Here is a 115,343-nt window from a genome sequence, read left to right on the forward strand (position 1 = left end):
ATATTTATCATAAAATAATTGTATGGAAGTTAAATAGGAAAAGCAATAATTTGAAGAATTTAAAAAAGCTAATTACAAAATTAAACTATCAACAATTCATTAATACAACAAACTAAGTTTAATTAACTTTCAATATGAATTTTGAGTTTTGAAAAAATAAAGCAGACAAATCCTAAGTGTAAATATCACAAAGAACTTGTCTGCTTTGTATCCTTTTAAAGAAATTTTATTCCATTATGAGGAAATTATTCACTTAAAATAACTGTATTATTTGAGTCAGACGATTTAAATATTGCATCAATCATTATATTTGCAGTAATCGCATCTCGAACATGAATATATTCATTAGTATTATTAAGTATACATTCATAAAAATGATCAATTAATTTACCATGACTTGGACCATAATAAGATTTTGTACCTTCTAATTTGTGGTCTTCAATTATCACTTCTTTATAACCATCGTCATTGACACGTGTAAGTATATTATCTTTAATGGTTAGTTTTTCATTTTCAAAAATAACTTGCAATTCGACACTACTATTTGTATAACTCGCATTAGTCGCAAAAAAGAGTGCTTTCGCTTGATTAGTAAATGAAATATTTGCTGAAGCGGTATCCTCAACCTCTATGTTGTAATCTAAAAGTTGTGTGACACTACCTCGAATCGACTCAATTTTACCGCCTAGAACTTGTATTAAGTCTAAAGTGTGTATAGATTGATTAATTAATACTCCACCACCAGAATGTGCCAAATCTCCACGCCATGTTTTTTCTGTGTAGTACTTCTGCGGACGCGCCCATGTTACTAATCCTTTTAAACCTTTAACAGGTCCATAAATACCACTATTTACAATTTCTTTTAATTTTAGAAATGTATCATTGTATCTGTTTTGAAAACAAATGCCAATTTTAATATTTGGATTATTTTTCTCAAGTGTTAATAATTCTGAACCCTCTTTTGCATTAAGTGCTAATGGTTTTTCTTGGAGTACATGAATGCCTTGATTGACACATTTTTTAGTTGCTGGTAAATGTAAATGATGAGGCAAACAAATATGGACACAATCCAGTTTTTCAGTATTCAACATTTCTGATAAGCTATTATAAAATTTTGCTTCGGGAATTTTATTCATAAGGGTTTGATTATTATCACATACTGCAACAAGTTGGGCTTTTGGATTTTGTTTTATTGCTTGAATATGAACTTTTGAAATATCACCTAGTCCGATAATACCGACATTTAACATCGCTTTCACTCCAATTGATTTGTATTGAAACAAAATTATTTTGAATTTTTTTCTTTTGAGATTTTTTGCTGAAGTACTTCTGCGAATTCTTCTCCGTCAACCGGAAGTGTTACTTCTTTACCTAACCAACTTGATAAGTAAAATGCATTAACTAAATTAACACCATTAATGCCATCACTACCTGGTGCTATAAGGGGTGTACCATCAATAATATTTGCTGCAAAATTATTAAGTACATTAATATGTTGTCCTCCCCAAACACTTTCAAACTCTATGACTTCTTGTGTATAAATATCAGTGAATGACTTTCCTTTGAATATTTCTTGGGCTTCTTTCCAAGTCATATTTTTATTCATAGTCTTTTCTGATTCATTTAATCGTGTAATTGTTAATTTTTTACTATCTTCAACTAAAATCTTTCCTTTATCTCCAGTTATTTCTAATCGATCCGTTCCGATAATGTCATGCGTACAGGTAATAAATACGCCTGTTGCCCCATTACCGTAATCTAGTACCGTTGTGACATCGTCATCAACACTTAAATTTCTTTGGTAACCATATTGTATATTTGAAAAAACTTTTTTCGGTAAACCGCATAACCACTGCAACAAATCGATTTGATGAGGTGCTTGATTTACTAATACACCACCACCTTCTTCCGACCATGTAGCTCGCCAGGCGCTTTGATCATAGTAAGATTGTGGTCTCCACCATGTTGTTATAATCCAGTTGGTACGACGAATATTGCCAATTTCATTAGTATCAATAAGTGTTTTTACTTTCTGATATAAAGGATTCGTACGCTGATTAAAAAAGATACCAAACGTTAAGTGAGATTTAATTTGAGCGAGTTCACTTATTTCTTTTACCTTATCAGCATATATGTCACCTGGTTTTTCTAAAAGTGCATGAACATCATGTAATAAGGCATATTTACCAATCTCGGTATGTAGATAATGCGGCACAGTTGTAACGATAGCATCAACATTATCACTTTTGATTAAAGCTTGATAACTTTCGAAAAATGGAACATCGGGATACAAATTTTGAATTTGTTCTTTTTTGTCCAGATTATTATCACAAATTGCGCCAATAGTCATATTTTCAACTTTTCCATTGTTAATGAATTCTGCGTAAGTACTACCCTGGGCACCAAATCCTATAATTCCTAAACGAACTTTTTTCATTAAACATTCTCCTGTTCTAATTGTTTTAATATAGCCAATAAAGCTTCATACTGAATTTGATAACCCTCTGCTCCATCTTTAGCTGCAACATTTTGTATTGTTTCTGTTGAATGTTCTATTTCTAAATCTTTAATAGAGTCAAAGACAACTAAATGAGGCTCTAAAGTTAAAAAGCCACTATAACCATTTTTGAAAAATTGTTTTAAAATACTTTGAATTTCACCATCCCCATTACCACATATAACATTGACATTGTCTTTATATACTGCATCCTTAATATGAATATATTCTACATAAGGTGCTAGTAGTTCATAACACTCTTGAGGATTTTCTGCACATTGAACGAAATTAGCAAAATCAAAAATTGCTTTAAAATGACGAGAGCTCACTTCATCTAAAATTGTCTTGCATCGACGTCCGATATCCCCAAAAATATCTTTCTCGTTTTCGTGTAATAAAATAATATTATGAGCTTTTGCTATTTCAGCAAACTGACGTAATTTGTTCACTACTTGTATTTTATAGTTATCAAAATTCTCGTCTTTTGGAATATAAAAACTGAAAATCCTTATATATTTGCAGTCAAGTATTTTAGCAATTTCACATAATTCATTTAAAATTGTTATTTGTTGTTGAAATGCAGATTCATCATCGATGTAAATCTTGCCTATTGGTGAACCAATAGAAGATACTGCAATTTCCCATTGTTGAAGTTTAGGTATAACTTGTTCTTTAACAGTATTTACAGTGAATTGACTAATGTTTTTCCCATCTATTGCTCGTAAGGATATATAATTCATACCTAATTGTTTCACTGTTTTTAACTGTGTAGTAAAATCCGAAGCAATTTCATCCGAAAAGCCTGATATTTTTATATTATTCATAGTAACTCTCTCCTTTAATTTGTTAGCGCTTACAATTTTGAGCGCGATTTTAAAGTTTAGAACCAATCTCGGTAGCCAATATCCAATAAATAATCACGGCTTGTAATTAAACAATCATATGCATCCTTACCGTATAGTGCATCTTGTTCTACGAAGAAATATTCACTGCCACTGTCATAACCAGCTTGAATAATCTCTGGTAACGGTAAGTTACCTTCACCAAGTTCAGCAAATTGAGTAATCATGTGTAACATAAAATAAATTTTTTCGTGTCCTTCACCTGGATATTGATTCATATCAATTTCACCGATTCTATAATCTTTTAAATGAATTGCTCGAATACGATTTTTATAGTTTTTCAGTACTGTGATAGGATCCAGACCAGCTCTCCATATCCAATGAATATCTAATTCGAAGCCGAGAAGTGTAGTACTATCGCGCATTAAATCCAACATATAATGTCCATCATATTTAACGAATTCTAAATTATGTGCATGGTAATACAAATCAATTCCTTCATTTTTTAGTTGTTTGGCATAGCGCTCACACTTATTTGCAAAATTCAGAGCCTTTTCTTTAGAACCCATATAATTTATAGGTAACATACCTATCCTTAAAATATTACAATTTACAGCTTTACAATCTGTAATGATTTTATCAATATTATTTTCTAGTGTGTCTCCAGGAAAATTTTCAGTTTCTGAAATATCTTCTACACCACAAGACAATGCTGAAATTTCAATGCCTAAATCTTTAATTGCCCTTTGCATTTCATTAATATTATGTGCAGTCATTTCAATTTGTGATACTTCAAAGCTATTGTAGCCTATATTGTGAACTTTCTTTAAAACAGCGTAGATGCCCTCTTCATTCACTTTGTCTCTAAGCATCATCATTTGAACGCCTATACGTGGTTTTGTCATAAAGCTCATCCTTTCTATAAAACTGTTATAATATAATTATATATTGTTAGAAAATTATGAACATTGTAATTAAATAGGAATAGTTTGTTTTTTGAGGAGGGTTTTGTATGTCACATAAAGATGAAATGATGTTAAAACTTGATACAATTTCCTTAAATCAGCATGGTAGGTATGTAGCGTGGCATAAAATTAGTGATGGACATTTCGGTAATGAACTACATTATCATGATCATTATGAATTATTTTTTTCTTTATCTGGCAACATGCTATATACAATTGGAGATTGCACATATAAATTAGATGTAGGCTCTCTATTAATTATTGAACCTTTTGAATTTCATAAGTTAAATGAACAATTAGATGGCCATGCAGAAAGAATTGGGTTACGGTTTAACAGTGAAATATTAAATGAATTATCAACTGAAGGCTTTGATTTAGGACAATGTTTCGATATGACTTCGAGCCATTTTAAAAGGCTATTACAATTATCAGAGGTACAAAAACGAGAGTTGCACTACATCTGGCAAGGATTATTAAAAGAACAAGATCATAATTATATTGGAAAACCCTTAAATGAAAATGCTCTGTTAACTCAATTTTTTGTAATTTTGAATAGAGTTGCAGAAGATAACCGAATGATGGATCCTCATCAATATTACGGTTCGGAATTAGTTAGACAAATATTAGATTATATGGAAATGAATTTTTCTAAACCAATTTCTTTGGAAGATTTAGAAAATAAATTTTATGTAAGCAGATATAAAATAACAGAACAGTTTACCAAATTAGTAGGTTATCCTCCATATAAATATTTACTACAAAAAAGGTTGCAACATGCTCAATATTTGTTGGAAAATGGTGAGAATCCACAACAAGTTGCTAGTTTATGTGGTTTTACAGATTACTCCAATTTTTATAGAAGATTTAAAACGACCTATGGTTGTAGTCCTAGGAACTATTTAAATAATCACAGCAGACCATAATGATAACGTGATATCCAAATGGATTTAAATGCATATTTAATGATTTTTGTTCCTTTTAAATATATCAAATTTATAAAATAATTTAAGAAAGTAGCTTTAAAACAATATTTCAACCCTCCCCTAACGACATATATGTTATAATGTATGAAAAGTTGTTATAACATATGCACTCAACATCTTGTTATATACATTTTTTTGAATATTGAGGTGAAGTATATATGGATGAAATAAACAACGTCGTATCAGAAAACTTAAAATTTTACCGTAAACAAAATGGATATTCTTTAGAATATTTAGCATCTTTAACCGGTGTAAGTAAAGCGATGTTAGGACAGATTGAAAGAAAAGAATCAATTCCCTCCCTTACTACATTATGGAAAATCGCACAAGGTTTGAGGTTATCATTTGCTGAACTCACATCAGAGATTCTAATCAATCATGTTAAGAAAGTTCCGGTAGAACGAATTGAAATGATACAATCTTCTGAATATGGTTACATAATCTATCCATATTTTCCATTTGATATACAGAAGAAGTTTGAAACAAATATGATTTGTTTAGAATCAAATGGCCATTTATCGGGAACTCCTTATGGCTCGAACAGTACAGTATACATAACAGTTTATGATGGTCATTTAACATTAGAAGTTGATGGTGAATGCTACACAATTAACGCATATGATTCAATTAAGTTTAATGGTAATGTTTTTCATTTATTTGAAAATCATTCAAATAGCGAGTGTAGGTTTAATATGATTGTTCACTACTAAATGGTTAGTTGGATTTAACCATACTGTGATTTGAGACTTATATTATAGATTGTTATACTTTTCTATTGAATATTGATATGTATTATAATTATATTAGGAAATTTTAAAATAACCCATCAGATTCTGTCTGAAGGGTTATTTTTAAGTAATGTAAAAGCTGATATTTAAGTAGTTATACATAAAATTGAAGGTACAGCATAATAAAAGGATAATGAAAAACATTGCCCTAGAGCGAGTAATGGCAACAATCAGTGTCTATAATTTTAGACACTTTTTTTAATGCTTATCTAGTTTTAATAACAGTGCTATGGAAGATTTTTCCAAATGCATAAAAACATAAAAATACAACGACGCTGAACGCCGTTGTATTTGGGTTTATAAACTATTTTGTGTTATGGATTAAGATTCTAATAGTAAATCTTCAGGATTTTCGATTAAATCTTTAATTGTTTTTAAGAATCCTACTGCTTCTTTACCATCGATAATTCTGTGGTCGTAACTCAATGCGATGTACATCATTGGACGATTTTCAATAGTGTCAGCATCTATTGCGATTGGACGAGTTATAATTGAATGCATACCTAATATTGCAGCTTGGCTACCATTAATGATTGGTGTTGACATCATTGATCCAAAAATACCACCATTTGTAATCGTGAATGAACCATTCACCATATCATCTAAACCTAATTTTTTATCACGGGCTTTTTTAGCTAAGTTTGCAATTTCATTTTCAATTTCAGCAAAATTCTTTTTATCGCAGTCTCTAACAAATGGTACAAGTAATCCATCATCTGTCGAAACAGCTACACCAATATCATAAAATTGTTTAGTAATCATATCATCGCCATCAATTTCAGCATTTACTTCAGGGTATTTTTTCAATGCAGCAACAGCAGCTTTAGTGAAGAATGACATGAAACCTAATTTTGTACCATCGTGATCTTTAATGAACTGTTCTTTTTTACGCTTACGTAAATTCATGACGTTCGTCATATCAATTTCATTAAAAGTCGTTAACATAGCTGTATTATTAGAAACTTCTAATAATTTTTTAGCTGCTGTTTTTTTACGACGAGACATTTTTTCTCTAATTACAGGTTTAGATGGGTTTTGTGGTTGAGCTTTTTTAGGTTCTTCTTTGGTAGTAGATTGAGTAGCTTGTTGACTATTAGATTGACTTTGATCTACATGCGATTTGCGTACGACATCATTTGATTGCGGTGCTACCTCAGTTAAATCTATACCTTTTTCTCGAGCATATTTACGTGCTGATGGTGTCGCATTAACGCGTTGATGTGAGTCTTTTTCTGCAGAAGTAGCACTATCATCTGTTGCTGATGATTGAGCTTGCTTACTTTCTTCAGTAGAACCTTCTTTAGGTTCTTCTTGTTTTGGTGTGTTATCAGTAGAATCACCATTCGCATTGCCACTAGCTTCTCCGACAACTGCAATTGCTTGACCTACCTCAACTGTATCACCTTCATTAGCTAATTGTTCTTGGATGACACCAGCTTCTTCTGAAACTACTTCAACATTTACTTTGTCTGTTTCTAATTCGACGATAGCTTCACCTTTTTCTACACTATCCCCAACTTGTTTTAACCATTCTGCAATGGTACCTTCTGTGATTGATTCTGCTAATTCTGGAACTTTTACCTCTGGCATGCTTAACTTCCCCCTAGTTAATTTTTGTACTTTGTTCTAGTATCATATTTTGAACGAGTTTATGAATTTCACCGTCACCTTCAGCTGGTGCTGAACGTTGAATACGACCGTGATAACTCAAATCATATTTATCAGTTGTAAGTTCTTTTAAATATGGATAAACAAATGACCAAGCGCCTTGGTTTTTAGGTTCTTCTTGAACCCAAGCCACATTCTCAAGATTTGGCAATTCATTCAATAACGCTTTAATTTCCAAATCAGGGAAAGGATAAAGTCTTTCTACAGCTATTAAAAGAATAGACTCATCTGGATTTTTAGCTAAGTGTTCTTTTAAATCGATAAACATTTTACCTGATGCTAAAATAACTTTCTTTACAGCATCTTTATCGTGTGATTCTGGTAAAATGGCTTCAAATTTACCAGTTGTAAATTTGTGTATTGGATCAGCAACCGTTTTATTACGTAATAAACTCTTCGGTGACATAACAACTAATGGTCTCATAGATTGTGAATCTAAGTTAGCTGCTTGAGCACGTAATAAATGGTAGTAATTACTAGAACTAGATAAATTAACAACCGTTGCGTTGTTTTCACCTGCAAGTTGTAAAAATCTTTCTAATCGTGCAGATGAATGCTCGGGACCTTGACCTTCAAATGAATGTGGTAATAATAATGTCAAACCTGAACGTTCTCCCCATTTAGCTCTCGCACTAAATAAGAAGTTGTCGAATATCATTTGTGCCATATTTGAGAAGTCACCATATTGCGCTTCCCATATTGTCATACACCCTTTGTTTTGTACGTTATAACCATACTCAAAGCCAACTACAGCAGCTTCTGAAAGTGGTGAGTTTCGTACTTCAAACGTGGCTTTTTGATTAGGTACATGATGTAATGGTACATATTCTTCACCGGTATCTGGATCGTGTAATACAGCGTGGCGGTGGCTGAAAGTTCCGCGCTCACTATCTTGTCCAGTTAAGCGGATTGGATTGCCATTTTGTGTGATTGTCGCAAATGCTAATTGTTCTGCATGTGCCCAATCTACTAAACCATCTTCGCTTTCAAATGGTTCTTGTCGTTTTTCAAGTACTTTACTAAGTTTTTTCAAAACATTAAATCCAGATGGATAAGTGAGCATCGCATCGTTGATTTCTTTAAGTTTCTCTAAACTTACATCATCATTTTTCGTCTGAATGGGTTCAGCTAAACTTTCAGGTTTTTGCATGTCTGGATTATCCATTTTATCGTTTTTATCAATTTTATCATGTGCAGCACGTAATGTTTTTTGTACTCCGTCTATGATTTGGTTCATTTGATCTTCAGAGATAATACCCTCATCAACGAGTTGCTTACCGTAAAGTACATCTACAGGATCATGTTTACGAATTTCATGGTATTGTAGTGGGTTTGTTATAGATGGTTCATCCATTTCGTTATGCCCGTAACGACGATAACCAACAAGGTCAATAACAACATCTTTATGGAATTCTTTTCTAAACGCCATTGCAATTTCTATAGCTTCGATAGTAGCTTCAACATCATCAGCATTCACATGCATAATTGGAACGTCATAGCCTTTAGCTACATCCGATGAATAAGTTGTTGAGCGTCCATCATTCGGCTCAGTAGTAAAACCAATACGGTTATTTGTAATGATGTGTAATGAACCGCCTGTAGAATAACCGTCTAAATTACCTAAGTTCATAGCTTCAAAGTTGATTCCTTGACCTGGGTAAGCAGCATCACCATGAATAATAATAGGCATTGCTTTTCTGAACTCTGTTGAAACGGTACCAGATTTATATGTGTTATCTTGAGCTGCTCTTGTTTTACCTAATACCACTGGTGACACAATTTCTAAATGGCTTGGGTTATTTGCTAGGGAAATTCGCTGTTCAATACCATAAGATTGTGTTGTCTTGACACCGCCTAAATGATATTTAACGTCTCCTGACCATCCAGAAGTTAATTGAAGGCTTCCATCTTTAGGTAAAAATTTCATTGGATCGGTATGCATGAATTCTGAAATCATCATTTCATAAGGCTTCTCAAGTACATGTGTTAACACATTTAATCTACCTCGATGTGCCATACCAATTTGGATATTTTGAATGCCTTCGTCGCTAGCAAGTTTTAATGTTTGTTGAAGCATTGGTACAAGTGTATCTACACCCTCGATTGAAAAGCGTTTTGCGCCAACGAAGTTTTTGTGTAAATATTTTTCGAATCCTTCAACATGTGCTAATTTTTTAAATAATTCGATTTTTTGATTTTCATTTAATAAAGCTTTATATGGTGTTTCAATTCTTCTCTTCAACCATACACGTTCTTTATTATTATTGATATGTGTATATTCAAAAGCGATTGGTCCTTTGTATCGCTTTTCCATGCGTACTATAGCTTCATAAGCATTATCATAAATATCTTTAAAATGCTCTGAAACAATACCAGCAGAGATAGATTCAAGCGTTTCACGATCTAAATTAAAATCTTCTATACTTAATTTTGGAACATGTTCTCTTGCTGGCTTGTTGACTGGATAAATATTTGCCAATAAATGCCCATATTGACGAATATTATCAATCAGGCGCATTACACGTTTAATCGTGCTATCACCTTTAGCCGATTGTGATTGATTTGATGCATTTGTTTCGATGTTTGCTTCACCGTTTTTAATTGTACTAAATAGGACTTGCAAATCTTCAGGGACTGAAGTAGGATCGTTCAGATAAACATCGTATAAATCCAAAACATATCCAAGATTTGCCCCGAAATTCACAGGTGCCTCGGTAACCTGTTTTTCGTTGCTCATTTTACACCCTCCACAAAATAGTTGAAACGCTTACACAACAATAATAGCATTAAATTTATTCAAATTAAAGTACCAATAAGGCACTAATGTGAAAAAAGCAGAACCTTATATAAAATGGCTCTGCTTTTTGTTATTTTCATTTAATAGTGTAACATATAATTTTTAGCCAATTAATAGTTGCGGGCTACGCACGGATTAAAATACTATCCTAAAAGTGGTGTATTTCCCTATATCGCTTTCGACTTGTATTGTACCATTGTTCAATTCTATTATTTTCTTCGCAATTGAAAGCCCTAGTCCATTTCCACCTAATTTTCGAGAACGAGATTTATCTACTCTATAAAATCGATCAAATATAAATTCAATGTCTTCTTTTGGTATACCAACACCATGATCTGTGATTTCAATAGATATTTGTTTATTTTTTAAATTAGTTTGAATATGAATATATTTATTGATTTGGTCATACTTCATTGCATTATCAATAAAGATAATTAAAACTTGTTCTAATTGATAACGGTCAATTTTTATATTTAATGGTTTTGAGTAAGGTTCGAATTCAAATGTATAATCATGATGTAGTTGTTCGAGTGATTTGATACGCGATGCAATTTCATGGTTGATTTCTACATTTTCTAATTCTTTGAATTTAGTATTTGTATTATCCTTTGTTAATAAAAGTAATTCCTCGACTAGTTTTGTAATACGCTCCATTTCTTCTAATGAAATATCTAAAGATTCTTCTAAGATGGCAGCGTCTTTTTTTCCCCATCGTTGAATTAAGTTTAAATGTCCTTGAATAATTTGTAACGGCGTTCTTAGCTCATGAGAGGCATCTTCAACAAATTGTCTTTGTTGGTTGAATGATTCCTCTAATTGGTACATCATAGCGTTAAAAGTAACGATTAAGTTATCCGTTTCTTCATAATTTGTAGTCAGTTCTACTTTTTCTTGGAAACCATCACGACGAATTTGTTGCATCTTATTAGACATTAATATGAGTGGCTTTGTAATTTGTGATGAAAAGAAATAACTAATAATTGCTGTGATAAATGTTGCTATAACACCGAAGATTAATGCAATAAAATATAATGAGCTTACAAGGGCATTATAATCTTCTAAAGAATGAACGATGATGCTATAGCCTTGAAAGTTTGGCATATCGATATGTCTTGTAATGACTAGATATTCGTTATTATGTTCTGTTTTTGCAACAACATGATTAATATCTGTTTTTTGCAATTTTGGAGAAACATCAATTGAATGAGTGTTAGAGGTTTCTATTATTTTTTTTCCATCTTCATTAAAAAGCATGACTTTCTGAAAATTACCTAATGCAGCATTTAAATCTAGTGGTGTTATTTCAGATAATCGCTTAGTATCAAATAGTTTTTGTATATCTTCAGAACTTCTCTCAGCCTCATCTAATTCATTATGCCTAAGTGAACTACTTAAGAAAAATATAATGATAATACTGAAAAAGAAAATTGTTAAGAATGTAATCGTAGTTGTGATGATCATCCATTTTGTGCGTAATTTTCTTTGCTTCATTGTCTTATCACATACCCGACACCACGTACTGTCTCAATATACTTGTCTTTATTAAATGGTTTTAATTTATTGCGTAGATACCTAATATATACATCAACAACGTTGGTTTCGACTTCGCTATTATAACCCCATACATCTGTTATAATTTGCTCTCTTTGCATAACGTGATTACGATTCTCAGCAAGTAAAAAAAGTAAATCATATTCTGTTTTTGTTAAATCTAGGGCTTCCCCATCTACGGTTACTTTAAATGCTTCTTTATCTATAATGAGTCCATTAATATCAATAACATTCTTTTTAGGTTGTCTACGTAACATTGCTCTTATACGTGCTAGTAGTTCTTCAATATCAAAAGGTTTTACAATATAATCATCGGCACCATAATCTAAACCAGCAACTTTGTCATAGGTATCACTTTTAGCTGTGATAATAATTATAGGCGTACTCTGGCTCTGTCTAATTTGTCTACAAATCTCTAGACCATTTATATTTGGTAACATTAAGTCTAGAAGTATCAGATCATATGTATTAGTAAGTGCCATGTCTAGGCCTAATTTACCATCATTTTCAATATCTACTATATAATTTTCATGTTCTAATTCAAGTTCGATGAAACGAGCAAGATTTTGTTCGTCTTCTACAATTAATATTTTTGTCATATTTTGCACCTCTCTTATATATTAAAGGAAAATAAATAATGTAGAAAGACATTATCATTATTTGTTGATAAATTGTTAATTTGATCATTTATCATTTGTATTGAGAATGAATATCATTTATAATCATTTTTATCACGTGAATATTGTTATGGAAAGCATTAAAGGAATAATTTAAAAAAATTCCAATTTCTAATTGACAATTATTCTCAGTGAGGTATAATGTAATTGAAAATGATTATCAATTCCAAACATAAGACATTCCCCCCCACACATATTTGTTCTTAGTTGGGTTAATCATTTTCATAAATATCCCCTTTTATATGCCCGTAAAAGACTAACGTTGCGAGACGACGTGAAATATAAAAGCCGGTTTTACTTTGTAAAATCGGCTTTTATAATAAATTTTGACACATAAAAAGGCAGTTAGATGATATTTTCATCTAACTGCTTTTTGAATTGTTTAAACTTGTAGTTTGTGTCTTAAGATTAACGTAGAAAGTACTACACAAAATGCACCACCAATTATCCCAGCTATTATATCAGTTGGATAATGTACGCCTAAATATACACGTGATGATGAAATCATAATAATAAATAAAGCGGATAGACCTATCATAAATGCTTTTGATTTTCCTTTTAAGACACGGTTTGCGATATAAATTGAACTACCAAAAAATGCTGTCGATCCCATTGCATGACCACTAGGAAAACTGAATCCTGAAATATCGATTAGTCTAAGTAATGTTGGTCGCTCTCTATCAAATATGTTTTTTAGTAATGGGTTCAAAGTACTAGATAAACTCATTGCAATTGCAAAAAATAATGCTTCAATATTTAGCCGTTTAAGCATTAAATACGCTACTAGCATAAGTGATAATGTCACCATCGCCCAAACTTCTCCAACTTTGGTAAACCCTAAAAAAATCGACGTACTTATAAAACTTTCAGAAGAATAAATAAATTCATAAACTTCACTATCGATCCATTTTCCTAATCTGGATTCGTGAAAAAATGCAATGATGCCAAAGATTAATGTAAAGATAATTAATAATGAAATTCTTTTCCAACGACTCATTGCACACACCTCCAGCTCTTATTTAGCATCTTTAAGTATTTTATGGAATAAATCATAACGTGTAAAACTTTCTTTGTATACACCCATTTGTTCAATGATTTTATCTCTATTTTGTTCTATTTCAAAGAGTTGTTGTTTTAAATCCTCTTCAGTTAATTTATCCTCTGGTATTGTTCGGCCAAATCCTTTAGATTCGAAATTTTTAGCATTATCTATTTGATCGCCGCGTGATTGATCTAATCCTAATGGAATTAATAACATTGGAATTTTTAACGTTAAAAATTCATAAATCGCATTAGAGCCTGCTCTACTAATTACTGTATCTGTTATTGCTAATAAATCTGTTAAATCATCTTTCACAAATTCAAATTGTGTATAGCCTTCTTTATCTTTTAGCGATTGATCAAGTAATCCTTTTCCAGTCAAATGTATGACTTGATATGATTCTTGTAATGTATCTAAATTTTGTCGAATTATTTCATTTAATTTCTTACTACCTAAGCTACCACCCATCACGAGTAACACTTTTTTATTATTTGTAAAATGTGTGAGCTGATAACCACGATTTTTATCACCTGTTTTTAAATCTTCTCTTACCGTGGCACCGACAAAATCGGCTTTGTCTTTAGGTAAATATTGTAGTGTATCTTCAAAGGTAGTATATATCTTTTTCGCGAATTTTAAAGAAATCTTATTTGCTAAACCGGGTGTTAGGTCTGATTCGTGAATAATTGTTGGGATTTTTAAACTTTTAGCTGCTATAACAACAGGAACAGAAACAAATCCTCCCTTAGAAAATAATAGATCGGGTTTTTCTTTTTTTAATACTTTTCGAGCATCTAAAACGCCTTTAAGTACTTTGAAAATATCTTTTATATTTTCAAGAGAAATATACCTACGTAACTTACCACTTGAAATTGCATGATATTTAACTTCTGGAAGTTGTGATTCAATCATTTCTCTTTCAATGCCATTTTTTGAACCAATGTAAAATGTCTCATGACCTTCTTCAATTGCAGTTGGTATCAAGCTTAGGTTTACGGAAACATGACCAACTGTGCCGCCTCCTGTAAAAGCGATTTTCGACATAATAAAACCTCTATTCTTCTAAATTTTTATAATATGCGTAAAATGGTTCTCCTTTATCATAAGGATGATAATTAATTTTAACTTCTCCTACTTTAGTAAAGCCAAATTTATTAAACAGGCCTTGAGCGCGTTTGTTTAAGGCGAAAGTATCAGTTATCATAATGTGTATATTATGGTTTAATGCCATATTAACTGCAAAATCAAATAACTTTGTAGCCGCTCCTTTATAAGTTGATGAAGCCGCTAATCTATGAATCACATAGGCGCCACTTCTATCAACTGGCCATTCTAAATTATCATACCACTCAGATTGACTTTGGTCGACCACTATAAAAGCATAAATCATATCATTTTCTTCTAACACATATAACGTTTCTTTATTAATATCCTCTTCAAAGTGAATGTCTAATGGATAATGTTCATCCCATTGATTATTGTTATCTTGTTTCATGATGTCTTTAGCTTCTGCTACGATTTTTAGAATACTATCTAAATCTTGCAGCGTTGCAACTCTAATCATCTAAACACCCCTCAAGTTTATTTTAACTTTTTCAATAAATTTTGTAGTACAGTATCTTCTCCGTTTGCTTTATTCACTAGTTCTTGGGTGAACTTTTCATTAGTTTTCTTATCGAATTCACCAGTGACAGTTAAATCATTTTTGTTTTGGAATGATTTTATAGCAGATTCTAATGATTGATCGAATTTATCAGTATTATTATCTACTTTGAATCCCAATGCTGTTAAGCCAATTTTCATTGTCTTAACATTTTTATCCTTATCATTGAGTTTATAAACTTTTTTATTTGGAATTACATTTAGAGATTGATATTTAGGTTCTGCAATTTTAACATCTGGATTAATACCTTTTCCATGAATATAATGGCCTTTTGGAGTTAACCATTTCATATTCGTGAATTTTAATAGAGAACCATCTTTAAATTCATGCGTTGTTTGCACAATCCCTTTTCCAAATGTTTTGGTTCCAAATACTTTAGCTTTATTGTAATCCATCATTGCACCTGTAAACACCTCTGAAGCACTAGCTGATCCTTTGTTTACTAAAATGGATACATTCATGTCTTTTGCTTCTTTTAGTGCGTCATTAGGAGCTGTAATCTTTTCTTTATGATTGCCTTTTTGTAATTGAACGACCGAATCTCCTTTATCGATGAAGATATTTGCCATCTTCACTGCCTCGTCTAATAGGCCACCAGGATTATTTCTTAAATCAATAACAATGTTTCTTATGCCGTCTTTATGTGCTTTAATTATTGCGGATTTAAGTTCACCTGAAGTGCTATTTTGAAATTTGTTAATAGTAAAGACACCAATGTTATTGTGCTTTTCGTATTCTACACTCTTAACATGAATTTTATCTCGTTTTATTGTAATTTCATGTGGTTGATTTGCTCTTTCAATTGTTAAAGTAACTTTTGTACCTTGTTTTCCTCGTACTTGCTTAACTATTGCTTCTAATGGCTTACCTTTTACAGATTTACCATTTACTTTTGTCACAATATCTTTAGGTCGTATACCTGCTTTTTCAGCTGGAGAACTTTTCATTGGGCTAGTAATTTCAATTTTATTATTTTTCTTTTGCATTTCAGCGCCTATACCAACAAAATCTCCAGAAACATCCTCGTTAAATGAAGTCGTTTCTTTTTTAGTCATATATTCAGAATAAGGATCATCTAAGTCTTTTACCATACCATCTATAGCTGATTCTGATAATTCAGAAGCATTTGTTTTTTTATAATATTCGTTATTTAATGTTTTATATACTTGTTGTACCTTTTGCATTTCAGCGCGTTGTTCACCATTTAATCCGCTAGTCCAATGGCTAATTGCAATTGTCGCAAATACAGTTATGATTGCTGTTGCGATTATTGTAGTCAGTAATAATAAAATCAGTTTTCCTTTTTTGATACTTATACTTTTTCCTTGCTGCTCAGTGTGTTCATCTTGTTCTGTTACTTCTTTATTATCCGACATTTCATCACTTCCTAATACTTATGTAAAAATTTTATATTAATTAACTTTATAAAACAAAAAGAGCTAGGATTGAACCATATTCGATTAATCCCAACTCTCTTATATGACACATTAATATTTTAATATACTTATATATATATCGACAAATATTAAGTGGTTTAAAATTTTAGCCATTCTGTATATTCTTCATATAAATCATCAAATACAGACATAGAAACAGTTAAATCACTTTGTGTTTCTATGTAATCAGATAATATATGAAAGTCTTTTTCATGTCTTGGAAAAGATAAATCATCGAAAATTTGCTCTGCTAATTTCCCTTTTTCATCTTTACGACCTCGTACAGTTAACACAAATTGATAAAATGAATGATCTTTCATTAATTCATTGTCACATCAACGATTTTTGTTTCACCTTTTGTAACTGAGTTAACATCAGCAATAGAAACTGAAGTCGTATTATCAGAATTCGTGATTATAATTGGTGATATAACAGATTTTGCATTTTCTTTAATGTAGTTTAAATCAAAACGTAAAATAGGGTCTCCTATACTTACAGAATCACCACTCTCAACTAAAATTTCAAAGCCTTCACCGTCTAATTGAACTGTATCTAAGCCAATATGAACTAATAATTCTAGTCCGTTTTCTGCTTTAAGACCTATTGCATGTTTTGTAGGAAATACATTATCGATTTTTCCTTCTATTGGAGATACAACTTCCCCTTCAGTAGGATTAATGCCAAAACCTTCACCCATCATTTTTTGAGCGAATACTGGATCTGGAATATCTTCAATTTTCACGTATTCACCTGTGATTGGTGCAAAAATCTCACTTTCTTTATTTACTTCTTTGTTTTTACCAAATAATTTTTTAAACATAATTAGTTCGCTCCTTATTTTTCAAAATGTGGTATTAAGTCTCCGTAACCTAGTTCTTTTAATTTATCGAAAGGTATAAACTGAACTGCAGCTGAATTTATACAGTATCGTAGTCCGCCAGTTTCAGTAGGCCCATCATTAAAAACATGTCCAAGATGGCTGTTTGCATCTTCTGAACGTACTTCAGTACGAACCATGCCAAATGACTTATCAACAAGTTCGATCACTTCATCATCATCTAGTGCTTTAGAAAAACTAGGCCAACCACAATCTGATTCGAATTTTTCTTCTGATGTAAATAATGGTTTGCCTGAAATTTTATCAACATAAATACCTTTTTCAAAATGATTCCAATATTCATTTTGAAAAGGTGGTTCAGTTCCATTTTCTTGTGTAACAAGGTATTCCATTTCAGTTAAATCATTTTTCGACTTTTTAATCATTTTGTTTCCCCCAATGTCTTTCTATAAAGGATTTTCTACCTGAGCCACGTTGATATTGCTCGTAGTGAAGTGGATTTTTCTTGTAATAATCTTGGTGATAAGATTCTGCAGGATAGAAATTTTTATAAGGTTTAATGGGTGTAATTACAGGTTTATCAAAGATTGCTTGTTCATTCAATTGTTGTATCTTAGCTTCTGCTGCTTGTTTTTGATGTTCATCATGATAAAAAATAACTGGTTCATAATGTTCTCCACGATCAAAAAATTGACCTCCATTATCTGTAGGGTCGAATGTTTTGAAATAAACATCGAGAATATTTTCGAAAGTAGTAACATTTGAATCATACGTGATTTGTACTGCCTCAACATGACCTGTTTGGTTTGTACTTACACTCTCATATGTCGGATTATCAACATGTCCACCACTATACCCAGAAATAACTGACTCTATACCTGGATAAGAAGTGAAGGGTTTAACCAAACACCAAAAACAACCGCCTGCTAAAGTTGCATAAGCCATAAAAACCCTCCTAATACTATTTTGTCATAAAGTTACCACTATTTTAAGGATTTTGCTATAAAATTGTTTATATAATTATTTAAGACATTAAAGATTGGTAACATAAATAATGACAATATTTTAGGTTCTAAGTACAACCAAGCCAATTGCCCCTTGACCAGTATGTGTTGATATAACTGGAGTAGTAACGTTTGTGTCGTACTGACTTATATTAAATTCGTCTGTAAAGTGTTTTTTAATCTTATCCACAAATTCAATAATATTAGCATGTGCAATTCCAATAGATTTTATCTTTTTGTCACCAATAAAATGACTTATTTCTTTTTTTAAATATTGGACACTTGCATTTTGTGTACGTGAATTATGGATCAATTCAATTTTACCATCAACTAATGTACCTACTGGCTTGATTTTCATCATATTTCCAATCAAACCTTTGGTTTTACTGATACGACCACCTTTAATGAGTTGATTTAATTGACCAATTACAACGTATAGTTTGATATCTTTTTGTAATTCTTTAACATTTTTAACAATCTCATCTGTTGCTAATTCATCATTGTTCCAATCAACGACATGTTGGACTTGATAACCTAATCCATAGGAAATTGATTTTGAATCAATGACCGTCACATTACTATTAGTCATTTGACTCGCTTGTAATGCAGTTTGATAAGTACCACTTAAGCCTGAAGTCATGTGAATACTAATAATTTCAGAACCGTCAGCACCAAGCTCGTCATATAAATCAATGAATTTTCCGATTGCAGGTTGACTTGTCTTAACATCTGCATCATTTTCAATTCTTTCAATAAATGCTTCCGATGATATGTCAATTTGATCTGCAAAGGATTCACCATCGATAGTTAAATTTAAAGGTATGACATTGATATCATTGTCTGTCAAGTATGCTTGAGAAAGGTCCGACGTTGAATCAGTTACAATTTTCTTTTTACTCATATATTTCCTCCTGTTAGTGATGCTTCCGAATTAAATGTAAAAATGTATGAGGAATAGTGTTCTTTTCATCTAATTCGCCTTTGATAGCAGATTCTACTTCCCAATCTTCGAATGTATAAGGTGGGAAAAAAGTATCGCCGTTATATTTATCTTCAATTACTGTAATATACATATCGTCAACTTTATCTATAAAAGCTTCAAAAAGTGATTGTCCACCAAATATGAAGACATGACCAGTCAATTCAAATATTTCATCTATTGAATGTATAACATCTACACCTTCATGTCGAAATGATTTATTTCTTGTTAGCACAACATTGCGTCTGTTTGGAAGTGGTTTACCTATTGATTCAAATGTACCCCTTCCCATAACGAGTGTATTATTTGTAGTTAAAGATTTCACATGCTTTAAGTCATTTGGTAAATGCCAAGGTAATTTATTGTCGATGCCAATTACCCGCTGTTGATCGTGCGCCACCAAAATAGAAAGTGTCATGATGTTCCTCCCTTTGTTTGAGCTATGATTCAATTTTGTATGAACTCTCAATTATTATATAGTAAAGTGTTCTATTTATTAAATAAAAAGCGGTTTTATACTGCAATTGGTGCTTTTATTGCAGGATGAGATTCATAATTAATAATTTCTAAATCCTCATAATTTATGTCAAAGATAGAGGCATTTGAATTTATTTTTAATTGAGGTGCTGAAAAACTTTCTCGTGCTAGTTGTGTCTCAATGGCATCAATGTGATTGGAATAAATATGTGCATCTCCAAAGGTATGAATAAATTCGCCTACTTCTAACCCACATTCATTTGCTATCAAATGTGTTAACAAACTATAGCTAGCAATATTAAATGGTACGCCTAAAAAGATGTCTGCACTTCTTTGATAAAGCTGACAACTTAACTTGCCATCTTGTACGTAGAATTGGAACATCGTATGACAAGGTGGTAAAGCCATAGAATCAATTTCTGTAGGGTTCCAAGCTGAAACGATATGGCGTCTTGAATTTGGGTTTTGTTTAATCTGTTCAATAACTGTTTTTAATTGATCAAAGTGATTTCCGTTTTTATCTTGCCAATCTCTCCATTGTTTACCATAAACATTACCTAAATCACCATATTTTTTTGAAAATGTATCATCTGTTAATATTTGTTCTTTAAATTTTTTCATTTCTTCTTTATAAAGTAGATTGAATTCAGAATCTGTTTGTGAACGATGTCCAAAATCACTCATATCTGGTCCGTTATAGTCTTTAGAATTTATATAATTTTCAAAGGCCCATTCATTCCAAATATTATTATTATATTGTAAAAGGTATTTGATGTTAGTATCACCTTTAATAAACCACAATAGTTCAGTGGCGATTAGTTTAAAAGATACTTTTTTAGTTGTTAATAATGGAAAGCCTTTAGAAAGGTCAAAACGTAACTGATGGCCAAATTTTGAAATAGTTCCAGTGTTCGTACGATCGTCTTTTTGTTTGCCAATTTCTAAAATTTCTTCACATAGTTCATGATAGGATTGATCAAAGGCATTTTGCATCATCATGCACTCCTTCTTTTTTATATTATTTATGTTAATCATATTTGAAATTCACTTTAATTTAAAGGGGGGAATTCAATAAAAACAAACCCAATATTTACACTTTATGAAATTATCACGTTCGCAGTCAGCTATATAAAAAAACAGTGTCCTATTCTATAAAATTCGAATTGAACACTGTTTTTTTAGTATATCTATTTTTAGAATTTATTTATTTAATTAATTTGCTATTCACTTAGCAGTAATCATCAAAAGCGTCTTTGATATCCATGCAAATATCTTGAATATCTCTACCTTCAATGTGTTCTCGAGGAATAAAATGTTTTAATTCAGTTCCTTTAAATAACGCATAAGATGGGCTTGAAGGAACTTGTTGAATGTAGTTTCTCATTTCTTCTGTTGCTTCTTTATCTTGACCTGCGAATACAGTTATTTTATGTGTAGGTTTTTTGTCATTTTGTTCAACAACAGTTACTGCGGCTGGTCTAGCTAAACCTGCTGCACAACCACATGTAGAATTTATAACAACAAAGGTTGTTTCATCTTCTCCTACATTTTCCATAAATGATTTTACGTCTTCAGCTTGCTCAAGACTTTTAAAATCTCTACCAGTTAGCTCCGTACGCATTTGTGTAGCTAATTCATTCATATATGCTTCATATGCATTCATCTTAAACATCTCCTATATCTAATATCTAATTATTTTTGTTTCTATTAGCGATTTGTTTCCAGACAGAACCCAATGCTTCGTCTCCGTTTTCTATACGTGAAATTGCCATTTCAATTTGTAGTTTCACTTCATATGCAGGATCATTGGCATGTGTTTTTAAAGCAGGTAATTGCTCTTCTGAGCCTTCATCAAAGATAAACATAGCTGCACGCCAACGAACAATTTTTTGTGGATCATCTAATGCCTTTTCCATTTCCGGCAATGCTTTTTTGAAGCCTAAATCACTCAGACAATCTCCTGCTGTACGTCTTACTGCAGGACTTTTATCATTGAGCCCTTTATATAAATATGGTAAAACGGATTCATCTTCAATCATCCCTAGTAATACCACTGCTTCACGACGTAAAGGAATTTTATCTTCGTTTAGCGCTTTGCCTAATAATGGAAAATCTTCTATGGTTGGTGTTGGAAATGATTTTAACATTCTCAATCGCTCTTTCCAATCACTGGCTGTTTGATATGTGTCTAAAGTCACATGTTGATAGGTTTTTTCAGGAATTACAACTTCTGTAGCCAATGCATCTTCAACAAGTTGGTTTAATAGTGATTCAGGATATACGGCTGTAATTTCTTCGAAAACTTCTGCCATAATCTCATCTAGTTCTCCATACCTTACACCTAAATTTTCCCATTTTCTCAAAAATACAATGTTATCGTTATCTTTTTGTGCTGCCAACATACTATCTACAAAAATTTCAGGAAGTTGTTTTCTTTTTTCTTCTGTATTTGTTGTTAACTTAATTTGATATGGTATGCCTTTAAATTTCAATACTTCGGCTTTGACTTCACCAAAATGTTCATCAGGTAGAACTTCCTCAGTTGCATCAGCAATGTCTTCTTTTAATGTTGCAGTAACAATAGGCAATACAACTTCCCAATCAAATTTTGGTTTTTTGTCTACAGCTAAAAAATCCATGACATGGAAAATTGATTTAACACCCTCAATTGCTAATATATCATTAATAAATTGAGGTTGGTCATCTTTAATAGAAGTATACGTATTTGATTTATTGTCTTGACGCTTTTCATTTAAGACAATTTTCATTGTGTTTGGGCTTGGTGTAGGCTCTACACGAACAATTTCCATTTAGATGCCTCCTCTTTATATTTCTTCTAATGTTTCAGTAATCTTTGGTAAAACGTCTTCCCATTCTTGAGTGTCAGTTTTATTTATTGCTAAAAAGTCCATAACATAAAAAATAGATGTCACTTCTTCGATTTCTAATAATGCGTTAATAAATTCAGGTTGATCATCTTTAACCATATTGTATGTGTTAGATTGATTACCTTCCCTTGCTTCATATAATACGACTTTAATTGTGTTTGGACTTGGTGTTTGTTCGATTGTTTTTATATCCAAAATAATTGCCTCCTTATTGTAATTCATTACCCAATTGTTTAATTTGCTTACCAATAGAACATTCATTTATACAAAAATGATGCGCTTGTGTTTTACCATCGGTTTTTCTTTTATGATTTTTTAATAAGCATTGATTACAATAAGTGTTTATTAAATTATCGATTGCATCAATTGCCTCTTTTTCCGAGTAAGTTAAAATAATTGTCACGCTCCTATTATATAAAATTAATAAAGAGATATAGTTAAGGATAATCTTTATTAAGTATAGGTCACTTGTTCGTATTATATCACTTGTAACTATAATTGTTTAATATAAAATTTATAAAGTACTAAGTTAGAAATATCAAATAGTATATTTATTTTAAGGGCTTTGCAATTTGATTATCTTTTGGTAAAATAAATCAGTTGTTAAGAAGCGGTTTCTAAACACCCGCATCATCAAAATTTAGGAGGATTTTAAATTGTTTAATGAAATATTTGGTGTTTTAACGTTTTTAGTTACGTTTTTATTATTAGTTTTAATGTATAGACTTTTTGGGAAGCATGGTTTAATTGCTTGGATTGCTATTGGGACAATTATAGCTAACATTCAAGTGCTTAAAACAGTAGATTTATTTAGCATTTCTGCTACTTTAGGGAATGTTATGTTTGCATCAATTTATTTAGCCACAGATATTTTAAATGATATCTACGGTCGAAAAATAGCAAAACGTGCAGTGTGGATTGGCTTCAGTTCAACGTTAGTAATGATAATTGTGATGCAAATGTCACTCAAATTTGTACCCTCATCAATTGATACATCGCAAAATGCACTAGAAACAATATTTAATGTGGTTCCAAGGATTGCACTTGGGTCTGTAATTGCATATATTATTGGTCAACATTTAGATGTGTTTATATTTTCTTTGATTAAAAAAGTATTTAGTTCTGATAGAACATTTATAATTAGAGCCTATGGCAGTACAATTATTAGTAATATTATTGATACAGCTTTGTTTGTATCGATTGCATTTATTGGCTCAATGCCAAATGGTGCGGTACTTGAAATTTTCATAACTACATACCTTCTTAAAGTAATTTCAACGATTTTCAATGTACCGTTTGGGTATTGGGCAAAATCTATGTATCGAAATGGAAAAATACAAAAGTTAGATGAAGGTTATTAATTGTATAACTGTTATTATCGTTTGAAAATGTCGGCAAAATTTATGATTTTGTCGGCATTCTTTTGTTTTCTATATAATTTTCAAAATTTGTTCAAACAATTCATTAAATGTTTTATATCCTTCGTTATCTAGAAAGTGCCCAACATGATTAATACTATGTGTACGAATGCCAAAACATTGAGATACTTGATTTGAAGCCGTAATATTTACTATTGGATCATGAATTGCAGCAATTGAGTATATGTGTCGTGAATGAATTTTATTAGGATTGATTTCACATTGCTCTATAAAATCATCTAACTCAGGTAGATTTTCTAATTTGTCTATAAAACCTGAAATTAAGAACAAACCTTTAATAAGTGGCATATTGTTAATTTTAGATAAATAATTTAATGTTGTAATAACGCCTAGACTGTGAGCTACTATTACGGTATTTTGATTTAGATTTCCTGTTAAATTCTCTTTTAATGCATTTTGCCAATCATCAAAACTTGGGTTTTTACTATTAGGTAAGTAAACAATATTAGTATTGTAACCATAAGGTTTCATTTTATCAGATAACCATTGGAACCAATGACTTTGAACCCCAGCTTGATAACCGTGTATGATAAATAATTGTTTCATAAAATCCCTCCATAATCCCGAGTGTTTCACTACACTATTATGTATGTCGATAATAATACGAAATTCAAATCGTTTTAACAAGTATTTTGATTGTAAAAAATAGTATAACTAGCATTACTTTGTTAAAATATAAATAATTAAAATGTGTAGGTGAATTTATGGCAAAAATATTTTTTGATGCTGCTACATCAGGTAATCCAGGTGAAAGTACTTGTGCAGTAGTAATCATAACAGACGAAGCACGTTATCATTATACTTGTGAATTAGGTTTATTGGATAATCATTCAGCAGAATGGATGGGTTTAAAATTTGCTCTAGAAAAAGCAACAATGCTAGATTTAAATACTGCTTTGGTTTATACAGATTCAAAATTAATAGAAGATACAATAAATAAAGGTCATGTTAGAAATGAAAAGTTCAAACCGTTTTTAAATGAAGTGAAAAAAATGGAAAGTAATTTTGATTTGTTTTTTGTTAAATGGATACCGAGAGCACAAAATAAAGAAGCAAATCATCATGCACAATCCGCGTTATATCAATTAACTAAAAATAAAAAATAATAGAAGAACCAATTTACCTTAATTTTAAACAAATAATACCTATAGCTATGGGAGTGTATGTCCCCTTGCTATAGGTATTATTTGTTTTGTTAATTTTTAACTAAAATGTGTAGTTAAATACTTTCTTGAAACAAAAAGTTCATGTTCATTGCAAATATTTAAAATTTTTGTGATGTCTGTTGCAAATTTCATTTCGGGTAATAACTCATTTGCATTTAATGGAACTTCAGTGTGTATTTCTGCAAGCGTCTTAGAAAGCTTTAAGTTGTCCATATCAGCTTCTATTTTATTACGTTGTCCTGGTGTTAATTGGTCTAAAGCTGCAATAACAGATTCAACATTCCCGTGACTCTGAATTAATTTGATTGCTGTTTTTTCACCAATACCTTTAACACCTGGATAACCATCCGCACTATCGCCCATAAATGCTTTTACATCGATTAATTGTTCAGGATTCAAACCATATTCAGATTGGAAGCGATCTAATGTGTAACGATTGTAAATATTAAACCCTTTTTTTGTAAGCCATATTTCTACATTTGGGTTGATACATTGTAATATATCTCTATCTCCTGTTATAACATGAATTTGATGTTCGTTAGAATATTCACGTGCTAATGTTCCGATAACATCATCAGCTTCATAATTTTGAACTCCAATATTAACGAAACCAAATTGATTGGATACTTGTTTAACAAAATCAAATTGAGGTATCAATTCCTCTGGTGGTGCAGGTCTATTTTGTTTATATCCTTCAAACATATCATTTCTAAATGTGGATTTCCCCATATCCCAACACACAGCTACGTGTGTTGGGTTAATTTCATTTATGGCTGTAAAAACGTGTCTAATAAAGCCTTGAACACCATTTGTAGGCATGCCACTAGATGTACGCATGAATTGATTGTGTAAACTCGTTGCATAAAAATGACGGAATAATAATGCCATTCCATCTATAAGTAAAATTTTGTTTGTCATTGATTAAATCCTTTCTATACTTTCAATAATTCTTTTAATTGTTTATTTGCATCATTTAACTGTTCAATTAATGCATTATCTAAATCGAAAGCAAGTAACGATTTAATTTGTTCGTGTATATCTTTTTCAATTTCAGTACATTGTATTTCTACTTGTGTTTGCATAGATTTAACAATATCAAAAAGTGCCTTTCTTAAATCTGCTATACCTGGATTTAAGTGTTCCATAGTTAAGTTATTGATTTTTTCTTGGATTTCACCTTGAGTTTTAGGTTGTAAGATGTTTTTCTTAGTCAATGACTTAGGTAATGACTTAACCATTTTTTCTAATTCTATTGTTAATAGTGGATCATTTATGGACGCGTCAATATGACTAAAATCAGCTTCGAAGAAAACATGTACTTGTTCCATTTTTTGTTTTAATGGTGCGATTTCATCTTGTAATTGTTCTACAAAATATTTTTTAATTCTTTCTATTAATAGTGACTGTTCTAAATACAATCTTTGATGTATTTGATCTAAGTATGTTTTAGTAGATAAACGTTTCTCAGTATTGAAATCACTATTTTTAGTCATTTGACCATTATAAACTGATTTCACTTCATCTAGCAATTGTATTTTTAGCCTTTGGCTTAAATGATAAATTTGATCTTCTACTTCATTTGATGTTCTCTGTTCTGCTGGTTGCAATAAATTATGTGAAAGAATTTCATTATTACTGAATTGATTTAATTGCTTTTTACGCAATTCAATTTGAGATTGATTGTGTTCAAATTCTTCTATCATATCCTCAAATGCTCGAGATATATGCTCAAGCTGACCTAACATTTGCTTTTGTAAAATACTTTTTGACTCTACTTTTGCAAAATGCTCTATACTTTGACGTAGTTTATCAATACCTTTATCTCCAGTTTTAAGTGCTGTTCTACTAGATACTGGGAAAATATCAGATTTCATATTTACTTGCTCTAAAGCATCGCCAACATATTCAATCACAGCATTTAAATCTTCTTCAGTCTCAGCTAAATCAGTTGCATTCACAACCATTTTAAATGCTTGATTTTCGTTTAGTTGATTCATATCTTTCATGTGTTCAATAAATCGTTTGTCATTATCTGTAAATGAATGGTTAAAATAACTTACATATATAATTAAATCAGAAGACGTTAATATCTTTTCAGTTTCATTCGTGTGTCTCTGATTATTTGAGTGTAAACCAAGTGAATCAACAATGATTTTATCCTTTAACCAATCTAACGGTAACTTTAGATGTACTGTATTAACAAATGTTGCATATTCGTCTTCAGCACTCCATTTTTTTATTGCATCTGATTCAACTGTGTGTACTAATCCATTTTCAATTAAGTTTTGGTACATTGAATAATGCTTTTTAATTGCTTTCACAAACGCCAATTTATTTTTTTCCATGTTGGCAGTTAATTTTTCAATATTTTGATTGATGAAATCTGAAATATTTTTAAATGAGTAATTTTCTATTTCAAATACCTGATTTAATTCATTTAATAATTGCTCAGGTTCTTTTAAAGTAATCTGACTTTCTTTGCCATAAGACAGTTCTGTCATTGCCGCAGTCGTTGGGTTTGGAGAACTCACTAAATATTGATCGCCTAACAATGCGTTAATCAAACTACTTTTACCAGCACTGAAGGTACCAAACACGCCTATTTTAATTGTCTTGTTGTCCAACCTTGTTAATGTGTCGGCAATATCTTTTTTCGTCTGTTCAAAAAGTGGTATATCTTTAATTGTATTTAAACCACTAATAATTTGTTCAGTATAATCTTCAGCTGCTAACACAGTCTGCTTATGTTCTTCTTTTATTATTTTTTTAGATTGCTGATTATGGTTTGGACGATATTCGATTTTTGTTCGGTCTATTAACTTATCTAATGAATCATCAATGTGGATATAGTAATGCATATAATTTTCTGTTTGTAGGGATTCTCTTAAATTTCTATAGTCCATAAACCTTTGATAATCGTTATAGTCATCTTCTTCCGCTATACCGATGTCATTTGCTTTAGCATGTTGGATTGCCTTTTTGAATAAAGGATTAGAAGCAGTTGCAATATATTTTTTAATTGATTTCATTAGATCATCTGAAAATGTAAGGACATACTGATTACTAATGCTTATTTGCTGTTGATATAAATCAGTAATGAGCTCTGGTTGAATTTCATAATGTTGGTTTAAAATTTCATTGTTAATTTCTGCCGAATTGATAAATCGTGTTAAAAACGACATGTCGCTACGTAAAGGTTGACGAATTTCTTGATTAACTTTTTCTTGTAATTGATTAATTAGAGCATCAAGTCTATGTTGTTGTTCTGCACGTGTTTTATTTTTCTTATTAAAAATGCCCCCAACTTTAAAGTCTTTTATACGACTTTCTAAGTAATATCGTATAGTTTCTCTTGTATCGTGTGTCATGACATATGCATTTTCTAATATATCTTTTCGCTTTTGTTCTAAATAGTCAAATAAGCGTTCTGGGTTATTTAGTAATTTAGCTTCTTCGCTAACTTCACGATGTTGTTGGAATTTTAAATAGGCATGATCGAAATCCGCTTCATAAATGTCTAATTTATCTAACAAGTTATTGATTTCGTACTGGATATACGATAGTTGTTCTTCTGTAATAAATTTCACGATACGTGATACATACGAGTCAATAGATTCCCTATTGTTATCTTTTTCAACAAGATAACTAGATAAATCATTGATTTCATTATGTTCATGTTCAAATTTAGAAACATAAAATATACGATCAAGTTCAATTTCCCATTCTTCGATAGACTTTTCTACACGATTTTTAAAAGTGTCAAATGATATTTCTGTTTCGTTGTGTTTATCGATTTGATTGATTACAAACACGACTGGAACGTTTGCTTGATTGAGACGTTTCATAAATTGGAAATTCAAAGCAGATTGTACATGGTTATAATCTACAGTATAGAACAAGACATTACTTGTATACATAAATTCTTCTGTACTAGATTGATGTGTAGATACATTAGAATCAACTCCAGGTGTATCTTGCAATGTAAAGCCGTGATTAAACTTACTAGAGTTATATTTAATTTCTACGGATTCTACATCAAAATTTTCACGATTCATTTGTTTAACTTCATCATAATTAGTTAAATTTGTATATTGTTTATTATTTAAATTAGCTATAATACCATTTTCATCTGTAACAGTGACAATAGCAGTATTACTTGTTGTAGGTACTGGTGAACTAGGTAAGATACTCTCTTCAAATAACAAGTTTATCAATGTAGATTTACCAGCAGAAAAATGACCGACAAACGTAGCAGTATATTGTTCTAGGTAGACCTTTTTGATTACTTGGTTAATGATATGTACTAATCGTTCATTATTTGATTTCTCAACTTCTTTCTTTAATTTATATAAAATATCTAGTTGCGTAGTGTTAGACATTATATTATCCCCTTTGTTACGTATATGTAATTAATCTTATTGTATAACAAAAAAGCAATAGTCAAAAGTAAGTTAACTAAATTATATTTTTATAAATTCAAAGCTTCGTTAAAGTGGAAGCTTCAACTTAAATGATATATTTCATAAAAGCATTACTTGTCTGATTTAACTCGGCTTTATACATAAATAAAACCATCCAATTTATAGGATGGTTTTTAATTGCACCTTTAACTGTTGTATTTAGTAAAAGAAAACGAATTATATGCTTGGTATTTGATTCTCAGTATTTGGTTTGTTGATACCTATATTCTCTCTTAAGTAGAGTTGAGGGTTTTTAGCTATGTTTACTGCAACTGCAGCAACACTCTTTCTTGATACTTCAGTTCCTTTGAAAGGTTCTTCACGTGTTGAAATTTCATAATCGATTTCATTTTTCTCAGTTAACCAAGCAGGTCTGAAGATTGTATAATCCAAATCAGAAGCCTCGATAATATCTGCAGCTTTTCTATAAATATTTAGTTGATCGCCTATCTGTGATTTTATCCATTCACCAAATTCTCCTGGTATCTCATCATATATACCCAAGGCTGTTACAAAAATAAGGCGTTTAACCGATTTATCTTCCATTGCTTTAACAATTGTTTCTGCTTCTTTATCTAATTCACCAGATAAACTAGCCAATACAATATCGACGTCATCCATTGCTCGACTTACATCGTCTAGATTTGTAGCGTCTCCTTCTCTTACCCTTATGCGATCAGAAGCATAATCAGGTAATCTGTTTGCATCTCTTAAAAATAAACGTAAGGTATATGATGTGTTTTCTAAAAAGGAATTAATTGCTGCTTTAGAAACTGCACCATTAGCACCTAATATTAATACTCTTGTCATTTAATCACTCCTATAAATCATTATTCATTAATATATAGATGTATTATTCAATTTAAGTATGAATAACTATTAACGTTAAATTTAAACGTTTCCTCGCTTATGCTCACAATACTACAGTTAACCTGTTTATACTAACAATAAACTCAAATTTTACTTAATCATAATATGAATTTAAGAAAATCTTTATAATATAGATTATTATTGCACGAATTGTTAAAAGAACTAAAAAATCTCTAGTGAAGTTTCACAATACATTGTCGACATGTATATAAAAACATACTAGAGATTTGAGGATTTTATATCCTGTTTAAGTTATAGCTGGATTTTTATCTTTTTTTATTTTGAAGTATTGTGAAACACTATACACAATAATGCCTATCCAGATGAAAATAAATGTTACAAGTTGATCTAGGTTAAAAGGTTCTTTAAATAAGAATACACCTAATACAAACATAATCGTAGGACCAATATACTGTATGAAACCTGTTAAAGAAAGTGGAATTCTTCTTGCACCAGCTGAAAACAGTATTAGAGGGACTGCTGTTACTATACCTGATAATAATAACCAAAATGACGATGCATTATAACCGAAAGTTAAATTGCCTTGATGCCAGATATACCAAATATATATTAATCCAGCAGGTGCAGTTACAATACATTCAATTGTTATACTACTAATTGCATCAATAGGAACAACCTTTTTAATTAAACCATAAATACCGAATGAACCAGCTAATAGTAAAGATATGCCTGGGAAGACGCCCATTTTAATTGTCATATATAAGACGCCTATAACGGCTAATGCGATTGCGACCCATTCCGCTTTATTGAAACGTTCTTTTAAAAAGATTAATGACAGCAATATACTAACCAATGGATTAATGTAATAACCTAAACTAGATTGTAATACATGTCCATTGGTAACCGCCCAAATAAATGTTCCCCAGTTAATAGTAATCACGTAACCGGCAGCAATAATTGCAATTAGTTGTATTGGTTGTGCAAATAGTTGACGTACATCACGTATAAATGGTCCTGTTTTATTGGCTATAATAACAACGAGAACCATAAATACCATAGAAAAGATAATTCTGAAAGCTAATATCTCAAATGCACCAATGTCATGAATGAGTTCCCAATATATTGGGAGTATCCCCCATAAGATATAAGCACCAAAAGCAAATATGATACCCTTTTTAAATTCATTATTCAATTCGTGTACCTCCTTTGACTTATTTTAAAAATATTAGACATTTTATATAGAGAGGTAAACACTTTATTTATACTTTATCGTTTGCCCCAGTATTGATAATAAGTACATTCAATATAACCATTGAACAGTTTTCTTCGTTTTGTTGCTTTTTTATTTGTTAAATGTTCAAATTCTGTATTACTAGTTAGTACATATGCTGATAATTTCTCATGTTCGCTTAACAACTTTCCGATATAGCGATACATTTCTTCAACTTCATCACGATCACCGATTCGTTCTCCATATGGTGGATTCCCTATTAATGCTATAGGTTCTTCAGTATCAATCGTTAAATTATTCACGTCTTTCACACTAAATTTAATAATATCAGACAAACCTACTTCTTCAGCATTACGTTTTGCAATTTCAATCATTTCAGGGTCAATATCAGAAGCGTAAATCTCAATTTCTCTATCATAGTTTGCTTGTTGGTCTGCCTCATCACGCATTTCGTTAAATAAATTATCAGGCATGATATCCCATGTTTCAGAAACAAAGTCCCTATTGAACCCAGGAGCGATATTTTGAGCAATTAAACTTGCTTCAATCGCAATCGTACCTGAACCGCAGAAAGGATCAATTAATGGTGTTTCACCAGTCCAGTTAGCCAAGCGAATTAAGCTCGCTGCTAGTGTTTCTTTGATTGGTGCTTCACCTTGTGCTAAACGATAACCACGTTTATTTAAACCAGAGCCAGACGTATCAATTGTAAGTAATGCTTCGTCTTTCAAGATAGCAACTTCCACAGGATATTTTGCACCTGTTTCACTTAACCAACCTCTTTCTTGATATGCTCGTTTTAGTCGTTCAACGATTGCTTTTTTAACGATTGCTTGACAATCAGGTACACTATATAGTGTTGATTTCACACTTCTACCTTGAACTGGGAAATTACCATTTTGTGCAATAATTGCTTCCCATGGCAATGCTTTTGTTTTTTCAAATAATTCATCAAATGATGTTGCTTTAAACTGACCTACTACAATTTTAATTCTGTCAGCAGTTCTTAACCACAAATTACATTTAACGATTGCAGTTTCGTCACCTTCAAAATATATTCTGCCATTTTCAACAGTTGTTTCATATCCAAGTTCTTGGATTTCCTTAGCTACAACTGCTTCTAATCCCATCGGACATACGGCTAATAATTGATACATAGTTTGTCTCCTTCGCTTATTATGATTATGTATGTATTTTATCAAAAGTTTATTTAAATAGATATGCTGCAAGTTTATGAACTTTGTAAATATCTATACTTAAAATAGAACATTATACTTTAGGCAATTAAAAAAGCTCTCCGATTTGGGAGAGCTTGGGTCTAGTGATGATATTTCTATAAGCCATGTTTTGTACCTTTGTACTGCTAACGTGTACTAGTTACACTCGTACGCAGGTGGTAACCATCTGTCTACATAACTTTTAAATAAAGTTATGCCTTAATTATACGTTGAATTCCGCTAAAAAAGTGCTCCTACCTAATTTGGATTGCTCACTCGAGGGGTTTACCGCGTTCCACCTTTTATATTTCTATAAAAGCTACGTCACTGTGGCACTTTCAAACTATTTTAACCATATCGAATAGACTTAGGCTATTTCGTTGCCGTCAAATTAATGCCTTGACTTATTGTTTCGTCAAGCACGAACACTACAGTCATCTCAGACTGTGTGAGCATGGACTTTCCTCTATATCGCTATAGCGATTACCCGAAACACCATCTTTAAGAGTATATCATTATTTATCTTTCGAAACAAACAAAAATAAAATATACGCCTAAATAATTTGATTTTATGTGTGAATCAACTGATTTTCTGAAAATATCATATATTGCATTCACTTTATTTTCGATTATATATGTATGTAATTATGCGATTTGGTTGCAAAAAAGACAATTTCTATAATTATCGCAATAGAAATTGTCTTTTTTAGATAATAGTATTTTTGTCCAAGTTACTTTTATGTAGGTAATACAATATTCACCTTCATGTGCAATGAGTATAAAGACAGTGTGTATTATTTACCGAATACAGCTTTTTCTAAGTTAGATATTCTTTTTAAAATATCTACGTTATTGCCGCTATTATTTGTGCTTTTAGTAGCACCATTGTTTGAAGAAAAGTTCTTATTTTCTTGTGGTCTCGATGTTGCTACACGTAATCTCAACTCTTCAAGTTCTTTTTTTAGTTTATTATTTTCTTCAGAAAGTTTTACGACTTCATTATCTAAGTCTGCCATTTTTTGATAATCTGCTATGATATCGTCCAAGAAGGCATCTACTTCTTCTCTTCTATATCCACGCGTCATAGTTTTTTCAAAATCTTTTTCATAAATATCTTTTGCTGATAATTTTAATGAAACATCTGACATTATTTTCCACCTCATTCAAAACTTTGTTCTTGAGACCACTGTATATCGTTGATGAATTCAGTTAATTCATCGAACGTAACAATGTCACAAGTATAGTTTGTTTTTTCCATAAAATCAACTAACATCTGCTTAAAGAATTTTGGGCTTGCTTCTTGTTCCTCATCATATATTAACAGGGTGAGATCAGTATGATCTAACATGAACTGATCTGTTTGCTTAAATTGATGCGGACCTTCATATGTGGAATGAAAAACACTATCAACAAAATCAGATTGTTGCAGAATATTTTTGTATTTCAATTGGTTTTGTTCATTCCATCTATCACTATGCCCATAAAAAGGAGTTATGATACCAAGTTTTAACTCCGGGAATGTAGTTTTTAATTCAAGTACTACCTCAGCTGTCCATAATTCTATACCCATCTGTCCTTGTATTAATACCCACTCTAATCCTTCTTCAATCAACTGAATTAATTTATGTTCAATAAACTTCTTTAAATAATTGATTTCAGGCGCATCGTCTTTAAAAATATTGAGTTCAAAAGACTTGTAGCCAGTAACATATACTGTTTTAATCATAAGCATTGCTCATTTCTTGAATGTAGGCTAAATCATATTGCACTGCTTTGATTTTTTCTGTAAATAATTTTCTGCTCGTCCTTTTGAAATGACATTCAACGGATAAAGCTTCGACATTTGAAATAAGCAAATCAAACTTCCGCTTATTCATATATTGTAGTTTAAGTATTTGAGATTCATATGTTTTCAGTTCAGATAATAATTTATCAATATTTTTAGTGAAAGGCATTACTTCTGAATAGAAATCATAATCTGACTCATTTTTCTTAACTAACTCGTATTTGTCGTGCATGCATTGCACTTTATTTAAAAGTTGAGTAATTAATTGTTGCATGAGGTTTCCTCCTACAAATCAAATTTACCATAAATGCTGCTATGCGTCATTTTTTAAGTAGTATGATGACTGAATTATAAAATCAAAGACATTTAGATGAGTTATTGTTTATTTAATAGAAGCACGTTAAAATATAGTTGATGTATTTTTGGTATTTAAAATTACATCTTTTCTTATAGTATAGTTTGGAAAAATAAGTCAAAGTCAGTTATAATGAAAAAGGTTTTTCATAACCAAACTAGAGTGGTGAAAAAAATGAATTATCCAAATGGAAAGCCATTTAATAGAAATAAGCCTCAAGTCGGACGCGCTTTTTCAAACAAATCAAGTAATATAGACTATGGTGGCAGAGGTATGTCTTTGGAAAAGGATATAGAACTGTCGAACAGTTATTATTTAAATCATGGCATGGCTGTCATACATAAAAAGCCTACCCCCATTCAAATAGTAAATGTTCAATATCCCATGAGAAGTAAAGCCGTAATAAATGAAGCTTATTTCAGGACACCTTCAACCACAGATTATAATGGCATTTATAAAGGTCATTATCTAGACTTTGAAGCAAAAGAAACAAAAAATAAAACATCATTCCCGTTAAATAATATGCATGAGCATCAAGTTGTACATATGGATGCATGTTATAAGCAAAATGGAATTGTTTTTTTATTAATTCGTTTTAAAACGCTTGATGAAGTTTATTTACTTTCTTATGTTAAATTCAAATTTTTTTGGGAAAGACATATGAATGAAGTGAAAAAATCTATAACGGTTGAAGAAATAAGAAAAAATGGTTACTATATTCCTTATCAGTATCAACCACGATTGAATTACATCAAGGCAGTTGATAAGTTGATATTAGATGAAAGTGAGGACCGCGTATGACGGAGAAGAAAAGGACTTCCCAATCTAATAGTAATGGAGAGTCCGAACAAAAAAAGAATAGGAATATTAAGAGGACGATTATCAAGATTTTCGGATTTCTCATAATTGCCTTTATCGTATTAGCCTTAATTGGTATTTTGTTATTTGCTTATTATGCATGGAAAGCTCCTGCATTTACTGAGTCAAAACTACAGGATCCTATACCGGCAAAGATTTATGATAAAAACGGTGATTTGGTTAAAACATTGGATAATGGACAACGTAGAGAACATGTTGATTTAGATAAGGTACCTAAAAAAATGCGTGAAGCTGTTTTAGCTACTGAAGATAATCGATTCTATGATCATGGTGCATTAGACTATAAACGTCTATTTGGTGCTGTAGCCAAGAACTTTACAGGTGGTTTTGGATCACAAGGTGCTTCGACTTTAACGCAACAAGTTGTTAAACGTTCATTCTTAACTGACCAAAAATCGATTGCCCGTAAAGCTCAGGAAGCATACTTATCATATCGTTTAGAACAAGAGTACAGTAAAGATGAAATTTTTCAAATGTACTTGAATAAGATTTATTATTCAGATGGTGTCTACGGTGTGAAAGCAGCTGCTAAATATTATTTTAACAAGGATCTAAAAGATTTAAATTTAGCGGAAGAAGCATACTTAGCAGGACTACCTCAAGTACCAAACACTTATAATATTTATGATAATCCAAAACAAGCGGAATCTCGTAAAGATACTGTACTTTATCTAATGGAATACCACCATAGAATTACTAAGAAACAAAAAGAAGAAGCACAAAAAACATCTCTTCAAGATAACTTAGTAAAACGTACGAATGAACAAAGACAAGTAAGTGAAAATGATTCAAACAAAGAATATGATTCTTACTTAACATTTGTTAAATCAGAATTAATGAACAACAAAGAATTTAAAGATAAAGATTTAGCATCAGTATTAAATAGTGGTATTAAGATTTATACAAACATGGATAAAAATGTACAACAAACTTTACAAGACCGTGTTGATAATGGTAGTTATTATAAGAATGAAGATCAACAAGTTGGTTCTTCAATTGTAGATAGTGATACTGGTGGTTTAGTAGCGATTTCTGGTGGTAGAAATTACCGTGATATCCAGGATCGAAACCAAGCTACTGATGCCCACCCTACTGGTTCTTCACTAAAACCTTTCTTAGCGTATGGTCCGGCTATTGAAAATATGCAATGGGCAACTAACCACGCTATTCAGGATGAAGAATCTTATCAAGTAGATGGTGTGACATTTAAAAACTATGACACTAAGAGTCATGGAACAGTTAAACTATACGATGCATTAAGAGAAAGTTTTAATATTCCAGCTCTAAAAGCATGGCAATCTACTAGAGAAAATGCTGGCAATGATGCACCTAAGAAATTTGCTAAAAAAGTAGGACTTGATTATCAAAGTGATATTGGACCATCTGAAGTACTTGGTGGATCAGCGTCTGAATTCTCTCCTACACAACTAGCTTCTGCTTATGCATCTGTTGCAAATGGCGGAGAATATAATAACGCACATTCAATTAAGAAAGTCGTTAAACAAGATGGCGAAACAATCAAATATGAACATAGTAGCCACAAAGCAATGGAAGATTACACAGCTTATATGTTAGCTGAAGTACTCAAAGGTACATTCGAAGCATATGGATCAGCATATGGTCATGGTGTATCAGGTGTTAACTTAGCTGCTAAAACTGGTACAGGTACGTATGGTGAACAAACGTATCAACAATATGGATTACCAGATGATGCTGCGAAAGATGTTTGGATTAATGGTTTCACTCCGAAATACAGTATGTCTGTATGGATGGGCTTTAAATCAGTTAAACAAGGTGGCGTGAATTCATTCGTCGGACATGATGAACAAGAATACCCACAATATCTATTAGAAGATGTAATGTCTAATATTTCACCTAAAGATGGTAAAGACTTTACAAAACCTGATTCAGTTAATGGTAGCGATAAAGATGATTTATCTGTAGCTGGACATAAAGACGATAATACTACAAGCCAAAAGCCAAACGGCCAAGGTAGTAGTTCATCATCTAGCTCTAGTAGCAGTGAATCAAGTAGTAGTTCAGATAGTAGTTCTTCAAATAGTGGATCAACAAGTAATTCTTCTAGTAACTCATCAAGTAGTTCATCTAGTAGCAATGCTTTAACAAAATTATTTAACTTGAATGCTATCTTAGATTTAAAAAAATCATCATAAGATGAATAAATCCCGATTTCCTGCATTAGGAAATCGGGATTTTTAATATGAACATGTTCATGTGTTTACATATAAAAAATACGACAATAATTGCCGTATTTAAGTTTATAGCATATTCAGTACTATGATTGAGAGCGTTTTTGTTTAATTTGATATGCAGCATTCATTTTAATTAATTCTGTTTTTAGTGTCTTCATTTGTCTGTACCCCATAAAATGATGTTTACGCTCAAGCATATAAGTGTAACGTTCTTGGAAATTCATAGGCACAACCGGATAAGAATGCATTGCATCAAAATTAATAACTTCAATTTGATTAATTTGTTTGAAATATGAGATTAATAAGTCAAAATATTGATCTAAACACGCGATTGCTTCAGGATTTTTTAATTGTTTTTGTTTTGCAAAATTATCTAAATTAGTTTCAAGTTCACTAAAATCTTCTTTAACTATCATTTAATTTCACGCTTCCTTTAAGCTTGCTTTATAACGTTTTTGTCCTTCTCTACAGTCCTCTAATAATGGACAGATATCACATTTAGGACTTCTTGCTAAACAATGATAGCGACCAAAGAAAATAAGTTGGTGATGTGTCTTATTCCAACGTTCACGTGGTACGACTTTACAAATCTTATCTTCTACTTGGCGCACATTATCTTTCCAGCGGCAAATACCCAGTCTTTTAGAAACACGTTCAACATGTGTATCTACAGCTAAGGAAGGTTCACCAAATGCCACACTCATCACAACATTTGCCGTTTTTCGGCCGACGCCAGCTAAGCTTTCTAGCTCTTGATGTGTTTCAGGTATCTTGCCATTATATTTAATTAATAATGATTGACATAACTTTTGAATGTTTTTCGCTTTATTGCGGTATAAACCAATCGTCTTTATATCATTTTCCAATTCTGAAAGTTCAACATTTAAATAATCTTCAGGCGTCTTATATTTTTGAAACAAAGTATTAGTTAATTTGTTTACTGATATATCTGTAGTTTGAGCAGATAATAAGACAGCAATCGTTAATTCAAAAGGATTATCATGTACGAGTTCACACTCTGCATTTGGAAACATATTTGATATGACATCAATCATTTCTAATGCTTTTTTATTACTTATCATTTGGATTCTCCCCATTTAACCAGTCAAATTTAGGTACGTTTTGGACGGTATGTTTCATTTTCGGTTGATTAAATTGACGGCTTATTTTTTTAGAATCTTCAATGGTCTTGACGTTATTCTTTTTCCAATTTAATAAAATACGATCAATATATTTAAAACTAAGTTTATTTTGGCTAGTTGCTTCATCTAATGCAGCTTGAATAACAGATAATTCATGGTGATCGACATCTAACCATTGGTTAATTGTTTCAATTTCGTAAGGTGATAGTGCCCTGCCAAATGTTTGTTCTATATTTTTGAAAACAGTTTCAAATGCTAATGCTTGATCTTCTTTGACATCTTCCACTTTCATCTGCTCGATAATTTCACTAAGTCTCTGATAAAATTTATCTAAATTCATATATTCCGTGAATTTACCTTCTTCATCTTTACTTACATTTAACTCTAGCAAATCATATTGGATTAACCGTTGTATTATAGCGGTTATTTCTCGAGAGTCTAATGAACTACCTTGTTGTAATGATTCAATAGATGGTTGTTTGTTTGAAATTTCAGCACTGTGTAATAATTTAATAAGAATGACCAATTCTGTTTCATTCAATCCAAGGTCATTATAATGATCTAATAATTCATTTCTAATTATCACAGGTCTTGATTTCAGTAGTTCTATGTTCAAATATATCACTCCAATCATCTAGAATTGTTATAAAAACGCCCAGTCAAAGTTGTGTAGACTGGACGCATTTTGAAAATATATTCATCATTATTTTATGGATATAAGCGATTTAATAAACGTGGGAATGGTGAAGTTTCGCGTACATGTTCAACACCAGATAACCATGCAACAGTTCTTTCTAAACCTAGTCCAAATCCACTATGAGGTACGCTGCCATAACGACGTAAGTCTAAGTAGTAGCTATAGCTCTCTGGATCTAATTCATATTCATTAAGTCGTTGTTCTAATAATTCAAGATCATTTATTCTTTCAGAACCACCGATAATTTCACCATAACCCTCTGGAGCAATTAAGTCTGCACATAATACAGTTTCTTCATTTTCCGGGTTTGGTTGCATATAGAACGGTTTAATTTTAGTTGGATAGTTTGTGATAAATACTGGTAAATCATAATGATTTGCAATCGCTGTTTCATGAGGTGCACCGAAATCTTCGCCCCACTCAATATCTTCAAAGCCTTGTTCTTTTAAGAACACTACAGCATCATCATAAGTAATACGAGGGAAAGGAGTCGATACTTTCTCAAGTTTTGAAGTGTCGCGCTCTAATGCATTTAATTCTAATTTACAATTTTTCAATACAGATTTAACTACATGTGTAACATATTGTTCTTGTACTTCTAAACTTTGAATATGATCACAGAAAGCCATTTCAGGCTCAATCATCCAAAATTCAATTAAATGACGACGTGTTTTTGATTTTTCTGCTCTAAATGTTGGACCGAATGAGAACACACGACCGTGTGCCATTGCAGCAGCTTCCATATATAATTGTCCACTCTGTGATAAGAAAGCATCTTGATCAAAATATTTCGTATGGAAAAGTTCGCTTGTGCCTTCTGGAGCACTTGCAGTTAAAATTGGTGGATCAATCTTTGTAAAGCCATTATCATTAAAAAATTCATATGTTGCACGTATAATCTCATTTCTAATTTGCATTACAGCATGTTGTTTCTTAGAACGTAACCAAAGATGACGGTGATCCATTAGAAATTCTGTACCGTGATTTTTTGGTGTAATTGGATAATCATGTGCTTCTGCAATAATTTCAATTGATTTAACTTGCATTTCATAGCCTAAATCAGAACGTGTATCTTCAGTGATTATACCTGTAACATATAATGACGATTCTTGTGTTACTTCTTTTGCTAGTTTGAAAATCTCTTCTGCTACATCAGCTTTTACTACAACACCTTGCATAAAGCCCGTACCATCTCTTAATTGTAAGAATGCAATTTTCCCACTTGAACGTTTATTTGTTAACCATGCACCTATTGTAACTTCTTGGTTAAGGTATTGTTTCGCTTGTTTAATCGTTGTTTTCATAACCAGTCTCCTAATGTATATATAATCTTCTTTTATTTATCCTTATATATTTTAACAAAATACGTGTCTTAGTTCTAGTTGAGTGCGCTAACTTTTATTGATTTGTGTCTTCATCTTTTTTGATTTTTTTCAATAAACTTGAAAATTGTTTAATATCGCCTTTATTTTGCCTATAATTTTCCAATGCCTGCTCAAAAAATTGTTTGTAATTACTGCGAATTAAGCGATCGTCAAAAGAAACAATAATTCCTTTATCATGCTCATTTCGAATCAATCGACCTAAACCTTGACGGAATCGGGTCACAGCATCTGGCAATACATAGTCTTTGAATGTAGAGGTGAACTCAGTATCCATCAACCAATATTTTGTGTTATTTTGATTCATAAAAGGTAATTTAGCTATCATGACACATTTAATTCCATTTGATTGAAAATCAAAGCCTTCGAAAAATGTCCCTGTGCCAAGTAAAATAGATTTATCAAAGCTATTAAATTGTTGTACGATTTTATAATTTTGATTTTGTTGTTGTGTAAGAATAACGTAATCTTCAAATTCCGGCAGTTCATTTAACAGTTCCTGTACCATATGCATCATTTTGTAACTCGTAAATAGGATTAAACATTTGGATTCTATTACAGACGTATATTCAATTACATAGTTTACAATTGAAGTGACATAATCGTTTATATTTTTATAATTATATGAGGCTACATCACTTGGAATAAACACTGTAGTTTGTTTTGATTTTGAGACTGATGAATCAATTTCATATGTGTTGAAATCTGCCTCTTTTTTAAACCATTGTTTAAAACTTTCAAATGAATGATTAAACGTAAGTGTGCCAGAAATAAAAGTAAGTGAATTAAATTTATCTAATACTTGTTTTGTTAATATTTCTTTCACTTCGTAGTCCTTAACATTCAATCTGATTGTTGATTTTTGATTCAAATTTTTAATTGATAAAAAGCTAGTGTGGTTATTTTTCAAACTGTGTTCAATATTTTTAAATCGATCATTAATATACAATATTTGCTTTCTTACCGATTTAATTGTCTTATGACTCATACCATTGAAAAATTCTAGTGTCATATTTAATTTATGAATGATGGCATGTAAGTCTCGTAAGATAGGTTCTACATCAAAATGATATACAAAATGAACTTTATGAATTTCATCATCATGCACTTCAGTCTGTTTTATTATATTGAACATCGTATTAAATAATTGTTCATTTAAATCATGAATTTCATTGATGTTTGTTTTAAGGCCGAAAACATCTATTGGTGGAATATCTAGTTTTTCTAAAATACGTTGTTGTTCTAATGTATCAATTGCTTTCAATAATTTTTCGTTTTCAGTTTTACCAATCAATCCGAGTTGATATTTTATATCTGAATAACTCAATTCATTGGTAACTTGACTTAATGCATAATCAGGTAATCTATGTGCTTCATCAATTATACAATCATCAAATAATTGATAAATCGTATTATCATGTGCTGCATTAATAAGATGTGCGTGATTCGTTATACCAATTTGTATATTTTTTGCATTACGTTTAATGAAATTAAAGTAATGTATATCATTTTTAACAGGAACGTAAGTTTCAAGCTTTTGCTCAAAATACATTTTTTGACCGCCTTTTAAGTCAAGCTCCTGTATATCCCCCGTCGTTGTTTCAGTTATCCATATAAGTAATTGCATTTTTAGAATATTCACTTCGTAATTAGTCGATTCATCTTTTAAGATTTGGCTAATTAATCCTAACGAAATATAATCACGTTTGCTTTTGATAAGTGACGCGTTTATTTTGAAATTAAGTGCACTTTTTAGAGTTGGGATATCTTTCATCAATAGCTGGTTTTGTAATAATTTCGTATTTGTTGATATCATCACATGTTTGCCTGTTTCGATGTTATACATAATTGCTGCTAATAAATACGCAATTGATTTACCGCTTCCAAGTGGTGCTTCTATCATTGCTTTTTCACTATGCATCAATTGTTCTAATATTATCTCTGAAAGGTATAATTGCTGTGGTCTGTATGTAAGACCCAATTCGTTTGTAACTAATATATACAAATCTTTGAGTGTACCATCAAAATTAACTTTAGGGGCCTTAAAATCAGTTTGTTTTTTATAAATCAATTGTTCAAATTGCTCATATGATTGATTAAATGTTTCTTGATTGTGGTTACGAACCATTTCAAAAATGATGTCATATAAATCATATTTCAAATTTTTACTTAAATAATATAACTGTTTTAACGTGTCTAGTGGTAAAGCTTCAAATTTTTCAAATGCCAAAATCATCAATTGTGCAGTAGTTTCTGCATCTTCGTCCGCTCTATGTGCATTATCTAATGCAATACCGTGTGCTTCAGCAAGTTCACTTAATTGATAGCTTTTATCTGTTGGAAATGCAACTTTAAATAATTCTAATGTATCTAATACTTTCTTAGGTTTATATTTAATATTACAGTTTTTAAATGATTTTTTTATAAAATTTAAATCAAATGCCACATTATGTGCAACAAAAATACAACCATCAATTTGTTTATAAATCGTTTCCGCAATTTCATGGAAATATGGAGCTTGATTTAGCATATTGTCTTCGATTGAGGTTAATGCCTGAATAAAAGGAGGAATATCTAAATCTGTTTTTATTAATGAATGATAAGTGCCAATAATTTTATTCTCTCGAACAAATGTAATGCCAATCTGTATAATTTCATCATAGTCTAATTGATTACCTGTTGTTTCTAAATCTACAACTGCGTAACATGGTGTATTCAACTGTATTCCTCCTTTCTTATCTATAATTTCATCAAAATTCAATATCAGCACTTATTAATTTATGTTGCTGATTATCAGTATCTTTTACAATTAATATACCATTGTCATCTATATCTATTGCTTCACCTAAAAATTGATTACCATTTTCAGTGAATTTTAATTGTTTACCCCAAATGTTTGAGGCTTCAATATATTCTTCTCGTATAGTTGAAAATGGTTCATCAATGAATTGTTTATAACGATATTCTATATTTTTTACTAAATTTTGTAAAAAATAGTATCGATTAATCGTTTTTTTAGCATTAATCTTAATACTAGTGGCTTTTCTTTCAAGATCACCTACAAAATCATCTTTTGTTTGGTTCATATTTATACCAATACCGCATATTACCGCTTCTATACCATCACTATTGGCAACCATCTCAGTTAAAAATCCACATACTTTCTTACCTTCGATATATATATCGTTTGGCCATTTCACAGTTACATCTTTATCAGAAAAGGATTGTATTGCATCCTTGATACCTAATGCCATAAATAAATTAAATTTTGTAATGGTGTCAAATGGCACATTTGGTCTTAAGACAATTGACATCCATAAACCTTTACCTTTAGATGAGGCCCAAGGTCGATTAAATCTCCCCTTACCTTCTGTTTGTTCATCACTCAAAATTAAGTATGTGTCACGATTGCCGACAAGTTTTTGCTTTGCTAATGTTTGCGTTGATGGTGTCGATTCAATCACTTCTATGTGGTTGAATACATTCTGCGTTTTTATGATTGGTTCTACAATCCCACTATACCATTTTTCTGGTAAATGTATTAAACGATGGCCTCTGTGGTTTATAGATTCGATTTCACAACCTTCAGCCTTTAATTGATCAATAATTTTTTTTACAGCTGTTCGTGAAATGTTTAAGTGTTCGGCTATAAATTGACCTGAGATATATTCTGGTTGTTGCTGATAAAGAATTTGTATAACATCTTTACTATATTTCGACATGCGTTTTCACCCATTCTAAAATTTCGTTCTTTTCATTCACAACATCACCACGGATAATTGCGCATTCAATCTCTCTCATTAACGTTTTAATCCAAGCACCACTTGTTTGATTTAATGTCGTTAATAAATCCTTTCCATTTATTGCTAATTGCTTTCTAGATGTAATTGGCAAATTAGCAAAAATTTCATTGACTGTGATTAAATTAATAATAATAGGAGATTGTTTAATAATATGATTATTTTTTATTAATTCAAAGTGATTTAATACTTTTATAATGTCATCTTTACCATAATCAAAAACAAAATATTTCAACTCATTTTTAGTTGAAATTTTAGGAATCATATTTAACAAATTTTCCAATGTATTAATATATTTCTTTTCTTGTTTGCTTATTTTTAATAATGAAAGCGAAGAATCTACATTAGGTTGTTGCACTTTTAACAATGCGATAAACAATGAAAAATCAATGGCATTTTCTATGTTAAATTTAGAAAAATCAAATGCTCTAAAGAATGGCATATAATCAAAAGCATTTAATTCTTTTAAATTATTAAAACTTTGTACTACGTAACGACCAGAGATTAGTTTTTTTAATTCTACTACGATACGTTCTATAGAAAGGTGTGAGATGCTCGCGATGTGTTGTTGCATACCTAAGTAGGTTTGTGTTTCTATTTCAAAGCCAAGTTGTGATTGGAATCTAAGCCCCCTAATAATACGAAGTGCATCTTCATTAAATCTTTCAGTAGCATTTCCAACAGTTCTGATTATTTTCTTTTCAATGTCATTTTGACCACCAAAATAATCTAGTACTTTGTAGTCACGATCCATAGCAATTGCGTTCATTGTGAAATCGCGACGCTGTACGTCTTCATATAAATCTCTGACAAAAAAAACTTCATTTGGACGACGATGGTCATCATAATCGCCCTCTGCTCTAAATGTAGTGATTTCATATTGTTCATTATTATAAACGACATTAATTGTACCGTGGTCTCTACCAATAGGTATCGTTTTATCAAAAATCGCTTCAATTTCATCAGGTGTTGCACTCGTCGTTATATCTATATCATGAATTGTTTTATCCATTAAATAATCTCTAACTGATCCGCCAACGAAATATGCTTGGTAATTATGAGATAGTAAATGATTTAGAATTGGCTGTGCTGTTTCGAAGATTAATTTATTCATTGTTACCCTCTAACATTTTTTTGTAATAATATTCATATTGGTCCGCTATTAAATCTGAGGCAAATCGTTGTTCAACATCCACAAGCATATTGGCTTGCATTTTTTTATACAACTCATGATTTGTAAGTAGTTGTTTTGCATATTCACTGGCTAGTTTACTATCGCCAATATCGACGATATAACCTGTTTCTTCATGTTTGATAACTTCTTTAATACCACCAGCATTAGACCCAATTGGAACCACACCCGATTTCATAGCTTCAAGTAAAGTGAGACCAAAACTTTCCTTTTCACTTAATAATAATACAAGATCGGCAATTTGATAAAATTCGCTCACCCAATCTTGCTTTCCTAAAAATAATACATCCTTTTCTACACCAAGTGACTTTGCTATATTTTTCATATCCATCAATTCAGGACCATCACCTAAAAGTAGCAATTTAGAAGGTATATCTTTATTCACTTTTGCAAATGTTTCAATAATCGTATCTATACGTTTAACAGCTCTAAAATTGGATACATGTATTAAAACTTTTTCATCTTCAGCAATTCCATAACACGCTTTTAAATGTTTACTTTTGTCTGATAATTGCTCTGTTTTTGTAGGAAACTCTTTTTCCCTTACAAAGTTGTAAATTGGAACAATTTCTTTATCTGTTTCAATAATATCTTGTGTTTGTTGAGCAAGAGATTTACTAACACTTGTAACGATATCACTTTCTTCGATGCCGAATTTAATAGCATTTTTTAAGGCATGATCATACCCTAGTACAGTAATATCAGTACCATGCAATGTCGTCATTATTTTTATATCTTTATGCGACATGTGTTTGGCTAAAATTCCGCAAACAGCATGTGGTACTGCATAATGCATATGTAATAAATCTAAATCATATTCTTTAATAACTTCAGCAATTTTAGTACTTAATGTTATATCATAAGGCGGATATTGAAATACGGGGTACTGATTCACTTCAACTTGGTGAAATGTAATATTAGGTAATGGTTTACGTATTCTAAATGGGATATTAGATGTTATAAAATGTATCTCATGCCCACGCTCTGCTAGTTTTATACCTAATTCTGTAGCAATGATACCAGAACCGCCCATAGATGGATAACAAGTTATGCCTATTTTCATTGCGTGCTACACCCCTTTATATATTTTTTGAAATTATTTACGTTCAAATCTATCTTTATCTCTTATATTAAATTTTGACATTGTTTCATCAAAGCTGTCAGTCATATCAATACCTAATGAATTTGCTATACATAGTAATACAAATAAGTTATCTCCGAGCTCTGCCTTAATCGTATTATCAGCTTCAGAATCTTTCTTTTGTTTTTCTCCGTAATAGTGATTAATTTCTCTTGCTAATTCCCCTACTTCTTCTGTTAAGCGTGCAAGATTTGCTAAAGGTGAAAAATATCCAGTTTTAAACTGACCGATATAGTCATCTACTTCGTGTTGCATATCTTTCATCGTTTTCATAATGGAAACCTCCCAATCTTACGTTTTCTAATATAGTATAGCTTAAAATGATATTTCATGCATTATTCCTGCAATTTACTTGAATATAGGCAAGATTGTTTGATATGGATAACCATCTTTATAAATAATTATGTAAAAATTTATCATTATAGAAAATCGTTTAACCTCTAAGTACTTTTCTCATACTGTATTTTTAAACACAAAAAAACACCTTATTGTATAAGCTACAATAAGGTGCCTATCTATTATTCGCTTGAACGAGCAATTAGGATGAAACGTGCAAGTTCTGCTAATGCTACTGCAGTTGAAGCAACGTATGTCATTGCTGCTGCTGTTAAAACTTTTTTAGCATGCTTATATTCTTTTTCATTAACAATATCCAAACTTTGAATTTGTTTCATCGCTCTACTACTTGCGTTGAATTCGACTGGTAGTGTAACGATTGAAAAGAGTACTGCAAATGACATGAACGCAATTCCAATCCATAATGCTGTTGAACCTAAAGTACTGTGTAACGTAGTTAATATAATACCAGCAAAAACTGCTAGATACCCTATTGAACTACCAACATTAGCAAGAGGAACAAGTGACGTTCTAAATTTCAAGAAGAAATAGCCTTGTGCATGTTGTATTGCATGACCAACTTCGTGTGCTGCAATCGCAGTTCCCGCTACAGACGGACGACTAAAGTTTGCTGGTGATAATACTACAACTTTCTTTCTAGGATCATAATGATCTGTCAAGAATCCATTCCCTTCGACAACATCTACATCATAAATGCCGTTCGCATGTAATATTTCTAGCGCAACTTCTTGTCCAGTCTTGCCACTTGTTGATCTAACTTGTGAATATTTCTCATAATTTGATTTAACTTTGTGCTGAGCCCATAGAGGGAGTACCATTAAGATAACAAAGTAAACTATCATATAGATAAAAGACAAAAATCCTCACTCCTTTAGTTATATTTTACTGTGAACGTTAAGGAAGGTCAAATAATTTAGTCTTTGTAAATCGAGTTAAATATAAATAAAGTACTAGTGGAATCACACTTAATGCAAATGCCAAATATGCCACGCCTTCAATATGTCTTGCAATAAAATCATAAAAAGGATATTGCATAAATACATAATCGATTATATCGTTATTAAATAACCAGATCATACTAATCAGAAATCCTAATAATGTAACCTGCATTCTAGGATAAAATAGCAATGCTTGAATTGCCATAATACCATGAGAAAGTATGAGCATACACCCTATAACTGTTACACGGTCGTATTGAATGAACATAATAATATTCATAATGACAGCCCAAATTCCATATTTAATTAATGTAGTGAAAGCGAGGGCTTCTACAATAGGAAATTGTTTACCAAATAAAAATGCGATGATGACAATACATAAAAATAATGAAGCGGTTGGACTATCAGGGACAAATGGTTTAAATTGCCAACTTGTTACTGATAATTGTGTACCATACCAAATATAGCCGTATATTGTACCTAGCACATTACAAATTAATAAAAATATAAGTATTAATTTATTATAAATACATAACTGCCAAATTGTTGTTATATTCATAGTATTAATCCCTCGTGCCTGTATTTGCATTTCTAGATTCAAAGGTATTTAAAATTTGTGATAATTGATAAAACAATGGACGATCGTGTAACTGTAAACTTAAATCGATATTTGCTTGTAAATGTTGAATGATGGAAATTTCATTTTGCTTTGATAACGGTATGCTATAAATATCATGCATATATAAGGCATAATAAGGTGAATTGAGTAATTGACTAATTAATAATTCATCAAGACGTGATTCTCTGTCAAAGGGATGTTCAAAATGTAATTTAATATCAAGCGCCAAGTTTTGATTGGCAATGTAATTAAATATTTCATCATTATTTATTAATTGTTTGTTTTTTAAAATTAAACGAATAGCAATGTTATTGGAATTAACAACCGAAATTTCCAATGTATTATGGCTAGGAATGATTTCATCAACAAAATGTACGCTCTGTAAAGTATCGGTTGATGATTTTAAATAATTTAACACCCAAATACTAATACGGGATTTAAAGCGATAATGAAATAAAATATACTCAATAAATGATGATTTCATTTGTTGCAATGTGTCAGCCAAATAGTTCACCTACCTTAACTAATAAGATGCTAATCTTTCGGCCTCATCATGCCAAGTTTCGTTACTTGGCTCCAATTCTAATAATTGATTTAATATTGATTTTGCCTTTTCAATATGCCCTATTTCTACTAAATAGTAATAATAATCACTTAAAAATGCAGCCTGACTTTGTAACGTTGGCCATGCTAATTCAAAGAAGTGTTGTGCTTCTTTATCGCGTTCTTCTTGTCCTAATGCATATGCTAAATGCCACATAAATACTGGATCTAAATCTTCTTCATCTACATATTGTAATAATCCGATTAGACTTTCATAATCTTCTTCTGCTCTATATAGATCACTCAATATTAGTAAAGGTTCTTGATATGCATTATCAACTTCTAATGCTTGAATTAACAGTTGTACCCCTTCATTAGCATCACCGTGTTCTATTTCAATGCTACCAGTTGAGACCATAAGCTCTTTATAAAATTGACTAAGTCTTAAACCTTCTTTTCCTATTTCAATTGCATCTGCATGATTATGCTCATTTTCATATAATTGTTGTAAGTAGAAATATGCTTGTAAGAAGTCAGGATCTTTAGACAGTAATGTATTTACTAATTTAATCGCTTCTTGTGTTAAATCATTTTTCTCATAAGCAATTGCTTTTTTCAAGTAATCTTCTGAATTCATTTCGTCTTCGTTCATTTCATCAAACATCTTAATTGCATCACTATAATTACCACTTTGTAAACTACAATCTGCAAGACGTGCAAACAGATTGATAGTATTGACTTCGTATTCACCAGTCTCTAATACTGTTTCGTATTCTGTAGTTGCACGTAAATATTGACCGTCAAAATATAATAATTCTGCTAATGCAAAATGTATAATAGGGTCATTAGGTTCAATTTCAATTGCTTCCGACAACTTGTCAATTGCAACTTCTAACATATTTAGCTGTTGATATAAATCTGCTTCTAACATTAAACGTTCAGTTGATAATTCAACCTCATTTAAATATTCTAAAGCTTCGTCTGTTTGATTCTCAGCCATTAAACCTTCTATAAAGTAAATTAATAGTTCACTTTCATCTGGATATTTATGGTATAAGGTTCTAAAGACTTCTAACCCTTGAGGCATGAGTCCATAATTATATAACGTTTCACCTAAAACGAATAAGGCGTCATCATTGGGTGAACTTAAAGCCTCATTCACACGTGAATCTAAGTTATCTAATTTTTGTAAGTTGATATCATCTATTAACTTATAGATATCTTCCATACTATTATCCCTCATTTTCTAATTGTTTTAACTTGTCCATGAAACCAGGGAAGGATACATTTACAGCATCAAACTGGTTAATCGTTAACGTTTCAGAAGTTAAAAGTGAAGCGATAGCTAACATCATGCCAATTCGATGGTCAGTAAAACTATCAACCGTAGCCGTTTGTTCTAAGGCAGAAGGATGGATAATCATGCCATCATTTGTTGGTTGTAATGTAAAACCTAATAGATTTAACATATTTGCTGTTGTATCTATACGGTTCGTTTCTTTAACTTTTAATTCCTCTGCATCTTTAATAATACTTGTTCCATTTGCTTGTGTACATAAAAGTGCAATTATAGGTATTTCATCGATTGCTCTCGGCACCAAATCACCTTCAATATGTAAAGGTTTCATATTTGGTGAAAATTGAACACGTATCGACGCAGTAGGCTCTGCACCCTTCGTTTGATTAAAAAGAGTGATGTTCCCTTCCATTTGAGTCACGATATCAATAATACCTGAACGTGTTGGGTTAATGCCAACATTATGAACTGTAATATCGCTACCAGGTGTAATTAGGCCAGCAACAATAAAGTATGCAGCTGAAGAGATATCACCAGGCACATCGAAATCTGCAGGTTGTATGTGAGATATACCTGATTGAGGCATTTCAATAAAATGATCGGAAGTATCAATAGGTATATTAAAATGCTCGAACATAGTCTCAGTATGATTTCGTGTCGTACCTAATTCTTTGATTGTAGTTTTTTCATTTGCAAATAAACTAGCAAAGAGTATCGCACTTTTCACTTGTGCACTAGCGACTTCCATTTCATAATTAATGCCTTTAATTTCAGCTGGTTTGATAATCAATGGTGTGTAGTTATCATCTATCGCAGTAATGTTGGCATTCATTGAAGTTAAAGGTTTCATTATACGATCCATTGGTCTTTTACCAATAGATTCATCACCTGATAATACACTTTCAATACCCAAGCCACAAAGTAAGCCAGCTACTAAACGTGTTGTTGTACCTGAATTTCCTGTATAGAGTACTTGATGAGGTGTTTTGAAGTGCTTATAACCTGGAGACGTGATTACAATCTTGTCATCACTCACAATGATTTCAACGCCTAATAATTTGAAGATTTCGACCGTACGTAGGCAATCTTCACCAAGAAGCGGTTTATTTATTGTTGATGTGCCTTTAGCTAGAGAAGCAAGTATAATGGCTCTATGTGTCATAGACTTATCGCCAGGAACCTCAATTTCACCAGTTAAAGGACCAGTGATATTTACTGTTTTACTATTTGTCATATGTAGTCCTCCTCCTTTTATTCAAAATGTTTTATAAATAATTCAAAAGATTGTAGAAGTATAGTTCTATCTACATGTTTGACGATTGGATTACCAATGCCATCTAAGAGTACCATTTGTACGCCTTGCTGATCATTTTTCTTATCTTTTAACATTAAATCATAGAGTGATTCAAATTTAAATTGCTTGATAATATCTAGTGGATAATTTAATGCTTGTAAATACTTCACAAAATGTGCAATATCAAAATCTTGATTTAGCACATTATTTGCAACGATAAATTGATAAACAATACCAATCATCACGGCATGTCCGTGGGGTATTTTAAATTCATATTCCACGGCATGTCCAAAGGTATGTCCTAAATTTAAATATTTACGAACATTGGATTCTTTTTCATCATTTATAATGATGTTAAGTTTTGTTTCTATACCTTTATATAAGTAGTATTCAATTTCTTCAAGATTTTCAAGTGTGTTTGCATTATGATATTGTTGTTCAATTTCATTAACCGCTTTTATATTAGTTAGCAAAGCATGCTTATAAACCTCGGCATAACCGCTTAATATTTCAGAATATGGTAATGTTGCTAAGAAATCGAGATCGTAAATAACTGCTTTAGGGCGATAAAATGCACCAATTAAATTTTTACCATGTTTTGAATTAATGCCTACTTTACCACCAACGCTTGAATCATGAGCAAGGATCGTAGTAGGCACTTGAATAAAGTCAACACCTCTTAGTAAGGTTGCAGCAAGGAAACCAGTGAAATCTCCTGTTGCGCCACCACCAACAGCAATTAAACATGTGTCCCTTGTTAATTTTCTGCTAAGTAATGATTCAATTGTTTCCGCATAAAAACTTAATGACTTGGTAGATTCACCAGAAGGAATGATTACTTTATGGGCATCATATTCTGATGTAATGAAGTCTAATGCAATACTCCATTCTTTATTGACAGTTGCATCAACAATAAGTACAACATCTTTATAGTCTTGTATATATTTATGCAAATGTGCTAATGCATTGTGTTCAACGATGATTGGATAATTATCCGAACTATAAGTTGTTTCTAATATCATGATTTCACCTGATTACTATTAGTATTTTAATATTGTTTAATATTCAATATTAATTTTACGTTGTTCATTTATTTGTACTTTCAACTGTTCGATATGATTTGAATGGAATTCTTCTAGTAATGCTTTCGCTAATTCGAATGCAACTACGTTTTCCATAACTACACTTGCTGCTGGTACTGCACAACTATCAGAACGCTCAATTGAGGCTTTAAAAGATTCTTTTGTATTAATGTCAACAGAATTCAATGGCTTATATAAAGTTGGGATAGGCTTCATTACACCACTGACAACAATAGGCATACCATTAGACATACCACCCTCGAATCCACCTAAATGATTTGAACCTCTAAAGTATCCAACTTGTTCATCGTACAAGATTTCATCTTGTATTTCACTACCTGGTAATTCTGCACACTTGAACCCTTCACCAAAACTTACACCTTTAAAAGCATTGATACTTACTACACCTTGTGCAATTCTACCATCGAGTTTTCTATCGTAATGTACATAACTACCAATACCTACAGGCACGCCTTCAACGATAGTTTGTACAATACCTCCAATCGTATCACCGGCTTTTTTAGCATCATCGATTTTATCTCTCATTTGTTGTGCTACTTGATCATCGATTACTCGAACATCATTTTTATCGATATTTTGTTTAATTGTATCAATATCATATTCTGCATCGTCTTTAACGCCACCTATTTCAACTACGCGACTATAGAAATTAATATCCAATTGTTTAAGTAAAATTTTTGCTACTGCACCTACTGCTACTCGTGCTGCTGTTTCTCGTGCAGAAGAGCGTTCTAATACATTTCTGAGGTCTCTGTGGTTGTATTTCATTCCACCTATTAAATCAGCATGACCTGGGCGTGGTTTAGTTATTACTCGTTTCATATTATCTTGTTCTTCTTCACTAATTGGATCAGCACCCATTATATTTTTCCAATGTGTAAAATCATCATTAGTAACAACTAGTGTTATCGGGCTACCTAATGTATAACCATTTCTTACACCTGAAACAATTTCTATCGTATCTTTTTCAATTTGCATGCGGCGCCCTCTACCATAGCCGCCTTGACGCTTAAACATTTCTTCATTTATATCTTCAACATTGATTTCTAAATTTGATGGAACACCTTCAATTATTACAGTTAACTGTGGACCATGTGATTCCCCAGAAGTTAAATATCTCATTATTTACCCACTCCGTTCTTTAGTACTTTAAATTGTTATATATTTTATATCTTATCATATTCATTTAAGCAAATTAATAGAAAAATTTACAAATCTTAAATCTTAAGAAAATTCTATCATTTCTATTTGGACTAGTGTACCACTTGTTGAGTTAGTTTATAAATAAAATTAAGGAGATCGGATGAATTTATTGAAGTTTCACATTGATTATTTGTATAAAGTAATTGGATATGTAATTTGTTCATTTGAAGAAGCAAAAAAATTCCTAAAAATATCGGATGTACGATTTTTTAGGAACTTTTTTTATATTGTATATGTAGATATTATTTATTCATATAACCAAGTTTCGCGTGTTTCAGTAAATTCACTTATTTCTTCAGGTTTAAACCATAAAGCAATTTCTTTTTTAGCTGATTCAACTGAATCAGAACCGTGAATGATGTTTCTTCCAACTGTTAAGCCTAAGTCGCCTCTAATTGTACCAGGTGTTGCTTCAGAAGGATTTGTCTTACCTATTATGTGGCGCGAAATATGTACAGCATCTTCTGCTTCTACTACCATTGCAAAAACAGGTGCAGAAGTAATAAATTCAATCAGATTGTTATAAAAAGGTTTGCGCTTATGTTCTGCATAATGTTCTTCAGCAAGTGATTGTGGCACTGTCATTAATTTACCCCCCACAATCTTCAAACCTTTTTGTTCAATTCGAGAAATAATTTCTCCAATCAAATTACGTTGTACCGCGTCCGGCTTAATCATTAGAAAAGTTCTTTCCATCTTGTGTAAATCCCCCTGTATTGTTGTTTAAGTGTAAAATTCGTTATACACAATAAAATATATCAAAATAAATATATTTATCCGATACATTCTTATACTAACAGGTAATTAAAGCGCTTTCAACGTTTTTCACATAACTTACACATTTCTTTTGCCAACTTTTTTAATAATCTTTTTGAATAATGGTTTAGCATTATCATTATCAAGTTCATCTATAAGTCTCAATGCTTTATCTAAATACTTATCACTGATATCTTGTGCTGTTTGAATTACATTTGAATCTCGAATGACTGCAATACAAGTTTCAAACGCTTCTTTACTACTATCTGGATTTAAAGCGACGATTTGTGACTTGAAACTAGGATTTACTTTCATCTCTAAGAGCACAGGTAACGTGAGATGACCATTCATTAAATCACTTCCTACTGGTTTACCTAATTGTTTTTCTGTGCTTGTAAAGTCCAAGATATCATCGACAATTTGGAAACTCATACCAATATAATGACCAATCATTTTAAGATTGTGGATTGTCTTTATATCAGCACCAGCAGCAATTGCACCAACTTCAGTAGAAAGTTGTATTAGTAATGCTGTTTTTCTATTTATTCTTCTCAAATAATTTGTGATAGTCTGATTACTATTAAATTGATCTTGGAATTGAAAAAGTTCTCCTTTACATACATCAACTATAGAATGAGAAATAACATCATGCACACGACTATCTTCAATATAAGAAATATATTCTAAACCTAAAGCAAGTAAGAAATTGCCGGTTAAAATGGCTGTACTTTGATCCCATTTTTTAGAAATTGTTAACCTACCACGACGTCTATCACTCTTATCAATTACATCATCATGAACAAGCGTAGCCATATGAATTAATTCTAATGTGACTGCAACACGATAAACATCTTCAGTGACAGTTTCACCAAATTGTCCACTGAGAATGGCAAATGCTGGTCTAATTCTTTTGCCACCTGATGTAAATAAATGTTTAGCGGCAGCTTCAAGTGTAGGATCTTTACTTATAATTGTTTGTTCAATTCTTTTTTCTATTTTTTTAATTTCGTTATTCATGTTTAACTTTGACACGCTAATCACCTTTGGTTAATTCGATTTTATTTATAGCCAAGGTGCATTGCTGCAACGCCACCTGTAAAGCTACGTACTTTTATATTACTAAAGCCAGCTTGTGAAAATAGTCTTTTTAATTTCTCTTTGTCAGGAAAATCAAATGTAGATTGCTGAAGCCATTCATATTCTTCTTTTGATTTAGCGAAAATTTTACCGAAAATAGGCATAATAAATTTGAAGTAAAGTTTATACAATTGCTTAAATCCAGGTGTTGTAGGTTGACTCGTTTCTAAACAGACAACCATACCACCTGGTTTTAGTACGCGATTTAATTCTTTTAATGTCGCTAAATAATCTGGTACATTTCTTAGTCCAAATCCAATGGTTACATAATCAAATTCATTATCATCGAATGGTAAATTCATAGCATCACCATGTACTAAATTAATATTTTCCATATCTTGTATTTTGGTTTTTCCAACTTCTAGCATATTCTCACTAAAATCCACACCAGTTACTTCACCAGTTGGGCCGACAGCTTTACTTAATGAGATTGTCCAATCAGCAGTACCACAACAAACGTCTAATGCTTTGCTACCAGGTTTAACTTTCATTTCTTTCATTACATGCTTTCTCCATGTTTTGTGCTGCTCAAAGCTAATGATATTATTTAAACGATCATATTTTCCAGAAATATTTTGAAATACGTTATGTACTTTTTCCTTATTAACTTTATTATCTGCCATTTTTATTACCTCTTTTAAATTTAATTTATATCTTAACTTAAATATTACTGATAAAATTTTTGACTTCTGAATCTGTGTATTTATTTAAATAAGAAGGTTTATTTTCAATAATATTATTTAATAATTTTTCATTGATGATTTGAAGATCATATTTTGTTGCATAATGGTTCAATGTAATAATTAAAAAAATGTTCTCTACTTTTAGTATTTGAGAACTAATTAAAGATTTGTCTAGCGTATCTTGGTGTACGGATGATTTTATTTCATTTACTTCGACAATGGCTGAACTAATGTCCTTTTGATAATCAGGATTATTTAAAACAGCTAATAATGTATAAAAATGAGCACTTAATAGATCTCCAATTAAGATTGATTTTTTCGAAGTATTTTTTACATAAACTTCATCTAAATGTCGCATTGCAGTATCTATAGTGAGGCAAGCTAATTTAGCTTCTTCAGGAATATCGTATGTATCAAGTAAATGACTTAATACCTGATTAATATATATAGATTCATAATGGTCTACACCTTTAAGTCTGTTTTTAATTTGTTTTTCTAATATGCTTAATGTCGTTTCCATGTTCACACCTCACGTTATTATCAATATACATATTAACATTATATAATGAAAAATAAAATCAACGATAATTAAAGTTATTGATATTTAATGTTAAATATACCAATTAATGTCAGTTTATAGAAGAATATGAAAATTAATGATTACTAAATTAATGTTTTGCTATCTATTATGAATGTATGAGTATACGATTTAATTTTATGTTATGTATATTGAGAAAAAATACAAAAAGAAAAAGCCCCTTTAAAAGGGCTTTAAGTAAAGTAAAGAATTATTTAACTGCGTCTTTTAAAGCTTTACCAGCTTTGAATGCTGGAACTTTGCTTGCAGGGATATCAATTTCTTTACCAGTTTGAGGGTTACGGCCTTTACGTGCAGCACGTTCGCGTACCTCAAAGTTACCGAATCCAATTAATTGTACTTTTTCACCTTTAGAAAGTGATGATTGAATTGATTCGAATACTGCATCAACAGCTAAACCTGCTTCTTTTTTAGTTAACTCAGCTTGTTCAGCTACAGCATTGATTAAATCTGTTTTGTTCATTATGAATTCACCTCCCCTAGGGTCTATAATGATAACTTTGTATCATTATGCTTTGACTTTAACACAACGATAATAACTACTGCAACGATTTATGCGCAAAAAACCTTGAAATAATGGGATTTTGATGACAAAATGTTATAATTTTAATTAAAAGTGTAAAAATACTTTGTTATTCAGACTTTTTCCCACGACCCATTAAATCTTTCACACTCTCCGTAACAGGTCTATTTTCAAATAAAACGCTATATAAAGCTTCTGTGATTGGCATTTCAACATTGTGCGCTTTTGCTAAATGATGAACCGATTGAGTAGTATAAACACCTTCTACTACCATATTCATTTCGTCTAAAGCTGTTTCTAGAGATTTACCCTCTCCTAATTTATAACCTAAAGTGAAATTACGAGAATGTGTAGACGTACATGTGACAATCAAATCACCAATACCACCTAAGCCTAAGAATGTAAGCGGATCAGCGCCAAGTTTTTCACCTAGGCGACTAATTTCAGCAAGACCACGTGTCATAAGAGCAGCTTTAGCATTATCACCAAAGCCCATGCCAGTTATTACGCCACTTGCCACTGCGATAATGTTTTTTAAAGCTCCGCCTAATTCAACACCGACTAAATCATCGTTAGTATATACGCGTAAATAATCATTCATAAATAAATCTTGTGTTAATAAGCTAACTTCTGAAGATTTTGAAGAAGCAGCTACGGTTGTTGGTTGCTTAATCACTACTTCTTCAGCATGACTAGGACCAGACAATACACCGATGCCTGCATTGTGTTCAGGTGATATAGAATCTTCTAACATTTCAGAGACGCGTTTGAATGTTTCATTTTCAATACCTTTTGCAACATGGATAAATGTTTTTTTAGTAGATATTAGACTATCTATTTTTTTAGCAATTTCGCGCATTGCTTTTGTTGGCAACGCCATTAAATATACATCAGCAAATTGTGTCGCTTGTTTGATATCCAATGTTGCATTTATAGATGAATCTAAAATAGCATCATTTAAATATTTAGTATTTTTATGATGTTCATTGATATCGTTAATTGTCTGTTCATTTTTACCCCACATTAATACTTGATGTCCATTTTCAGCTAAAACATTAGCAAGTGCGGTTCCAAAACTTCCAGTACCAAATACTGTAACTTTTGACATGGTATCCCCTCCGGTCTTATTAATTTCGTTTTCTTGGTATAATATGCACTGGTGTTCCTTCGAAACCGAATGCAGATCTGATTTGGTTCTCTAGGTAACGCTTATAAGAAAAATGCATTAACTCTACATCGTTTACAAATACGACAAATGTTGGTGGTTCTATAGCGACTTGGGTCGCATAAAATACATTTAAACGACGACCTTTGTCAGTAGGTGTAGGATTCATCGAAATTGCATCTGTTATAACTTCGTTTAGTGTTGAACTTTGAACACGTTTCTTATGGTTTTCACTTGCTTCTTTAATATAAGGGAACAATGTTTTTAATCTTAATTTTTCTTTTGCAGAAATAAATGCAACTTCTGCATAATCTAAGAATTGAAATTCTTTACGAACTTCGTCTTTAAATTCTTTCATTGTATTTGTTTCTTTATCGACTGTATCCCATTTGTTAACTACGATAACAATCGCTTTACCTTCTTCATGAGCATAACCTGCGACTCTTTTATCTTGCTCGATAATACCTTGTTCAGCATCAATGACTATTAAGATAACGTTTGATCGTTCAATCGCTTTTAATGCACGTAATACAGAATATTTTTCAGTATTTTCATATACTTTACCTTTTTTACGCATACCAGCAGTGTCAATCAATACATAGTCTTGATCATCATAGCTATATTCAGTATCGACAGCATCACGTGTAGTACCTGCAACATTAGAAACGATGACACGTTCTTCGCCTAAAATAGCATTGACTAGACTTGATTTACCAACATTTGGTCTACCAATTATAGATAATCTAATCGTATCATCATCATAAGGATCTTCTTCTTCTTCTTTAAAATGTTTTACAACTTCATCTAATAAGTCACCCAAGCCTAAGCCATGTGACCCTGAAATAGGATATGGTTCACCAAAACCAAGTGAATAGAAATCATAAATTTCAATTCTCATTTCAGGATTATCGACCTTGTTTACTGCGAGAACGACAGGTTTTTTAGATTTATAAAGCATTTGAGCAACCATTTCATCACTTTGTGTTAACCCTTCTCGAACGTTAACCATAAAAATAATTACGTCTGCTTCGTCTATTGCAATTTCTGCTTGTGCTTTGATTTGTGTTTGGAATGGTGCATCACCAATTTCGATACCACCAGTATCAATAATATTGAAATCATGTGTTAACCATTCACCTGATGAATAAATTCTGTCTCGAGTTACACCGGGTGTATCTTCAACGATAGATACACGTTCGCCGACGACTCTGTTAAAAATTGTAGATTTACCAACGTTCGGCCTTCCTACAATTGCTACTATAGGTTTAGTCATAACTAACTTCCTCTCTTTTTTAATCTCTATAATTTTATCACATGGTTTAATTAATTCAAAAGAAATATTAAATCTATAGGTTTAATATATAATGTTACTTCGCAAAATGTGTAGTTTGTCTATCATATATCACTACATAAAAAATAATCTTGTCCTAATGTAATGGTTAGGACAAGATTTAAATTGGTATATATGGTCGTATTAAAATTTAAAGTCTTTTAATTTATCGCCAAATACATCACCTAGCGTTGGGTTATCATCTTCATCTGATGAGTTATCTAGGTATGATTGTGTAGTTTGTTTATCACTTTCTTGATTGTGATCATCCGCTTCATCATTTGGTAAAGTAGCTTTAATTGATAATGAAATACGTTCATTTTCAATGTCTACGCCTAATACTTTTACTTTAACCTCTTGGCCTGGTTCAAGCACTTCACTTGGTGTACCAATATGTTTATGACTAATTTCAGATATGTGTACTAATCCTTGAACACCTGGTTTAATCTCAACAAAAGCACCAAATTCGGCTAATCTTATCACCTTGCCGTCAATAACATCACCTTCATTAAATTTACCATTGATTGATTCAAATGGACTAGGTAATGTATCTTTAATTGATAGAGAAATTCTCTCAGAGTCTTTATCAATTGATTTAACTCTTACTTTCACATCGTCACCAATAGAGACAACATCTTCAGGTGATTTAACATGTTCGTGTGATAATTCTGATACATGTACTAAACCATCTACGCCACCAATATCAATGAATGCACCAAAGTTTGTTAAACGAGCAACCTTACCATCGATAACATCAGCTTCATTTAACGATGAAAGTAACTCGTCTTTTTTCTCTGCATTTTCTAATTCTTCTACTGCTTTTCTACTAAGGATGACGCGATTATTTGCAGGGTCTAATTCCTCAACTTTTAATTTTAAGACTTGACCTTCAAAATCAGAAAAATCTTCAATAAAATCAGTTGAAATTAATGAAGCAGGTACGAAACCTCTTTGTCCCACATCAACAACTAATCCACCTTTAACTACTTCTGTTACTTTGGCTTCAATTGTTTCATTGTTATCAAGCTGTTCTTGCAGGAATTCATAAGATTTCTCTGTTTCAAGTTGACGTTTTGAAAGTATATATGCACCTGTTTCATTTTCTTCGTCATACTCAACTTTTGTAACATATGCACCAATTTCATCACCGACTTTCACAGCATCACTAGGTGTATCAATATGATGTGTGGAAAGTTGACTAATAGGGATAATACCATTAAACTTACTACCGTTTACATGAACAATTACTTGCTTTTCTTCTATTTCTAGAACTTCGCCAGTAACCTTGTCCCCTTCTTTAATATCATGGATCATTGATTCGTTGAATTCTTCAGTCATCTTGTCTGCCTCCTTATTACACTACATAATTATAACATCTTATAAACTGTCAAAATTGTCAAGAAATTCCACTCTATTTGAGGAATGCCATACATTTTGTTATAAAAATGTAAAAATAGTCATTTTTAACTCACGGAAATTTAATGAATTTTACTTATATTTTACATTTATGCCAATATATGTAGTCATAAAATCATAAAACATTGTACATCCTTGTTATACCCTAATCGAAATAATATATAACTTTTTTAGTCAAATTTGAAATATGAGTTATGCAGATAGATCACTGTCAGAATTACAAAGCTTCTACCATTTTTAAAATTTCATTCGTTACCGTTTCAATGTTTTTTCCAGTAGTATCCAATGTCGTTGCGTCAACAGCTTTTTTAAGCGGTGATATTTCACGATTCATATCGTAATTATCACGGTCAGAAATTTCTTGTTTGAGCTGTTCTACATTAGATTCAATACCTCTTTCTTCGTTGTCCTTTTGTCTACGTATCGCACGTTCTTCCACTGATGCAATCATATAAACTTTTAATTCAGCATTAGGTAGTACTACTGTACCGATATCTCTGCCATCCATAATAATACCCTTTTGAGCTGCAAGTTCTTGTTGTTTATTTACTGCAAATGTACGAACAGGTTCCTTTGAAGCAACATAAGAAACGTTATTAGTTACATCATTCTCTCGTAAATAATCAGTTACATCTTGATTATCTAGAATAACACGTTGTCCTTTTTCTTCATCATAAGTTAAAGATAATTCTGAGTTTGCGATAAGTGTATCAAAATCTTCTGTTTTACCTTGCTGTAAATATTTATATGTTAAAGCGCGATACATAGCACCTGTATCAACATAAATCATTGATAATTTTGAAGCTACTAATTTAGCTATAGTACTTTTGCCTGCTGCAGCAGGACCATCTAATGCGATATTAATTCGTTTCATTTCAGAAAACCTTCCTTGTTGTTTTATGAATAATATTTTATCATAAATATGTATTATATTAATAGGAGGAATGCACGCATGAAAAAACTTCTTGTCATACATACAGGTGGCACGATAAGCATGTCACAAGATGAATCTAATCAAGTAGTTACGAATGAAGAAAATCCAATTTCGAATCATCATGAAATAATTAAAGCTTATGCAGATGTTACTGAAATTACACCATTTAATGTACCATCACCACATATGGATATTTATTATGTAGAAAAATTAAAAGATATCATTGAAACAGCTGCGCAAAAAGAAACGTACGATGGCTTTGTTATTACACATGGCACAGATACGTTAGAAGAAACTGCTTATTTATTAGATTTAACTGTTAATATTTCCCAACCTATTGCAATTACAGGTGCAATGCGTTCCTCTAATGAAATTGGTGCAGATGGTTTATATAACTTTATTTCAGCAATCAGAGTTGCGACTAGTAATGAATCTACCAATATGGGAGTTATGGTTGTATTTAATGATGAAATTCATACAGCTAGAAACGTTACTAAGACACATACATCTAATACTAATACATTTCAAAGTCCCAATCATGGTCCATTAGGTGTTGTCACAAAAAATAGCGTTCAATTTCATCATAAACCTTATGAACACCAAGTACTGGAAAAAATTAATCAAAATTTAAATATTCCCTTAGTTAAGGCATATATGGGGATGAATAATGATGTTTTGAATTTTTATAGTAAACAAAATGTTGATGGGATAATAATAGAAGCGCTAGGACAAGGTAATTTACCACCTACATGTCTAGAGGGTTTGGATGCTTGTTTGGATAAATCAATTCCTATTGTCCTTGTTTCACGCTCATTTAATGGCATTGTTGGACCAATATATGCATACGAAGGTGGCGGTGCAACACTCGAACAAAAAGGAGTTATATTCTCTAATGGTTTGAATGGCCCAAAGGCGAGATTGAAATTGTTAGTAGGTTTAAGTAATAACTTAGATAAAAATGAATTAAACTATTATTTCGAATCGCAATTATAGTTGAAATCATCACTATTTCTAAGTTATTAACACTTTAAATAATTATTTTTAAAAAAACAAAACACAGGTTGAGCATATTTAATAGCTCAACCTGTGTTTTTACGGTTTATATATAATGATTTGCTTTTATTTTTAATTAGATATCGTTTTATGATTATGATTCAAGTGGTGTCTGCTTTTTAGCTAAAATACTTTGCGTAATAATACCGCCATGATATTTACCATTCTCTATAAAAATTGTATTAGCATCATTACCTGCTGCTATTACTCCAGCAATATAACAATTTTCTACATTGGTTTCATAAGTTTCTTTGTTATGAACAGGCGCCGTCCCATATTCATTTTGATTAATTTCAATTCCAATTGATTTTAAGAAATCGTAATCAGGATGATAGCCTATCATTGCAAAGACATAATCATTGGATATCTCACAAATTTCATCATTTTGTTTATATGTTAGTGTAGTATCAGTAATCTGAGTAACTTCAGCATTAAATAACATGTTTATTTTTTCGTTTCTCACTAATGATTCAAAATTTGGTAAAATCCAAGGTTTGATTGCTTTTGGATAAGCTTCTCCACGGTATAAAACTGTCACATTTGCACCAGCTTTTTCAAGTTCTAATGCTGCATCTACCGCTGAATTTTTACCGCCGATAATTACTACATTTTGATCAAAATATGGATGTGCTTCTTTAAAGTAATGTTTTACTTTTGGTAGCTCTGCCCCTTCTACTTCTAATGTATTATGATGACCATAATAACCTGTAGCAACCGTTAGAAATCTACATTGATAAACGTCTTTAGTTGTTGTAATCGTAAAGCGATTGTTAATTTTTTTTACAGTAAGGACTTCTTCAAAAGCATTGATACGTAATTGATGATGCTTTACTACTTCTCTGTAATAAACTAATGCTTGATTTCTATGGGGTTTACTATCTTCTACTATAAATGGAATATCCCCAATACTCAATTTATCACTTGAAGAAAAGAACGTTTGGTGAGTAGGATAGTTGTATATTGCATTTACAACATTTCCTTTTTCAATAACTAACGTTTCTATTCCTTTTCTTTTTTGTTCTATGGCAGCACTTAATCCACAAGGACCGCCACCAATGATGATACTTTCAACTGTTTGCATACGTAAATGTCCTCCTTTAACCACCCATATATTATACCAATAGTTTTTGAAAAACCAAATGAAAGAAACTATAAAATCTAGTGCTTAATATTAAAAATTATTAATTTTAAGCATTAATCTCTTTTTTTAGTAATATATTTAAACTTTCTATAAAAAAATGCGTTTCTATGTCTAGCAATAAAAATACACTCCTGAAACTCTAACTTTCAGGAGTGTATTTTAGATTAAAGATAATTTTATAAAGCTTATTGAGGTATCACTAAGCGTTGACCATTATGAATGTCGTTTCCTTGAAGATTATTTGCTTCTCTAATTTTTTCAACGTTTTCTGGTGTACCTTCACCGTAGTATTGAATTGCAATTCTATATAAGTTCTGACCATTTACAACATGTGTGCGTTGGCCATTTGAGTTATTTGATTGTTGTGTATCTTGACTACTGTCTTGGTTACTTGTTGCTTGTGTATCATCACTAGAAGATGAATTGCTTGCTGATTGACCAGATTGATTTTGATCTGATGCTGAACTATCTGAACCACTTGCGTTATCTGAATCACTAGCATTATCTGAACTACTTTGGCTACTTGAATCAGATGATGCTTGATCACTACTACTTTGACTACTATCGTCAGAAGAAGCATTACTTGCTGATTGATCAGAATTAGAATCTGAACTATTGCTGTTTTCTGAGCTACCAGATGATTTATCACTATCATCATCAGAACTATTAGACTTTTCATCGTTACTAGCTTTGTCTTTGTCTTTATCAGCGTCAGATTGCTTATCTTTATCAGACGATTTATCTTTATTGTCAGCTACTTTTTTATCATCATTGCTATTCTTATCATCATTATTACCAGTTAATGCCATACCGCCAAAGATACCAATAGCTGCTAAAATTAAGATAGCTGCTAAAATTGGAAGAAGTTTACCTAATAAACCACCTTTTTTCTTTTTGCGCTTATGATCATCATCGTTATTATTATTGTTGTTATTATTACTATTATTGCCACCATTACCATTTGAACCTGAGCCACTTGCTTTAGAAGCAGCTGCACCTGCGCCTGCACCGGCCGCTGCCGCGCCACCAGCTACTGCAGCACCTTTTTTCTTAGATTTTTTGTTATCTTTTTCATCAGAACTGTTATTGCTTTGGTGCTCATTCTCATTTTTAGTATCTGAAGATTTTGAGTCATTTTTGTCATTGCCAGCTTTGTTTGCTGCATATGCGCCTGCACCGGCACCAGCAGCGGCAGCACCACCAGCTATTGCGGCACCTTTTTTATTAGAGCTTTCTTTTGAATTATCATCATTTGATTGTTGCTTATTTTCGTTCTCTTTTTGTTTAGTATATTCAGGGTCATTTACTCTATTATCTGCATCGTCTTTATTAGCAGCAAACGATCCAGTGCCTGCACCAGCAGCTGTGCCACCTGTTTTATCTGATTCATGTTCAGAATCTAATTTGTTTTGCTCATCATTACTTTCATTTTTTTGCTCATTAGTTGCATCTGTGTCATTTTTATTATGTTTATTGGCAGCATATGCACCTGCGCCTACACCAGCAGCGGCAGCACCACCAGCTACTGCAGCACCTTTTTTATTATTTTTCTCTTGACTATTTTCATCTTCATTACGTGAAATTTCATGCTTATCATCGTTATCATTAGTTAAATTTGAATCTTTTTGACCATTATTATTTACATTCGCGTCATTATTTAAATTATTATTTTGGTCACTATGCTGATTAATTGTTTCTTCGTCAGAAGTTTCCTGATAAATATTATTATCGCGTGAATGGTCTTCATTATTATTAGTCTGATTGAAATCAGATGATGAATTGCCATCTTCATCTAGTTGTTCTTTATCACTAAATTTATCTTGTTGATGTTGTTCAGTTGATTCCCCTTTGTTTTGGTTCGTAGCAGTTTCGCGTCTTCGTTGTCTTCTTTGCGCATTTCTTGGAGGGAACTGCTCATTTGTTTTGTCGGATACTTCTTCTTTCGCATTGTCAACAGAAGCGTCAACAGATTCATTTGTTTTATCTTGTTGTTCATTTGGATCAATTGATTGACGATTTTTCTCGAAATCGTCTTTGAAATTGTTGTTAGACAAATTCATCATCCTTCCTTCATTCGTTTATATAATAAGTATATACTGTTTTACCCTAATCAAACTTAAATATGTACATCTTTTTTTGAGAAATTTACAATATTTAAGCGTCTATTAGTTGTATTATAGCTTGTTTGAAAATATTAAGTAAAGTAATTGTCTATCTATTTGAATAAATTTTTTAATTTTTCTTTATAATCAAATTTACGTTTTACTTTTTTGCGATTAAATATTTTTATTAATTCTATATTTGTATCATTATCACAACAAATTTCAGGTTTGTCAGATAAATTTTCACCAAAAAATTCCATTAAATATGCGCGTCTGCATTGGTCTAAATTTTTGTAACCTAACATGCGAATGTACCCATTTCTTTTACGTTGGTATGTGTTTTCGAAAATATGTCGAAGTTCATTATAGGTGTAATAACTACTTAAAATTTCAATTATTTCTTTTTTAAACGGAATAACGTCTAAACCCAATTCAAATGCATTGACGTCTTCGTTTGTAATCATATCAGTAAATAATAAAGTTTCGAGTAAGAAGCTATCGTCTGGTTGAAATAAACTGATTGCTTGGCTTTGATTACCATCTCTACCTGCTCGTCCAATTTCTTGTAAATAATTGGACGGACTAGTAGAAAGGTGAAAGTGAATAATTGTTCGTATATCTTTTTTATTAATACCCATACCAAATGCACTCGTCGCTACAATGATAGGAATTTCATTGTTTAAAAATTGATGTTGTACCGTTTGTCTTTCTTGGTAAGATAAGTCCCCATGATAAATACCTGTCAAGAACCCTTGTTGATAAATGGCTTGTGCAAGCATTGAACATATTTTTTTTGAGGAAACATAAATAATCGTTGGACCAGATTGTTCAAGTGTAGTTAATAACCACTTAATTTTTTCTTCATCGTCAGAAAAATTTTTATGATTTAATGAAATGTTATTTCTATTCATACTCGTTTTAATAACATTGAAATTTGTACGCAACATTTGATTTAAATCTGCTAATAAATGTGGTGGTGCTGTAGCAGTTAAACCTAAAATAGTAGCGTATGAAAATTGTTGGATAATTTTTCCTATTAACGCATAATGAGGCCTGAAGTCATACCCCCATTCAGATAAACAGTGTGCTTCATCTAATACAACAAGTCCAAAATTAATGTTTTTTATAAGCCTAAAATTATGTGGCTGTAAAATAAATTCTGGGCTCAGAAATATAAATCGACTTTTCTTTAGGTTTTTAATATTATTAGCACGTTCGTCATCATCCATTCCTGAATGTATACAACTTACATTATGTTCACCATGTGTTTTTAATTGCATGACTTGATCATCCATCAACGAAATTAATGGAGAGATAATTAATGTTGGTTGTTTTTTTATATAAGTAGGTAACTGATAACACAAACTTTTACCACTACCTGTTGGTAAAATACCTAACGTATTTTTTTGTTTTAACACGCTTTGGATAATTTCTTCTTGTCCAGGTTTAAATGAATCGAATCCAAACCAATGTTTAAGCTCATCGATTAACATGTATGTCCCCTCTTTCTATGCCAGCGATGATTAATTTAATTGTGAAATAAGATAATTCTGGGAATTTCTCTTTATAATTTCGCAATCTTTCACTTCTATTAGACATATAATATGTTAGAAACGTTGAATTTAAATTATCATTTAAAAATGTTTGATAATCAGTAATGTATCCTTTGATAAACAACTCTAATACATGGTCTTCGATAGTATTAATTTTAACTTGTTGTTGGTTAGCGAGTGCTTGCATCGTATATCCCTTTTTTAAACCATCATAAGTTAAGTCTGTTTTTTGTAATAAAGAAGGTAAAATAATCAATTGATTTAAAATAGGATAATTTTGTTCATTTTCAATTTCATACATCAATGCGACTAAATCATTAATTTCTAACTCAAATAGTGTTTCTTGTGAAAGGCCCTCAATTAAACTAACTTGTTGGCGTGTGTACATACTATCTTCAAATCCTTGTAGATAGTAATGAATATATGTTTCATTATTCAAAACTTTAATCTTTTCAAAGACATTATATAGCTCATCAATGAAGGTTTGCTCTTGTTGTTCAGATTTAATATGTTTATAAATAGACTTCACGCGCTGATGTATCACTTGTTGTTGTGTCACAGGTATGAAATGACTATTATTATTATTATTTAACTGTGAAATAGTTTGAGTTAATAATTGCAGTGCTTGAAAAGTATTTATCAAACTATCGAAAGTAAATCTAGGGTGTGTTATTAATGTGAATTGTGACTCATTATCAGTTCCACTTGATGCATAATATCGCTCAAACGACGGATATTTTAAGTTAGGCAAGCTATGATATAATGATAATAATTGTTGGCTACAAGCATCAAAAAAGGTTTGATGTGATTTTTTGCCTATGATAATATTATAAATGCTTTTTTCAGTTTTGTAGTAGTGTGTATGGTTATGTATATAGTGAAATAGATTTTGCATGTTTACTCCCTCATTATTTAAAACGAAAACATTGAAAAAACTAAGCGCAGTGCTTACAATATTAATTGTGATTTTATTGTAGCATTTTTGTCAAAGGAGGCGAAGAAAATGGCTAAATATACTATTGTCGATATGGATACTTGCATTGCGTGTGGTGCGTGTGGTGCTGCTGCCCCTGATATATATGACTATGATGATGAAGGTATTGCATTTGTAATATTAGATGACAACCAAGGTACAACTGAAGTACCCGAAGAATTGTATGAAGATATGGAAGATGCACTAGAAGGCTGTCCTACTGATTCAATCAAAATTGAAGAAGAATCTTTTGATGGGGATGCATTGAAATTTGAATAGTTTTTTGAATCGAAGTATTAATGCAATAAATTAGTAAAAGTGTCTGAAACATAAAAATACTTGGACAACTATAAAAAGGCATTTTCTATTGAAATATTATAGAAATTGTCTTTTTTTAATATTGTTTTGGTTATAATTAGTTCATTGAGTTACTAATTTTCTAATATTAAGTGGCATTAATATAAGATCAAGTTCTTTTTTAGTTCTATTTATAACTCAAATCTACATTCTAGTGAAACCCAAAATAGCCTTCATAAAATCAAAAACACTCAGATAAATTGGATTAATTTATCTGAGTGTTTTTTTCTGGGATTAATTTCCCAGTTACTTTTTTATATCAGTATATCGTAAGCTTAATACTACTTTAATAATGAGTTTATATAGCAATTCAAAACTATATTGTATCTATTTCTATTTTGGTAATACGCCATTTAATCGTTTATATAATAGTAAAAATATGATTGAAATAACGATACCTTTTATAATATTAAATGGTATAACACCAGAAACAATAATGATCTTTAAGTTACCAAAGACATCAGATAAATTCATTATCATGCCGTATAATGGTAATAGGACAAAGTAATTAAGAACACTCAATACTAAGGTCATTACAAGTGTCGCCACAGTTAAGCCTGTAATAATAGATTTAGCATTGCTTTTATGCTTTGCAACATAATACGCCGTTAAGATAAAACTAGTAGCAGCTAAAAAGTTTGCTACAGGTCCTATAGGATCTCCTACATTGAAAAGGAAATTAAGTAGATTTTTAATAAATTCTACAATAATTCCTGCGATTGGACCTAACGTAAAGGTTGCTAATATTGCTGGGACATCGCTAAAGTCTAATGTCAGATAAGGCGGTAAAAATGGTAACGGGAACTTTATAAACATTAATATAAAGGCAACCGCACTAAGCATACTTATCGTAATTAGACGTTTGGTTTGTTGTTGCATATTCAATTATCTCCTTCCATTCATCTTACACAGAATAGGAGGGATTTAATTGCACAACAAAATAACCCTCCATCTTCTCCCATCCAGACTTTACTGTCGGCTCTAGATTCACACTAGATCAGCTATTTATATATCTTTATTAATATAAATAGGTCGCAGGCTTGATTTACTGCCGGTTGGGACTTTCACCCTACCCCGAAGATGAACATTTAAATTTTATAGATATATCATAGCGCATAACTCAGATAAAGACAATCATATTGTTCGCACTATATGAATTGTTTTTAAATATAATATAAATAGCTTATAATTTTCAACTGCTACTTTGATGAATCACTACTGTTGTAAATAAAAAACTAGTTTACTAAACTCCGTTATATTTTAGAGTTTAGTAAACTAGTAATAGTGTTCATAATAAATGCTCATTAAAAGGCTTCATAAGAGATGAGTGTTTTTCTTTTTATTGAAAAACCTATTTAAAATATGAATTACAGGTATATTATCACTTTGCTAGCATTATCTTCTAATTCAGAGGTTTAGGCAAACGAATGATAAATGTTGTTCCTTTACCTAACTCGCTTTTTACATCTATTTTTCCTTCGTGCCCATCGATAATCATGCGACAAATAAATAGGCCAAGTCCTGTTCCTTGTTTACCTCTTTTTCGTGCTGCATCCACTTTATAAAAACGATCAAATACTTGTTGTAAGTGTTCTGGTGCGATACCTGTACCTGTATCTGAAATATAGAGTATATTATCATTATCACTTTCAGCATGTTCAATCGTAATTGTGTCTCCAACATCAGTATATCTACATGCATTGTCTATTAAATTTGTTAACACCTGTTCAATTCTATCTGAATCGTAATACCATAAAACACCGTTTGTATTTGGATTTAGATGCATTGTTAATTCTAAATCAATAGCTTGTTGTTGGTATTTCATTTGCATTTTATTTAATAACGGGTCAATTGGTTGAATTTCTCTGTCCACACTCAAACCTTCAGCATCCATTCTGGCAACGTTTAACAATTCGTTAACTAATCTATTTAAACGTTTGGTCTCATCTAAAACGATAGTGAGTGAATCTCGAATTTCTTCGGGTTCTGTAACGATTCCATCAACTATTGATTCGGTGTAACCTTGTAATAACGAAATAGGTGTACGTAATTCATGAGAAACATTTGCTATAAAATCTTTTTTCATTTGATCCATATTATGTTCATTTGTCATATCACGTATAATAGCGACAATTCCACTGCGACCATCAGGTTGTATTTGATCAATATAGCTAGTAATAATAACAAAATACCTTGTATTAATCTCATATTCCTCAAATTGTGTATGTTTATTTTTAAACGTCTTCTCATTTTGCATATCAAGTTTTTCTAAAGAATAATCATCTAATAATTGAAGCGTGTTTTGTGCCATTTGATTGGATAATATAACTTCTTTCTTATCATTGTATCCTAATACACCTTCAACCATTGAATTAATCAAACTGTCTCTAATATTTTTAGATGAAGATAAAGCATCGATATGTTGTTGTATCTCAGAACTCATTGTATTAAATGCACGTGAAAGTTCTCCAATTTCATCTTTTGAATTAACCGGTTCGACTTGAGCATATTCTCCTTTTGATACTCTTAGTGCTTGACTACGTAAATTTCTTAAAGGTTTAGTTATTCTTGAAGACAAGAAGAATGCAAAAACCGTAGTTATCCCAAGGAAAATAATAGCAATTATTAAAATGATAACAGTGATTAAATTATTGGTATCTTCAATTGTTTTTAAATCTTGATAGATGAAGACACCACCATATGCATTCTGATTTGATTCACTTAAGTTTTTAGAAGGATAACCAATTAATACATAAGTGTGCTGTTGATCATTTATTTTCACGTTAACGTGTTCAGATATTTTTTTACCTTTGTTAAATACTTCGTCATAATCTTTATTACGTTTGATTTCATTCAACATTTTTTGTTTGGTGTTTCCATATTTATTGTTTTGTGTATCCTTGTCATTCATGATAATTAACCCGACAGGACCTTCAATGAGTTTACGACTATGTTCAATCGCGATTGCTTTATTGTCAGATGTGGCCACTAAATGACTGATACGTTTAGCATCTTTAAGCAAAGAATCTTCGGTTTCTTGAGTGAAATATGATTGTATGAACGTAATAAGCGCTGCGCTAAGTAAAATTAAAACTGTCGTTACTATAAATATTATAGTTAACCACAGTTTTATGACTACATTATTGAGTCGGCTCATCATTTGATTTAACCTCAAATTTATAACCTACTCCCCAAACAGTTTGAATCATTTGAGCAGCCTCTTCAGATACACGATTTAATTTTTCTCTCAAACGTTTAACATGTGTATCTACTGTACGCAAATCTCCATAAAATTCATAATGCCATACTTCTTTCAATAATTGTTCTCTGTCGAAGACCTTATTTGGCGTTTTAGCTAAAAATATTAATAATTCATATTCTTTTGGTGTCAAATTGACTTGGCTATCATCTGCAATTACTCTATGCGCATCATTGTCAATCACTAAATGATCGAACTCGATTAAATCTCGCGCATGTGGTTCACTTTGTTCTGTATGCGCTACTTGAGTTCTTCTTAATAATGCTTTAACACGTAGTACAACTTCTCTAGGAGAAAAAGGTTTAACAATATAATCATCTGCGCCAGACTCAAAACCTTCTACTCGGTTTGTTTCCTCGCCTTTTGCCGTTAACATAATGATTGGTGTATCCTTGTGTTCTCTCAAACGAGATGCAACAACAATTCCATCCATCTCAGGAAGCATTAAATCTAAAAGTATACAATCATAATCATGGTCCATAGCCATATGATATGCTTCATTACCGTCTTTTGCTTCATGAATTTCAAAAGATTCACGCTCTAAATACAATTTGAGTAATCTTCTAATTCGATCCTCATCATCTACGATTAAAATTTCATTTGACATACGTATGTACCTCCCACACTGCTTACTTTCCAATTCATTCACAATTATAGCACAGGTTAATATTGAAAAGTGGAATTGAAAGAAAAGTTTGTGAATTTTTTCTCATACTATTGGTTTTGTCATTGTTTTTTCACAAATTATTTTCCATGTTCTGCGATTTGACGTATCACTTTAACTTCATGTGGTGTTAAAACACGACCTTCGCCAGCGTTTAAACCTTTCAAATTTAACGGCCCAAATTCAATACGTTGTAACTTATTAACTTGATGGCCGAAGTGTTCAAACATACGTCGTACTTGTCTGTTTCTGCCTTCAGTAATTGTGAGTTCTACAAGTGTTGTATTCTTATCTTTATCTTGATTTTTCACTTTGACAATTGCGGGTTGTGTTTTGCCATCTTCTAATTCAATACCCTGTTCTAATGCCTTAACTTCTTCACGCATGAGATAACCTTTTAATTTAGCTACGTATTTCTTTTTTATTTTATAACGTGGATGCGTCATTAAATTAGTGAATTCTCCATCATTAGTTAAAAGCAAAAGACCCGAAGTATCATAATCTAGTCGTCCTACAGGGTAAATTCTCGTTTTAATTTGCTTAAAGTAGTCAGTAACAACTTTTCTACCTCTATCATCAGATACACTTGTAATTACTTGTGAAGGTTTATAGAATAAAATATATAATTTGTCTTCTTGTTCAATTTTTATCCCTTCAACTTCTATTGTATCGGAATTTTTCACTTTAGTGCCTAATTCGGTTACCGTTTCCCCATTAACTCTAACTTTACCTTCGCTTATTAATGCTTCTGCTTTTCTTCTTGATGTATAGCCACTATTTGCGATACGTTTTTGTAATCTCTCTAATTCGTTACTCATTATTTTCTCCTTTTTGGTTTACTAAATTACTGAAAAATGCTTCTATTTCCTCGTCTTCTTCATCAGTAGTTGGTAAATCGTCTAAATGTTCAATGCCAAATACATTTAAAAATAGTTCAGTCGTATATAGCTGCTGACTTCTTGAATCTTTTTCATCTTTTGCTTCTATCAAACCTCTAGCAATTAATGTCTTCACTGCTCCGTCCGAATTAATACCTCTAATCATTTCAATATCACTTCTTGAAAGTGGTTGGTTGTATGCAATAATAGATAAGGCTTCCATTGCAGCTTGTGACAATTTCATATTCGATTTTTGTTCTATTAATGCTTCAATATATGATTCAGCATCCTTCTTTGTTGTTAAAACAACCGTTTGTCCAAAATGTTGAATAACAAGTCCACCAGATTGATAATTCTTTATTAAAGTTAATAGTTCGTTACGATCTATTTCAAGTATTTCTAGCAATTGTTTTTCTTCTAACCCTTCATCTCCAGCTGTGTAGAGCAAGGCTTCTAATATACCATTATTATCCAATGCCATAATTGACCCCTCTTAAAATATTAATATCTTCAAAACTATTCTGTTGTTCGATATTGACTAATCCAGACTTTGACATTTCCAATATCGCTAAGAAATGTGTTACAACCATTTCAATTGGTTCTGAAAAATTGAATAGGCTAAAGAAATTAAATGACGACTGCTGTTGTAAACGTTCATTTACTTGTGACGTAGCTTGTTGAATTGTAAAAGTTTCTTTTTTTATTTCAACAGTTTTTGGTGTATTAAACTCCACTCGATTTTTGACCTTTTGATAAGCAATAATCAATTCAGTTAAATCAATTGTATTATCGGGACTCATTCGCTCATTCGTTTCTAAATGAGATAAATCTGTGGGGTGCTTTGAATAAAAGGAAGCACGTTCTTCTTTTTTTTCATTCAACAATTCAGTATATTCTTTATAGTTTTGATATTCTATCAATCTACCTACTAACTCTTCACGTGGATCATCATCTATTGTTTCGTCGGTTTCTTGTTGTGGTAATAACATCTTACTTTTAATCATTAATAACTCAGAAGCCATAACTAAATATTCGCTTGCGACATTTATTTCTAAAGAATTCATTGCATGTATATATTGCATATATTGTTCCGTTAAAGATTTCATAGGAATATCATATATATCTATTTCGAATTTTTGTATAAGATGCAATAATAAATCTAAAGGTCCGTTAAAAGCATCTAATTTTACTTCATACATTTTATCTACCTCATATAGCAAGTTAAGTGCGTATTTCACTAAAATATTATAGCATGTTTACTATAAACATTTAAATTTGGAGCGGTTTTTATATGGAAAAAGCATTACAATCTTTTTATTATCAATTTCACACTGAACAGCATTATTTTTTATGTCATGATATTTTAGAAGATGCATGGAAAGAAAATCCAAACTTTACAAAGCAAGATGCGGTTGTCAGTTTGATATTATTGGCTACAGGTTGTTATCACTATCGTCGAAATAACTTTAAAGGAGCAGTGACCTCATTTAATAGAGCATTAATCGTTATTAGAAATAGTTCAGATTGGCACACACTTGGGTTGGAGATTCATGAATATATAGCTCTGTTGAGAGAATTGAAATCATTAGCATCTCTAGGTCAACCTTTTAGTCCAGTTAATTTACCACTTTCTGAACATGTGCTCAAAGAGATAAAAACAACGTATCCAAACTTTAACTTTAATAAAAATATGATTACGAATAGTTATATTGTAAATCATCATTTAGAAAGAGATCGTTCAGAAGTTGATAACGCAAGAGAAAAAGCGTTATTAGCAAGACAATTTAAAAGAGAGCGTTGAACAATTAATATTCACTGCAGTTCTCTTTAGACATTAAAACACAGATTAGTTCATTTGATGATAAACTAATCTGTGTTTATGCACGTGGATGAAATTCGTTATACATTTTACGGATTTGAGATTTTGAAACATGTGTATATAGCTGGGTAGTAGAAATATCAGAGTGTCCTAACATTTCTTGCACTGCCCTTAAATCAGCACCGTTTTCAAGTAAATGGGTTGCGAACGAATGTCTCAACGTATGTGGTGTCAAAGTTTTGTTTATGTTTGCTTTAATGCCGTTTTGTTTTATCATTTTCCAGATGGCTTGTCTTGACAAAGGTTTACCATGCATATTTAAAAATAAAACAGATGTTACGGTTTTTTTTAATAATTGAGGACGTACTGTTTCAATATATGTAGATAAATAGTCAATGACAGCTTCACCTAATGGAACAATGCGTTCTTTATTCCCTTTTCCGAATACTTTTACAAAGCCCATAATTAAATTCACATCATCTATTTCAATATGAATTAATTCTGAAACCCTCATACCAGTTGCATATAATAGCTCAAGCATTGTTCTGTCCCGATAACCATTATTTTTTGATAAATCTGGCGTTTCCAACAATGCAAGGACTTCATTGACTTCTAGTACATCAGGTAACTTTTTATCATATTTTGGTGTTTCTATTAAAACAGTAGGATCTTTTGCTGCATACTTTTCCCTAAGTGCGAATTGATGAAAACTACGTACTGTAGAGACAAAACGTGCGAGTGACTTTGAAGATGCACCTTCATCTTGTAATGTGCCAAGGCACTGTTGGATGGTCTGCCTATCTACAAAGTCGATATGACTAACCTTATTTTCTTCTAAAAAAGTTGCATATTTTGTTAAATCACGTTTATAAGCACCAATCGTATTTGTACTTAAACCTTTTTCTAATTGAATAAATCTTAAAAACTCTTCGATTATTGTCTGCATTAAATCACCCCTAGATTTTAAATTAACAGGATGAAAATGGATTATTTACCTTTAGCTTGGCAATCTGAACATACACCATGAAATGTTAATCTATGGTCTAATATTCTAAAGTTAAAGTCACTTTCAACTTTTTCTTCTACTGCAGGTAATAAATCTTCTTCAATTTCTTCAACCTTCCCACATTCCATACATACAAGATGGTGGTGGAAATGTTTAGCACCTTCTTTGCGTAAGTCAAAGCGGGCAACACCATCGCCAAAATTGATTTTGTCTACTACTTTAAGTTCAGCTAATAATTCTAATGTTCTGTAAACAGTAGCTAATCCTATTTCTGGTGCTTTATCTTTTACTTTTAAATACACATCTTCAGCACTTAAATGGTCTTTCTCGTTTTCAATTAACACTCTTAATGTCGCTTCTCGCTGTGGAGTTAATTTGTATGATGATTGTTGTAATTGTTGCTTCACGCGATTTAATCGTTCTTCCACGGAAGCCTCACTCCCCTACTAATAATTATAATCATTTTAATTTACAATATGATACATATATAAAATACCAGTAATTGATAAAATTAGCAAGTATATGCGAATCTTATTTATAATCATTATAATTAAGTAAAAAATGTTGTAATGCTATAATTGTTTTAGCATCTTCTAATTCTCCACTTTGTAATAAACTTTTTATATCATTTATTTTTACATTTTCTAAGACAATAAATTCATCTTCATCAAGATTCATTTGACCAATTTTTAAATCTTTAGCAAAATAAATTGAAATTTTTTCATTTGAAAAGCCTGGCGAACCATACATTTCAGTAATCAGTTCTAATCGCTCTGCAATATAACCAGTTTCTTCTTCTAATTCTCGTTTTGCCGCTTCCTCACGATCTTCTCCTTGTTCCAATTTACCTGCTGGTATTTCTAACATTGTTTTTTCAGCCGGTTTCCGAAATTGTCTTACTAATATAATTTCATTATCAGGTGTTAAAGCGCAAACAGCTACAGCACCATTATGATAGACTAATTCTCTTTTTGATTTCTGACCATCTGGTAGCGTCACATCATGTACCTCTAAGTTTATGATTTTACCATTGTATATTTCTTCTTTATGTATCGTTTTTTCATATAATTCCATTATAATCACGTTCCTTTTATTTTAAGTAAGTACCTGTTAAGATAATATTCGTTAGTGGGAATGACTCATTGTTAAGTTAACTATTACTATTTGTTAAAGTTACTCACACATGAGTTGAACTATTTTCAATGTTTGAATGTTTTCCTCACGTAACTGAAGTGAATTTTGTAAGATTTAGATTCTATCATTTAGTGTATCGAAAGGAGCAAGAACATGCAAAAGAATGTCTTAAAAAGTGGTTTGGAAATTTCAGAGGTTGGACTAGGATGTATGAGTCTAGGCACAGATATTGTTAAAGCAGAACCAATTATTGATAGAGCCATTGAACATGGCATTACCTATTTTGATACAGCTGATATGTATGATAAAGGTATCAATGAAAAAATTGTTGGCAAGACCTTGAAGAAATATCAAAGTCGTGAAGATATCGTGATTGGTACAAAAGTTGGTAATCATTTAAAAGATGATGGTACAACATTTTGGGATCCTTCCAAAAAACATATAAAATCAGCAATTAAATCATCACTTAAAAATTTGGGTTTGGATTATTTAGACTTGTATCAGCTACATGGAGGTACTATCGACGATCCTTTAGATGAAACAATAAGTGCATTTGAAGAGCTAAAACAAGAAGGCTTAGTACGAGCATATGGTATCTCTTCTATTCGACCAAATGTAATAAAATATTACTTGGAGCACAGTAATATAGAAACAATCATGAATCAATTTAACTTAATAGATAATAGAGTGGAATCATTGCTAGATGAAATTCACTCAAACAAAGTTAAGATACTTGCTAGAGGCCCGGTTTTCAAAGGATTATTGACAGCAAAAAGTAATCAAATATTAGATGATAAATTTGAGGATGGTATATTTGATTATAGTTACCAAACACTTGGTGAAACAATTGCTTCGGTTAAAGAAATTGAAAGTAACCTAACTGCGCTTTCCTTTAATTATCTAAGTTCACAAGATGCATTAGGTTCTATCATTGTTGGAGCAAGTAGTGTTGAACAATTAGATGAAAACATTAAAAATTATAATCTATCGGCAGAGATTGGTTTCGAAACATTAAAAGCTGCTCGTGGTAGAGTGAAAAACTTAGAATATACGCAACATCTTAATTAAATATAAAGTTAGAGAGTTAATAACAACCTGCAAACAAAATGCAATATTTTGTGATTATGCATGGTCAGTCTATTAACTCTTTTTAAATTCTAATTTAAGATTTGTTTTTAAATAGTTTGGTAAAATGTTGTTCAAAAAACCTTGGTGCGATTTGATAGAACTTAAGCATAACAAACATCCATTTTGGTTGATTGATTTCATCTTGTTTTGTTATTATCCCTTTTATTATTTTTTTAGCTAATTCATCTGCATTTAGCATGATTTTTCTGTATTTATTAGCATAATTGTTGGATGGATCAGCTTTTTTATGAAATGGTGTGTCTATAGGGCCGGTATTAACAGTCAAAATGTGATAATTTGGGCATTCAATTCGAAGTGCGTTTAATGTTTGATAAAATGCAGCTTTCGATGCACCATAATGTGCTGCACTGGCTTGTGTCACAAATGCCGCTTGGCTACTAATTCCGATAATTGATGGATAGTTTGTTAGATATGGTTTTAATATTTCTAATAATATATTGAAATGAATTACATTTAATTGATATGTTTCTAACATTTCTTTTGAAGTATGATGCGCTATAGTTTTGAAGTATCCAAGACCAGAGCAATAAATTAGTCCGTCAAATTTTTGTGATTTTAATTGCTTTGTAATATTATAAATCGCTTCAGTAGATTGTAAATCACATTGTATAATAGATAAATGTGACATCCCATATTTTTCTATTACATCCTTTAGTTTTTCAGAGTTACGAACTAAAACAGTTACATTAACTTTCTTAGCTAATAATTGTTTGAGTATGGATTTACCTAATCCACTTGTACTCCCTGTTAATATAAAATGTTTCCCTATCATACGTTTCACCTATCCAATTTGATTTTATAATTATTATAAATGATTATAATATTTTTTGTCATTAATATAATGAAATAATTAGCCATAATTCTAATGTATGTTACTATGGTTACATAAAACAAAGAGGAAGTGGGAATTTTACATGAAACTTGTATTTTATGGTGCCGGCAATATGGCTCATGCTATCTTTACAGGAATCGTTAATTCAAAAGTAATTGATTCAAATGATATTTATTTAACCAATCGTTCTAATGAAGAAGCTTTAAAATCATATGCCGACGAATTAGGTGTCAATTACAGCTATGATGACGAAGCATTATTAAAAGAAGCGGATTACATTTTCTTAGGTACCAAACCTTATGATTTTGATAATTTAGCAGAACGTATCAAACCTTATGTTACAGACAGTAATAAATTCATCTCTATTATGGCAGGTCTGCCTATTAGTTATATAAGAGAAAAACTTAATACTGAAAATCCAGTCGCACGAATCATGCCCAACACAAATGCACACGTAGGTCATTCTGTGACAGGAATTAGTTTTTCAAATAATTTTGATCCCAAATCTAAAACTGAAGTAGATGATTTAATTAATTCTTTTGGTTCCGCTATAGAAGTGTCTGAAGATAACCTACATCAAGTGACTGCAATCACGGGAAGCGGCCCTGCATTTTTATATCATGTATTTGAACAATATGTTACTGCAGGTACAAGACTGGGATTAGAAAAATCACAAGTTGAAGAATCAATTCGTAACCTAATCATTGGTACAAGTAAAATGATAGAGCGTTCTGATTTAAGCATGGAACAATTACGAAAAAACATTACTTCTAAAGGCGGTACTACACAAGCTGGTCTCAATGCCCTTTCAAAATATGATTTAGAAAGTATTTTCGAAGATTGTTTACGTGCAGCTGTCGATCGAAGTGTTGAATTATCAAATCAAGATGAAGATTAATCAAAATTTATAGCTCATGTTATTGTTTATAAAAAAGTACTATATATTATATGATTTAAAATTCAAATTAAAAAAGCGTTTCGACTGAGATAATTCGAAACGCTTTTTTTAAATTAATATTTTATAATCCACTGCATTAATGCGAAATACTTTAAAATGACCAACTATCAAAGTCTTTAACAAATTTAAATGCAGGTGTATCTTCTTTTAACTTTAAATCTTCACTTATGTTTTCAACATCTTCTGTAGTATATCTATTACTAATATGTGTGATTAAACTATATTCAACATTTGCCTCACGAACCAGCTCAAAAACATCATCGATATGACTATGATGATAACTATTTGCCAATTGCTTTTCACCTTCAATATAAGTGCTTTCATGCACCATTACTGTTGCATTACGAGCGATAAGTAATTCATTCTTACAAGGCATTGTGTCGCCAAATATTGCAGCTATAGGGCCAGGCTTAGCATCGCCTTTAAACTGGCTAGATTCATATATAGTACCATTATATTCGAATGTTTCGTTGTTTTTAACTTCTTGATACTTAGGCCCTGGTTCTAAACCGATGGCTTTCAAAGCTTGAACATCAATCTTGCCCTGTGTAGAAGGCGCTTCTACTCTATATCCAAATGATGTTATACCATGATTTAACATATGTGCCTCAACATTAAAACCATCATGTTGATAAGATAAATGATTTTCGATTTCTATGTATGTGATTGGATAATTAAGTCTTGATTCTGATAATTTTAATGTCGTTTCAATAAATGCTTTAATACCTTTCGGACCTATGACAGTTAATGGTAAACCCTCACCACCTTGAAACGAACGGCTAGATAGCAATCCAGGCAATCCAAAAATATGGTCGCCGTGCATATGCGTAATAAAAATATGATTTACTTTACCTAATTTAATTGAATGATGAAGTATTTGGTGTTGTGTGGCTTCACCCACATCAAATAACCATATATTATTTGAATAAGGTTCTAGGTTAAGTGCAATGGCTTGTGTATTTCTTTCCTTTGTTGGCAGACCCGCACTTGTGCCGAAAAATGTGATTTCCATGCATATGCCTCCTCTTCTTGTTCACATTCTATCATAGAAGAGATAAAAAAATATAATAATTTTTGAATGCTTTTAAGCAAAAATGTATGAACATTGTTAATTATTGGTCTATAATGAAAACAGATTTATAAAAAGAATTGAGGTTTTGAACTTGAATACTAGAAATAAAGACATTCCATGCTTAATAACTATCTTTGGAGCAACTGGTGATCTAAGTCACAGAAAATTATTTCCATCATTATTCCATTTGTACCAACAAGATAACTTAAACGAACAAATTGCCATAATTGGAATAGGAAGAAGAGAATTAACGAATGATGATTTCCGTAGTCAAGTGAAATCGTCAATTCAAGAACACGTAAAAGATACAAAACATCTCGATAAATTTATGGAACATGTTTTTTATCATAAACATGATGTTAGTGATGAAGCGAGCTATCAGTCATTACTAGAAGTTAGTAATAACTTAGATAATGAATTCAATTTACAAGGTAATAGATTGTTCTATCTTGCAATGGCTCCTAATTTCTTTGGTGTAATTTCTGATTACTTAAAATCTTCAGGCTTAACTGACACTTCTGGATTTAAACGTTTGGTTATTGAAAAACCTTTCGGTACAGATTTAGAGTCTGCAGAAAAATTAAATGAACAATTGCGTCGTTCATTTAAAGAAGAAGAAATTTATCGTATTGACCACTATCTTGGTAAAGATATGGTACAAAATATCGAAGTGTTGAGATTTGCTAATGCTATGTTCGAACCTTTATGGAACAATAAATATATATCTAATATACAAGTCACTTCATCAGAGGTATTAGGCGTTGAAGATCGAGGCGGTTATTATGAATCAAGTGGTGCCCTTAAAGATATGGTACAAAATCATATGTTACAAATGGTAGCATTACTTGCAATGGAAGCTCCTATTAGCTTGAATAGTGCTGATATCAGAGCTGAAAAAGTTAAAGTATTAAAATCGTTACGTAAATTAGAAGCCGAAGAAGTTCGTCATAATTTTGTTCGTGGACAATATGATGAAGGTGTCATTGAAGGTCAAAATGTTAAGCGCTATAGAGACGAAGATCGTGTAGCTAGTGATTCAACAACGCCTACATTCGTTTCTGGTAAATTAACAATTGATAATTTCCGTTGGGCAGGCGTTCCTTTCTATATTAGAACGGGTAAACGCATGAAGAGTAAAACAATTCAAGTTGTAGTTGAATTTAAAGAAGTACCGTTAAACCTATATTATGAAACAGATAAGAAATTAGATTCTAATTTACTTGTTATTAATATTCAACCTAACGAAGGGGTTTCTCTGCATTTAAATGCTAAGAAAAATGTACAAGGTATTGAAACTGAACCAGTTCAATTGTCCTATGCAATGAGTGCTCAAGATAAAATGAACACTGTTGATGCATATGAAAATCTATTATTTGACTGCTTGAACGGTGATGCAACGAACTTTACACATTGGGAAGAATTGAAATCTACTTGGAAATTTGTAGATGCAATACAAGAAGAATGGAATCAAAATGAACCTGAATTCCCAAATTACAAATCTGGTTCAAATGGCCCACTTGAAAGTGATTTATTACTAAGTAGAGATGGATTCCATTGGTGGGACGATATACACTAAATGCACTACAGAAGTATTAAGTAAGCAAAGTTAAATTTTATATATTCACTGCAACTCAAATTTGAAATAATTTGAGTTGCATTTTTTGTACATACAATCTTTCGATTATTGATACTTGTTTTTCTTAATTTTATGGTGATGTAAAATTACATACATGTTGTTACTTTTTTATTAACTTAGTTATGTGTTATGATTTACTCTATTGAGTGAGTTTATACATACTGTCCTTTTGAATTACATTTTACCCTATTTAAAATGTTTAAGATGTAACTCTATAAATAATGATGTAAAATAAAAGTATTAAAGTTATTACTTTTATTTTGATGAAAATATTAATACAAATGTAGAAAGTATTTAAAGTTAATTGGAATTAGGAGTGAAAGTTTTTGGACGTTATCAAGCAAATACAACAGGCAATTGTTTATATTGAAGATCATTTGCTAGAGCCTTTTCATTTGCAAGAACTCAGTGATTACGTTGGTCTTTCACCATATCATCTTGATCAATCATTTAAAATGATTGTAGGACAGTCACCTAGTGAGTATTCGAGATCCAGAAAAATGACAGTCGCTGCAAAAGAACTCATTAATGGTTCGAGTCGTTTAGTAGATATTGCAAAAAAATATCATTATATTGATACAAATGCATTTGCTAATGATTTTAGTGATTTTCACGGTATTTCACCTATTCAAGTTAATACAAAACGTGAAGAGTTAAAGTTGGTACCAAGACTTTATATTAAATTAACAACTACAGACAAAGCCCCATATCCATATAGATTAGAAGAAACTTTAGAGTTATCTTTAGTTGGCTTTGCTAAATTCATACCAGCTGATGAATTGGAAAACCCTTATAAAGTACCAGATTTTTTAGAAGATTTATTAGAAGAAGGTTATATAAAAGAATTACAAAGATATAATGATGTTGGACCCCATGAATTATTCGTCGTGAACTGTCCATTAGATTACGGTATGGAAATATTTGTTGGCGTTCCGAGTGAGCGTTACCCTGCGCATTTAGAAAGTCGATTTTTACCAGCGAGACAGTATGCCAAATTTAATCTTCAAGGTGAAATTGATTATGTTGTTAACGAAGCCTGGCATTACATTGAAACGAGCATGCAACTGTCATTACCATATGAATTTAATAGTTTGTACGTGGAGGTTTACCCGTTCAACATTTCATTTGATGATCCTTTTACAAAGGTTCAATTATGGATGCCGGTTGATCAGGATAATAATTTTAAATATTAAATAACAATTTAAACAGGAGTTATATACTTATTTTTAATGAAGTATATAACTCCTGTTTTATGATTATTATATAAGATGAAAATAATTTAGTGATTTTTTAGATTACTGCTATTACGCATGCTTCATATGGTCTTAACTGCTCAAAATCAACTTGTTTATCCTTGTAATTATGCAAAACTACTTCATAGTCAGAAATATCTGTTGGTATAGCAATTTTTGAAATTTGATTTGTTAAATTTCCAATCACTATTACTTTTTTATTTTCTAAACTTCTTGAATATGCGAATACATTTGAATTATCTTTATCAACTAATTCAAACTTACCATATGTGTAAAGATTAGCAGATTTTTTCAAGGATATGAGTGATTTATAAAAGTTTAAAATAGAATCTTTATTTTGTTGCTGTTTTGCTACATTAATAGATTTGAAGTTCGGATTCACTGGGAACCAAGGTGTATGATTTGAAAAGCCACCGTTCGGTGAATCATCCCATTGCATAGGTGTTCTTGCGTTATCTCTATTTTCCATTTTATGTTTATGTAGTAATTTTTCTACATCACCGCCCTGTGCTTTTACAATATTGTATTCATTTACAACAGCTACATCATTAAATGTTTCAATAGATTCAAAAGGATAATTCGTCATGCCTATTTCTTGACCTTGATAAATAAAGGGCGTGCCTTGTTGTAAAAAATAAACTAAAGCATGACTTGTTGCCGATTCATACCAATATTGTTGATCATCTCCCCATGTGGAAACACGTCGAGGTTGATCGTGGTTTTCAATAAATAAAGCATTCCAACCTATATTTTCCAATTTATATTGCCATTCTGCTAAAATATTTTTGTAAGAAAGCACATCAAATTTTACATCTCCAGTGTTCCACAATCCAAGATGTTCAAATTGAAAAATCATATTAAATTTACCTTCTGATTCTCCCACCCAAGATTTAGCATTATCTGGACTTACACCATTTGCTTCGCCTACCGTCATAATATTGTATTGTGATAAAGATTTTTCTTTCATTTCTTGTAACCATTTTTGTATACCAGGTTGATTCATATCGACATCAAATGCCGGTGCGTAATTTTTACCTTTAGGTACTTTTAAATCGCCAGCTTCAAAAGTCTTTTTTATATGTGTGATGGCATCTACTCTAAATCCATCAATACCTTTTTCAAACCACCAGTTCATCATATTAAATATAGCTTTACGAACATCTTCATTATGCCAATTCAAATCAGGTTGTTTTTTACTAAATAAATGGAAATAATATTGTTCTGTAGTTGGATCATATTCCCAAGTAGAACCATTGAATATGCTTTCCCAATTGTTAGGCTCCGTACCATCAGCTTTTCCATCTTTCCAAATATACCAATCTCTTTTAGGATTATCTCTACTAGATTTAGATTCAATAAACCAAGGATGTTCATCAGATGTATGATTAACAACTAAATCTAAAATTAATTTCATTCCTCGTTGATGTATACCTGTTAGTAATTCATCAAAGTCTGCCATCGTACCAAATTCATCCATGATTCCATGATAATCACTAATATCATATCCATTATCATCATTTGGAGACTTGTACATCGGGCTAAGCCAAATGACATCAATCCCTAAATCTTTCAAGTAATCAAGTTTTTCTATAACACCTTGTAGATCTCCTATACCATCGCCATTTGAATCTTTAAAACTTCTAGGATAAACCTGATATGCTACAACTTCTTTCCACCAATTTTTTTTCATTTTCATTCTCCTTTAATCAGATTGTCGAACTTCTTTCTATGATTCTTGTTGGAATTATATGCTCACAACTATAGTCATTATTTCCTTCTATATGATTGGTTAATAAGTGAACTGCCATTCTTCCCAATTGATCTGGATATACATCAACTGCTGTTTGTGGCGGCGATGCATATGCATTTAAGAAGGAATCATTGAATGTTGCTGTTTTAATTTTTTCTGGTATGCTTATTTTCAACTCGTATAATGCACTGATTACCATCATGTTAAGCATGGTGTCGGAAGTTATTATTGCCGTTACATTATCCGACTTTAGTAATTCTATTAGACAATTTTTAATTTCCTTACGATTTAATGGTATTGATTGTATCTGAGGAACTAAGTGATGCTGTTGCATTGCTTGTAAATAGCCTTTCACTCTGTCTTTAAAAACTTCATAATCACTATATTCAGTTAAAAATATGATTTTTTCATGGTTTTTATTAATAAGATAATTTGTTAAATCTATTGCTGCACCGATATTATCATTGTCTACAAATAATGAACCATGATTGGATAATGGTTTACCTATAATGACATAAGGGCACTGATTATCTATTAACAGTTGTTCAACTGCATCGTGCGCTCTTGAATAAAGTAAAATAAAACCTTCAATGTATTGTGATTGTATTGAGCGTTCAACTTCCCTTTTTAATTCTTCATCAGTCGTACTTGTCGTTACGACTGTTAAATATGAATGCTTTTCACTGTACCGATGTATACCAGTCAATATATCAAGTAAAAAAGGGTTCTGTTTAATAGAATTATCTCCGCTCTTTTGTATAATTCCTATCGTTTTTGATCGTTTGGTTACTAATGTACGTGCCATTTGATTCGGATAATAGTTTAATTGTTTCATACAATCGCGTACCCTTTCGGCTGTCGAATTACTAATACGTGAATTTCCCTTGATTACTCTTGATACAGTAGATGGAGAGACATTAGCCAATGCAGCTACATCTTTAATTGTTGGCATGAAAACACTCCTTCAATATTAAAACGCTTACAAAACTTATACTCCTATATTAAGTATATAAATTAAGAAAGTCAAAAGATTTATGCAAACGTTTGCACAATGGGGGGAGAAAGAATAAAATTATATAGTAATCATAAAATGGGAAGAAATAGTTAATTCTTTATATGATAATAATCCGTTGTACCAATTTTCTAACTTGCTGACATCCATAATAAATGTATGGCTTACAGAATTAGACGAGTATAAACTCGAACCAATCAAGGCATACAATGTTCGTTCACAATTGTTAGATTAAAAAAAGAAAAGAGAGCTAACCTCTACAGATTAGCTCTCTTAATTTGAGAATGAATATTTAAGTCTCAAACTTATTTATAAACAATCACTTAAAATATATTTCAAAAGTAATATCAGGTAGTTAATTAATCTTCAATCCATTGAGTATGGAATACGCCTTCAACATCTTTACGTTGATACGTATGAGCACCGAAATAATCACGTTGTGCTTGGATTAAGTTAGCTGGTAAGTCTTCTGAACGATAACTATCATAATAGTTAATACTCGCTGAGAATCCAGGTGTTGGAACACCATTTTGTACACCAGTAGCAACTACATCACGTAATGCTGATTGATAATTTGTAACAATATCCTTGAAGTAAGGATCTAATAATAAGTTACGTAATGATTCATCATTATCATAAGCATCTTTAATTTTTTGTAAGAATTGTGCACGGATGATACAACCTTCACGCCAAATCATAGCTAAATCGCCTAATTTAAGGTTCCATTCATTGTCATCACTAGCTTTTCTCATTTGTGCAAAACCTTGTGCATAAGAACAGATTTTACTCATATATAAAGCTTTACGGATTTTTTCTAAGAATTCTTCTTTATTTCCATCAAATTCAGAAGCTGGACCGTTTAATTGTTTTGATGCATTAACACGTTCTTCTTTGATTGAAGAAATGAAACGAGCAAAAACAGATTCAGTAATAATTGTTAATGGAACACCTAATTCTAATGCATTGATTGACGTCCATTTACCTGTACCTTTTTGGCCAGCAGTATCTAAGATTTTTTCTACAAGAGGGCCTTCGCCTTTATCATCTAATTTACCGAAGATATCACCTGTGATTTCAATTAGGTAACTTGAAAGTTCGCCAGCATTCCAATCTTTGAATGTTTTTGCAATTTCTTCATGTGACATTCCAAGTAAATCTTTCATCATAGCATAACTTTCAGCAATTAATTGCATGTCAGCGTATTCGATTCCGTTATGCACCATTTTCACGTAATGTCCTGCTCCATTAGGTCCAATGTAAGCAACGCAAGAAGCGCCATCTTTAGCTTTAGCTGAAATAGCTTCTAAAATGTCACTAACTTTATCGAATGCTTCTTTTTGACCACCAGGCATTAATGAAGGTCCAGTTAAAGCACCAACTTCTCCACCAGATACACCCATACCAATAAAGTTCACGCCACTTTCTGCTAATGCAGTATTACGGCGGATAGTATCTTGATAATTCGTGTTACCACCATCAATTAAAATATCATCATTATCTAATAATGGTAATAAACTGTCGATTGTCTTGTCAGTTGCAGGACCAGCTTTAACCATTAATAAAATTTTACGGGGTTTTTCTAATGAATTTACAAATTCTTCAATTGAATATGTTGGGTGGATATTCTTGCCTTCAGATTCTTTCACCATCTCGTCTGTCTTTTCAGATGAACGGTTATACACTGCTACATTATAACCACGAGATTCAATATTCCAAGCAAGGTTCTTACCCATTACTGCTAAACCTACTACACCAATTTGTTGTGCCATTTTACTTACCTCTCTTTTACAAAGTTTTCTAGTTCATTGTATCATAAAGCATATATAATAATCACTAAATCAGTTTTCAGATTTATTTGTTATTTGTAATTATTTCTATAATTTTTAATATTTGCTGACTTAATAGATTTAAAGAAGCTATTGGCATACGTTCAGATTTCGTATGAATTTTTTCATAACCAACACCTAAGATTACTGTTGGTATACCAAAACCATTGATAATATTACCATCAGAACCACCTCCTGCTATAATCGTATCAGGTGATAAATCTAATTCTGTAGCACTCTTTTTGGCAATTTCTGTTACTTTTGCATCAGTAGCAACCCTAAATCCGGGATAGCTTTTTGTAATATCTATATCCGCACTTGTACCAAATCGTTGTACGGTATTTTCCACTGCTGATTTCATATGTTCAATTTGTTCATCAATGCGTTCATTGGAATGTGAACGTGCTTCTGCTTTTAAAGTGACCTTGTCAGCGACTATATTCGTAGCCGAACCACCCTCGAAACGTCCAATATTCGCTGTTGTCACATCGTCTATTCTACCTAATTTCATGTCACTTACTGCTTTTGCAGCAATATTTATAGCGCTAATACCTTTATCAGGGACACTTGCGTGCGCTGTTTTTCCATAAATTGTTGCATCAAATTTCATTTGTGTTGGCGCACCAATCACTGTAGTACCCACTGGTGAACTTGCATCCACCGCGTAGCCATAATCAGAATCCAAAAGTTCCACTGGTAGTTGCTTAGCTCCTTCTAAACCAATTTCTTCACCAACTGTGATAATAAATTGAACTTGACCATGATCTATATTATTTTCATGGATGACGTTGAGTGATTCTAAAATTGCTGCTAAACCTGCTTTGTCATCCGCACCTAAAATAGTTGTACCATCAGAATAAATATAGCCATCATCTTTAACTAGTGGTTTAACATTAATTCCGGGAACCACAGTATCCATATGGCTAGTAAAGTAAACTTTATCGATTTCTTGATTTTCAAATGTACTTGGCAATGTACAAATTAAATTATTTGAACCTAAATTATCTATTTGACTTGCTTGATCTTCAATTACGGTTAAGCCTAATGATTTAAATTTATTTTTTAATACTGCTTGAATTTTTTGTTCATTACCGCTTTCTGAATTAATTTGTACTAGCTCTAAAAATGTATCTAATAGTCTTTGTTTGTTAATCATAATTATCCCCTATCTGTCTTTTAATACATTTCATATGTATATTAATAATTTATATAATTAAGTTTAACGAATATTTACAGTTTACAAAACAAATATGATTATTAACCATTTATTTTATTGAGCAATATTGAATATAGGAATATAGTTGCTAAGTATTGTAGAATATCGTATATTTGGATAAAATATGAGTTAATACAAATATATTTGGAGGAATTATAGTGGGTAATAATAAAGTGCTTAGAGCGATCATTATAGTAATGTTAGTTGCTGTTGTACTTGCATTAATTTTAACTAGTGTAGTACCGTTAGTAAACTAATCAATAACGATATCAGTTTTATATATTATATTTTATTTTGACCATAAATAGTTGCATTTAACAGTTATTGTTAAGTCTATTATTTATGGTTTTTAGTTTATCCCTTATATAGTGATACATAACAGTTTAAGGGATGTCAAATTGATTATGACATTATAAAATCCTCCTTAAAGAATTAACTAATAGTTTAGACTTTAAGGAGGATTTTTAATTTTTTATTGTTAATATATTTTTTATAAATTTTAATACCTTAGTTAGTAACTGTGTTCATTCCATTATGATGCTTTAATGAACCGAACTGTGACTTCACTACTAAATATTCTTCTAATTCATTTAATAATTGTAACAAACTCGCACGTGTCCTAAACATTTCTCGAGATGTTGGCAAATCTAATTGATTTAACTCTATTCTAATCTCATATAACGAATGCAAACGTAATGCTGTATAATCATTACTATTCACATTATGTGCTACTTCAGCCAATAAATATGATAACTTATCTAATAAACAGTCTTTCATTTCTATACTTTCAATCATTAATGCAATTCTACGCATTAAATCAAGTTGTTCTTCTCGCATATCAAAATAATGATAATATGAATTTTCATTTCTACCAAAATGATTCTTAACATCTCTAAATGCTATAGATTTTGCTTTTTGAATTGTTAATTGTAAATTGTCGAAAGGTATATTTAAGCTTTGATTAGGGATTAAACATTTTTCACTGAAGGTTTCAAATATTTGGGTGTATTGGTCTTCAATTTGCTTTTTAAAATGGTTCAATGTGCCATCAAGACTTGGCATAATCAAATTCATTAGAAATGCTATACCTAATCCTACGATAAGTAATAAAATTTCGTTTATGAATAAATGAACATCTATCGTTTTAGCATTGAAGACATGTAATAAAATTACACAACTTGTCACGACACCCTCTTGTACTTTGAATACAACAGTTATTGGTATGAATAGTAATACGATTAAGCCTAAAACGAGTGCATGTTGTCCTAGCAAACTAAATATAATTGAACCAAGAATTAGAATCATAAAACAAGATACAAAACGGGACACAATAGCTTGTAGCGAATGAACCTTTGTATGCTTAATACACAAGACTACTAAAATAGCACTTGATGCAAAATTATCAAGGCCAATTAATTTAGCAATTATAATACCAAGCGCCATGCCTATGGCAGTCTTAATCGTTCTAAATCCGATTCGATAAGGATTTAAACGTGACATGAATGTTCCTCTATTTCTCTTCGCAATAAGTATCGAATAAAGTTTGTAATTGATTAATTACGTCCATTACCTCATGACCTTCGATTTGATGACGTTCAACCATTTCAGTAATTTTTCCATCTTTAATCAGTGCAAATGAAGGACTTGATGGTGCATAGCCTTCAAAATAATCTCTGGCTTTTTGTGTTGCTTCTTTATCTTGTCCAGCAAAAACTGTCACCAGACGATCAGGTAGTTTATCATAGTGCAAAGCATGTGCTGCAGCAGGTCTAGCAATTCCTCCTGCACAACCACATACTGAGTTCACCATAACAAGTGTTGTTCCGTCTTGTTGTAAGACACTATCTACTTCTTCAGCAGATGTTAATTGTTCATAACTAGCTGCCTCTATTTCATTTCTTGCTTGATTAACAACATCTGTCATATATAAATCGAAATTTAAATCCATTTTAACGTCACCTTTCATTTCTAATTAAGTACTTTTATTCTACATATATATCTATTATACTTCAACAGCTGTGATTATTGTATTTTAAAAATTGAACATTTTCTAACTATCATCAATTTTATTTTAATTATCGTACTCAAAAATAATACTTATATAGCTATTGTATCGATTTTATAGTGCAAACATGCTCGGTTAACTATCATTGTAATAACACATGAATAAACTTCCCTAACATTAATGAAAGATATACATAAATTGTCATAATAAGGAGTGTTGAAATATAAAAAGAGCTAATCTAAATATTTAGATTAGCTCACTGAATATATAATTGATTATTTTTGTTTAAAAAACTTTTTACCGTTCTATAATTTAATTAATAAATACTTGTATGTTCTATCGAATATTGTTCAATACGTGTTTTCACAAAATTCATAAATCTACCAGCTTGTAAACCATCTAATATACGATGATCTATCGAAATACATAAATTCACCATATTTCTAATTGCAATCATGTCGTCGATAACAACTGGTTTTTTAATAACAGATTCAATTTGTAAAATCGCAGCCTGTGGATGATTAATAATTCCCATAGATGAAACAGATCCGAAAGTTCCAGTATTGTTAACAGTAAATGTACCGCCTTGCATATCCTCTGAACGTAACTTTTTATTTCTTGCTCTTTGTGCTAAATCATTAATTTCTCTCGCAATGCCTTTAATTGATTTTTCATCAGCATTTTTAATAACTGGCACATATAATTTATCTTCATCCGCTACAGCAATTGATATATTTATATCTTTATGCATAATAATTTCTGAATCTTGCCAACTACTATTTAATAATGGATAAGCTTTTAGACCTTCTGCTACAGCTTTTACAAAAAATGCAAAGAAAGTCAGATTGTAACCTTCGTTTTCTTTAAAACTATTTTTATGATAGTTTCGTGTTTTTACTAAGTTAGTCGCATCCGCTTCGACCATCATCCATGCGTGAGGTATTTCATTGACACTATTTACCATATTTTGCGCAATTTGCTTTCTGACACCATTAACAGGAATAGATGAACCTGGTGAAGGTTCATTATATTTTGCTTGTTGAATTACTTTAGGTGAATCTTTAGGCGCAATTACAGTTTGTTGTTTATTCCCTGTACCTTCTTTTATTGCCTTTTGTATATCTTTTTTAGTAACACGTCCTTCAAACCCTGTACCTACAACTTGAGATAAATCAATTTGATTTTCAGAAGCTAATTTAAACACAACAGGTGAATAACGGCCATTATTTTTAGGTTGATTGTCATTAGTTTTAGAAGTGTTAGATAATTCGGATGTTTGTGTCGTAGTTTCTTCAACAGTTTCTGAACTTTGATGTTTATCAGATGGTTGTTCAGTTATATTGTCGCTATTTTGTTCTACATCTTCATCAGTTGCCAGTAGACAAATCACTTCCCCAACTTGAACAGTTGCACCTTCTTCTACTAATATTTCTTTGACCGTACCTGAATATGATGAAGGTACTTCTGCTGTTACTTTATCTGTGATAACCTCACAAAGTGGATCATATTCCTCGATAGTATCTCCAATTGATACAAGCCACTGTTCAATAGTACCTTCGTGTACACTTTCACCGAGTTTAGGCATTTTTATTTCCATGATTGTGCCTCCTTAAAATTCTGCAAGTTCACGCATTTTTGTTTTTATTTTATCTGGATTAATCATAAACTCATCTTCTAGTGTTGGTGCAAATGGCATAGATGGGACATCTGGTCCTGCAAGTCTCATAATAGGAGCATCTAAGTCAAATAAACAATTTTCAGAAATGATAGCAGCAACTTCAGAAATCACACTACCTTCTAAATTATCCTCTGTAACTAATAAAATTTTACCAGTTTGTTTTGCACGTTCTATGATTGTTTGTTTATCTAGGGGATAAACAGTACGTAAATCAACAACTTCCACATTGATATCTTCCTCAGCTAACATATCTGCTGCTTGTATACAGTAATTAACGCATAAGCCATATGTGAATACTGTGATATCATCACCATAACGTTTCACATCCGCTTTACCAATTGGCACAGTATAATATGATTCAGGAACTTCTTCTTTTAAAAGTCTGTAAGCTTTTTTATGTTCAAAATATAGTACTGGATCATTGCTTTCGATAGATGCTAACAAAAGCCCTTTAGCATCATAAGGATTAGATGGAATTACAATTGTTAGACCTGGTGTCGATGCAAATATTGACTCTACACTTTGTGAATGATATAACGCACCGTGTATACCTCCACCAAATGGAGAACGGATTGTAATTGGGCAATGGAAATCATTATTAGAGCGATATCTCATTTTTGCAGCTTCACTCATTATTTGGTTTGTAGCAGGTAATATATATTCAGCAAATTGAATTTCAGCAACTGGACGTTTCCCTAACATCGAAGCTCCAATACTCGTACCGACAATGTTAGATTCAGCTAAAGGTGTATCTAACACACGCGCTTCTCCATATTTTTCTTGTAAGCCTAAAGTAACTCCAAACACGCCACCTTTTTTACCTACATCTTCTCCCAATACAAACACATCTTTGTCTCGTTCCATTGCTTGGTCTAATCCTTGATGAATTGCTTCTAAGTAAGATAATTTAGCCATTATTTAAGCTCCCTTCTTCATAAACGTGTGTATAAGTTTCTTCTGGTGATGGATAAGGTGCTTTTTCTGCTTCTTTGGTAGCTTTATTTACAACATCTTTATGTTCTTTTTCTATTTCATCTAACCAGTTTTCATCAATGATTCCTTCTTCTAATAAAAATTGCTTAAAATTAACATTACAATCAAGTGATTTAAGACCATCTCTTTCTTCTTTAGAACGATATTTATCATCATCGTCTGAAGAGTGAGCAGTAAGTCGTGTACACATCGCTTCAATTAATGTTGAGCCACCGCCATTTAAACCACGTTCTCTTGCATCTTTCATTGCCTTATACATTGCAATTGGGTCATTTCCATCCACTGTTTCACCATGCATACCATAACCAATCGCTCGATCTGATAATTTTTCAGCACCATATTGTAATGAATCAGGAACAGAAATAGCATATTTATTATTTTCTATTACGCAAATAAATGGTAATTTATGTACTCCTGCAAAGTTTAAACCTTCATGAAAGTCGCCTTGATTTGAACTTCCTTCGCCAACTGTGGTCATAGCTATATTGGATTTACCATCCATTTTTAGTGATAAAGCCGCTCCTACAGCATGTATAATTTGTGTACCTACTGGAGAACTCTGTGACAGGATGCCTTTTTCTCTTTTACTAAAATGAGAAGGCATTTGTTTACCACCTGAGCTGATGTCATCTTTTTTACCGAATGCTGCTAACATTGAATCTAATGGAGTCATCCCTAAATACGTTACAAGCGCTAAGTCTCGGTAATATGGTGAAGAAATATCACCTTCTTGCATGGCATAAGCCATACCTATTTGAGCAGCCTCTTGTCCTTGACAACTTATTACAAAGGGTATTTTTCCCGCACGATTTAAAAGCCACATGCGTTCATCTATTTTTCGTCCTAAATCCATCCATTTATACATATTCTGTAGATCTGTTTTATCCAAACCTACTGATTTATAATCAAACATGCTATTTCCTCCTTAATTAAACGTGAATCGATCTATTTTCAACTTTTAAACCAAGCTCCATTAACACTTCAGAAAGTGATGGGTGTGCATGAGTTGTCAGTCCTAATTCTAGTGTTGAACCATTCATAAACTGGAACAACGAAACTTCATTTATCAATTCAGTAACATGAGGGCCAATCATACTTAGACCTACGACATTATCATTATCTTGATCGATTACGACTTCGCAAAAACCATTTTGATTTTTAGTGTCTTCTATTACAGCTTTTCCAATTGCTTTAAAAGGCACTTTATAAGTTCGTACTTTGATATTTTGCGCCTTGGCTTCATCTACATGCATACCAATACTCGCTATTTCTGGTTGTGTATAAACACACTTCGGCATGTGCATATAATCAACCGGAAGTGGTTGTTGTTCGAACATATGATCGATTGCTGTTATACCTTCTTTAGAGCCAACGTGTGCCAATTGTAATTTTCCAATACAATCTCCAGCTGCATAAATATGACTATCTTCTGTTTGTTGGTTGTCATTTACTAAAATATGTTTACTATCAGATAGTTTAATTTTAGTATTATTAAGCCCTATATCTTCTGTGTTTGGCTTACGCCCTATAGATACAAGTAATTTATCATATGTATTTGTATTGTTATTAATTGTAATGTCTACCTCATTATCTCCGACATTAATATCACTGTCTGTAAGTTGTGTCTCTTCATAGAACTGAACACCTCTAGCTGTTAGTTCTTTTTTTAAAGTTTTAGCAATATTTTTGGATTCTGTTGGAAGAATACGCTCACCGGCTTCAATTACGGTTACTTCTACATTGAAATCAGTCATCATTGAAGCAAATTCCAATCCAATCACACCACCACCTATTATCGCTAATCGTTTTGGAAGTTGTTCAAGATTCAAAATATCATCACTTGAAAGTACAACCTCATGATCGAATGGTAAGAATGGTAATGACATTGGTGTAGAACCAGTACAAATCAATACATTATTATTAGGAATCAATTCCGATTCTCCATCTTCAAATTCTACTGAAATGGTACCGCTTTGTGGAGAAAAAATTGAAGGTCCTAAAATACGTCCTGTACCATTAAATACATCGATATTGTTATGATCCATCAAATGATTTACACCGTTAAACATTTGCTTTACTACTTCAGCCTTACGCTCTTGAATACGTGAAAAATTCAATTTGAAATTATCTACATCAACACCATATTCACTCGCAGTAGATATAGTGTGCATCACTTCGGCTGACTTCAATAATGCCTTAGTTGGTATACAACCTTTGTGTAAACATGTACCACCTAAAAGTGATTGTTCAACAAGCGCAACTTTCTTTCCTAATTGTGAAGCTCTGATTGCAGATACATAACCAGCCGTACCTCCGCCTAGTATAACTACATCATATTGTTGTTCTGACATATTTTTACTCCTAACTATATGTTTTCGCCGTTAACATGTTTTTTAATTATGACTTATCATGTTAGCGAATCAATATGCGACATTAAATCAATAATATAAATATTAACAACCATACTATTGTATTATAGAAGTTAGTATGATAATAAATTATATTGCTTCAATTAATATAACTTTCATAGTTCAAATAAATTTTGAATTATGAAAGTTATTTAAAAAGGACCGTATAATTTCTATTCACATACATAAACTTATTTCACTGTATCAGATTGATTGTTGTAATCAGGCATTTTTTATAACCTGCTACTAATTTTATATTATAAAAATCCGCATTTAGTAGCATATTTATAACCTATTCATTTTATAGCCACTTAATACTTTACCATATAATGTCCAGAAAAATGAATAATCAATATATTACATAACAAAATTTTAGACAGTTAATTTACCGTTTTTACAAATATTATTGCTGCTTCCTCTTATAGTTTACATCAAAGAAACTGTTTATTAAATTAAAAACCTATTAAGATCTCTTTTAATTAATTATTAAAAGAGATCCTACTTCAACTAAGAATTAATTTTTAACGCTAATAACAACGAATCAATTTTACTTTGCTTAGATGCAGAAATTTCATTTAAAACAATCGGGAATTTTGCACCAATGATTAGACTAGCTATTCGCGCTTGACCAAATAATGTAAGGGCTTTGTATAATGGATCTCCAACATCTTTGTTGGCTACTACAATTGCATCAACATCTCCTGCAATTTCAGATTTGAAATTGTCTTTAATGACACTTTCCATGTTTGTAGCATATTCAAATGTCAATGGGCCTCCTACTAACAATTCATTATTACCTATACGTTCAAACGTAAGTTTGATTTTTTCAGCTTCTGTAGCTGATTTTATCTTTCTGTTTGGAAAATTAACTGAAGATAGTAGTGCAACCTTTAGTTGTTTATAACCAATTGATTGTGCAAAATTTTGTAAATTTTTAATAATTTGCTTCTTTTCTTCAACCGTAGGTGCAACATTGAAATATGCGTCACTCAGCATTAAATGTTTATGATAATGTGGCAAATCTATACATGCTACATGGTTTAAGTAACCATAGCGTTCAATAAACTGATGGTTACTTAAAATAAAAGCAAACATTTTGTTATCTTCAATGTTGCCTTTCATTAACACATTAACTTTGCCTTGTGCCAAATCGTTAGAACATGTATTAAATAGTGCTTGTTCTGATTCGAATTCATAAGTATGTACCCTAGTAATCAGCGTACTATCGATGTTGTAAGAGCGAATCAACTCTGTAGGATCTTCAATATCATACAAATGAAGTTCTATATTAGTTTGTTTTAGTACAGTTAATAACACAGAAATTATTTTCTCGTCATTTGCAAATAAAACTGCTACCTTGCCATTTAATGCTTGTGTTGGCTCAACTAAATGTTGGTATTGCATATTAACAACGCCCTTCTATTATTGATCATATACAGTAATACAAATCAAACAATATTCAATCTTTAGCTTGTAGCGTGATTCTGCTCAATCATTTCCTTAGCATTTTGTCGTGTTAGTTCTGTAACACTAGCACCAGAAATCATGCGTGCGACTTCGTCTATTCTCTCATCACCAGTCAAATCTTTAACCTGAGTAGTAGTTCTATCGTCATTTGAAGCTTTACTGATTAATAAATGATAATCACTCATTGTAGCAACTTGCGGTAAATGTGAAATACATATGACTTGAATATGTTTAGCTAAATCTTTCATTTTCTCCGCCATTTTTTGTGCTGCTTGTCCAGAAACACCGGAATCTACTTCATCAAATAAGATAGCTGTTTGACCTCGGCTTTTAACGAATATCGTTTTAAGTGCTAACATTATTCTTGATAATTCACCGCCAGATGCTATTTTATTTAAACTTTTTAACGGTTCTCCTTTGTTAGGACTAATTAAAAATTCAACAAACTCAATACCTTCACGATTGGGTTTATCTAAAGGTTTAAATGATATCTCTAAATTCGCATCTTTCATTTGTAGATTTTGTATTTCATCGACAATGTGATTTCTCAATTGTTGCGCAACTTTACGTCTTTCTTTAGATAACTTCTCACCCAATTGCAGAATCTTTTGGTATAAAGTATCAATTTGCTCACGCAATTGCGAAGTACTTTCTTCATAATTTTCAATTTTGTTTATTTCCAACGCCAATTTTTCTTGATAAGTAATTAATTCAGAAATGTCTTTACCGTATTTACGTTTTAAACTATTTAACAAATTCATTCTTGATTCTAACTCATTTAAATATTGCTCATCGAATTCAGTATTTGTTAATTCGTCATATAATTGGTGCTTCGCATCTTCTAATGTATAGTAGAATTGATCAACATCTTCTTTCAATTTATCGTACTTATCAGGCAAAATTTCATTAATAGCTTCTAATTGTGTACTTAACTCATATAGGCGATCTGTGACTGCATGTTCGTCTGTTAGTGTAAGATGTGCATTATTTAATGCAAGGCTTAAATTTTCAGAGTTTTGAATGCGTTTAATGTCAAGTTCTAATTGCTCAATTTCTCCATCTTTTAAATGAGCCTCATTTATTTCATCTAGCTGAAATTTTAAAAGATCTAAGCGTTGTAACAATGCTTGATCTGCTGTCTCTAATGCCTCTAATTCTTTTCTTTTTGATTGATATTGGTCAAAAGTATCTACATATTGATTTAATAAATTTTGATAGGTGTCTTCTGCATAGTTATCTAACAATTGTAAATGATATTTTTGTTTTAGTAATGCTTGTGTTTCATGTTGTCCATGAATATCTAGCAATTCTTGCATTACTTTTCTTAAATCTTGAAGTGTAACCGTTTGGTTATTGATTCTACATATACTCTTGCCCGAACTGAATATTTCTCTTTTTACTAATAAAAAATCTTCATCACTATCAATTGACAATTCATTTAAAAGAGTAATTGCTTCTTTACTTTCATCTATATCAAAGATACCTTCAATGATTGCTTTTTTTTCACCATGTCTTACATAATCTGAAGAAGCACGCATACCAATTAGTTGTCCAATTGCATCAATAATAATTGACTTACCTGAACCAGTTTCACCACTAAGCACAGTAAGCCCATCGCCAAAATGAACTTCTAATTCATCAATAATAGCAAACTGTTTTATTGATAAAGTTTGTAGCATGTTGATATCACTTCCTTAAAATTATAATAAATTAAAGATTCGTGTCTTAATTGTTTCCCCTGCAGAATCATCCCTACAAATTATTAAACAAGTATCATCTCCACAAATAGTACCTAATACTTCTTCCCAGTCAATTTGGTCTAATATTGCACCAATAGATTGCGCATTACCTGGAAGTGTTTTTAATACTAATAAATTACCGGTACCATCTATATTGACGAAGGAATCCATTAAATATCTACCCAACTTTTCTAAAGGATGATATTTTCTATCGTTGGGTAAGCTATACACGTATTGTCCGGTTGGCGTTGGAACTTTAATAAGTTGAAGCTCTTTAATATCTCTAGACACAGTAGCTTGTGTAACGTTTAATTCGTACTCATTCAGTCGTCTTACTAATTCATCTTGTGTTTCTATTTTTTCATTTGAAATTATTTCACGTATTTTAATATGTCTTACTGATTTTTTAGCCATAACTTACACCTCTATAAACGAATATTTATACAATTAGTTTAACACATGCTTTTCAATACTACTACTAAAGATGTTTTGTAATTTTACTCAATAGAACACCGTAATGACAAGTGATTGATACAAATTAAAACAATATTGCGATGCGATTAATTGCATTTAATTCTATTGAAATAGGTTACATTCTTCGTATGTAATGAATAATTATAAAATTGTTTATAAGGTGTTTATACATAATCGACTGAAACAAAAGTCACCATCCACAAAATAAAAGCTTTAACCTGTAATAGATTAGTTTTCTTATAATTATAAAATCAAATGATTTTCTGTATATAGAAAAACTCCCTTCAAAGTTTTCATTTTTCAAATGTCTACTTTGAAGGGAGCATGTCAGAATATAAAAGATATTTGCTAATTATTTTCTAGGATTTATATCCGATATTCTGATATATAATTATTTCTTTATTTATGCAAAACCATATTATTATGACTCTCTGTTATTAAATAATTTAATTACTTCTTCTAATTGCTTAATATCATATTTGGAAGGTAAACTAGATAGACATTCAAAGGCTGCATTTGTATGATAAGCTAGTTTTTCTTCTGCGCCCTCTTTACCTAGTAATGACACATAAGTACTTTTATCATTTAATAAATCACTACCTACTTTTTTACCTAATTTAGTTTCGTCGCCATATATATCTAGTAGATCATCTTTAATTTGAAACATCAAACCCAAATGTTCACTATAACGTTCTAATTGTGTCGCTACTATATTTTCAGGATTAGCAATATCAACAGCTGCCATTACAGCGAATTTAAGTAATGCTCCTGTTTTAGCATTATGAATTTGTTCTAGAGTTTCGATATCAATAGGCGCATTTTCACTTTCCATATCTAATGTTTGACCACCGACCATGCCAAGATGTCCACTCGCGCTAGATAATCTTTGAATCAACTTGATTTTTGTCAAATCTTCTAAAATACGATCATTTGAAATTAATTCAAATGCCTTAGTTAATAAAGCATCACCAGATAGTATTGCTTTCCATTCTCCGAATACTTTATGATTTGTTGGTTTACCTCTTCTGAAATCATCATTATCCATTGCAGGAAGGTCATCATGAATAAGTGAATATGTATGAATCATTTCTAAACCTATAGCAGATGATAGTCCTTTATTATAATCATTACTTAACATTTCAAGTGTTAATAATAATAATACCGGACGAATTCGCTTGCCACCAGCATTCAATGAATAAAGCATGCTTTCTTCTAAGTTTGTGTTAAGCGTTGAATTTGGAATTGATTCTGAGAGTAATTGGTTAATTTGATTTTGTAGACTAGTCATCTTCGGATTCATTTTGAACGACATCCTTTTCATCAGTTTCATTAGACATTAAATCATTTACTTTTTTCTCAGCATTTTTTAATGTTTCATCACATTCAGCTGATAATTTCATACCTCTTTGGTATAAATTTAAAGATTCCTCTAACGAAACATTTTCATTATCAAGTTTTTGGACAATAGTTTCTAATTCACTCATCATTTCTTCAAAACTTTGATTGTTTTCATTACTCATCATTACACCTAACTTTCTTCACTTGTGCGTCCACAACACCATCTTTCATGGTTAGTAGAATGTTGTCATTTTCTGATAAATCTTTTGTACTTGTAATCACTTCATTACCCTTATTGACAATAGTATAGCCACGTAACATTGTATTAGTGGGACTTAAGTTGTTTAAACTTTCGATTTTTCTACCCAAAGTATTTTTATGAGTCATTATTAACTCTGAAACTTTTTTATTTAATTCAATTGTTTGTTGATTAAGGTTTTGCTTTTCACGCTCAATATTTTGCTTAAAATGCTTCAAGTTTAATTTATTTGATAATAACTGAAGTGATTGTGACTCGTGTTTAAGTCTTAAATCTATTTGCAAATTGAGTTTTCTCTCTAAATCATCTCGTTTTTGTATTTGTTGATCATACAACAAAGTGGGTGTCTTAAATTTATAGTACGAGGACACGTGGTCCAAATACTTTCTTTGTTGTTGAATGCGTTGTTTAATGTAACGTGTGAGCGAAAGCTTTGTTTGATTGAGATATTGCATTAATTCAAATTGATCAGGCGTTGCAATTACTGCGGCTTGCGTTGGTGTAGCTGCCCTAACATCTGCTACAAAATCACTTAATGTAAAATCAGTCTCATGTCCAACAGCAGAAATAATTGGTGTGTTACATTCAAATATTGCTTTGACGACTGTTTCTTCATTAAAATTCCATAAATCTTCGATAGAACCACCACCGCGGCCTATGATAATTGTATCTACACCTAATTGATCAGCTTGTTTTATTTTTTCAATAATATCATTTTTAGCTTGTTCACCTTGTACTAAAGTATTTAATTGAATTTGTTCAACTAATGGGTATCTACTATTAATGGTACTATGGATATCTCTAATTGCAGCACCAGTACCAGCTGTTAAAACAGCAATTTTTTTAGGGAATTTTGGTATAGCTTTTTTAAGTTCTTGATTAAAAAAGCCGTCCTTAGTAAGTTTTTTCTTTAATTGTTCCAACTTTTGATAAAGATTACCTATTCCATCTAATTGCATTTTATTAACATATATTTGATAGTTCCCACGCTTTTCAAACACAGATACGCGAGCTTCGATTAAAACTTCATCGCCTTCTTTAGGATCAAAATCAAGTTTTGATGCATTTCCTTTAAACATCATTGCGTTAATCAAGCTATTATTATCTTTAACGTTAAAATAAAGATGACCACTACTATGTTTTTTGAAATTTGACAACTCACCTTTAATTAAAACTGATTGTAAGTGTGGATCTTGGTCAAATTTGTATTTTATATATTTTGTCAGAGCAGTAATACTTAAATATTCAGCCATTTATATCACTCATTTATTCAATATTGCTCAATACACCATTAATAAATTTATAATGTTCATCGTCACTAAATTGCTTTGCTAGTTCGACAGCTTCATTGATAATTACTTTTTTTGGTGTTGAACTGTTTAATAGTTCAAATGTAGCCATTCTCAATATAATTCTATCTGTTTTAAGTAGTCTTTCAAGTTTCCAATCTTTTAAATGCGCTTGGATTTGTTCGTCCAAAACACTTTCATGATCTTTCACGCCTGAAACTAACCAATTTATAAATTCAAATTCTAAATCAGGATTTTCATCTTTAATGAAGCTAATTGCTTCATCAATTGATAACTCAGTATTCATCATTTCAAGTTGAAATAGAGTTTGAAAGGCTTGTGTTCTTGATTCTTTTCGACTCATTTTAAACTCCTTCAAGCATCATATTCTTAATAAAAATTAATGAAAAGCATATGAATATAATCGGAAATAATTCGACATATCCATATTATAATTCACTAAATAATGTATTGAGATTGATTGTGCTTTTATTTAATTTTAATTTTCTGGTTCGATATTTGTTATATGGACATTTATTTGGCTCGGTTCAATCATAGTCATTGTTGTTAACGAATTGTATATCGCTTGTTGAATATGACGTGCTGTATCCGAAATATTAACACCATAACTTAAAGTACAATAAACATCGATAAATATACCATCTTCCCTGGCATCTACCTTTATCCCTTTATGCAGTTGCTTTTTACTAACTTCTTCAATATTTGTTTGCTTTATTTCTTTGAAATGTCCTCGAATACCTTTAACTTCAGATGTTGCGATACTTGCAATAACAGTTAAAACTTCCGGTGCAATTTCTATTTTCCCTAAGTTGGAATGTGATGTTTCTGTTACCTTTACCATGTCACATACCTCCTAATTATTCAATTTCTTCGTCCATGATATTATAAGTTTCTAAAAACTTAGTATTGAATTCTCCACTTCTAAATATATCATTATTTAAAAGGCGAATATGGAATGGAATTGTTGTATCTATACCTAAGACAAGGAATTCACCCAACGCGCGCATTCCTGCCATTATCGCTTCATCTCTAGTTGGTTCATGCACGATAAGTTTAGCGACCATAGAATCATAATATGGTGGAATAGTATAATTAGTATAACATGCAGACTCGATTCTTACTCCAAATCCACCTGGTGCTAAATATTGCGTAATCTTTCCTGGTGATGGCATAAAGTTTTTGTATGGATTTTCTGCATTAATTCTAAATTCAATTGCATGACCATTAATTTTAATGTCTTTTTGTTTAAATGGTAATGGTTCACCCATTGCAATTTTAAGTTGTAATTTCACTAAGTCTACACCAGTAACCATTTCAGTTACCGGATGTTCAACTTGTATACGTGTGTTCATTTCCATAAAATAAAAATCATTTGTGTTTAAATCATATATAAACTCTATCGTTCCAGCATTTTCATAATTTACGGCTTTGGCTGCTCGTACTGCTGCATTTCCCATTTCTTTCCTTTGCTCATCAGATAAAATTGGTGAAGGTGCTTCTTCGACAAGCTTTTGCATTCTGCGTTGAATTGTACAATCTCTTTCGCCTAGATGAACAACATTACCAAAGCTATCACCGATAACTTGGATTTCAATGTGTCTGAAATTTTCAATGAATTTTTCCAAGTATAAGCCACCATTACCAAATGCAGTTTCTGCTTCTTGTTGAGTCATTTTAAATCCAGTTTCCAGTTCTTTTTCATCACGTGCAACACGAATTCCTTTACCACCGCCACCAGCAGTAGCTTTAATAATAACTGGATAACCAATTTTATTGGCAATTGACTTAGCATCTTTTATATTTTCTACTAGCCCTTCACTACCAGGAACAACTGGTACATCTGCTCGTTTCATTTCTTCTTTAGCAACATCTTTTATACCCATTTTTTGAATGGATTCATAACTTGGGCCGATAAATTTCAATTGGCAAGCTTCACATAATTCGGCGAAGTCCCCATTTTCAGCTAAAAAGCCATAACCTGGATGTATTGCATCACATCCAGTTGAAGTAGCTATTGATAATATGTTAGGTATATTTAAGTAAGAATCTTTAGATTGTGTTGGGCCAACGCAATATGCTTCATCAGCAATTTGAGTATGTAATGCGTCCTTATCTCCTTCAGAATAAATAGCCACAGTTTGTAATCCTAAATCATGACATGCACGAATGATTCTTACCGCAATTTCTCCTCTATTAGCTATTAAAATCTTATTCATTATTTCACCTTAAATAACGGTTGGCCATACTCTACCATTTGACCGTCTTCAACTAAAATTTCAACTATTTCACCAGAAACTTCAGCTTGAATTTCATTAAATAATTTCATTGCTTCTAAAATACAAACTGTACTTTCATTGGATACTGAATCGCCAACTTGTACATAGGCACCTTCTTCAGGTGAAGGAGATTTGTAGAATGTACCTACCATCGGTGCATTAATTGTTTTTAAATTATCGTCTACTTTATGTTCATTTGTGTCTTCATTATTTGTGTTTGTTGTTGGTGCTGTTGCAATGCTTTGTTGAGGTGACACTTGCTGTACAGGTTGTTGACCTATTTGAGGAGTTATAATTTCAGTTTCTTTTTCTTTTTTTAAATTAACGACATTGCCTTTGTCTTCTATATTAATTTCAGTCAAACTAGATTGATCAAGAATTTCAATCAATTCTTTTATTTCTTTAAAATTCATAAATACTGACTCCTTTAGATTGTTATCATTTACCTATTTTATTTTACTTTAGTGATTTCTTCAATTCAAGCATATACATACTTTCTATAAGAAACACTTTAATATTCATAGCGCGCTATTTATAACATTATACCTTTTAATAGTGTAAGCGTTATCGTAAGTTATGTATTAATCTGTGTTTTAAAAACTAATTATTTTTATATACGCTTAAATATCAAAAACCTTTCCAAAACATTATGTATTGGAAAGGTTTGAATACACGAGTTATGATATCAATTGTGTAACTACCCTAGTCTTAATGTTACGCTCTTGAGATATAACTTCCGTCACCAGTATTAATTAAAAGCGTATCGCCTTCATTAACGAATAAAGGCACGTTTAAAGTATAACCTGTTTCAACAGTTGCTGATTTAGTAGCACCTGTTGCAGTATCACCTTTTATTCCTGGTTCTGTTTCAGTTACTACTAACTCTACAGTTTTCGGCAATTCTACACCAATTGTTTCGCCTTCATAACTTTGGATTTGAACTTCCATATTAGCTTTTAAGAATTTTAATTCGTATTCTAAGTAGTCTGCTGATAACTCTGTTTGATCGAATGTTTGGTTATCCATGAATACATGTGCATCACCATCTGCATATAAATATTGCATACGACGGTTTTCAATCATTGCTTGTTCAACTTTTTCACCAGCTCTGAATGTTTTCTCTTGGATAGCACCAGTTCGTAAGTTTCTAAGTTTAGAACGTACGAATGCAGATCCTTTTCCTGGTTTTACATGTTGGAAATCGATAACTTTCCAAATACCATTATCTACTGAAATTGTTAAGCCTGTTTTAAAATCATTCACCGAAATCATTCAGTTTCCTCCTAAATTATAAGGTCTTCTATAAAATAATAAGGTTTTTTGTGGATTTAGTAAAGTATTCACAGCCATTTTCTGTAATTAATATGTCATCCTCTATGCGAACGCCACCTAATCCATCGATATAAATACCTGGCTCTATTGTAACACAATTGTTTACTTCTAATTTATTGTTGAATCTCTTTGATAAATTTGGCCCTTCATGTACATCTAGTCCTATACCATGTCCAAGTGAGTGACCAAAAGCTTCGCCATAACCTTGTTCAGTAATATAATCTCTTGCAACAGCATCGAGTTCTTTACCTGTTATACCAGCTTTCGCAGCAGCAACACCTTTTAAATTTGCATCTAGAACAATTTGATATATTTCTTTTAATTTAGGGTCTGGTTCGCCAATAGCAAATGTACGTGTAATATCTGATGCATATCCTTTATAATATGCACCAAAATCTAAAGTGATTAAATCACCTTGTTCAATTACTTTTTCACTTGCGACACCATGAGGCAATGCACCACGATAACCAGAAGCAACAATCGTATCAAATGATGGGCCTTCTGCGCCCAACTCAAGCATCTTACTTTCTAGTTTAGCCTTGAGTTGTTGTTCTGTCATACCTGCATGTGCAATTTGAAGTATATGTTCATATGTTTCATCAACAATTTCTGCTGCTTTTTTTATAATAGCAATTTCTTGTTCATCTTTAACTTCTCTAATTTTTTCAACTAAACCTGAAATACTAATTAAACTAATATAAGACTTGCTTAGTTGTAAGTATGTATCATAACTTACTAAATCACCTTCGAAACCAACATTTTGGACATTAAGTTGTTCAAGTTGTTTTTTAACTTCTTCAATCAAAGTCGATTGCTGTTTAATTATTGTAAAATCAGCTGATTGTGATGTCGCTTGTTCAATGTATCTAAAATCAGTAATTAATAGTTTTTTTGTTTCTGTTATAATTAAAGCACCGCTTGTTCCTGTGAAACCTGATAAATAACGTCTATTATAATCCGACAATATCACAACTGCCTCTAAATGCTTTTCTTTTAATACACTATTTAGTTTCGATATTCTTGACATATAACATACCCCTTATCGATTGATTTGTACATTTTCCTTATATACATTAAAATGATAGCATAATTAATATACAAATTTATAGTTTTTAAATTAGGAGCAGATGAATGAAGAAAAAAATTGTGGCAATCATAAGTGCAACATGTTTATTGGCTGGTTGCGGTAGTCAAAACTTAGGACCATTAGAAGAAAAAACAACCAAATTAAGAGATGATAACCATAAATTAAAAAGTAATATTCAAGAATTAAAGCAAAACATTAGTAAAGAAAATAAAAAAATCGACTCACTCAACAAAGATAAAAAGAATGTTAAACAAGCAAAGAGTAACAAGAAAAAAGCAACAAATTTAAAAGCTTCTTCTACATATTATCAAGCAGTTGCCAAGAATATTGATCAATACAATGAAATTGATGGTGACGTTACAAAAAACAAAGGCAACAAATCAATTGAAAACAAATTAACTGACATATCTAATAACATAGATAGCAGTTATAGCGATTATAAAACCAAAATTGATAAAGAAAATATGAACGATGCTGATAAAGCGAAGAATAAAAATATTACAAAATTAAACAAGGATTTGTCAAAAGCCATTTCGGAAATTAGAGACGGCTATACTGCGAAAGATAAAAAGAAAATTACAAAAGGACAAAAATTACTTTCTAATATTACAATTAATAGTAATTAGGAGTTGAAATTATTTAGGAGTGTTTAGATTGAGACAAGCAATATTTTATATAGTGATTGCAATTGCAGTGGTTGGTTTAGTATTAAATTTAGATGCATTTTTATTTAGTTTTGTGAAAATGGCAATAAGTGTTGTAATATTTGCGGGTATCGCATATTTAATCTATTACTTCTTTTTCTTAACTGAGGAGCAAAGAAAATATAAACGAGCACAAAGAAAGTATAAAAAAAGGCATCGAAAATAATATAAATAAGGGAGCACCAATTGAATTGGTGCTCCTTTATTTATATCTTAAATTGTAAAACTATAGATTTTTATATCAGATAATTAAAGTGAAGCAAATATTAGCATCGCCCGTAAGCTTAATTCACTACCTATTCAATATTTAATTTTATTTCCATTAATACATATTAAATTACTTATTTTCTATAATTCCATTCATCTGATTTATATTTTTCAGTAAGTTCTTTTATCTCATCTTGCTGTGCCTCAGTTAATTCTAATGGTTTAAAATTAACATTCAATCCCTTTTTAAAACCTTCTTCAAATGCTATTTCCATATCTTTAATAGTGATTCTTTTTTCTGAAATGTCGTTTAGAGCAATCGCCTTATCGAGAAATGCAGCCTTCATTTTTTCTTTCAATCGATCGTTCTTAAAAATAAACATATCAAATAAATCATCTACATCTACATCTTGTAATAAAGAACCATGTTGAAGAATAACCCCTTTTTGTCTAACTTGAGCGCTACCAGCAATTTTACGACCTTCCACTACCAATTCATACCAACTTGGGGCATCAAAACAAACAGCACTTCTTGGTTGTTTTAACTTCTCTCTTTCTTCTTTTGAACGTGGTATAGCAAAATAAGCATCCAATCCCAACGCTTTATACCCTTGCAATAAACCTTCTGATATAACTCTATATGCTTCTGTTATCGTTGATGGCATATTTGGATGTGCTTCAGGCACAATGACACTATAAGTTAATTCTTTATCATGTAGTACACCTCTGCCACCTGTTTGACGACGAACCATACCATAACCCTTTTCTTTAACTTTTTCTATATCAATTTCTTTTGTTAAACGTTGAAAATAACCAACAGATAATGTAGCAGGATTCCACGTATAAAAGCGGATTACCGGGTCTATTTCTCCTCTTGATACAAAATTAAGTAAAGCCTCATCCATTGCCATATTATAGTATGGATCATTACTTCCAGTATTTATAAAATTCCATGTTTCAGTCACTCAAAAAACTCCTATCAAAAATTGTTATTCTTATTTATATGTGTTATCGTTTTCAATAACTGTATAAGTATGTTTGCAATACCTTCTAAATCTTAGTAAAAAAATTTTGATAAATTGTGCTAACAGTCTTATAATATATAATATCGGTTAATTAGGGAGGATGCAAGATGAGTAGTTTTTGGTTTATAGCGTTAGCAGTTTTAATTATCATAATAGCTTATATGCTAATTAATTATCTTCTTAATAAAAGAGCAGTCACAGAATTAAACCAAAATGAATTCCATAAAGGTTTACGTAAAGCTCAAGTTATTGATGTAAGGGAAAAAGTAGATTATGATTACGGCCACATAAATGGAGCGAGAAACATTCCAATTACCATGTTTAAGCAAAGATACCAAGGTTTAAGAGTTGATCAACCCATTTATCTTTGTGATGCAAATGGTATTTCTAGTTATCGTGCCGCTAGAACATTAAAGAAAAATGGTTATAAAGATGTTTATATGTTAAAAGGCGGATATAAGAAATGGACTGGAAAAATCAAATCTAAAAAGTAATATTAAATATTCAGCTTTATAGTATATTTATATCAAATTAAGGGACCGTTTCTATTATTAAATAATGGAAACGGCCCTTTTTGATTATTATATTAAATAGTCCGAGATTTTTAATTTGTATACCTCAGATACATGGTATAACTCATTTTAAATTATCAAAAATCAATTATTTAAAATCTCCATTAACTTTAACGTACTGTATAGAAAAAACACCTCCGTATTATTCATTACATTGAATTTCTACGAAAGTGTTTTATTAACTTAAATCAGTATTTATATTTTATTTATTCTTTTTCGGCACGTAGGCCTTCAAATTTCAAAATAGGCTGGCGTGCTGCTTTGGTTTCATCAAGTCGATCAATAATAGTTGTGTGAGGTGCTTCTAATACCTTATCTGGTGTTTCGTTGACTTCTTTTGCAATATTGATCATTGTATCACAAAAATAGTCTAAAGTTTCTTTTGATTCAGTTTCAGTAGGTTCTATCATCATACCCTCGTCTACATTAAGAGGGAAATAAATTGTAGGTGGATGTACACCAAAATCAAGCAATCGTTTTGCCATATCTAAAGTTCTGACACCTTTTTCTTTTTGTTTAGAACCACTCAAAACAAACTCGTGTTTACAGTACTGAGGATAAGGAATTTCAAAATACTCTTTTAATCGAGCTTTAATATAATTTGCATTTAAAACAGCTGCTTCCGATACTTCTTCTAATCCTTTGTTCCCCATTGATCGAATATAGGTATATGCACGTAAATAAATACCAAAGTTACCATAAAAAGGTTTTACTCTTCCGATAGAATTTTCAATGTCATTGTTATATTTATAAATTTCTTTTTCTTTGATTACCATTGGTTTTGGCAAGAAGCTTGCTAATTCTTTTTTTACACCAACTGGGCCCGATCCTGGCCCTCCACCACCATGTGGACCAGTAAACGTTTTGTGTAAGTTTAAATGAACAGCATCAAATCCCATATCTCCAGGTCTTACTTTATCCATTATTGCATTTAAATTTGCACCGTCATAGTATAGTAACCCACCTGCTTCATGAACAATATTTCTTATTTCCATGATATTTTTTTCAAAAATACCCAGTGTATTAGGATTTGTGAGCATTATAGCAGCTGTATTTTCATTTACTACTCGTTTTAAATCATCAATGTCAACTTCTCCACGTTCATTTGACTTCACAGTAACTGATTTAAATCCAGCAAATGCTGCAGAAGCTGGATTTGTACCATGTGCTGAGTCTGGGACAATGACTTCATCTCTATGAGCTTCTCCATTTTGTTCGTGATAAGCTTTAAAAATCATTAACGCTGTCCATTCACCATGAGCACCTGCTGCAGGCTGTAATGTCACTTCATCCATACCTGTTATTTCCTTTAATTCTTCTTGTAAATTATAGATAATTTCAAGAGAACCCTGGACTTGTGACTCATCTTGTAACGGATGGGATTCAGCAAAACCTGGGATTCTTGCAATTTTTTCATTAATTTTCGGATTGTATTTCATCGTACAAGAACCGAGTGGATAAAAACCAGAATCTACGCCAAAATTTTTGTTTGATAACTCTGTATAATGTCTTACTAAATCTAATTCAGCTACTTCTGGTAATTCAGCCTTATTTTTACGAATGAATTTTTTATCTAAAAGATTATCCACAGCGTTATTGTTAATTTCTTTTTTAGGTAATGAATAGGCATAACGCCCCTTTTTAGAACGTTCAAAAATTAATGGACTTGATTTACTTACTGACATTTAATTCACCCGCTTTCTCAACGAATAAGTCTATTTCATGTTTAGTTCTAAGTTCTGTTACAGCTACCAACATTTTTTTCTTGAATCTATCAGATACTTCGCCTAAATCAAAGCCTCCGATAATACCTTCATCTATTAAGGCGTCATTGATTTCTTTAACTGGTTTATTAAAAGTAACCGTAAATTCATTAAATGATGTATCCTCAGATACTTCAAAAC

General features: G+C 31.5%; 112 protein-coding genes, 1 other RNA gene, 2 pseudogenes and 1 riboswitch (1 of these 116 running past the window's edge). Of the genes and pseudogenes, 17 read left to right on the forward strand and 98 right to left on the reverse strand.

All coding sequences use genetic code 11. From position 1 onward, the window contains the following. Nucleotides 1-245: 245 nt before the first annotated feature. Genes MHZ36_RS09950 through MHZ36_RS09965 form a run of 4 tightly spaced genes read right to left on the reverse strand, consistent with a single transcriptional unit; the run spans nucleotide 246 to nucleotide 4,244 of the window. Entirely contained in the window at nucleotides 246-1,250 is a 1,005-nt protein-coding gene (locus tag MHZ36_RS09950) for a Gfo/Idh/MocA family protein (protein ID WP_239231362.1), read from the reverse strand. Between the two features lie 35 nt (nucleotides 1,251-1,285). After that, a complete protein-coding gene (locus tag MHZ36_RS09955; RefSeq protein ID WP_239231363.1) occupies nucleotides 1,286-2,437 on the reverse strand; it encodes a Gfo/Idh/MocA family protein in 1,152 nt (383 codons plus the stop codon). Then, entirely contained in the window at nucleotides 2,437-3,321 is an 885-nt protein-coding gene (locus MHZ36_RS09960) for a sugar phosphate isomerase/epimerase family protein (protein ID WP_239231365.1), read from the reverse strand. Before MHZ36_RS09960 ends, MHZ36_RS09955 begins: the two co-directional genes overlap by 1 nt. Before the next feature lie 56 nt (nucleotides 3,322-3,377). Further along, the gene (locus MHZ36_RS09965) at nucleotides 3,378-4,244 is read right to left on the reverse strand and encodes a sugar phosphate isomerase/epimerase family protein (RefSeq protein WP_239231366.1); all 867 of its coding nucleotides are present in this window, start codon (nucleotides 4,242-4,244) and stop codon (nucleotides 3,378-3,380) included. A 107-nt stretch (nucleotides 4,245-4,351) separates the two neighbouring features. Here MHZ36_RS09965 and MHZ36_RS09970 point away from each other — a divergent pair, with 107 nt between their 5' ends. Continuing rightward, on the forward strand, nucleotides 4,352-5,227 hold the full coding sequence (locus tag MHZ36_RS09970) for an AraC family transcriptional regulator (protein ID WP_239231367.1): 876 nt from the start codon (nucleotides 4,352-4,354) through the stop codon (nucleotides 5,225-5,227). A 218-nt stretch (nucleotides 5,228-5,445) separates the two neighbouring features. Next, on the forward strand, nucleotides 5,446-5,997 hold the full coding sequence (locus tag MHZ36_RS09975) for a helix-turn-helix domain-containing protein (RefSeq protein WP_239231369.1): 552 nt from the start codon (nucleotides 5,446-5,448) through the stop codon (nucleotides 5,995-5,997). 399 nt (nucleotides 5,998-6,396) lie between these two features. On the opposite strand, the gene sucB is transcribed toward MHZ36_RS09975, so the two are convergent. From sucB to MHZ36_RS10070, 19 genes and pseudogenes are all read right to left on the reverse strand, one after another. Next, nucleotides 6,397-7,665 (reverse strand): dihydrolipoyllysine-residue succinyltransferase, encoded by a 1,269-nt coding sequence (gene sucB, locus MHZ36_RS09980; RefSeq protein WP_239231370.1) that lies wholly within the window; start codon nucleotides 7,663-7,665, stop codon nucleotides 6,397-6,399. 13 nt (nucleotides 7,666-7,678) lie between these two features. Then, complete coding sequence (locus MHZ36_RS09985) at nucleotides 7,679-10,480, reverse strand: 2-oxoglutarate dehydrogenase E1 component (protein ID WP_239231371.1); 2,802 nt, start codon at nucleotides 10,478-10,480, stop codon at nucleotides 7,679-7,681. Nucleotides 10,481-10,675: 195 nt separating this feature from the next. Then, a complete protein-coding gene (locus tag MHZ36_RS09990; protein ID WP_239231373.1) occupies nucleotides 10,676-12,031 on the reverse strand; it encodes a HAMP domain-containing sensor histidine kinase in 1,356 nt (451 codons plus the stop codon). After that, nucleotides 12,028-12,690: a response regulator transcription factor gene (locus tag MHZ36_RS09995; RefSeq protein WP_239231374.1), complete on the reverse strand. Its 663-nt coding sequence runs from the start codon at nucleotides 12,688-12,690 to the stop codon at nucleotides 12,028-12,030. Before MHZ36_RS09995 ends, MHZ36_RS09990 begins: the two co-directional genes overlap by 4 nt. Before the next feature lie 460 nt (nucleotides 12,691-13,150). Then, complete coding sequence (locus MHZ36_RS10000; RefSeq protein ID WP_239231376.1) at nucleotides 13,151-13,765, reverse strand: phosphatase PAP2 family protein; 615 nt, start codon at nucleotides 13,763-13,765, stop codon at nucleotides 13,151-13,153. 18 nt (nucleotides 13,766-13,783) lie between these two features. Then, a complete protein-coding gene (locus tag MHZ36_RS10005; RefSeq protein WP_239231378.1) occupies nucleotides 13,784-14,854 on the reverse strand; it encodes an undecaprenyldiphospho-muramoylpentapeptide beta-N-acetylglucosaminyltransferase in 1,071 nt (356 codons plus the stop codon). Between the two features lie 10 nt (nucleotides 14,855-14,864). Then, on the reverse strand, nucleotides 14,865-15,374 hold the full coding sequence (locus MHZ36_RS10010; protein WP_239231379.1) for a GNAT family N-acetyltransferase: 510 nt from the start codon (nucleotides 15,372-15,374) through the stop codon (nucleotides 14,865-14,867). Between the two features lie 17 nt (nucleotides 15,375-15,391). Next, nucleotides 15,392-16,849 carry a S41 family peptidase gene (locus MHZ36_RS10015; RefSeq protein WP_239231380.1) on the reverse strand — a complete coding sequence of 486 codons (1,458 nt, stop codon included), beginning with the start codon at nucleotides 16,847-16,849 and terminating at the stop codon, nucleotides 15,392-15,394. Between the two features lie 158 nt (nucleotides 16,850-17,007). Beyond that, complete coding sequence (locus tag MHZ36_RS10020; RefSeq protein ID WP_239231382.1) at nucleotides 17,008-17,229, reverse strand: YozE family protein; 222 nt, start codon at nucleotides 17,227-17,229, stop codon at nucleotides 17,008-17,010. Continuing rightward, nucleotides 17,229-17,729, reverse strand: a complete 501-nt coding sequence (locus tag MHZ36_RS10025) for a PTS sugar transporter subunit IIA (RefSeq protein ID WP_239231388.1) — start codon at nucleotides 17,727-17,729, stop codon at nucleotides 17,229-17,231. The genes MHZ36_RS10020 and MHZ36_RS10025 overlap by 1 nt, the downstream gene beginning before the upstream one ends. Before the next feature lie 14 nt (nucleotides 17,730-17,743). Continuing rightward, complete coding sequence (gene msrB / locus MHZ36_RS10030) at nucleotides 17,744-18,172, reverse strand: peptide-methionine (R)-S-oxide reductase MsrB (RefSeq protein ID WP_239231390.1); 429 nt, start codon at nucleotides 18,170-18,172, stop codon at nucleotides 17,744-17,746. Further along, entirely contained in the window at nucleotides 18,165-18,692 is a 528-nt protein-coding gene (msrA, locus tag MHZ36_RS10035; RefSeq protein WP_239231395.1) for a peptide-methionine (S)-S-oxide reductase MsrA, read from the reverse strand. The genes msrB and msrA overlap by 8 nt, the downstream gene beginning before the upstream one ends. Nucleotides 18,693-18,812: 120 nt before the next feature. Next, nucleotides 18,813-19,652, reverse strand: a complete 840-nt coding sequence (locus tag MHZ36_RS10040) for a DegV family protein (protein ID WP_239231396.1) — start codon at nucleotides 19,650-19,652, stop codon at nucleotides 18,813-18,815. A gap of 13 nt (nucleotides 19,653-19,665) precedes the next feature. Then, the gene (locus MHZ36_RS10045; protein WP_239231397.1) at nucleotides 19,666-20,148 is read right to left on the reverse strand and encodes a dihydrofolate reductase; all 483 of its coding nucleotides are present in this window, start codon (nucleotides 20,146-20,148) and stop codon (nucleotides 19,666-19,668) included. Between the two features lie 95 nt (nucleotides 20,149-20,243). After that, complete coding sequence (locus MHZ36_RS10050) at nucleotides 20,244-21,200, reverse strand: thymidylate synthase (protein WP_239231403.1); 957 nt, start codon at nucleotides 21,198-21,200, stop codon at nucleotides 20,244-20,246. Between the two features lie 235 nt (nucleotides 21,201-21,435). Then, the gene (locus MHZ36_RS10055) at nucleotides 21,436-21,870 is read right to left on the reverse strand and encodes a BrxA/BrxB family bacilliredoxin (protein ID WP_239231405.1); all 435 of its coding nucleotides are present in this window, start codon (nucleotides 21,868-21,870) and stop codon (nucleotides 21,436-21,438) included. Nucleotides 21,871-21,895: 25 nt separating this feature from the next. Next, a complete protein-coding gene (locus MHZ36_RS10060) occupies nucleotides 21,896-23,017 on the reverse strand; it encodes a conserved virulence factor C family protein (RefSeq protein WP_239231407.1) in 1,122 nt (373 codons plus the stop codon). Nucleotides 23,018-23,038: 21 nt separating this feature from the next. Further along, nucleotides 23,039-23,317, reverse strand: a pseudogene (locus MHZ36_RS10065) (NifU N-terminal domain-containing protein); the annotation flags it as partial. Then, on the reverse strand, nucleotides 23,304-23,498 hold the full coding sequence (locus MHZ36_RS10070; RefSeq protein ID WP_239231409.1) for a zinc-finger domain-containing protein: 195 nt from the start codon (nucleotides 23,496-23,498) through the stop codon (nucleotides 23,304-23,306). The pseudogene MHZ36_RS10065 and the gene MHZ36_RS10070, both read right to left, overlap by 14 nt. 253 nt (nucleotides 23,499-23,751) lie before the next feature. On the opposite strand from MHZ36_RS10070, the gene MHZ36_RS10075 reads away from it, so the two are divergent. After that, entirely contained in the window at nucleotides 23,752-24,456 is a 705-nt protein-coding gene (locus MHZ36_RS10075; RefSeq protein WP_239231410.1) for a queuosine precursor transporter, read from the forward strand. Nucleotides 24,457-24,525: 69 nt separating this feature from the next. Here the strand turns inward: MHZ36_RS10075 and MHZ36_RS10080 are convergent, their stop codons facing one another. After that, nucleotides 24,526-25,080: an RBBP9/YdeN family alpha/beta hydrolase gene (locus tag MHZ36_RS10080; RefSeq protein ID WP_239231412.1), complete on the reverse strand. Its 555-nt coding sequence runs from the start codon at nucleotides 25,078-25,080 to the stop codon at nucleotides 24,526-24,528. Nucleotides 25,081-25,238: 158 nt separating this feature from the next. On the opposite strand from MHZ36_RS10080, the gene MHZ36_RS10085 reads away from it, so the two are divergent. Next, entirely contained in the window at nucleotides 25,239-25,640 is a 402-nt protein-coding gene (locus tag MHZ36_RS10085) for a ribonuclease HI family protein (RefSeq protein ID WP_239231414.1), read from the forward strand. A gap of 96 nt (nucleotides 25,641-25,736) precedes the next feature. Here the strand turns inward: MHZ36_RS10085 and MHZ36_RS10090 are convergent, their stop codons facing one another. The 9 genes from MHZ36_RS10090 to MHZ36_RS10130 all read right to left on the reverse strand — a co-directional run bounded on the left by MHZ36_RS10090 (nucleotide 25,737) and on the right by MHZ36_RS10130 (nucleotide 35,499). After that, entirely contained in the window at nucleotides 25,737-26,618 is an 882-nt protein-coding gene (locus MHZ36_RS10090; protein WP_239231416.1) for a 5'-3' exonuclease, read from the reverse strand. 14 nt (nucleotides 26,619-26,632) lie between these two features. Next, entirely contained in the window at nucleotides 26,633-30,079 is a 3,447-nt protein-coding gene (locus MHZ36_RS10095) for a dynamin family protein (RefSeq protein ID WP_239231417.1), read from the reverse strand. A gap of 258 nt (nucleotides 30,080-30,337) precedes the next feature. Continuing rightward, nucleotides 30,338-30,970, reverse strand: a complete 633-nt coding sequence (locus MHZ36_RS10100; protein ID WP_239231425.1) for an SDR family oxidoreductase — start codon at nucleotides 30,968-30,970, stop codon at nucleotides 30,338-30,340. Between the two features lie 307 nt (nucleotides 30,971-31,277). Next, entirely contained in the window at nucleotides 31,278-32,183 is a 906-nt protein-coding gene (gene rarD / locus MHZ36_RS10105) for an EamA family transporter RarD (RefSeq protein ID WP_239231426.1), read from the reverse strand. A gap of 74 nt (nucleotides 32,184-32,257) precedes the next feature. Beyond that, nucleotides 32,258-33,379, reverse strand: a complete 1,122-nt coding sequence (locus MHZ36_RS10110; protein ID WP_239231428.1) for a THUMP domain-containing class I SAM-dependent RNA methyltransferase — start codon at nucleotides 33,377-33,379, stop codon at nucleotides 32,258-32,260. A gap of 174 nt (nucleotides 33,380-33,553) precedes the next feature. After that, an RNA gene (gene rnpB, locus MHZ36_RS10115) (RNase P RNA component class B) lies at nucleotides 33,554-33,934 on the reverse strand. A 299-nt stretch (nucleotides 33,935-34,233) separates the two neighbouring features. Further along, nucleotides 34,234-34,587: a cell division regulator GpsB gene (gene gpsB / locus MHZ36_RS10120; protein WP_239231430.1), complete on the reverse strand. Its 354-nt coding sequence runs from the start codon at nucleotides 34,585-34,587 to the stop codon at nucleotides 34,234-34,236. An 11-nt stretch (nucleotides 34,588-34,598) separates the two neighbouring features. Next, on the reverse strand, nucleotides 34,599-35,165 hold the full coding sequence (locus tag MHZ36_RS10125; RefSeq protein WP_239231431.1) for an SLOG family protein: 567 nt from the start codon (nucleotides 35,163-35,165) through the stop codon (nucleotides 34,599-34,601). After that, nucleotides 35,158-35,499 (reverse strand): DUF1798 family protein, encoded by a 342-nt coding sequence (locus tag MHZ36_RS10130; protein ID WP_239231433.1) that lies wholly within the window; start codon nucleotides 35,497-35,499, stop codon nucleotides 35,158-35,160. Before MHZ36_RS10130 ends, MHZ36_RS10125 begins: the two co-directional genes overlap by 8 nt. Nucleotides 35,500-35,754: 255 nt before the next feature. On the opposite strand from MHZ36_RS10130, the gene recU reads away from it, so the two are divergent. Together recU and MHZ36_RS10140 are read left to right on the forward strand one after the other, a co-directional pair. Beyond that, the gene (gene recU / locus MHZ36_RS10135; RefSeq protein ID WP_239231435.1) at nucleotides 35,755-36,381 is read left to right on the forward strand and encodes a Holliday junction resolvase RecU; all 627 of its coding nucleotides are present in this window, start codon (nucleotides 35,755-35,757) and stop codon (nucleotides 36,379-36,381) included. Further along, nucleotides 36,378-38,633: a transglycosylase domain-containing protein gene (locus MHZ36_RS10140; RefSeq protein ID WP_239231436.1), complete on the forward strand. Its 2,256-nt coding sequence runs from the start codon at nucleotides 36,378-36,380 to the stop codon at nucleotides 38,631-38,633. Before recU ends, MHZ36_RS10140 begins: the two co-directional genes overlap by 4 nt. A 122-nt stretch (nucleotides 38,634-38,755) precedes the next feature. On the opposite strand, the gene MHZ36_RS10145 is transcribed toward MHZ36_RS10140, so the two are convergent. The 25 genes from MHZ36_RS10145 to cmk form a co-directional block, all read right to left on the reverse strand. Next, entirely contained in the window at nucleotides 38,756-39,088 is a 333-nt protein-coding gene (locus MHZ36_RS10145; RefSeq protein WP_239231438.1) for a YpoC family protein, read from the reverse strand. Nucleotides 39,089-39,094: 6 nt separating this feature from the next. Beyond that, nucleotides 39,095-39,754 (reverse strand): endonuclease III, encoded by a 660-nt coding sequence (nth, locus tag MHZ36_RS10150; RefSeq protein ID WP_239231440.1) that lies wholly within the window; start codon nucleotides 39,752-39,754, stop codon nucleotides 39,095-39,097. After that, complete coding sequence (locus MHZ36_RS10155) at nucleotides 39,744-40,430, reverse strand: DnaD domain-containing protein (protein WP_239231446.1); 687 nt, start codon at nucleotides 40,428-40,430, stop codon at nucleotides 39,744-39,746. The genes nth and MHZ36_RS10155 overlap by 11 nt, the downstream gene beginning before the upstream one ends. Nucleotides 40,431-40,522: 92 nt before the next feature. Next, nucleotides 40,523-41,815: an asparagine--tRNA ligase gene (gene asnS, locus MHZ36_RS10160; protein ID WP_239231448.1), complete on the reverse strand. Its 1,293-nt coding sequence runs from the start codon at nucleotides 41,813-41,815 to the stop codon at nucleotides 40,523-40,525. Nucleotides 41,816-41,909: 94 nt separating this feature from the next. Beyond that, a complete protein-coding gene (locus MHZ36_RS10165) occupies nucleotides 41,910-44,612 on the reverse strand; it encodes a helicase C-terminal domain-containing protein (protein ID WP_239231450.1) in 2,703 nt (900 codons plus the stop codon). A gap of 31 nt (nucleotides 44,613-44,643) precedes the next feature. Further along, nucleotides 44,644-45,615 carry a biotin--[acetyl-CoA-carboxylase] ligase gene (locus MHZ36_RS10170; protein WP_239231451.1) on the reverse strand — a complete coding sequence of 324 codons (972 nt, stop codon included), beginning with the start codon at nucleotides 45,613-45,615 and terminating at the stop codon, nucleotides 44,644-44,646. Further along, nucleotides 45,602-46,807, reverse strand: a complete 1,206-nt coding sequence (locus MHZ36_RS10175) for a CCA tRNA nucleotidyltransferase (RefSeq protein WP_239231453.1) — start codon at nucleotides 46,805-46,807, stop codon at nucleotides 45,602-45,604. The genes MHZ36_RS10170 and MHZ36_RS10175 overlap by 14 nt, the downstream gene beginning before the upstream one ends. Beyond that, nucleotides 46,800-47,948 (reverse strand): N-acetyl-alpha-D-glucosaminyl L-malate synthase BshA, encoded by a 1,149-nt coding sequence (bshA, locus tag MHZ36_RS10180; protein ID WP_239231454.1) that lies wholly within the window; start codon nucleotides 47,946-47,948, stop codon nucleotides 46,800-46,802. Before bshA ends, MHZ36_RS10175 begins: the two co-directional genes overlap by 8 nt. A 33-nt stretch (nucleotides 47,949-47,981) precedes the next feature. Continuing rightward, on the reverse strand, nucleotides 47,982-48,299 hold the full coding sequence (locus MHZ36_RS10185; protein WP_239231456.1) for a nucleotide pyrophosphohydrolase: 318 nt from the start codon (nucleotides 48,297-48,299) through the stop codon (nucleotides 47,982-47,984). Nucleotides 48,300-48,544: 245 nt separating this feature from the next. Continuing rightward, nucleotides 48,545-49,240, reverse strand: a complete 696-nt coding sequence (locus MHZ36_RS10190; protein WP_239231457.1) for a zinc metallopeptidase — start codon at nucleotides 49,238-49,240, stop codon at nucleotides 48,545-48,547. Between the two features lie 37 nt (nucleotides 49,241-49,277). Continuing rightward, nucleotides 49,278-49,880 (reverse strand): DUF1405 domain-containing protein, encoded by a 603-nt coding sequence (locus MHZ36_RS10195; RefSeq protein WP_239231459.1) that lies wholly within the window; start codon nucleotides 49,878-49,880, stop codon nucleotides 49,278-49,280. A gap of 4 nt (nucleotides 49,881-49,884) precedes the next feature. Further along, nucleotides 49,885-50,445 carry a YpiB family protein gene (locus tag MHZ36_RS10200; protein ID WP_239231460.1) on the reverse strand — a complete coding sequence of 187 codons (561 nt, stop codon included), beginning with the start codon at nucleotides 50,443-50,445 and terminating at the stop codon, nucleotides 49,885-49,887. Between the two features lie 18 nt (nucleotides 50,446-50,463). Next, nucleotides 50,464-51,711, reverse strand: a complete 1,248-nt coding sequence (locus MHZ36_RS10205; RefSeq protein WP_239231465.1) for a tetratricopeptide repeat protein — start codon at nucleotides 51,709-51,711, stop codon at nucleotides 50,464-50,466. A 4-nt stretch (nucleotides 51,712-51,715) separates the two neighbouring features. After that, nucleotides 51,716-53,014 (reverse strand): 3-phosphoshikimate 1-carboxyvinyltransferase, encoded by a 1,299-nt coding sequence (aroA, locus tag MHZ36_RS10210; RefSeq protein ID WP_239231466.1) that lies wholly within the window; start codon nucleotides 53,012-53,014, stop codon nucleotides 51,716-51,718. Nucleotides 53,015-53,031: 17 nt separating this feature from the next. Further along, a complete protein-coding gene (gene aroB, locus MHZ36_RS10215) occupies nucleotides 53,032-54,096 on the reverse strand; it encodes a 3-dehydroquinate synthase (protein WP_239231467.1) in 1,065 nt (354 codons plus the stop codon). A gap of 36 nt (nucleotides 54,097-54,132) precedes the next feature. Next, nucleotides 54,133-55,299 (reverse strand): chorismate synthase, encoded by a 1,167-nt coding sequence (gene aroC / locus MHZ36_RS10220; RefSeq protein WP_239231469.1) that lies wholly within the window; start codon nucleotides 55,297-55,299, stop codon nucleotides 54,133-54,135. Nucleotides 55,300-55,626: 327 nt separating this feature from the next. After that, nucleotides 55,627-56,076, reverse strand: coding sequence for a nucleoside-diphosphate kinase (gene ndk / locus MHZ36_RS10225; RefSeq protein WP_239231471.1), 450 nt, complete (start codon nucleotides 56,074-56,076; stop codon nucleotides 55,627-55,629). A gap of 138 nt (nucleotides 56,077-56,214) precedes the next feature. Next, nucleotides 56,215-57,168, reverse strand: a complete 954-nt coding sequence (locus MHZ36_RS10230) for a polyprenyl synthetase family protein (RefSeq protein ID WP_239231472.1) — start codon at nucleotides 57,166-57,168, stop codon at nucleotides 56,215-56,217. Nucleotides 57,169-57,194: 26 nt separating this feature from the next. Beyond that, nucleotides 57,195-57,896 carry a demethylmenaquinone methyltransferase gene (locus MHZ36_RS10235; protein WP_239231474.1) on the reverse strand — a complete coding sequence of 234 codons (702 nt, stop codon included), beginning with the start codon at nucleotides 57,894-57,896 and terminating at the stop codon, nucleotides 57,195-57,197. A gap of 37 nt (nucleotides 57,897-57,933) precedes the next feature. After that, a complete protein-coding gene (locus MHZ36_RS10240; RefSeq protein WP_239231475.1) occupies nucleotides 57,934-58,476 on the reverse strand; it encodes a heptaprenyl pyrophosphate synthase subunit A in 543 nt (180 codons plus the stop codon). Between the two features lie 268 nt (nucleotides 58,477-58,744). Next, entirely contained in the window at nucleotides 58,745-59,017 is a 273-nt protein-coding gene (locus tag MHZ36_RS10245) for an HU family DNA-binding protein (RefSeq protein WP_015900354.1), read from the reverse strand. 169 nt (nucleotides 59,018-59,186) lie between these two features. Further along, nucleotides 59,187-60,185, reverse strand: coding sequence for an NAD(P)H-dependent glycerol-3-phosphate dehydrogenase (locus MHZ36_RS10250; protein ID WP_239231477.1), 999 nt, complete (start codon nucleotides 60,183-60,185; stop codon nucleotides 59,187-59,189). A gap of 19 nt (nucleotides 60,186-60,204) precedes the next feature. Then, nucleotides 60,205-61,515 (reverse strand): ribosome biogenesis GTPase Der, encoded by a 1,311-nt coding sequence (der, locus tag MHZ36_RS10255; protein WP_239231478.1) that lies wholly within the window; start codon nucleotides 61,513-61,515, stop codon nucleotides 60,205-60,207. Nucleotides 61,516-61,716: 201 nt separating this feature from the next. Continuing rightward, entirely contained in the window at nucleotides 61,717-62,910 is a 1,194-nt protein-coding gene (rpsA, locus tag MHZ36_RS10260) for a 30S ribosomal protein S1 (protein ID WP_239231480.1), read from the reverse strand. 295 nt (nucleotides 62,911-63,205) lie between these two features. After that, nucleotides 63,206-63,862 carry a (d)CMP kinase gene (cmk, locus tag MHZ36_RS10265; RefSeq protein ID WP_239231481.1) on the reverse strand — a complete coding sequence of 219 codons (657 nt, stop codon included), beginning with the start codon at nucleotides 63,860-63,862 and terminating at the stop codon, nucleotides 63,206-63,208. Between the two features lie 78 nt (nucleotides 63,863-63,940). Between cmk and MHZ36_RS10270 the strand changes: the two genes are divergently transcribed. Further along, the gene (locus tag MHZ36_RS10270) at nucleotides 63,941-64,915 is read left to right on the forward strand and encodes an asparaginase (protein ID WP_239231483.1); all 975 of its coding nucleotides are present in this window, start codon (nucleotides 63,941-63,943) and stop codon (nucleotides 64,913-64,915) included. A gap of 154 nt (nucleotides 64,916-65,069) precedes the next feature. Here the strand turns inward: MHZ36_RS10270 and ypdA are convergent, their stop codons facing one another. The 4 genes from ypdA to MHZ36_RS10290 form a co-directional block, all read right to left on the reverse strand. Next, nucleotides 65,070-66,056 (reverse strand): bacillithiol disulfide reductase YpdA, encoded by a 987-nt coding sequence (gene ypdA / locus MHZ36_RS10275; protein WP_239231485.1) that lies wholly within the window; start codon nucleotides 66,054-66,056, stop codon nucleotides 65,070-65,072. Nucleotides 66,057-66,301: 245 nt separating this feature from the next. Next, nucleotides 66,302-68,176 carry a LysM peptidoglycan-binding domain-containing protein gene (locus MHZ36_RS10280; RefSeq protein ID WP_239231487.1) on the reverse strand — a complete coding sequence of 625 codons (1,875 nt, stop codon included), beginning with the start codon at nucleotides 68,174-68,176 and terminating at the stop codon, nucleotides 66,302-66,304. Nucleotides 68,177-68,331: 155 nt separating this feature from the next. Then, on the reverse strand, nucleotides 68,332-69,711 hold the full coding sequence (locus tag MHZ36_RS10285) for a RecQ family ATP-dependent DNA helicase (protein WP_239231489.1): 1,380 nt from the start codon (nucleotides 69,709-69,711) through the stop codon (nucleotides 68,332-68,334). Then, nucleotides 69,698-70,666 (reverse strand): helix-turn-helix domain-containing protein, encoded by a 969-nt coding sequence (locus MHZ36_RS10290; RefSeq protein ID WP_239231490.1) that lies wholly within the window; start codon nucleotides 70,664-70,666, stop codon nucleotides 69,698-69,700. The genes MHZ36_RS10285 and MHZ36_RS10290 overlap by 14 nt, the downstream gene beginning before the upstream one ends. A 108-nt stretch (nucleotides 70,667-70,774) precedes the next feature. Here MHZ36_RS10290 and MHZ36_RS10295 point away from each other — a divergent pair, with 108 nt between their 5' ends. Next, on the forward strand, nucleotides 70,775-71,023 hold the full coding sequence (locus MHZ36_RS10295) for a ferredoxin (protein WP_119485677.1): 249 nt from the start codon (nucleotides 70,775-70,777) through the stop codon (nucleotides 71,021-71,023). Nucleotides 71,024-71,434: 411 nt separating this feature from the next. Here MHZ36_RS10295 and MHZ36_RS10300 read toward each other — a convergent pair whose 3' ends face one another. From MHZ36_RS10300 to MHZ36_RS10325, 6 genes are all read right to left on the reverse strand, one after another. Beyond that, nucleotides 71,435-71,980: an ECF transporter S component gene (locus tag MHZ36_RS10300; protein ID WP_239231497.1), complete on the reverse strand. Its 546-nt coding sequence runs from the start codon at nucleotides 71,978-71,980 to the stop codon at nucleotides 71,435-71,437. Nucleotides 71,981-72,047: 67 nt separating this feature from the next. Further along, nucleotides 72,048-72,187, reverse strand: a riboswitch (FMN riboswitch). 316 nt (nucleotides 72,188-72,503) lie between these two features. Next, nucleotides 72,504-74,258: an ATP-binding protein gene (locus MHZ36_RS10305; RefSeq protein WP_275432195.1), complete on the reverse strand. Its 1,755-nt coding sequence runs from the start codon at nucleotides 74,256-74,258 to the stop codon at nucleotides 72,504-72,506. Further along, entirely contained in the window at nucleotides 74,242-74,967 is a 726-nt protein-coding gene (locus tag MHZ36_RS10310; protein ID WP_239231501.1) for a response regulator, read from the reverse strand. Before MHZ36_RS10310 ends, MHZ36_RS10305 begins: the two co-directional genes overlap by 17 nt. Before the next feature lie 137 nt (nucleotides 74,968-75,104). Next, the gene (locus tag MHZ36_RS10315; protein WP_239231503.1) at nucleotides 75,105-75,842 is read right to left on the reverse strand and encodes a pseudouridine synthase; all 738 of its coding nucleotides are present in this window, start codon (nucleotides 75,840-75,842) and stop codon (nucleotides 75,105-75,107) included. Next, nucleotides 75,835-76,377 (reverse strand): SMC-Scp complex subunit ScpB, encoded by a 543-nt coding sequence (gene scpB, locus MHZ36_RS10320; RefSeq protein WP_239231570.1) that lies wholly within the window; start codon nucleotides 76,375-76,377, stop codon nucleotides 75,835-75,837. The genes MHZ36_RS10315 and scpB overlap by 8 nt, the downstream gene beginning before the upstream one ends. Next, nucleotides 76,370-77,101, reverse strand: a complete 732-nt coding sequence (locus MHZ36_RS10325; protein ID WP_239231505.1) for a segregation and condensation protein A — start codon at nucleotides 77,099-77,101, stop codon at nucleotides 76,370-76,372. Before MHZ36_RS10325 ends, scpB begins: the two co-directional genes overlap by 8 nt. Nucleotides 77,102-77,193: 92 nt before the next feature. Here MHZ36_RS10325 and MHZ36_RS10330 point away from each other — a divergent pair, with 92 nt between their 5' ends. Continuing rightward, complete coding sequence (locus tag MHZ36_RS10330; protein ID WP_239231506.1) at nucleotides 77,194-77,703, forward strand: DUF309 domain-containing protein; 510 nt, start codon at nucleotides 77,194-77,196, stop codon at nucleotides 77,701-77,703. A gap of 76 nt (nucleotides 77,704-77,779) precedes the next feature. On the opposite strand, the gene xerD is transcribed toward MHZ36_RS10330, so the two are convergent. The 3 genes from xerD to MHZ36_RS10345 form a co-directional block, all read right to left on the reverse strand. Then, nucleotides 77,780-78,667, reverse strand: a complete 888-nt coding sequence (gene xerD, locus MHZ36_RS10335) for a site-specific tyrosine recombinase XerD (RefSeq protein ID WP_239231507.1) — start codon at nucleotides 78,665-78,667, stop codon at nucleotides 77,780-77,782. Nucleotides 78,668-78,708: 41 nt separating this feature from the next. Then, on the reverse strand, nucleotides 78,709-79,155 hold the full coding sequence (gene fur, locus MHZ36_RS10340) for a ferric iron uptake transcriptional regulator (protein WP_239231509.1): 447 nt from the start codon (nucleotides 79,153-79,155) through the stop codon (nucleotides 78,709-78,711). Nucleotides 79,156-79,258: 103 nt separating this feature from the next. Continuing rightward, complete coding sequence (locus MHZ36_RS10345; protein ID WP_239231513.1) at nucleotides 79,259-79,801, reverse strand: NUDIX hydrolase; 543 nt, start codon at nucleotides 79,799-79,801, stop codon at nucleotides 79,259-79,261. Nucleotides 79,802-80,014: 213 nt separating this feature from the next. Between MHZ36_RS10345 and MHZ36_RS10350 the strand changes: the two genes are divergently transcribed. Next, nucleotides 80,015-80,929: an aldo/keto reductase gene (locus MHZ36_RS10350; RefSeq protein ID WP_239231515.1), complete on the forward strand. Its 915-nt coding sequence runs from the start codon at nucleotides 80,015-80,017 to the stop codon at nucleotides 80,927-80,929. 94 nt (nucleotides 80,930-81,023) lie between these two features. Here MHZ36_RS10350 and MHZ36_RS10355 read toward each other — a convergent pair whose 3' ends face one another. After that, the gene (locus MHZ36_RS10355) at nucleotides 81,024-81,782 is read right to left on the reverse strand and encodes an SDR family NAD(P)-dependent oxidoreductase (protein WP_239231516.1); all 759 of its coding nucleotides are present in this window, start codon (nucleotides 81,780-81,782) and stop codon (nucleotides 81,024-81,026) included. A gap of 142 nt (nucleotides 81,783-81,924) precedes the next feature. Between MHZ36_RS10355 and proC the strand changes: the two genes are divergently transcribed. Further along, nucleotides 81,925-82,740, forward strand: coding sequence for a pyrroline-5-carboxylate reductase (gene proC, locus MHZ36_RS10360; protein WP_239231518.1), 816 nt, complete (start codon nucleotides 81,925-81,927; stop codon nucleotides 82,738-82,740). Between the two features lie 151 nt (nucleotides 82,741-82,891). Here proC and rnz read toward each other — a convergent pair whose 3' ends face one another. Continuing rightward, nucleotides 82,892-83,812, reverse strand: coding sequence for a ribonuclease Z (gene rnz / locus MHZ36_RS10365; RefSeq protein WP_239231519.1), 921 nt, complete (start codon nucleotides 83,810-83,812; stop codon nucleotides 82,892-82,894). 151 nt (nucleotides 83,813-83,963) lie between these two features. On the opposite strand from rnz, the gene zwf reads away from it, so the two are divergent. Both zwf and MHZ36_RS10375 read left to right on the forward strand, forming a co-directional pair. Then, nucleotides 83,964-85,448, forward strand: coding sequence for a glucose-6-phosphate dehydrogenase (zwf, locus tag MHZ36_RS10370; protein WP_239231520.1), 1,485 nt, complete (start codon nucleotides 83,964-83,966; stop codon nucleotides 85,446-85,448). Between the two features lie 386 nt (nucleotides 85,449-85,834). Continuing rightward, entirely contained in the window at nucleotides 85,835-86,701 is an 867-nt protein-coding gene (locus MHZ36_RS10375) for an AraC family transcriptional regulator (RefSeq protein WP_239231522.1), read from the forward strand. A 97-nt stretch (nucleotides 86,702-86,798) separates the two neighbouring features. Here MHZ36_RS10375 and MHZ36_RS10380 read toward each other — a convergent pair whose 3' ends face one another. The 4 genes from MHZ36_RS10380 to MHZ36_RS10395 form a co-directional block, all read right to left on the reverse strand. After that, entirely contained in the window at nucleotides 86,799-88,451 is a 1,653-nt protein-coding gene (locus tag MHZ36_RS10380; RefSeq protein WP_239231524.1) for a glycoside hydrolase family 13 protein, read from the reverse strand. A 16-nt stretch (nucleotides 88,452-88,467) separates the two neighbouring features. Next, on the reverse strand, nucleotides 88,468-89,463 hold the full coding sequence (locus tag MHZ36_RS10385) for a LacI family DNA-binding transcriptional regulator (RefSeq protein WP_239231525.1): 996 nt from the start codon (nucleotides 89,461-89,463) through the stop codon (nucleotides 88,468-88,470). A gap of 419 nt (nucleotides 89,464-89,882) precedes the next feature. Next, complete coding sequence (gene gndA / locus MHZ36_RS10390; RefSeq protein WP_239231527.1) at nucleotides 89,883-91,292, reverse strand: NADP-dependent phosphogluconate dehydrogenase; 1,410 nt, start codon at nucleotides 91,290-91,292, stop codon at nucleotides 89,883-89,885. An 82-nt stretch (nucleotides 91,293-91,374) separates the two neighbouring features. Continuing rightward, on the reverse strand, nucleotides 91,375-92,505 hold the full coding sequence (locus tag MHZ36_RS10395; RefSeq protein ID WP_239231529.1) for a M20/M25/M40 family metallo-hydrolase: 1,131 nt from the start codon (nucleotides 92,503-92,505) through the stop codon (nucleotides 91,375-91,377). A gap of 227 nt (nucleotides 92,506-92,732) precedes the next feature. Here MHZ36_RS10395 and MHZ36_RS10400 point away from each other — a divergent pair. Continuing rightward, nucleotides 92,733-92,822, forward strand: a pseudogene (locus MHZ36_RS10400) (hypothetical protein); the annotation flags it as partial. A 250-nt stretch (nucleotides 92,823-93,072) separates the two neighbouring features. On the opposite strand, the gene MHZ36_RS10405 reads toward MHZ36_RS10400, so the two are convergent. The 18 genes from MHZ36_RS10405 to MHZ36_RS10490 form a co-directional block, all read right to left on the reverse strand. Then, nucleotides 93,073-94,065 carry an aromatic acid exporter family protein gene (locus tag MHZ36_RS10405; protein WP_239231530.1) on the reverse strand — a complete coding sequence of 331 codons (993 nt, stop codon included), beginning with the start codon at nucleotides 94,063-94,065 and terminating at the stop codon, nucleotides 93,073-93,075. A 10-nt stretch (nucleotides 94,066-94,075) separates the two neighbouring features. After that, entirely contained in the window at nucleotides 94,076-94,513 is a 438-nt protein-coding gene (brxB, locus tag MHZ36_RS10410) for a bacilliredoxin BrxB (RefSeq protein ID WP_239231531.1), read from the reverse strand. A gap of 373 nt (nucleotides 94,514-94,886) precedes the next feature. Next, nucleotides 94,887-96,167 carry a dihydrolipoamide acetyltransferase family protein gene (locus MHZ36_RS10415; RefSeq protein WP_239231533.1) on the reverse strand — a complete coding sequence of 427 codons (1,281 nt, stop codon included), beginning with the start codon at nucleotides 96,165-96,167 and terminating at the stop codon, nucleotides 94,887-94,889. 12 nt (nucleotides 96,168-96,179) lie between these two features. Then, entirely contained in the window at nucleotides 96,180-97,163 is a 984-nt protein-coding gene (locus tag MHZ36_RS10420) for an alpha-ketoacid dehydrogenase subunit beta (RefSeq protein ID WP_239231534.1), read from the reverse strand. After that, on the reverse strand, nucleotides 97,156-98,154 hold the full coding sequence (locus MHZ36_RS10425; RefSeq protein WP_239231539.1) for a thiamine pyrophosphate-dependent dehydrogenase E1 component subunit alpha: 999 nt from the start codon (nucleotides 98,152-98,154) through the stop codon (nucleotides 97,156-97,158). The genes MHZ36_RS10420 and MHZ36_RS10425 overlap by 8 nt, the downstream gene beginning before the upstream one ends. Nucleotides 98,155-98,170: 16 nt before the next feature. After that, nucleotides 98,171-99,592, reverse strand: a complete 1,422-nt coding sequence (lpdA, locus tag MHZ36_RS10430) for a dihydrolipoyl dehydrogenase (protein WP_239231540.1) — start codon at nucleotides 99,590-99,592, stop codon at nucleotides 98,171-98,173. 564 nt (nucleotides 99,593-100,156) lie between these two features. Beyond that, entirely contained in the window at nucleotides 100,157-101,053 is an 897-nt protein-coding gene (locus MHZ36_RS10435; RefSeq protein WP_239231542.1) for a phosphate acyltransferase, read from the reverse strand. Between the two features lie 62 nt (nucleotides 101,054-101,115). Continuing rightward, nucleotides 101,116-102,795: a DNA repair protein RecN gene (gene recN / locus MHZ36_RS10440; protein WP_239231543.1), complete on the reverse strand. Its 1,680-nt coding sequence runs from the start codon at nucleotides 102,793-102,795 to the stop codon at nucleotides 101,116-101,118. Nucleotides 102,796-102,816: 21 nt separating this feature from the next. After that, complete coding sequence (ahrC, locus tag MHZ36_RS10445) at nucleotides 102,817-103,269, reverse strand: transcriptional regulator AhrC/ArgR (RefSeq protein WP_239231545.1); 453 nt, start codon at nucleotides 103,267-103,269, stop codon at nucleotides 102,817-102,819. 481 nt (nucleotides 103,270-103,750) lie between these two features. Continuing rightward, nucleotides 103,751-104,629 carry a polyprenyl synthetase family protein gene (locus tag MHZ36_RS10450; RefSeq protein ID WP_239231546.1) on the reverse strand — a complete coding sequence of 293 codons (879 nt, stop codon included), beginning with the start codon at nucleotides 104,627-104,629 and terminating at the stop codon, nucleotides 103,751-103,753. Beyond that, the gene (locus MHZ36_RS10455; protein ID WP_239231548.1) at nucleotides 104,610-104,849 is read right to left on the reverse strand and encodes an exodeoxyribonuclease VII small subunit; all 240 of its coding nucleotides are present in this window, start codon (nucleotides 104,847-104,849) and stop codon (nucleotides 104,610-104,612) included. Before MHZ36_RS10455 ends, MHZ36_RS10450 begins: the two co-directional genes overlap by 20 nt. Further along, nucleotides 104,842-106,179 (reverse strand): exodeoxyribonuclease VII large subunit, encoded by a 1,338-nt coding sequence (xseA, locus tag MHZ36_RS10460; RefSeq protein ID WP_239231550.1) that lies wholly within the window; start codon nucleotides 106,177-106,179, stop codon nucleotides 104,842-104,844. The genes MHZ36_RS10455 and xseA overlap by 8 nt, the downstream gene beginning before the upstream one ends. 13 nt (nucleotides 106,180-106,192) lie before the next feature. Further along, a complete protein-coding gene (gene nusB / locus MHZ36_RS10465) occupies nucleotides 106,193-106,579 on the reverse strand; it encodes a transcription antitermination factor NusB (protein WP_239231551.1) in 387 nt (128 codons plus the stop codon). 135 nt (nucleotides 106,580-106,714) lie between these two features. Further along, nucleotides 106,715-107,077, reverse strand: coding sequence for an Asp23/Gls24 family envelope stress response protein (locus MHZ36_RS10470; protein ID WP_239231552.1), 363 nt, complete (start codon nucleotides 107,075-107,077; stop codon nucleotides 106,715-106,717). A gap of 16 nt (nucleotides 107,078-107,093) precedes the next feature. Continuing rightward, nucleotides 107,094-108,452 (reverse strand): acetyl-CoA carboxylase biotin carboxylase subunit, encoded by a 1,359-nt coding sequence (accC, locus tag MHZ36_RS10475; RefSeq protein WP_239231553.1) that lies wholly within the window; start codon nucleotides 108,450-108,452, stop codon nucleotides 107,094-107,096. Then, nucleotides 108,452-108,925 carry an acetyl-CoA carboxylase biotin carboxyl carrier protein gene (gene accB / locus MHZ36_RS10480; protein ID WP_239231555.1) on the reverse strand — a complete coding sequence of 158 codons (474 nt, stop codon included), beginning with the start codon at nucleotides 108,923-108,925 and terminating at the stop codon, nucleotides 108,452-108,454. Before accB ends, accC begins: the two co-directional genes overlap by 1 nt. Nucleotides 108,926-109,226: 301 nt before the next feature. After that, the gene (gene efp, locus MHZ36_RS10485; RefSeq protein ID WP_239231556.1) at nucleotides 109,227-109,784 is read right to left on the reverse strand and encodes an elongation factor P; all 558 of its coding nucleotides are present in this window, start codon (nucleotides 109,782-109,784) and stop codon (nucleotides 109,227-109,229) included. A 28-nt stretch (nucleotides 109,785-109,812) separates the two neighbouring features. Next, nucleotides 109,813-110,871 (reverse strand): M24 family metallopeptidase, encoded by a 1,059-nt coding sequence (locus tag MHZ36_RS10490; protein WP_239231557.1) that lies wholly within the window; start codon nucleotides 110,869-110,871, stop codon nucleotides 109,813-109,815. Between the two features lie 104 nt (nucleotides 110,872-110,975). On the opposite strand from MHZ36_RS10490, the gene MHZ36_RS10495 reads away from it, so the two are divergent. Continuing rightward, the gene (locus MHZ36_RS10495; RefSeq protein ID WP_239231558.1) at nucleotides 110,976-111,557 is read left to right on the forward strand and encodes a hypothetical protein; all 582 of its coding nucleotides are present in this window, start codon (nucleotides 110,976-110,978) and stop codon (nucleotides 111,555-111,557) included. A gap of 28 nt (nucleotides 111,558-111,585) precedes the next feature. Beyond that, nucleotides 111,586-111,801: an SA1362 family protein gene (locus tag MHZ36_RS10500; protein WP_239231560.1), complete on the forward strand. Its 216-nt coding sequence runs from the start codon at nucleotides 111,586-111,588 to the stop codon at nucleotides 111,799-111,801. 175 nt (nucleotides 111,802-111,976) lie between these two features. On the opposite strand, the gene MHZ36_RS10505 is transcribed toward MHZ36_RS10500, so the two are convergent. Beyond that, on the reverse strand, nucleotides 111,977-112,807 hold the full coding sequence (locus MHZ36_RS10505; protein WP_239231562.1) for a lipoate--protein ligase family protein: 831 nt from the start codon (nucleotides 112,805-112,807) through the stop codon (nucleotides 111,977-111,979). A gap of 167 nt (nucleotides 112,808-112,974) precedes the next feature. Here MHZ36_RS10505 and MHZ36_RS10510 point away from each other — a divergent pair, with 167 nt between their 5' ends. Continuing rightward, a complete protein-coding gene (locus tag MHZ36_RS10510) occupies nucleotides 112,975-113,361 on the forward strand; it encodes a rhodanese-like domain-containing protein (RefSeq protein WP_239231563.1) in 387 nt (128 codons plus the stop codon). A 284-nt stretch (nucleotides 113,362-113,645) separates the two neighbouring features. Here MHZ36_RS10510 and gcvPB read toward each other — a convergent pair whose 3' ends face one another. Both gcvPB and gcvPA read right to left on the reverse strand, forming a co-directional pair. After that, a complete protein-coding gene (gcvPB, locus tag MHZ36_RS10515; protein WP_239231564.1) occupies nucleotides 113,646-115,124 on the reverse strand; it encodes an aminomethyl-transferring glycine dehydrogenase subunit GcvPB in 1,479 nt (492 codons plus the stop codon). Continuing rightward, nucleotides 115,111-115,343, reverse strand: the end of a protein-coding gene (gene gcvPA, locus MHZ36_RS10520) for an aminomethyl-transferring glycine dehydrogenase subunit GcvPA (protein WP_239231566.1). Its footprint extends 1,120 nt past the window's final position; the window shows 233 of its 1,353 coding nt (coding positions 1,121-1,353); its start codon lies beyond the right edge, outside the window — the gene reads right to left on this strand; the stop codon is at nucleotides 115,111-115,113. Before gcvPA ends, gcvPB begins: the two co-directional genes overlap by 14 nt.

It is taken from the genome of Staphylococcus sp. ACRSN (assembly GCF_022346615.1).
GTDB lineage: Bacteria > Bacillota > Bacilli > Staphylococcales > Staphylococcaceae > Staphylococcus.

Excerpts from the sequence above, each read along its gene's own strand:
- MHZ36_RS09950 (WP_239231362.1), bottom strand. The coding sequence starts at position 1,250 with ATGTTAAATGTCGGTATTATCGGACTAGGTGATATTTCAAAAGTTCAT.
- MHZ36_RS09955 (WP_239231363.1), bottom strand. The coding sequence starts at position 2,437 with ATGAAAAAAGTTCGTTTAGGAATTATAGGATTTGGTGCCCAGGGTAGT.
- MHZ36_RS09960 (WP_239231365.1), bottom strand. The coding sequence starts at position 3,321 with ATGAATAATATAAAAATATCAGGCTTTTCGGATGAAATTGCTTCGGAT.
- MHZ36_RS09965 (WP_239231366.1), bottom strand. The coding sequence starts at position 4,244 with ATGACAAAACCACGTATAGGCGTTCAAATGATGATGCTTAGAGACAAA.
- MHZ36_RS09970 (WP_239231367.1), top strand. The coding sequence starts at position 4,352 with ATGTCACATAAAGATGAAATGATGTTAAAACTTGATACAATTTCCTTA.
- MHZ36_RS09975 (WP_239231369.1), top strand. The coding sequence starts at position 5,446 with ATGGATGAAATAAACAACGTCGTATCAGAAAACTTAAAATTTTACCGT.
- sucB (WP_239231370.1), bottom strand. The coding sequence starts at position 7,665 with ATGCCAGAGGTAAAAGTTCCAGAATTAGCAGAATCAATCACAGAAGGT.
- MHZ36_RS09985 (WP_239231371.1), bottom strand. The coding sequence starts at position 10,480 with ATGAGCAACGAAAAACAGGTTACCGAGGCACCTGTGAATTTCGGGGCA.
- MHZ36_RS09990 (WP_239231373.1), bottom strand. The coding sequence starts at position 12,031 with ATGAAGCAAAGAAAATTACGCACAAAATGGATGATCATCACAACTACG.
- MHZ36_RS09995 (WP_239231374.1), bottom strand. The coding sequence starts at position 12,690 with ATGACAAAAATATTAATTGTAGAAGACGAACAAAATCTTGCTCGTTTC.
- MHZ36_RS10000 (WP_239231376.1), bottom strand. The coding sequence starts at position 13,765 with ATGAGTCGTTGGAAAAGAATTTCATTATTAATTATCTTTACATTAATC.
- MHZ36_RS10005 (WP_239231378.1), bottom strand. The coding sequence starts at position 14,854 with ATGTCGAAAATCGCTTTTACAGGAGGCGGCACAGTTGGTCATGTTTCC.
- MHZ36_RS10010 (WP_239231379.1), bottom strand. The coding sequence starts at position 15,374 with ATGATTAGAGTTGCAACGCTGCAAGATTTAGATAGTATTCTAAAAATC.
- MHZ36_RS10015 (WP_239231380.1), bottom strand. The coding sequence starts at position 16,849 with ATGTCGGATAATAAAGAAGTAACAGAACAAGATGAACACACTGAGCAG.
- MHZ36_RS10020 (WP_239231382.1), bottom strand. The coding sequence starts at position 17,229 with ATGAAAGATCATTCATTTTATCAATTTGTGTTAACTGTACGAGGTCGT.
- MHZ36_RS10025 (WP_239231388.1), bottom strand. The coding sequence starts at position 17,729 with ATGTTTAAAAAATTATTTGGTAAAAACAAAGAAGTAAATAAAGAAAGT.
- msrB (WP_239231390.1), bottom strand. The coding sequence starts at position 18,172 with ATGATTAAAAAGTCGAAAAATGATTTAACTGAAATGGAATACCTTGTT.
- msrA (WP_239231395.1), bottom strand. The coding sequence starts at position 18,692 with ATGGCTTATGCAACTTTAGCAGGCGGTTGTTTTTGGTGTTTGGTTAAA.
- MHZ36_RS10040 (WP_239231396.1), bottom strand. The coding sequence starts at position 19,652 with ATGAGTAAAAAGAAAATTGTAACTGATTCAACGTCGGACCTTTCTCAA.
- MHZ36_RS10045 (WP_239231397.1), bottom strand. The coding sequence starts at position 20,148 with ATGACACTTTCTATTTTGGTGGCGCACGATCAACAGCGGGTAATTGGC.
- MHZ36_RS10050 (WP_239231403.1), bottom strand. The coding sequence starts at position 21,200 with ATGCAAAATGCCTTTGATCAATCCTATCATGAACTATGTGAAGAAATT.
- MHZ36_RS10055 (WP_239231405.1), bottom strand. The coding sequence starts at position 21,870 with ATGAATGCATATGAAGCATATATGAATGAATTAGCTACACAAATGCGT.
- MHZ36_RS10060 (WP_239231407.1), bottom strand. The coding sequence starts at position 23,017 with ATGGAAATTGTTCGTGTAGAGCCTACACCAAGCCCAAACACAATGAAA.
- MHZ36_RS10080 (WP_239231412.1), bottom strand. The coding sequence starts at position 25,080 with ATGAAACAATTATTTATCATACACGGTTATCAAGCTGGGGTTCAAAGT.
- MHZ36_RS10085 (WP_239231414.1), top strand. The coding sequence starts at position 25,239 with ATGGCAAAAATATTTTTTGATGCTGCTACATCAGGTAATCCAGGTGAA.
- MHZ36_RS10090 (WP_239231416.1), bottom strand. The coding sequence starts at position 26,618 with ATGACAAACAAAATTTTACTTATAGATGGAATGGCATTATTATTCCGT.
- MHZ36_RS10095 (WP_239231417.1), bottom strand. The coding sequence starts at position 30,079 with ATGTCTAACACTACGCAACTAGATATTTTATATAAATTAAAGAAAGAA.
- MHZ36_RS10100 (WP_239231425.1), bottom strand. The coding sequence starts at position 30,970 with ATGACAAGAGTATTAATATTAGGTGCTAATGGTGCAGTTTCTAAAGCA.
- MHZ36_RS10110 (WP_239231428.1), bottom strand. The coding sequence starts at position 33,379 with ATGTATCAATTATTAGCCGTATGTCCGATGGGATTAGAAGCAGTTGTA.
- gpsB (WP_239231430.1), bottom strand. The coding sequence starts at position 34,587 with ATGTCAGATGTTTCATTAAAATTATCAGCAAAAGATATTTATGAAAAA.
- MHZ36_RS10125 (WP_239231431.1), bottom strand. The coding sequence starts at position 35,165 with ATGATTAAAACAGTATATGTTACTGGCTACAAGTCTTTTGAACTCAAT.
- MHZ36_RS10130 (WP_239231433.1), bottom strand. The coding sequence starts at position 35,499 with ATGCAACAATTAATTACTCAACTTTTAAATAAAGTGCAATGCATGCAC.
- recU (WP_239231435.1), top strand. The coding sequence starts at position 35,755 with ATGAATTATCCAAATGGAAAGCCATTTAATAGAAATAAGCCTCAAGTC.
- MHZ36_RS10140 (WP_239231436.1), top strand. The coding sequence starts at position 36,378 with ATGACGGAGAAGAAAAGGACTTCCCAATCTAATAGTAATGGAGAGTCC.
- MHZ36_RS10145 (WP_239231438.1), bottom strand. The coding sequence starts at position 39,088 with ATGATAGTTAAAGAAGATTTTAGTGAACTTGAAACTAATTTAGATAAT.
- nth (WP_239231440.1), bottom strand. The coding sequence starts at position 39,754 with ATGATAAGTAATAAAAAAGCATTAGAAATGATTGATGTCATATCAAAT.
- asnS (WP_239231448.1), bottom strand. The coding sequence starts at position 41,815 with ATGAAAACAACGATTAAACAAGCGAAACAATACCTTAACCAAGAAGTT.
- MHZ36_RS10170 (WP_239231451.1), bottom strand. The coding sequence starts at position 45,615 with ATGTCGAAATATAGTAAAGATGTTATACAAATTCTTTATCAGCAACAA.
- MHZ36_RS10175 (WP_239231453.1), bottom strand. The coding sequence starts at position 46,807 with ATGAATAAATTAATCTTCGAAACAGCACAGCCAATTCTAAATCATTTA.
- bshA (WP_239231454.1), bottom strand. The coding sequence starts at position 47,948 with ATGAAAATAGGCATAACTTGTTATCCATCTATGGGCGGTTCTGGTATC.
- MHZ36_RS10185 (WP_239231456.1), bottom strand. The coding sequence starts at position 48,299 with ATGAAAACGATGAAAGATATGCAACACGAAGTAGATGACTATATCGGT.
- MHZ36_RS10195 (WP_239231459.1), bottom strand. The coding sequence starts at position 49,880 with ATGAATATAACAACAATTTGGCAGTTATGTATTTATAATAAATTAATA.
- MHZ36_RS10205 (WP_239231465.1), bottom strand. The coding sequence starts at position 51,711 with ATGGAAGATATCTATAAGTTAATAGATGATATCAACTTACAAAAATTA.
- aroA (WP_239231466.1), bottom strand. The coding sequence starts at position 53,014 with ATGACAAATAGTAAAACAGTAAATATCACTGGTCCTTTAACTGGTGAA.
- aroB (WP_239231467.1), bottom strand. The coding sequence starts at position 54,096 with ATGATATTAGAAACAACTTATAGTTCGGATAATTATCCAATCATCGTT.
- aroC (WP_239231469.1), bottom strand. The coding sequence starts at position 55,299 with ATGAGATATTTAACTTCTGGGGAATCACATGGTCCACAGTTAACTGTA.
- ndk (WP_239231471.1), bottom strand. The coding sequence starts at position 56,076 with ATGGAAAGAACTTTTCTAATGATTAAGCCGGACGCGGTACAACGTAAT.
- MHZ36_RS10235 (WP_239231474.1), bottom strand. The coding sequence starts at position 57,896 with ATGGCAGATAATAAAGTTAATAAGGAAAAAGTACATAACGTATTTCAA.
- MHZ36_RS10240 (WP_239231475.1), bottom strand. The coding sequence starts at position 58,476 with ATGGAAACGACATTAAGCATATTAGAAAAACAAATTAAAAACAGACTT.
- MHZ36_RS10245 (WP_015900354.1), bottom strand. The coding sequence starts at position 59,017 with ATGAACAAAACAGATTTAATCAATGCTGTAGCTGAACAAGCTGAGTTA.
- MHZ36_RS10250 (WP_239231477.1), bottom strand. The coding sequence starts at position 60,185 with ATGTCAAAAGTTACAGTATTTGGTACTGGAAGTTTTGGAACCGCACTT.
- der (WP_239231478.1), bottom strand. The coding sequence starts at position 61,515 with ATGACTAAACCTATAGTAGCAATTGTAGGAAGGCCGAACGTTGGTAAA.
- rpsA (WP_239231480.1), bottom strand. The coding sequence starts at position 62,910 with ATGACTGAAGAATTCAACGAATCAATGATCCATGATATTAAAGAAGGG.
- cmk (WP_239231481.1), bottom strand. The coding sequence starts at position 63,862 with ATGAAACGAATTAATATCGCATTAGATGGTCCTGCTGCAGCAGGCAAA.
- MHZ36_RS10270 (WP_239231483.1), top strand. The coding sequence starts at position 63,941 with ATGAAAAAACTTCTTGTCATACATACAGGTGGCACGATAAGCATGTCA.
- ypdA (WP_239231485.1), bottom strand. The coding sequence starts at position 66,056 with ATGCAAACAGTTGAAAGTATCATCATTGGTGGCGGTCCTTGTGGATTA.
- MHZ36_RS10280 (WP_239231487.1), bottom strand. The coding sequence starts at position 68,176 with ATGAATTTGTCTAACAACAATTTCAAAGACGATTTCGAGAAAAATCGT.
- MHZ36_RS10285 (WP_239231489.1), bottom strand. The coding sequence starts at position 69,711 with ATGTTAATCGATGAGCTTAAACATTGGTTTGGATTCGATTCATTTAAA.
- MHZ36_RS10290 (WP_239231490.1), bottom strand. The coding sequence starts at position 70,666 with ATGCAAAATCTATTTCACTATATACATAACCATACACACTACTACAAA.
- MHZ36_RS10295 (WP_119485677.1), top strand. The coding sequence starts at position 70,775 with ATGGCTAAATATACTATTGTCGATATGGATACTTGCATTGCGTGTGGT.
- MHZ36_RS10300 (WP_239231497.1), bottom strand. The coding sequence starts at position 71,980 with ATGCAACAACAAACCAAACGTCTAATTACGATAAGTATGCTTAGTGCG.
- MHZ36_RS10305 (WP_275432195.1), bottom strand. The coding sequence starts at position 74,258 with ATGAGCCGACTCAATAATGTAGTCATAAAACTGTGGTTAACTATAATA.
- MHZ36_RS10310 (WP_239231501.1), bottom strand. The coding sequence starts at position 74,967 with ATGTCAAATGAAATTTTAATCGTAGATGATGAGGATCGAATTAGAAGA.
- MHZ36_RS10315 (WP_239231503.1), bottom strand. The coding sequence starts at position 75,842 with ATGAGTAACGAATTAGAGAGATTACAAAAACGTATCGCAAATAGTGGC.
- MHZ36_RS10325 (WP_239231505.1), bottom strand. The coding sequence starts at position 77,101 with ATGTATGAAGTAAAATTAGATGCTTTTAACGGACCTTTAGATTTATTA.
- MHZ36_RS10330 (WP_239231506.1), top strand. The coding sequence starts at position 77,194 with ATGGAAAAAGCATTACAATCTTTTTATTATCAATTTCACACTGAACAG.
- xerD (WP_239231507.1), bottom strand. The coding sequence starts at position 78,667 with ATGCAGACAATAATCGAAGAGTTTTTAAGATTTATTCAATTAGAAAAA.
- MHZ36_RS10345 (WP_239231513.1), bottom strand. The coding sequence starts at position 79,801 with ATGGAATTATATGAAAAAACGATACATAAAGAAGAAATATACAATGGT.
- MHZ36_RS10350 (WP_239231515.1), top strand. The coding sequence starts at position 80,015 with ATGCAAAAGAATGTCTTAAAAAGTGGTTTGGAAATTTCAGAGGTTGGA.
- MHZ36_RS10355 (WP_239231516.1), bottom strand. The coding sequence starts at position 81,782 with ATGATAGGGAAACATTTTATATTAACAGGGAGTACAAGTGGATTAGGT.
- proC (WP_239231518.1), top strand. The coding sequence starts at position 81,925 with ATGAAACTTGTATTTTATGGTGCCGGCAATATGGCTCATGCTATCTTT.
- rnz (WP_239231519.1), bottom strand. The coding sequence starts at position 83,812 with ATGGAAATCACATTTTTCGGCACAAGTGCGGGTCTGCCAACAAAGGAA.
- MHZ36_RS10380 (WP_239231524.1), bottom strand. The coding sequence starts at position 88,451 with ATGAAAAAAAATTGGTGGAAAGAAGTTGTAGCATATCAGGTTTATCCT.
- MHZ36_RS10385 (WP_239231525.1), bottom strand. The coding sequence starts at position 89,463 with ATGCCAACAATTAAAGATGTAGCTGCATTGGCTAATGTCTCTCCATCT.
- gndA (WP_239231527.1), bottom strand. The coding sequence starts at position 91,292 with ATGGCACAACAAATTGGTGTAGTAGGTTTAGCAGTAATGGGTAAGAAC.
- MHZ36_RS10395 (WP_239231529.1), bottom strand. The coding sequence starts at position 92,505 with ATGATTAACAAACAAAGACTATTAGATACATTTTTAGAGCTAGTACAA.
- MHZ36_RS10405 (WP_239231530.1), bottom strand. The coding sequence starts at position 94,065 with ATGTCACGTTTAAATCCTTATCGAATCGGATTTAGAACGATTAAGACT.
- brxB (WP_239231531.1), bottom strand. The coding sequence starts at position 94,513 with ATGGATTTAAATTTCGATTTATATATGACAGATGTTGTTAATCAAGCA.
- MHZ36_RS10415 (WP_239231533.1), bottom strand. The coding sequence starts at position 96,167 with ATGGAAATAAAAATGCCTAAACTCGGTGAAAGTGTACACGAAGGTACT.
- MHZ36_RS10420 (WP_239231534.1), bottom strand. The coding sequence starts at position 97,163 with ATGGCTAAATTATCTTACTTAGAAGCAATTCATCAAGGATTAGACCAA.
- MHZ36_RS10425 (WP_239231539.1), bottom strand. The coding sequence starts at position 98,154 with ATGTTTGATTATAAATCAGTAGGTTTGGATAAAACAGATCTACAGAAT.
- lpdA (WP_239231540.1), bottom strand. The coding sequence starts at position 99,592 with ATGTCAGAACAACAATATGATGTAGTTATACTAGGCGGAGGTACGGCT.
- MHZ36_RS10435 (WP_239231542.1), bottom strand. The coding sequence starts at position 101,053 with ATGCAATACCAACATTTAGTTGAGCCAACACAAGCATTAAATGGCAAG.
- recN (WP_239231543.1), bottom strand. The coding sequence starts at position 102,795 with ATGCTACAAACTTTATCAATAAAACAGTTTGCTATTATTGATGAATTA.
- ahrC (WP_239231545.1), bottom strand. The coding sequence starts at position 103,269 with ATGGCTAAAAAATCAGTAAGACATATTAAAATACGTGAAATAATTTCA.
- MHZ36_RS10450 (WP_239231546.1), bottom strand. The coding sequence starts at position 104,629 with ATGAATCCGAAGATGACTAGTCTACAAAATCAAATTAACCAATTACTC.
- MHZ36_RS10455 (WP_239231548.1), bottom strand. The coding sequence starts at position 104,849 with ATGAGTAATGAAAACAATCAAAGTTTTGAAGAAATGATGAGTGAATTA.
- xseA (WP_239231550.1), bottom strand. The coding sequence starts at position 106,179 with ATGGCTGAATATTTAAGTATTACTGCTCTGACAAAATATATAAAATAC.
- nusB (WP_239231551.1), bottom strand. The coding sequence starts at position 106,579 with ATGAGTCGAAAAGAATCAAGAACACAAGCCTTTCAAACTCTATTTCAA.
- MHZ36_RS10470 (WP_239231552.1), bottom strand. The coding sequence starts at position 107,077 with ATGGTAAAGGTAACAGAAACATCACATTCCAACTTAGGGAAAATAGAA.
- accC (WP_239231553.1), bottom strand. The coding sequence starts at position 108,452 with ATGAATAAGATTTTAATAGCTAATAGAGGAGAAATTGCGGTAAGAATC.
- accB (WP_239231555.1), bottom strand. The coding sequence starts at position 108,925 with ATGAATTTTAAAGAAATAAAAGAATTGATTGAAATTCTTGATCAATCT.
- efp (WP_239231556.1), bottom strand. The coding sequence starts at position 109,784 with ATGATTTCGGTGAATGATTTTAAAACAGGCTTAACAATTTCAGTAGAT.
- MHZ36_RS10490 (WP_239231557.1), bottom strand. The coding sequence starts at position 110,871 with ATGTCAAGAATATCGAAACTAAATAGTGTATTAAAAGAAAAGCATTTA.
- MHZ36_RS10495 (WP_239231558.1), top strand. The coding sequence starts at position 110,976 with ATGAAGAAAAAAATTGTGGCAATCATAAGTGCAACATGTTTATTGGCT.
- MHZ36_RS10510 (WP_239231563.1), top strand. The coding sequence starts at position 112,975 with ATGAGTAGTTTTTGGTTTATAGCGTTAGCAGTTTTAATTATCATAATA.
- gcvPB (WP_239231564.1), bottom strand. The coding sequence starts at position 115,124 with ATGTCAGTAAGTAAATCAAGTCCATTAATTTTTGAACGTTCTAAAAAG.